Raw genomic sequence first — 115,343 nt, 5'->3', positions numbered from 1 at the left:
CTTCTGCTACATCTTTTAAACGAATTTGGATTCCGTTTTTTTCTTTGATAATTAAATTCTGAAGTTCCGTAACATCTTTGTATTTTCCAGCCAGACGAATAAGTGTTGTGTTTTCTCTTGTCTTAACATTTCCGGTAGGGAAGTCAAGATTTGAAGCCATCACGACCTGTCTGATTTCAGGTATAGAAAGTCCGAAACCTTCTAATTTTTCCTGATTGATGTTTACCTGAATTTCTCTTTCTTCTCCTCCGATAAGGTTCACCTGTGCCACTCCCGGAACACGAGAGAGTGCAGGCTGGATTTTCTTGTCGATTAAATCAAAAAAAGCAACTTCGTCCATATCTCCCGTAGCTGCAATTGTCATAATCGGTAAATCGTCCATTGAGAATTTAACGAGTGAAGGCGGATCAGCATCATCAGGTAAATCAGCCAAAATTGCATTTACTTTACGTTGAGCATCGTTCAAAGCATAATCGGTATTAGCTCCAGGATTGAGTTGAATCATTACAACCGAAATACTCTCAAATGATTTAGAATCAATTTTCTTGATGTTTTCTAACGAAGAAATCGCATCTTCAACTTTTTTGGTAACTGTATTTTCTATTTCAGAAGGAGATGCTCCCGGATAAACCGTAGAAATCGTAATCATATTGGTCTCGAATTTCGGGATAAGTTCGTAACCTAACTGATTGTAAGTAAAAAGTCCGCCCAATGTTAAAATCGTGAATAACACGACTATTATCGTGGGACGTTTTATTGATATTTCTGCTAATTTCATATATTTTTCTTTTTAGATGAAAGAAGAAAGAGTCAAGAAGAAAGACTTGTGTCTTTTCTCTTGTTTCTTATTTCTTTCCTCTTTGTTCTTATTTCACAATATTAATTTTTGCTCCGTCGGTAAGATTGATAATACCGCTTGTGATGACTATATCTCCTGCTTTTAGTCCATCAAAAACTTCAACCGTATCTCCGAAGTTTCTTCCTGAAACGATTTTAGTCAGATGGGCCACTCCTTCACGAGCTACAAAAACTTCGTTGTTTGCAATACTTCCAACAAAAGCAGTTCTTGGAACAACCGTAATTGGAGTTTGATTTTTTGATTTTTCTCCGAATATTGCAGAACCGTACATTCCTGCTCTCAAGTCGTTGTTTGGGTTGTTTAATACTTCTATCTCTACAGGAAAGTTTAGTGACTCATCAGCCATTGCAGCGATAAAAGTTACTTTCCCTTTAAACTCTTTATCAGGATAAACACTTGCTTTTATGCTAACTTCATCTCCAACTTTGATGTTGGCAACTTGGTTTTCGGTAGCATTAGCTTTTAGCTTTAGTTTTGAAACATTTACAACATCAAAAAGTGGAGCTCCTGGTGCTACAACTGTTCCAGGTTCAATATGTCTTTTATTTACAATCCCGTTGATTGTTGATTTTACATTACTGTCTCCCACATTGATCTTAGCTTGGTTCAGTCTTGCTTTAGCTGATTGTAATTGTAAATTCGTTTGATCGAGCTGCTGTTGGGTTACTCCACCGGTTTTATATGCACTTTCGAAACGTTGAGCATCTTTTTGGGCTGTCAGATAAGCGGCTTCAGCATTTTGTAATTCTACCGATTGCAGATCAGCTTTTATGACAGCAAGGGTTTGCCCTACTGATACTCTTGCCCCTTCTTGAACCAATACTCGAACTACTTGTCCGCCTCTTTCAGAAGATAATTTTAAATCCTGAAATGGTGCAAAATTTCCATTAGCTCTGTAGCTTGCATCAACAACTTCGGTTTTAATAGTGTCAACGCGGACAGCAACATAAGCACTTTGTTCTGCCACAATAGCTGTTTCTTCGGCTTGTTTTTGTTTGTTTCCGGCTAAAGTAAAGCCAGCCCAGACAATAAGGGCAATTACGATAAGGATATAGTTTATTTTTTTCATTTTTATATGATTGAGGTTTGATATTGATTTTTGTTATCTTAAGGAATTAAGTTCCCCTTTTGACTTTATGAGTTCGATTTCTGCTACTTTATATTCTAACAAAGCATTCGAAAGATTGTTTTTGGCATCTGCCAGAGCATTTTCGGCTTCAATTAAATCTGTTAAAGTAGCCAGCCCGTTTACGTAATTGTTATTTGTATTGTCAAGAACTTCCTGTGCTAATTTTACATTTTCTTTTTGATTCTCTATGGTTATAACACTATTATTAATTTGCGTTTTAGCATTTTCAAAAGCGAGATTAAGAGCTTGTTCGGTTTCTTGCATATCAACTTCAAGAACATCCAGTTGGTTTTGAGCCTGACGAACCTGAGAGCGTGTACGGAATCCGCTAAAAATAGGAATATTTAAATTTAATCCGATTGTTGCATAATCTGTCCAGAATAATCCGTCCGCAGGCTTGGCTCCTGATAGAGGAAATTTTTCTCCCAACCCCTGATAGCTATAATTTCCTGTTAAAGACAAAGTTGGATAATAACCTGCTTTAAATGATTCCTTATTATAAATTAAAAGCTGCTTTTGGACCTCTAACGCTTGATACTGAGAGAGCTGTTTTACATTTGGATTTTCGAGTAAAACAGGAGTTATTTCAATTCTTTCTTCAATGAGTGTTATTGGATTTTCAATTTGCATTCCGATGAGAAACTTTAAAGAGTTTTCCTGAAGTTTGACCGCATTCTCCAGTTGTTGCTTAGAAGATTTTAGATTAACAACTGTTACTTTAATTCTGTCTAAATCTACTTTTTTAGCTAATCCGTTATCAAATAACCCTTGAACAGTATTTTGAACCTTTGCAGTGTTTTCTAATGTTTCATCTACGGTTTCCAGTTTTTGCCTGGTAATGAAAATCTGGTAATAACTTTTAGAAACAGCTTCGATCACTTGTTCTTGAGTAAGTTGTTCGTTTACTTTATAAAACTCGCGGGTAGTCTTGGCGGCTTTCAGCCCTGTAAAAACTGAATAGTCAAACAAATTTTGTGAAAGATGGATCCCTCCGATAGCGGTCCATTTCTGCCCGAAAGCAACGAGAAGTGTCTGTCCCGGAAGCCCAACAATTTCCCCTGGCATTGCCATTTCCTGTAAAATAGCATTATACATTAAGTTTCCCTGAGCAGAAATTTGGGGCAAAGCTCTTGAACGGACTTCGCCAATTAAATGTTCACTGTTTTCTACGCTTAATTTGGCTTTTTTTGCATCTGCCTTATTTTCTAAAGCGTAATTTATGGCATCTTTAAGTGAAAGCGTTTTTGCTTCCTGTGCATTTACCGATAAAGTAAACGCTATTAACATTAAAATTACTTTTTTCATTGATTGATGATTATATATTGAGGTTAGATAGTTGATTTTCAAGCTCTTCAATGCCTTTTGGTGTCGATAATGCCCTTGTGTGGTATTCTAATGCTTTTAATTCCAATGCTGAGGTCTCTTTTTCAAGAACAGTAGATTCGTTGATCTGAAAAATAAGCAGATAATAAAATTTCGAATAGAGTTCAATATCTACCTCCGGTCGATATAAACCCTGCATAATTCCTTTTTCAATATTTGCTCTGAACCACACCTTGCATTCTTCAATCTGTCTGAAATATACCTTGTCGTAAATTTCAGGATAGTGCTTTTTTAACTGATATACCGGCGACGTTTCTGAGGATTTGAATAGCTCCTTAAACGTTTGTCTTATTTGAAAGTTCTCTTTAATGGCATTGTGTTTTTGCTGAAAAATTTCTGACATGGTATGGTTAATATCATTGTGAACCTTTTCAACGGTTTCTTCAATCAGGACTTCTTTGTTGCAAAAAAACTTGTAAATTGTTTTTTTTGAAATAGCCATTTCATTAGCAATGTCATCCATTGTAATACTTTTAAAACCTAATTTTAAGAATAGTTCAGCCGCTTTTTCAATAATTTTCGTTTTCATTTATTCATGATCAAATTTCGCCGGCAAATGTAAGAAGGGAACTTTTAACACCAAAATAGTTTCCAAAGTATTTGCATTTATTTAACATTTGTTTTTCGGTGTAATTATTGGTCTGGTTTCTGCATTCGGTTTTTTTTGGTTTTCTTTGTATTCCATTAAACTAAAAATTTTTTTTCCAATGCATTCTATTGCGGTTTATCAAGATCATTTTCTTGCTCATTTAGAAAATCAGAAAATTTTAAAAGAACCTAAAAATCTGTATGAACCAATAGATTATATTTTGCGTTTAGGCGGAAAAAGAATGCGTCCGGTTTTAACCTTACTATCGACCGAGGTTTTTGATGTTGATTTTAAAAAAGCACTTTCTGCGGCAACAGCTGTAGAAGTTTTTCATAATTTTTCATTAGTTCACGACGATATTATGGACGATGCTCCTTTGCGTAGAGGAAAAGAAACCGTTCATGAAAAATGGAACTTGAACACCGGCATTTTATCTGGAGATGCTATGTTGATTTTGGCTTATCAATACTTTGAAAGTTATGAACCAACAATCTTTAGAGCATTAGCAAAATTATTCAGCAAAACCGCTTTAGAAGTTTGCGAAGGTCAGCAATACGATGTTGATTTTGAAACACGTGATGATGTAACAATTCCCGAATATTTAAAAATGATTGAATTTAAAACCGCTGTTTTGGTTGGAGCTGCGATGAAAATGGGAGCAATTATCGCTGAAACTTCGGAAGAAAATGGTAATTTAATTTATGATTTTGGATTGAATTTGGGCATCGCCTTTCAATTACAAGACGATTATTTAGATTGTTTCGGAAGTCCAGAGACCTTTGGAAAACAAGCAGGTGGCGATATTATCGAAAACAAAAAAACGTATCTTTACTTAAAAGCAATGGAATTTTCAAAAGCCGAAGAACGAGAGCAATTGTTGCATTTATATTCCATTCAACCGAGTGATAATTCCGAAAAAATTGAATCAGTAAAAGAATTTTTCAATCTTACCGGAGCTTCAAAAGCTACTCAAAAAGCCATAGAAGATTACACGATGAAAGCTTTCCAAACTTTATCCAAAATGCAAATTGGCGAAGATAAAAAAATGGTTTTGAGAGCTTTTGGTGAGAAGTTGATGAAGAGGGAGGTTTAAGTTGCGAGTTTGAAAGTTTCGGGTTCTTTGTCATTCCGAAAGATGACGAAGTCGAAATAGGACACGAGCGATAGCGAACTGGCGTAGCAATCTCCTGCTAAGCACGTAATATTTTAGAATCCATTTTCTACTGTAAATCAAAAAAATCAGCGTAAATCATTCAATCCGTGTTATATTAAGCATTAAGTCTAGAGCTAGCCGAGATTTGGAAAAAATCATAAATAAGACAAAATGAAGATAAAATCAATTTTTTTATTTCTAATTTTACTTCTGTTTTCTTGTAAAAATGAAACAGAAAAGAAGATTAATTCTTCGAATAAACAAATTGAAAAACATAAAAGCGAAAGTGTAATTATAGTTGATACTTTGTATAAGCTTTTAGAAAAAGCAAAGACAAAAGACACTTTAGAATTTTCTAATCAAGAACCTTTTTTATTTATAAAAAGTGGAAACTTATTTTCAAAGAATCAAAAAAGTGCAATAATTGTAAATTGTCCAAGTGACACGGTTTATAAAATTGAACTTTATAATTTAGTGAATAAAGAATGGAAAAAAACCGATGAATTAAATGATTTAGAAGTTCCCTATCAACAATATGAAATCGAATTTAAAGATTATAATTTTGACAACTTCAAAGACATTTATTTAAACTCAACTTCATCAAACGGAATTTCAATGTCTAAAGGGTATTTACTAATCGTAAATTCTTTAACTAAAAAGTTTGAAAATCATTTAGAAACTAAAAATTTGAATAATATGTTTCCTGATAAAAAAACAAAAAGCGTTCTAGTTGATAGCGTTGATCATAGTGCGAATGGAAAAATAGTTTGGAATCTAATCTATAAATGGAAAAACGGAAAATTAATAAATACAAATAAAAAATTAAAACAGAACAAATTTACTAAACAAAAACATCTGCTAACAGCCGTTTTCTAAAGCGGTGGTTTCTTATTTCTAAAAAAGTGAAGTGCTAAAAATCCCTGCCTTCGTGTAGATGCATTATAAGGTTAAATCCATTTTCGCTTGCGAACAAAAAAAATCAGCGTAAATCCATTTAATCCATCCAATCCGTGTTCCATTAAAAATCATCAATCGTTAATCAAATGTATCCCATCCCAACATCAACTGACCATCTTTTAACCGAAGCAGAAAAAGAAAATCTTTACCTCAAACTCATTGAACAACTCAATAAAGATTTCAATTTTGCTAACGAACCGGTTGATTTTCCGTTAAGTACTTCGCCCAACGAATTAAAAATTCAATTGCACGAAAAAGTATATCGACTCATTCAATACAAATTTGCCGAATATTTGAATTTGCTTTATATCATCGATGTTTCCGAAGAAGAAGTCAAAAAACTAAATGGTGATGACATTGCCGAACTGGCTGAAAAAGTAGCTTTCCTAATTTTAAAAAGAGAATGGCAGAAAGTTTGGTTTAGAAATAAACTCTAACAAACGGCATCCAAGCTTCCGAATACACATTTCGATTGTCATTGTGTAACACATTATAACGCAGACCAATTGTAACATTATTCGTTTGGTAGCCTGCTCCCAAAAACAAACCGGTATTCCAAAAATTATCTTTCAAAGAACCAAAATTGTCTTTATAAGTCGTGTTCACTCGAAGTTGTTCCAATTCAGCAGATAACTGTATTTCAGGAATGGGATTTCCCAAAACAATCATGCTCGCACCATAAATATACGATTCAAAAAAGTTCTTTTGTTTTACATAACTTCCTTGAATTCCAAAACCTAAGCTAATGTATTGATTGAAATCATAAATTGCTCCGGGAGCAAGAGTAATATCGGTGTAATTGTTTCCAATGGCAAGACCAATATTTCCTCCAAAACGTACTTTAGACCAAAACTCGCTTCTTCCTTGGTTGGAAATCGATTGCTCTGATTGAGCAAAAGTATTTTCTACACAAAAAACAACTAGTAGAATAGCAATAATTACAGGAAGTTTTACGGCATTTTTCATATCTATATCTTTTTAGCAATTAAAAACATAAAAGTATGCAAAAATAAATGAAAGATTATGGCAATTATTGTACTTTTGCAAAACTATTTTTAACAAATAAGGTTTATTACTACTAATTATGGATAGGTTTTCCTTTTTAAACGCAGCACATACACAATTTTTTGCCGATTTATATGATCAATATACCCAAAATCCCGATTCGGTTGAGCCGAGTTGGAGAGCCTTTTTTCAAGGTTTTGATTTTGGATTAGAGTCGGCTTCTGATGTTGACCCCGAATCCCAACTAGCCGATTTTTCCTCTGGAGATCAAAACAATAGTTTGATTTCAGAAAAATTACAAAAAGAATTCAATGTTCTTAAATTAATTGACGGATATAGAACGCGTGGTCATTTATTTACTAAAACCAATCCGGTTAGAGAAAGAAGAACGTATGCTCCGGATTTGTCAATTGAAAATTTCGGATTATCATCAGCTGATTTGGATATTGTTTTTGATGCCGCTAAAGTAATAGGCAAGCAACCTTCGACATTGCGTCAAATTTTGAATCATCTTCAAAGTATGTATTGTCAGCACATCGGTATTGAGTACATGCACATGGAAAATCCAATTTTTGTAAATTGGGTACAAGAGCGTATAAATGCTAATGACAATCAACCTAATTTTTCGGCAGATCAAAAAAAACATATACTAGGTAAATTGAATGAAGCAGTTTCTTTTGAAAACTTTCTTCATACAAAATATGTAGGTCAAAAACGATTCTCATTAGAAGGTGGAGAAAGTTTGATTCCTGCTTTAGATGCTGTAATTGAATCCGCTGCTGAAAAGGGAGTAGAGCATTTCGTCATGGGAATGGCACACCGAGGACGTTTGAATACGCTAGCCAATATTTTTGGGAAACCTACACAAGATATTTTCTCAGAATTTGATGGGAAAGACTACGATAAAGAATATTTTGACGGTGACGTAAAATACCATTTAGGTTTAACTTCAGAAAGAAAAACAAGTTCAGGTAAAAAAATCAATATCAATTTAGCTCCCAATCCTTCGCATCTTGAAACGGTTGGTGCTGTAATTGAAGGAATTACCAGAGCCAAACAAGATAAATATTTTCCGGAAGATTTTTCTAAAGTGCTTCCAATTGCAGTGCATGGTGATGCGGCTGTGGCCGGACAAGGAATTGTGTATGAAATCATACAAATGTCGCAACTAGACGGTTATAAAACCGGTGGAACTATTCACATCGTCATCAATAATCAAGTTGGATTTACAACGAATTATTTAGATGCACGTTCGTCTACCTATTGTACCGATATTGCCAAAGTAACATTGTCACCAGTACTTCATGTTAACGCGGATAACAGTGAAGCGGTTGTTCATGCTATGTTATTTGCGTTAGATTTCAGAATGGCTTTTGGTCGCGATGTATTCATCGATTTGTTAGGATATAGAAAATATGGTCACAACGAAGGAGATGAGCCTCGTTTTACACAACCTGTTTTATACAAAATCATTGCAAAACATAGAAATCCAAGAGATATTTATGCTGAAAAATTGATTTCAGATGGAATTGTTGATGCGGCTTATATTACCAAAATAGAGAATGAGTACAAAGCCAAGTTAGATGAAAATCTTCAAGCTTCCCGCAAAAAAGATTTAACTATCATCAAGCCTTTTATGCAAGAGGAATGGAAAGGTTTTGTTCAAGTTTCAGATGATGAAATGTTGAAAAAAGTAGATACTAAATACGACCAAAAGAAATTGGATGCTATTTTGGAAACCATTTCTACTTTACCATCGGATAAAAAATTCATCAATAAAATTACCAAGATTGTTTCTGATCGTAAAACGATGTATGATAACGATACTATCGATTGGGGTACAGCAGAAACGCTGGCTTATGGAACGTTATTAACCGAAGGTTATGATGTGCGTTTATCCGGTCAGGATGTGGAAAGAGGTACATTTTCTCACCGTCATGCCGTTGTTAAAGTGGAAGACAGTGAAGAAGAAGTAGTATTATTGAACACACTTAAAGGTAAAAAAGGAAAATTCAATGTATTTAATTCGTTCCTTTCCGAATATGGTGTATTAGGATTTGATTATGGATATGCTTTGGCCAATCCGAATGCGTTAACCATTTGGGAAGCACAATTTGGTGATTTCTCTAATGGTGCACAAATCATGATTGACCAATACATTTCGTGTGGAGAAGACAAATGGAATAACCAAAACGGAATTGTCATGTTGTTACCTCACGGTTATGAAGGTCAAGGAGCGGAACATTCTTCCGCCAGAATGGAGCGTTATTTGCAACTTTGTGCTCGTCATAATATGTATGTGGCTGATTGTACAACGCCTGCCAACTTCTTCCATTTGTTAAGAAGACAAATGAAAACGAAGTTTAGAAAACCTTTGGTTGTCTTTTCACCTAAAAGTTTGTTGCGTCATCCGCTTTGTGTTTCAACGAGAGAAGAATTGTACAACGGTCAATTTCAGGAAACCATTGACGATTTTTCAGTAGATAAGAAAAAAGTAAAAACGCTAGTTTTCTGTACCGGAAAATTCTACTATGATATTTTAGCTGAAAGAGAAAACTTAGGCAGAAATGATGTAGCTTTGGTTCGAATTGAGCAATTGTTCCCTTTGCCGATTGAGCAATTAAAAGCAATTATTGCATCCTATCCGAATGCAGATGATTATGTTTGGGCACAAGAAGAACCAAAAAATATGGGAGCTTATAGCTTTATGTTGATGAATTTTGACTTAGTGCCATGGCGATTAGCTTCATTAAAAGCTTATGCTGCTCCGGCTGCCGGAAGTCATACTCGCGACAGAAGACGTCACGCTGATGCAATACGAATGGTATTTGATAAAAATTTATTTAGATAAAAAATATGTTTCAAGTTTCAGGTTTCAAGTTGGAAAAACCTGAAACTTGAAACCTGAAACTTTTAAACCAATATTAGACATGATTTTAGAAATGAAAGTTCCCTCGCCGGGAGAATCAATAAAAGAAGTTGAAATTGCAACTTGGTTAGTAAAAAACGGTGATTATGTAGAAAAAGACCAAGCTATTGCTGAGGTTGATTCTGACAAAGCTACCCTAGAACTACCCGCAGAAGCCAGTGGAATCATTACACTTAAAGCGGAAGAAGGCGATGCTGTTGCCGTTGGAGCCGTAGTTTGTCTAATCGATACATCTGCAGCAAAACCAAGCGGTGATGCACCTAAAGTAGAAGTCAAAGAAGAAACACCAAAAGTAGAAGAAAAGAAAGTAGAAGTAAAAGCAGCTCCGGCTCCTGAAAAAACGTATGCTACACAAGCTCCTTCTCCTGCGGCTCGTAAAATTTTAGACGAAAAAAACATACAACCTTCCGATATCGTTGGAACCGGAAAAGGCGGAAGAATTACCAAAGATGATGCTGTTAACGCAGTTCCATCAATGGGGACACCAACCGGAGGAAACCGTGGTTCAGAAAGAACTAAATTATCCATGTTGCGTCGTAAAGTAGCAGAACGATTGGTTTCGGCCAAAAATGAAACGGCGATGTTAACCACGTTTAATGAGGTAGATATGACTGCGATTTATGATTTAAGAGCAGAATATAAAGATGCTTTCAAAGAAAAACATGGATTAGGTTTAGGCTTTATGTCTTTCTTTACCAAAGCTGTAACGAGAGCATTACAATTATATCCAGACGTAAATTCAATGATTGATGGTCAAGAGAAAATTTCATATGATTTCTGTGATATTTCAGTAGCGGTATCCGGTCCAAAAGGATTAATGGTTCCGGTAATGCGAAATGCAGAAACACTTTCTTTCCGAGGCGTTGAAGCCGAAATCAAACGTTTGGCAATTCGTGCACGTGATGGTCAAATCACTGTTGACGAAATGACGGGTGGAACATTCACCATTTCAAACGGAGGAGTTTTTGGAAGTATGTTATCAACACCAATCATCAACCCGCCACAATCAGGAATTTTAGGAATGCATAATGTAGTAGAAAGACCTATTGTGAGAAATGGTCAAATTGTGATTGCACCGGTAATGTATGTAGCGTTATCCTATGACCACAGAATCATCGATGGAAGAGAATCAGTTGGTTTCTTAGTGGCCGTAAAAGAAGCGTTAGAAAACCCAGTAGAACATTTGATGGGCGGAAATGCAAAAAAAGCTTTAGAATTGTAAATAATTATTAATTTTCAAGTATGAAAAAATCCCGATTAGGAAAGCCTAATCGGGATTTTTTGTTATTTTGCTTTGAGAAAATTAATATTGTATATCAAAAGAACCGTTTGTAAATTCTAAATTTATACCTTCAGGTCCAGAAAAATTAGACATAGTTCCTGAAAAATTCCCTTTTAATTTTTTACTATTATTGTTTGTTGTTATGGTTGATGTCATTCCATTATAACTATAAATTACACCGTTTTTTTCGTAGAAAAAATAGATAGAATTTGAGCTAGTATCTCCTTTTTCTAATTCAAAAGTAATAGTTTCATTAGTGCTATTACCAATACTACCATCAACTAAAAGATCTGTGTATTCATCAGCTGTGCCAGCGTTATAAACTTCTTCATAGACAACTACATTGTTAAAAGTTTTTGTTTGTCCATCAATAGTAACAGTAATTGTTCCTCCAATTTTTTTTCCATCATCATCTTTTGAACAAGAGGTTAAAACCAAAGAACTCACAGCCAAGAATAAAAATAATTTTTTCATTTATATTGTATTTTTTAAAATTTTGAGCAATGATATGACATTTATATTTGGATTACAAATTAAGACTTAAAAACCTACAAATAGAGGTGTTGAAGTTTTGTCGTTCTCACAAAAAAATCCCGATTAGACTTTTCTAATCGGGATTTTTGTTTTATCCCTATTTGAAATTATCTTCTAGAAATATAATCATTTAATTCATCTGCACTTGATGAAAATGAAAACACATCATTCACTTTAAAATAGTTTCTTGGTTCAACACACGCATCAAAAGCAAATTTAGCAAAGGTTAATTTGGTTTCTTCAAACCCAAAGATTTTACAAATTTCAATGATTTGATTGGTGTTTAAACAGTTGTTTTGTGCCACTTGTTGTGCTGTTTTTAATCTTGACTCATCAAAACCTTGATTTCTGATAGTTTGTATAGCAGCATTAAAATCATTTGGATTCATTGGGCGTTTATTCACACAAGTAGGATTGTTATCTACTACAACCACTTCTCTTGGTTGTCTTGGTTGAACAACAGTTCCTCCGGTAGTTACGGTTGTTGTTTCTGTTACTGTTGTGCTGGCACCAAAAACCGGGTCGTTAATAGAAATATTAACGCCAACACCGCCAACATTTACACCTGCATTCACACCTGTACTTACTCCAGTTGTAGTAGTAGTTGTGGTTTGTTGAACAACACCAACTGGAGCTGTTTGCTGAACAATAACTTGTTGTGCAGGAGCAGGTTGTCCCCATCTTTGCACAACCACATTTGATGGTGGTACAAAATCAGGTACTACTGGAATCATTGAAAAGAAATTCAATTTCATCTTTGTTGGCTTGTTTTTGTCACGACGAATTTTATAAGTCACATCCATAAAAATTCCGTCTGCATCAGCAATTTGAAGAAAGTTTTTAGAAATTTCTTGTCTTTCTTTGTCTTCAAAAATGATTTTAGCGTTGTAATACGGCTGAACTAATTCTTCCACACGAAGATTGGTTTGTGGAACATCATTTATGCGTTCGCCATTCAATACCAAATAAAATTTGTCTCCATCTTCAGAAAAAATGGTTAAATGACCAAAAGGTTGAATTTGTCCAAAAGACAATACAGATAAAAATAACGTAAAAATGGTTAACGTAGTTTTTAGTTTCATATACATTTGTTTTTAAGGTTTTAAAAATACTATTTAAAATTCGTTTTCCAAAAATAATGCCAAAAAACTAAAAACAATTTAAAACTAGTTTTTTAGCATTTTAATTGTTTTCGATTCATTAATCCCTTTTAATTTCAATAAATAGAAACCTTTTTGAAGTGCGTTTAAATTGATTGTACCAGAATGAAAGTTTGTCTTAATTGTCATTATTTTTTTACCTTGAATTGAAAACACTTCTATTTCCGTAATTAATTTATTGTTTGAAATAAATAAATCATCAATCACAGGATTAGGAGAAATTTGCAGATTTTGAAACTCATTTTGATTCAAATTCATGGTACATTGAGTAGAGAAAATCACACTTTCTACTGACCATAAACTAACTTCAACTGGAGAACATCTATACCGAACATAATATTTATAATTTGTACATGGTATTAAGTCAGATATTTCTGCCGGATTACTGTTTACTGTTATAAACGGATCTGAAAGATTAGCTGTAAGTGCTAAGTTAGTAGTGAGAAAAATATCATATTGAGGAGGATTGTACGTTGTTGCCCAACTCAATTGAGCTGTTGTCTCATTACTTGAAATAAAATTTAAATTTGTTGGATAAAAGAAACAACAATCAGTTGTACAATTAGCAGTTGCCGAAAATAATGTGGAATTTTGTTCCCCATCACCATAATTTTTGATAAAAATAGTTTGATTAAACGGACTAATCATTTTTATCTTAACATTTTCAGGTTGGCTACCGCCTTCATTCCAAACCAAATTAAAAGATGTGGCGTCACAAAGAAATACGTTATCCGTTAAAGAAGATCCATTCGTAAAATTTAATCCAATAGTTTTTATGGCTACATTATTTTGAAAGATGGTCATCGAATTTCCATTCCAACCAGAACCATTTGAACTTTCCAAAGTTAAGGTATATATACATTGTTCAACAACATCACAAGTACTGTTTTGAGCAGTTGAATTCAAAACGGTAAAGAGTAAAATATAGACAAATTTTTTCATATTACTTAAGGTATAAACAATGGTTATAATAATCAATAATTGCTTTTCCTTGCAACAAAACATCAGCTCCAATTATTCCATGAACCGGTTTTGCTTTGTATTGTGTTAGAGCTAAATTTACATGTGTCAAATCAAATATAACTAAAGCTAAATTTTTGGTTTTCCATCGCCCAATTTGCAATAAATTTTGATTGCTGATTTGGGTTTCCATGCCAACTGCACCAGCACCAGCGGCTTTGTTTTTTGAGGCTTTTGCTTCAATTTCAAAATGTTCTACAACATCAAAACCAATACAACTGTTGGAGGCTCCGGTGTCTAAAATAAAACTTCCTTTTATTCCATTAATTTTTGCTTTTATTAATAAATGTTGCGTTTTGGAAAGTTTAAAATTGATTTTTTTATATCCTGAATCTTTTAAAAGGCTTTGTAAGTTCTTCATTTTATCGATTAAAATTCAAATGTAGTTCAATTTAAAATGAAAACAAAGCTGTTCATTCTAACTTTAAAAAGATGTATTTTTGCCGAATGATTTTTACCGACACACATACTCATTTATATTCTGAAGAGTTCGATTCAGATCGAGCAGAAATGATGCAAAATGCTCTATCAAATGGTGTAACTCGTTTTTTTGTTCCGGCGATTGATTCCACATGCACGCAGTTAATGTATGAATTGGAAGCCAACTATCCTGAAAATGTGTTTTTGATGATGGGATTACATCCGTGCTATGTGAAAGAAAATTATGAAGAGGAGTTAAAGCATATTGAAACAGAATTAGCCAAGCGAAAATTTGTTGCCATTGGCGAAATTGGCATTGATCTTTATTGGGATAAATCTACGCTTGATATACAAAAAATAGCCTTCAAGCATCAAATTCAATTGGCAAAAAAATATAAACTTCCCATCGTTATTCATTGTCGAGAGTCATTTGATGAAATTTTCGAAGTATTAGAATCAGAAAGAAGCGATGATTTATTTGGTATTTTTCATTGTTTTACCGGAACGATTGAACAGGCTCATCAAGCGATTTCACTCAATATGAAATTAGGAATTGGCGGTGTAATAACCTTTAAAAACGGTAAAATTGATCAATTTATCCATCAAATTGACTTGAAACATATTGTGTTAGAAACCGATTCGCCTTATTTGGCTCCCGTTCCTTTTCGTGGCAAACGAAATGAAAGCAGTTATGTAACAATAGTGGCCGAAAAAATGGCCAATTTATACGGAATTTCAGTGGAAGAAGTGGCTAAAATTACAACTGAAAATTCTAAAGCTGTTTTCGGGATTTAGCCTAAAAGGACTCAAAAGTCACATTTTTTTTGTTCATTTGTGGCATAAAAAGTTGATTCATGTCAAAATTTGATACCATTCGGCCCTATTCTGATACTGAGGTAAATGAAGGAATTCGTTCAGTAGTGCATCATCCGATGATGAAGGCGTTAATGAATTTTACTTTTCCGGAACAAGAAGATTCAGTTTGGAAAGAACAATTGGTAAGAACGCATTCCATTCGTGATTTTCAAATCAATTTTGTGTATCATTCCATTCAAAAAGTGCTTCAACGAAGTTCAGAAGGGTTAACCACTTCCGGTTTTGAAAAATTAGAGAAAAACACTTCATATTTATTTATTTCCAATCATAGAGATATTATTTTGGACACATCGTTGTTGAATGTTTCCTTGTTTGACCATGGTTTAGTAATGACCGCTTCTGCCATTGGAGACAATTTAGTGAAGAAAGATTTTTTGCTCAAATTGTCAAAATTGAATCGTAATTTTTTAGTTCAACGTGGTTTACCACCAAGAGAATTATTGCAAAGTTCAAAATTGATGTCAGAATACATTGGTCAGCTTTTGTTTAGAGAAAATCGTTCTGTTTGGATAGCTCAACGCGAAGGTCGAACAAAAGACGGAAATGACGCAACGCATCAAGGTGTATTAAAAATGTTGGCCATGGGTTCAAATGAAGAACAAGTAATGGATTATTTCAAAAAAATGAAAATTGTTCCGGTTTCCATTTCGTATGAATATGATCCAACCGATGCTTTAAAAATGCCGCAATTGATGGCTGAAGCCAATAATGAAGTCTATATTAAAGAAAAAAATGAAGACTTTATCACGTTGTTAAGTGGAATAATGGGGCAGAAAAAGCGAATTCACATTCATGTTGGTGATGTGTTGAAAGATGAATTGGAAATAATAAAGAAAAATGAAGACAATTCTAATCGTCAAATTCAAGCCTTGGCTCAAGTAATTGATGATTCTATTTTAAGCACCTATAAACTTTGGCCAACCAATTTTATAGCCTATGATTTACTTCACCAATCAGAAAAATATCAGCATTTATACACCGAAGAAGAAAAGTCACTTTTTGAGAGAAGATTGGAAATGAAAATTGATAGTCAAAATCCAAAAATGGTGGAGAGTTTCTTGTCTATGTATGCAAATCCTGTAACCAACAAGATGAAATATCAAAATGCATTCTAAAGCAAACATACTTTTAATTTATACCGGAGGAACAATTGGTATGATGAAAGATTTTGAAACAGGAGCTTTAAAAGCATTTAATTTCAAAAAATTACTACAACGCATTCCGGAATTAAAGCAATTGGATTGTGAGATTGAAACCATTTCTTTTCAAAAACCGATTGATTCTTCTAATATGAACCCGCAAAAATGGATTGAAATGGCAGAAATTATAGAAGATAATTATGCCAAATTTGATGGTTTTGTGGTGTTGCATGGTTCTGACACGATGTCGTATTCGGCATCAGCATTGAGTTTTATGTTTGAAAATTTGTCAAAACCCATCGTTTTTACCGGTTCTCAATTGCCAATAGGTGATTTGCGAACGGATGCCAAGGAAAATCTGATTACAGCTATACAAATTGCCTCATTAAAACAAAAAGGGAAACCGGTTTTCAAAGAAGTTTGTCTTTATTTTGAGTATAAATTATACCGAGGAAATCGAACAAGCAAAATTAATGCTGAACATTTTATGGCATTTGCCTCTCCAAATTGTCCGGCTTTGGCAGAATCTGGTGTACACATTAAAATTAATCAAGAATACCTTTTGTCTTCAACTACAGTTAAAAAATTAGCTGTTCACAAAGAGTTGGATTCAAATGTTGCCATTATAAAAATGTTTCCTGGACTAAATGAAGGAGTTCTTTCATCCATGTTTGATATTCCAAATTTAAGAGGCATTGTGTTAGAAACCTATGGTGCTGGCAATGCTCCAACAGAAGAATGGTTCATCACTATTTTGAAAAAGGCAATAAAAAAAGGAATTTACGTTATAAATGTAACACAATGTTCAGGCGGAAGTGTGAACATGGGACAATATGAAACGAGTACGTATTTAAAAAAAATAGGCGTAATTTCAGGAAAAGACATCACAACAGAGGCAGCAATCACAAAATTAATGTATTTGTTAGGACAAAATGTTTCTGCTAAAGTGTTCAAAACCATTTTCGAAACCTCTTTGAGAGGAGAATTGTCATAAAAATAACAAAATTAATTTTTTCAAGTGAGTTTTTTTTTGTTATTTGGCACTCTTAAAATGCATTCGAAAGTATTGGAGAGGTGTCCGAGTGGTCGAAGGAGCACGCCTGGAAAGTGTGTATACTCCAAAAGGGTATCAAGGGTTCGAATCCCTTTCTCTCCGCATATTTTTTAAATTTGTATTTTTTTAAAAATTAATTTATACCTTTAACCTGATTAACTAATTAAAATTAAGAACGAAAGCAATGAAAAGATTATTTTCTATTTTAGCAATTACAAGTCTAATGATGTTTGGATCAGTTCAAGCTCAGGACTCTACACAAACAACTGAACCAGCTGCTGTTGAAGCTGCCGCTCCTGCTGCAACGGAAGAAGTTGCAACTACTGAAGCTACAGATGAAGAAGCTGTTGCGGAAGAAAAATCATTTACACAAGAATTAAAAGAAAGATTTATCCAAGGGGGTCCTGGTTTCATGGGAATCGTATTATTGTGTTTAATTCTTGGTTTAGCCATTGCAATTGAAAGAATTATTTACTTAAATCTTTCTACAACAAATTCTAAAAAATTAATCAAAGATGTAGAAGATGCATTGAACTCAGGTGGTGTTAACGCTGCTAAAGAAGTTTGTAGAAACACTTCTGGTCCTGTTGCTTCTATTTTCTATCAAGGTTTAGATCGTATTGACCACGGAATTGAATCAGCTGAAAAAGCAGTTGTTTCTTATGGTGGAGTTCAAATGGGACAATTAGAGAAAAACGTATCTTGGATTTCATTGTTTATTGCATTAGCACCGATGTTAGGTTTCATGGGAACAGTAATCGGGATGATTCAAGCATTTGATAAAATTGAAGCAGCTGGAAACATGGACGCCTCTTTGGTTGCCGGTGGTATTAAAGTAGCTTTATTAACAACTGTATTCGGTCTTATCGTAGCAATGATTTTGCAAATATTTTATAATTATATTATTGCAAAAATTGACTCTATTGTTAATGATATGGAAGATGCATCTATTAGCTTAGTAGATATTTTAGTAGATTACAAAAACAAAAAATAATTTTAAAAAGACAATAACATGAACTTACAAAAGTTAACAAGATTACTCGTTATTGTATTAAGTGTACTTTCAATAGTTTTCTTGGCAACCATTATGATGGCTGATGCTCAAGATGGTGGAATGATTTCCCCAATTATTTATGTGTCATATTTGATGCTATTGATTGCTATTGTGTTTGTATTATATTATACTTTTAAAAATTTAGCTTCTAAAAAAGGTGAATTAAAAAAGACTTTTATGAGCATAGGTGCATTTTTAGGGGTGTTTTTAGTGGCATTCATTTTTGCTGATGGAACAGCAGTGCCATTAAAAGACGGAGGAGAAGTATCTTCTTTTGCCTCAAAAATGGTTAGTACCGGACTTAATGCATTTTACATATTAGCACTAGTTGCTATTGGATTGATGGTTTTCACAGGATATAACAGAATTAAAAAGTAAACAATGGCTAGAAAACACAGAGATGCACCGCCAGAAGTAAATGCCGGTTCGATGGCAGATATTGCTTTCCTGCTGTTGATTTTCTTTCTGGTAACTACCACTATCCAAACGGATCAGGGTATCAATAGAAAGTTACCTCCAATTCAACCTGACCAAATTGATCCACCACCGGTAAAAGAGAAAAATATTTTTACTGTTTTGGTAAATAAAAACGATCAATTATTGGTAGAAGACAAGTTGATGGATTTAAAAGACCTAAGACAAGCAGCTATTGATTTTCTAGATAATGGAGGAGATGGTTCTTGTGCTTATTGCAAAGGAGAAAGAAATCCTGCCTCGTCTGATAATCCGGATAAAGCGATTATATCATTGCAAAATGACTCCGAAACTTCTTATAAAGCGTATATTTCCGTTCAAAATGAATTGGTAGCGGCGTATTACTTTTTAAGAGATAGAGAGTGTCAAGCACGATATGGTAAATCGTTTAGAGATTTAGAAGCGATGTTTGAAGATCCAAAAACAAAAGAAGCTCAACGCAATAAAATTGAGCCATTTATTAAAGAAATTCAAACGTTGTTTCCGCAGAAGTTATCTGAAGCAGAGCCTAAACGTAATTAATTTGTAAATTTTAGAACTATGTCTAAATTTAAAAAGAAAAAAGGAGGAGACGTTCCAGCGATTTCAACAGCTTCTTTGCCTGATATTGTATTCATGTTGTTATTCTTTTTCATGGTAGCTACTGTGTTAAAAGATAATGATTTGTTGATTCAGAATAGTTTGCCCAAAGCTGATCAGGTAACTAAACTTGAAAAAAAGGATCGTGTAATGTTTATTTTCGCAGGTAAACCTCACGAGAAATACAGAAAAAAATACGGAGAAGGAGCAAAAATTCAATTGAATGATCGCCTTTCTGAAGTATCAGATATCAAAACATTTATTTTAGCTGAAAGGGCTTCAAGAAATCCTGAATTAGAAAAAGTTTTAACTACTTCATTAAAAGTAGATAAAGAAGTAAAAATGGGATTGGTTGGAGAAATCAAACAAGAGTTAAGAAAAATGGATGCACTTAAAATCAATTATACTACAACTAAAGGTAGTGTAGTTGATTAAGAAATAAGAAACTTTTTTAAAGAATAGCCACGTATATGCGTGGCTATTTTTGTATTTTTATATTTCAAAAATCGATGTTATGATTAGGATTTTATTTTTCTGGTTACTCTCACTTTCAGTATGGGCTCAAGATACAATTCCGTATGCAAAAAAATTAGATTTAAACTATCGTGAAGATCAATTTTATGTTGGAATAGCCTATAATATATTGCAAAATAAACCAAATGGTTTAACCCAAAATAAATTCTCAACAGGATTGCAATTTGGTTTTCTTCGCGATATGCCAATAAACAAACAAAGAACGTATGCTATTGCTGCTGGTGCAGGATTTACCTACCAATCATTTAATCAAGATTTGTTGATTTCAAAAGGAGATAATGGAATTTTATATTCTATTATTGAGGATGGATTTGACTATAATAAAAATAAATTTTACTTTTTGAATGTAGATCTTCCAATTGAATTCAGGTATAGGACATCAACTCCGCAAAGCCACAAATTTTTTAGACTTTATGCAGGTTTTAAGTTGAGTTATATGTTATTGAATCAATCTAACTTTTTATCAAATACAATAGATTATAAAATTGCTAATAGCAATCATTTTACAAAATTTCAGTATGGTGTTTATCTTGCTACCGGTTACAACACTTGGAATTTTTATGCCTATTATGGACTGAATCCAATTTTTAATAACAAGGCAAAGTTAAATGATTCTTCTATTGATTTAAGAACTCTTAATCTAGGGTTGCAATTTTATATTTTATAACCAAAAATACCACAATAGAATTTGTGGTAAAACACCCGCAATACTACCTAGAATAATTTCCGAAGTGGTGTGAGCTTTCATATATAAACGTGATGAAGCCACAAAGCCATTGCAAATAAGGAGTAATGCTATTGTATTAATCAAGGCTATTTCATAGTGAATACTGATGCCCATCACAAAAACAGTTAGCGATGAAATTCCAATCATATGAATACTGATTTTGTGCTTAGAATACAACGAAATAAAGGCAATGATTGTACTGAAAATAGCTCCATTAAAAAAGAAATATAGTTCCGGAAGATTTTCAATACTTATACTTTTTTGCGTCAATACATAAAGTAAAATGAGATGAACCAAAAAAGGAATTTTCCGTTCTTCTTTCCGTTTTGCCATTAAGTTGTCTATTTTGCCAAGTGTGACCAATAAATAAAAAATGGAGAGCGGTATTAATACCGTTAACAGTGTAATTTGTATAAGATACAGTAATACTTCTTTATACGAAAAATATTCATTGAGAAATAAAAAGTAGGCCAAACCTCCATAAACCGAAATGAATATCGGATGGAATACATAAGAAAACAAAGGCAAAATCCTTTTCAAATTGTTACATTTTTTTTCTCATCCTAGCAACAGGAATATCAAGTTGTTCACGGTATTTGGCAATTGTTCTTCTGGCAATAGGATATCCTTTATCTTTTAAAATATCGGCCAATTGGTCGTCAGGTAAAGGTTTTTTCTTGTCTTCTTCTTCAATAACTTGTTGCAGAATTTTTTTAATTTCAATGGTAGAAACATCTTCGCCTTGATCGTTTTTCATCGCTTCTGAGAAAAAGTCTTTGATAAGCTTTGTGCCATAAGGTGTTTCAACATATTTGCTGTTTGCAACTCTTGAAACAGTTGAAATATCAAGCCCAATCATGTCTGCAATATCTTTCAAAATCATCGGACGAAGCTTTGTTTCATCTCCTTCTAAAAAATATTCTTGTTGATAATGCATAATGGCATTCATCGTAACAAATAAAGTTTCTTGGCGTTGACGAATGGCATCAATAAACCATTTAGCCGAATCCAATTTTTGTTTGATAAATTGAACCGCATCTTTTTGAGCATTCGATTTGTCTCTCGAATCTTTATAAGTGCGTAGCATGTCTTGATAATCTTTTGAAACATGCAGCTCGGGTGCATTTCTTCCGTTTAAGTTCAAGTCTAATTCGCCATCAATAATTCGAATGATAAAATCAGGCACCACATGTTCAACTATCTTATTGTTTCCACTAAAAGCACCACCGGGTTTAGGATTTAATTTTTCAATTTCCTCAATGGCTTTCTTTAGTTGCTCTTGTGAAACACCATATTTTTGCAATAATTTTTCGTAGTGTTTCTTGGTAAATTGTTCAAATTGATTGGCCACAATATCAATTGCTAAATCAACTGATTCGGTAGGTGTTTTATGCTTAAGTTGCAAAAGTAAACATTCTTGCAAGTCTCTAGCTCCAACTCCTGACGGTTCTAACTCATGCACGATGTGCAATATTTTTTCAACGCTGGGTTCATCCGTATAAATTCCTTGAGTAAACGCCAAATCATCAACAATATCAGCAATAGAACGTCTAATATAGCCCATGTCATCAATACTTCCGACCAAAAATTCTGCTATATCTCTTTCCTCGTCAGAAAGAATAAAGGTATTGAGTTGATTAATTAAATCTTGATGAAACGTAACCGGAGCGGCAAATGGCACTTCTCTATCGTCATCATCGTCACTATAATTGTTGGCTTGTAATTTATAATCAGGCGTTTCGTCGTCACTCAAATATTCATCAATGTTTATATCTTCTGCATCAATTCGATCGTATTCATCTTCTTCATAATCATCGTATTCTTCTTTTTCAAATTCATCTGCATATTCATCTTCTTCTTTTCCACCTTCCAAAGCAGGGTTTTCATTCATTTCCTCTTTTAATCGTTGTTCAAATGCCTGTGTTGGTAATTGAATCAACTTCATCAACTGAATTTGTTGAGGAGATAATTTTTGAGATAATTTGAATTGTAGATTTTGTTTTAACATTTTAAAAATTTTGTTTAAAAGTTTAAGGTTTCAAGTTTCAAGTTGCTGACATCAAAACAACTTGAAACTTTAAACTTGAAACAAATTTAGAATTCTGCATTCTGCGGTGTTCTCGGAAAAGGAATAACATCACGAATATTGGTCATTCCCGTTACAAAAAGCACCAAACGTTCAAATCCTAAACCAAAACCGGAATGAACAGCGGTTCCAAATCTTCGGGTGTCTAAATACCACCAAAGTTCTTTTTCGTCAATTCCTAGAGCTTTCATTTTTTCAATCAATACATCATATCGCTCTTCTCTTTGAGAACCACCTACAATTTCTCCAATTCCCGGGAATAAAATATCCATAGCACGAACCGTTTTTCCATCTTCATTTAAACGCATATAAAACGCTTTAATTTTTGCAGGATAGTCAAACAAAATTACCGGACATTTAAAATGTTTTTCAACCAAAAAGCGTTCGTGCTCACTTTGCAAATCAGCACCCCACTCTTCAATTAAATATTGAAATTTTTTCTTTTTGTTTGGTGTAGAATCCCTTAAAATATCAATCGCTTCAGTATAAGAAACACGTTTAAAATTGTTTTCTAAAACAAAATTTAATTTCTCCAACAAACTCATTTCACTGCGTTCTGCTTGAGGTTTGTTTTTTTCTTCGTCTATTAAACGTTGCTCCAAAAACTTTAAATCATCTTGGTGTTTGTTTACCGTATAGTTGATTACATATTTGATGAAATCTTCCGCCAAATCCATATTGGCGGCCAAATCATTAAATGCTACTTCAGGTTCAATCATCCAAAATTCTGCCAAATGACGAGAGGTATTTGAATTTTCAGCTCTAAAAGTTGGTCCAAATGTATACACCTGACCTAATGCCATTGCATACGTTTCGGCTTCCAATTGTCCGGAAACGGTAAGATTGGTTTCTTTGCCAAAAAAGTCTTCTTTATAATTCACTTTTCCTTCTTCGGTTCTTGGTGTATTATCAAAAGGTAACGCTGTTACTTTAAACATCTCACCCGCACCTTCTGCATCAGAACCGGTTACAATTGGTGTATTCACATAGAAAAAACCTTTTTCTTGAAAATATTGATGTACGGCAAATGCTAGAGTTGAACGAACTCTCATAATCGCACCAAAAGCATTTGTTCTGATACGTAAATGAGCATTTTCTCTTAAAAATTCAAGCGAATGTTTCTTTGGTTGCATTGGGTATTTTTCTGCATCTGAATCGCCAAGAATTTCTATCGTTGCCACCTGAACTTCAACTTTTTGTCCTGCTCCCTTACTTTCTGCTAAAGTACCGGTAAGTGAAACGGCCGCACCGGTTGTGATTCTTTTTAATATTTCTTCTGAAGTATTTTCAAAATCTACAACACATTGGATATTATTAATGGTAGAGCCATCATTCAAGGCTATAAACTGATTGTTTCTAAAAGTTCTTACCCATCCGTTTACTTTTACTTCTGATAATAGTGGGGTGCTTGTTAGTAATTCAACTACTTTAAACTGCTTTTTCATGGTGCTTAAAATTTACAATACAAATATACTAGATATAATTTTTTTTATGGTTTAGGTTGAGAATCAATTTCGTCTTCTTCTACTAAAATATCAATAGATGGAGGTAAAAATTCTTCCTCATTGGCAATTGTTTTTTCTAACGATAACAAAAGTGCCGGTAATAATAATAAGTTGGAAAGCATTGCAAATAAAAGTGTTGCAGATACTAGTCCGCCCAAGGCAACTGTTCCTCCAAAACTGGAAATCATAAATACAGAGAATCCGAAAAACAATACGATTGAAGTGTAAAACATGCTCACCCCAGTTTCTCTCAATGCATTAAAGACAGATTTTCTGATTTTCCAATTGTTGGCCTGTAATTCTTGACGGTATTTTGCTAAAAAGTGAATCGTATCATCTACCGAAATTCCAAAAGCAATACTAAAAACCAAAATAGTTGATGGCTTGATGGGAACACCTAAATATCCCATTAAACCCGCTGTAACGATTAGCGGAAGTAAATTTGGAATAAGTGAAATGACAATCATTTTAAACGAACGGAACAAGTAAGCCATAAATAAAGAAATCAAAAAGATGGCAAACAGCAGTGATAATACAAGATTGTTTACCAAGTAGGAAGTTCCTTTTTGAAAAACCAAAGCCTTTCCCGTTAAGGTAACCGTAAATTGTTCAGGAGGAAAAACTTTGTTGATTTTATCCCACAATTTTTCTTCGATTTTTTCCATTTTATCGGTACCAATGTCTTTCATAAATGTGGTAATTCGAGCATATTGCCCTGTTGAATCCACATAGCTTTTCATGAAATTCTCTTTATTGTTTTTGGTCGAATTTTTGGCATACGACAAAATGAAACTTTGCTCTTGAGCTGTTGGTAATTCGTAATAATCAGGATTACCGTTATAGTAAGCTTGTTTAGAGTATTTTACAACATTTACAATGGATACCGGTTTTGAGAGTTCAGGAATTTCATTAATGATTTCTTGTACTTCCTCCATTTTTTTTAAGGTTGAAAGCTTCATCACTCCTTTTTTTCTTTTGGTATCAATCATGATTTCCAATGGCATAACACCATCAAATTCTTTTTCAAAAAACACGATATCTTTAAAGAACCCCGCTTTTTTGGGCATATCTTCAATTAAACTTCCTGAAATTCGAATGAGATAAATACCAATAATACTAACTACTAATAAAACAATGGAAGTAGCATAAATGGTTATACTTTTATTCTTTACTGTTTTTTCAATCCAATTGACAAAAGTGGTTGTATACGTTTTATTAAGGTGCTCCAAATGTTTGTCTTTTGGCAACGGCATAAAACTATAAATGATTGGAATAATCAACAAACACAAAATGAAAAGTAGTATGATGTTGATTGAAGCTATTATTCCAAATTCAGTCAGTAATTCGCTGTCCGTAACAATAAAAGTGGCAAAACCTGCTGCAGTTGTTAAATTGGTCATTAACGTAGCGTTTCCTATTTTAGAAACCACTCGTTGTAAAGATTTTGCCTGATTGCCGTGTTTTTTGACTTCTTGTTGGTATTTGTTTATCAAAAAAATACAATTCGGAATACCAATCACAATGATTAACGGAGGAATAATTGCGGTTAAAACGGTGATCTCAAACCCTAATAATCCTAATGTTCCAAAAGCCCACATTACGCCAATAATTACCACACACATCGAAATGAAAGTAGCTCTGAAACTTCTGAAAAAGAAAAAGAAAATCAAAGAGGTAATCAATAACGCCGCTCCAATAAAAATTCCAATTTCGTCAACAATGTTTTGAGAATTTAAGGTTCTGATATAGGGCATTCCGGAAACTTTCAAATCAATTCCGGTTTGTTCTTCAAATGCTTCTACTTCTGGAATAAGCTCTTTTTCAATGAAAATTTTTCGAATACTCGTGTTGACAATTTTTTTATCCAAATATATTGCGGCACGAATAGATCCTGATTTTTTACTAAAAAGAAGTTGCTCATAAAAAGGTAAATCCTGAAGAAGTTCTTTGTGTTTTTTATCGAGATAGGATGAATCGGAAATTTTGCTTTTGTCAAAAAAGTCAACTAAATCAAATATTTCTTTGCTTTCGTTTTTTTGTAACGTTTTGAGTTTGTCAACCGATATAATCAGTTCAACTTCTTTGGATTGGTCTAGTTTATCAATCAACTTTTTCCAAGCGTCAAAATGGTTGGGATTGAAAAAAGTATTGTCGTTAACACCAATAACAATCAAATTTCCTTCCTCACCAAATTTATCTAAAAACGCTTTATATTGTTCGTTAACTTCATGATGATCCGGTAGTAGATTTGCTTCGGTGTAAGTAAATCGCATATTTTTCCATTGTAGTGCTAAAAACACTGTTAATAGAAAAATTAGGATTAGAATTGTAATTCTGTTTCTTAAAATAATTCGTGCAACTGATTCCCAAAAACCAACGCTAAACCATTTATTCATAGTCAAATTTTATCGCCTGCAAAGGTAATCATTTCAATATGAAGTAAGAATATAAAGAAAGATTTATATTCATTTTTTTGACAAAATAGCTTTGACTAATCGTATTACAATCCTAAATCTAAATTAAATGAAATTTTGATGGCGATATTGTCTTCAAATCGACTTAATTGGTTGGGTCCATATCGATAAAATCCGGCTAAACCCAGTCCCTTAAAAATTTGATTCAATTCAATTCCCGATTCAAAATAGCCTTCGTTGAGGGTTTTGTAAAATAAACCAACATGTTGTTCAGGTTTTTCCATTTCACCCCAAGCCATTCGGCTAACCAATACAAGTGTAGGTTTTATTTTATTGAATAATTCAACTCTTTTAAAACCGTGTTTGAAGTGAAACATGATGTATCTACTTGAAAAAAATTCATTAAAACGCATGGTTTCAAAACTGTTTTTACCGGCTACTGTGAGGCGTTGAAGAAGAGCTTCTTTGTCTAAATTATTTGGTGAGTTATTGTATAAATGTGTCAAAGGAACATCTCCAAAAGCCATTCCACCTTGAAACAAAAAAGAAGATTTTTGTCCGTTGACATATTTTTTTTCATATTCTATTCGACAATCTATTTTACCAAATTCAAAATCACTATTCAAAACTTCAGGAAGCGATTCTGTAAATTGAAACGTAAATTTTGGAAACCTTTTTTCGATTTCAATTTTTCCGTTTGGAGTGTGCATATAATCACTAAAAGGATTCCATTGAATGGAAACAGAAGCCGTTGTCATATAAAAGTTTGAAATCAACTTTTGACCATCAAAAAAGGCATAATCAAATAAAGGCTCAATTCGAGAGTGATTAACTTGCCAAATACTTTCTGTTTTGGGTAAAAAATTGGTTTCAATAGAGGCTTTCCACGTTTGATGATGGTAAAACGTACTCACGTTGATTGGGCGTGGGTCATAAATTTTAAATGGTCTTTTGTCTATATTAAACTTTGTACTACCAATCTCCTGAACATCATCAGTATATGAAAAACCTAACCATGTGTTAGAAAAATCACCTAATCGAGTGGCAGCACCAATATGATACTTTAGTTCTTCATCTTTTAGTCCATAAGCTAGGTAACCATCAAATTTGTATTTTTTTGAAAAACGTTCGTTGGTCACCCCGCCAATGCCAAATCGAAATCCTTCATAATTGTTGTAACTAATTAAATAACGCAAGTCAAAATCAAAAAATTTAACCGGTAAATAACCGTTTATAATTTTTCTTCCGAAGAAAAGTTTGGCATTAATTCCTTTAAAAAAGGCTAAACTGTCTTTTACAGCAAACGTATTTCGGTCTCTTTTTGTAAAATATTCTTTTCTGTTTTGTATCCAAAATGCAGTATCTTTTTTTGCAGCCTCTTCACTAATTTCAATGGCTACAGAATTTCTATCAATAGAAATAGATTGGTTAATTTTTTGATCATAAAAGAATGTTTTGGAATGAAGATAGGTAAAATCGGAGGCTTTTTTTTCTCGTTTGGTGCCCAATTCATCGTATTCTCCTTCAAATTCAATGGTTCCGCCTAGTATTTTTATTGGGTCATCATTTTTCCCTTTCACAATTTTTAATTCGTAACTGGATGGAAACCATAAATTTTCGTCTGATAGATACTCAAATTCATGGACTGCAGTTAAATCGATTATACCTCTAACCCGCATTATGGCTTTTGCAATAGCATAATTTCCGATGTCAATATAAAGTAAGCCTTCTAACCCTTTTTTATTGATTTCTTTTTTATTTTTAAAATGAACCAAAGCCGTTTTTCGATTATAAAAAGTTATTGTATCTAACAATTCAAAATCATAATCGCGTAATCCAGATGTAGAAATCGGATTTACATATTTAGTTTCTAACAGTTCATAACGAGGTTCATAAACAGAATAGGATTGAAGGTTAAAACCAATAATTTCATAAATCGGACTTTTAAAACCCGACATTTGAGAGCCTAAGACCGTTTCTTTAAATTTTAAGTTGCTAAACTGAAACAAAGAAACTTTTTCAGTAACAAAAAAATGTTGTTTGCTTATTAATCTTTTTAATTTTAAATCGGTTGAATCAATTTTTGTTTTTTGGTGTTTGATAATCGTATCAATTTTTCCTTTAATAGAGTCTGCATGTGCGGTAACAACAATTTTGTTGTAGCCTTTAAATTGAAAGTCTGAAAGCTTTTTTTTGGGATTATTTTGATTACTTAATGAAAAAACCTTTTGCGTAAAAGCTTTTGATTCTTCTTCTTGTTTCTTTAATTCAATTGGATTTAAATTTGGGGTTTTCGATAAAAATATTGATAAATGAATTGTTTTATCAATAATAAATTCTTTGCTTTTTCGGTTCAAATAAGAAACAACCATTTTCTCACCCGGTGTTGATGTAATCAGTTCAAATTTTCCGGTTACATCTGCAATAGTTGTTCTTCCGGATGAAGATTGAATCGTGGCAAATGGCAATGGTTTTTTGGTTACATCATCTTTTATAATTCCGTTAACTCTAAATTGTGCTTGTGCAACAATTGAGTAAAAAAGGAAGAATAAAACGAAGTGTTTCATGTTTTTAAATAATGCGGATAACAAAGGTACTTTATAAAAGCAAAAAATCCACTTTTAAAGTGGATTTCGATTTATACTTTCATGATTTCTGCTTCTTTGACAGCTAAAATATCATCTATTTTTTTGATGAATGTATCAGTTAGTTTTTGAATGGTTTCTTCGGCAGATTTACAAATGTCTTCCGAAGTACCGTTTTTTTCTTCTTTTTTAATATCGGTATTGGCATCTTTTCTAGCATTTCTGATCCCGATTTTAGCATCCTCTGCTTCAGATTTGGCTTGTTTTACCAAATCTCTGCGGCGTTCTTCCGTTAATGGCGGTACTGAAATGATGATGTTATCACCATTATTCATAGGGTTAAAGCCTAAATTGGCAATCATAATAGCTTTTTCAATAGGATGCAACATGCTTTTTTCCCAAGGTGTAACCGTGATGGTTCTAGCATCCGGCACATTGATATTGGCTACTTGCGAAAGTGGTGTTTGCGAACCATAATAATCAACAAAAACTCCACCCAACATTTGTGGGGTAGCTTTTCCGGCACGTATATTTAAAAATTCTTTTTCTAAATGAGCAATCGAACCATTCATGTGTTCTTTTGCAGTATCAATGATAAAATCTATTTCTTCTGTCATGATAGTATTTTTTAAAACGTAATCAATTATTCAAAAATAAAGTCAAATTAAATCGTAACGGTAGTACCAATGGTTTCTCCGTTGCAAACTTTAAGCAAGTTACCTTCTTTATTCATATCAAACACAATAATAGGTAATTTATTTTCTTGACTTAATGTAAATGCGGTGGTATCCATTACATTTAAACCTTTGCTCAACACTTCTTCAAACGAAATATAATCGAATTTAACAGCATCTTTGTTTTTTTCCGGATCAGCATTGTACACACCGTCAACTCGGGTTCCTTTTAAAATGACATCAGCACCCACTTCAACTCCTCTTAAAACCGCTGCAGTATCAGTTGTAAAGTATGGATTCCCTGTTCCCGCACCAAAAATAACAATTCTACCTTTTTCTAAATGGCGAACCGCTCTTCTCTTGATATAAGGTTCTGCAATCGCTTCAATTTTTAAAGCAGTTTGCAAACGAGTCAACATTCCAGCTTCTTCCAAGGCTCCTTGTAACGCCATTCCGTTGATTACGGTAGCTAACATTCCCATATAATCACCTTGCACTCTGTCCATTCCGTTACTTGCTCCGGCTACACCTCTAAATATATTTCCACCACCAATAACGATGGCAATTTCCACTCCTAAATCGTGAATTTGTTTGATTTCTTGAGCATATTCTGCCAGTCTTTTCGGGTCAATTCCATACTGTCTTTCACCCATCAACGCTTCACCACTTAATTTTAGAAGTATTCTTTTATATTTCATCGAATTGTTTTTTTGTGGTGCAAATATAAAGAAATATTGATTTTGACCACATAAAAATCAGAGTTGTTTACCGATTTTCGATGACCGATTGAAATTCGGGAAATGTTTTTTTGGCCGCTTCATATCCATGGTTAAAAATGATTTCCATTTTAGCTTTATTGGTTTCAAAAGTGCCAAAATTTGATAATTCTTCAGGTTCTATCACCCAATCACATAAGGTAAATTTTTGCATAGTAGTATTCGCGGTCAATAAATCAAAAGCTCTTGAAGTAACCGCTTTAATCGAATTCAAATCTTTGGCTTCAATTTTTTGAATCGGACTTACATAAACGCCAATGATACGGTCACATCTTCCTTGTAAAATGTCAATGGGAAAATGATTCAAAATTCCACCATCACTATATAAATTACCCTCAATTTGATAGGGTGAAATAATTCCCGGAAAAGCACTCGAAGCCAAAATCGCATCAACTATTTTGGTGTTCAAATCAAATATTTTTAATTTGCCTTTTACCAAATCAGTAGCTGTGATATGAATAGGAATTTTTAAATCACCAATTAATCTATCACCAAAAATATCGTAAAAATATTTTTTAAATGATTCACTGTCAATAATTCCGGCTTTTGAAAAAGTGAAATGCTTCCAATGAAAAAAATAAATCGATTGGAAAAAATTCAATATTTCATCCGGTTTCATACCAAAACTATACAAAGCAGCCACAATAGAACCGGCACTTGTACCGGCAATTTGATTAGGCTTTATGTTTTGTTCTTCCAAAAATTGCAATACACCGGCGTGGGCTAATCCTTTTGAACCACCGCCGGATAAAACTAAACCGATGTTTTTTGTATTAATCTCCATATTGATTCTTTCAAAAGTACGCTATTTCATTCAAATGTGATGAATGTTACGAACGGAAAGCAAAATAAATTTTACTTTTGTACCGTAAATTAAAAATCATGCAAGAGATTATTAAAAATAGTTTAGCAAATAGTTTTACTTATGCTGATTATCGTAAGCAAGTTACCGATTTATTGAAAGAAGGCAAATCAACAGGAAATGAGCAATCGGAAGCCTTAACTAAATATAGCGAACTGAATGAAGTTCGAATGAATCGTTTGGAGAAAACCATTCAAATAACAAATGAAGTTACACAATCATTACAAAATTTACAATCTCATTACATTTGGTTGGTGATTTCTGAAGGATGGTGTGGCGATGCTGCTCAATTGGTGCCCATTATCCACAAAATGGCAGAACTTTCAGAAAAAATTGATTTTAGAATTGTATTGCGTGATGAAAACGAAGCATTGATGAATCAGTTTTTAACCAATGGCGGGAAAGCCATCCCGAAATTATTGATTTTGGATGCCGAAACCTTAACGGTTCTGAGCGATTGGGGACCTCGACCGGAAGGAGCTAAAAATTTAATTTTAGACTACAAAGCTCAATATGGTGTTGTAGATGAAACGGCTAAAACCGAATTGCAAAAGTGGTATTTGCATGATAAAGGCGTAAGTACGCAAAATGAAATTATGGCTTTGGTTGAAAAAGTTGAAAAGCAATTAGTTTAACTTACCAATTATTTTAATTTTGTCAGAAGTAGAAATTCCCCCAGGGTTGCAACCTAGTTCACCCTCCGGAATTTCTATTTTTTGGTTTTGATAATATTCTACCCAAGCCGGAAAAAATTCTTTCGATTCAGGTTGTTTGAAAGTCATCGGTTGTAATTCAAAAAAAGGTTCGCCGTAAGCATTTAAAAAAGCATCATAAATCAACTCGGAACAATAATATTTTCCGTTATCGTATAGATAATCATCGTCATACGGAATTCCGATTTGCTGTTTGGAAAACGAAATCACTTTTGGAATAAGTTTTTTGTATTTCGATTTTACTCTTCCAATAAACATCGTGGTTTGTGTGTTTTTTGAGAATTGTTCCAGCGTTACTTTTCGAACGGCATTTCCGGCTGCTTCGATGATGAAAATAGAATCATTTTCGATAACAACTAAGCCTAAATGACTAAAATCATTGCCATCAAAACCTTTGGTTACGGCATGAATAGCATCACACAATTCGCCACAATTCATTTTTTGAAATAATAAATCGCCGGTTTTTAATTTAGTTGATTGTCCAAAAACAAAAAAAGTAACTAGAAGAAAAACAGAGGAAAGTAAATTGCGAATCATGGTTTTATTTTTCTAACTTGTTTGATGATTTTTGGCGAACGACTTCCGTGAAAAGCTCGTAACACTTCAATTTTGTTTGCTCGAATGCGATAGATTATCAAATAAGAACCTAAAATGATATTTCGGTAAATTTTGGTATTGGTTTCCAAATGACGACATTCGGGATGAAGTAGGTATTGGGTTTCGAGGTTGTCAAGTAATCGATAAATTTCATCAATAAAACTTTCAGCTAATTTTTGACCAAAAGTAGCTTCTCCATATTCGTAAATATCAAGTAAATCTATAGTGTCAAACGGAGTGGAAGTAATTACTTTTTTCTTTGTAATCTCCATTCGTTAAATTTTCGTTTAGATTCTTCTAAAGTCATAAATTCACCCTCTTCCGCTTCTTTAATAAGCGAAACAAATTCTTCCTGCGACATTGGTTTGCCTGGAGTTGCTAAGTTTTTAGATTTATCTTTTGATGTTTTCATGGCTATTAATTGAATAGTAAAGATACGAAAAAAATAATGGTTTTTATTTTTTCAATAAATTGGATTCAAAATTCTCCGGTGAAACAGCATTTTCAACCGAATAATCACCAATTTTTGTACGTCGTAAAACTGTTAAATGAGCACCGGAATTTAGAGCTTTTCCAAAATCATGAGCCAACGAACGAATGTAAGTTCCTTTGCTGCAAACTACTCTAAAATCAACTTCGGGCAAGGCTATTCTTGTAATTTCAAATTCGTGAATGGTTGTTTTTCGGCTTTGCATTTCTACTTCAGCACCGGCACGAGCGTGTTCATACATGCGAATACCGTCTTTTTTGATGGCTGAAAAAACTGGTGGTTTTTGGTCAATTTCGCCAATAAATTGTGGCAAAATTTGATAGATTAAAGATTCGTTAATATGATCAATTGAAAAATTTTCATCAATTTCAGTTTCTAAATCATAAGATGGAGTAGTGGCACCAAGTTTAAAAGTTCCGGTATATTCTTTGGCTTGACCTTGAATTTCGGTGATGCGTTTGGTGAATTTTCCGGTACAAACAATTAATAAACCCGTAGCCAAAGGATCGAGTGTTCCCGCATGACCAATTTTAAATTTTTTAGAAAGACCTAAATTTCGAATCAAAGCATACTTGAGTTTATTCACTGCTTGAAAAGACGACCATTTTAAGGGTTTGTCAATCAAAAGCACTTGTCCTTCTAAAATTTCTTCGGGTGTTTTGGTCATTAGTTTACAGAAAAATAAATCAATAAAAGCACACCTACTATAATACGATAATAGCCCCACGGTTTAAAACCGTATTTTTTGATGACTTCAATAAACAATTTGATAGCCAAAACAGCTACCACAAACGCAATGGCATTTCCAATTAAAAAGAATTTGAAATTATTCCCTTCTAAAAGGAGTTCGTATCCTTTAAGTTGACTTACTTCGTACGTTTTTAAGAATAAGGAATAAACGGTTACGGCCAACATGGTTGGAACGGCTAAGAAAAAGGAAAACTCAGCTGCCACAGCACGCGTTAAACCTTGTTGCATGCCACCAATAATTGAAGCGGCACTTCTACTGGTGCCTGGCATCATGGCTAAACATTGCCAAAAACCAATAGTTACCGCTTTCTTGAGGGTAATTTCTTCTTCGGTTACAACTGTAGGATTTTGGAATTTTTTATCGATAAAAAGTAAAACGATACCTCCTAAAATTAAAACTATCGCAATCGGAATTGGATTTCCTAAAACCGCATCTATTTTGTCATCAAATAATTTTCCTAAAACCAATGCCGGAACCACTGCTGCGGCCAACTTGATATAAAAATTAAATTTAGAGAAGTTAAAAAACTTTCGCCAATACAAAAAGACAACAGCTAAAATGGCTCCAAATTGAATGGAAACTTGAAATAATTTGACAAAATCATCTTCTTGAATCCCAAAAAAGGAACTCGTAAAAATCATGTGAGCCGTTGAAGAAACCGGAAGATATTCGGTTAAACCTTCAATTATGGCGATAAGTATTGCGTGTAATAAATCCATTGGAAGTAGATTGTTAGATTGTAAGATTGTTGGATTATCAGATTATCTAAAATCTAATAATCTAAAAATCTGTTAATCCTTTTTAGGGTTTTTCAAAATAGCATAAATCACTACGCCAAATCCGGCCAAAACTACTGTTGGTGCTACTTTTATTCTTCTAGCATCAAAAATCGCTTCACTAAAAACTTTTGGGTCATCACTACCGCCACCACTCATCAAAATAAAACCTAAGGTAATAATGGCAATACCAATTAATAGAATTTTATAATTTACTTTTTCAAACAGAAATTCCTGTTTTTGTTCGTTCTTATTGCTCATATTTTTAGTATAAATCGTCTGTTCTAAGGTTCAAGAATTTTTGAGTAGCAAAGAAAGTACTGAACCAGGAAATTAAGATTCCCAATACCAATACACCTAATAAAACAGCACCAATCATTATTTGGTTTTCTAAAATTCCCAATTTAGGGAAATTACTATCGATGTAAAATAATACACCCACAATACCCATTATAGCCAATAAAGCACCTACAATTCCTAATTTGATGCTTCGCATGATAAAAGGTTTGCGAATAAACGATTTAGTCGCCCCCACCATTTGCATGGTTTTGATGATAAATCGGTTAGAATAAATGGATAATCGCATGGAACTATTGATTAAAAGCACTGCAATTAATGCCAAAAATCCGGCAATTATTAACATCCAAAACGTAATTTTTTTGACATTATCGTTAACTAAATCTACTAAATGTTTATCATAAACGATGTCAGAAATCATTTTATTTTGTTTGAAATCTTGTTCAATTTTTTTGATGCTATCCGCTTGAACAAAATCGGCTTTGAGATGAATATCATATGAATTTTGCAACGGATTAAATCCTAAAAACTGCATGAAATCCTCGCCAATAATATCTTTATGTTTAGAAGCGGCCGTTTCTTTGGATACAAAAGTATCGGTTTTTACAAAGGATGAAGCTTTTAGTTTTTCACCAAAAGCTTTCAAAATACTATCGCTGGCAGCATCTTTAAAATAAACCGACATTGGAATTTCTTCCTTGAAATCATCGGATAATTTTTTGGAATTAATCACAAATAAACTCAATAAACCCAACAAAAAAAGTACTAAAAAAACACTTAATACTACTGAAAAATAGGAGGAAATGAGTCGTCTTCTTTGATACTTTTCGTATGATGATGCCATAAAAAATAGTTTAAGCCGTAAAATTAAAAAAGAAATTGGTTAAACCACAGTTTATAACGATGAAAGTTTTGAGTTTAGTACAATAAACGTAAATTTGCCCTTTAAAAAACCTTAGCAACTCAGAAACTCAGTTCCTCAGCACCTCAAAATATGAAATACTTCCACGAACAAATCGAAGCCAAATGGCAAGAAAATTGGGCTAAAAACCTAACCTTTGCCGCAAAAAACAATTCAGATAAACCAAAATATTATGTATTGGATATGTTTCCTTATCCATCCGGAGCAGGCTTGCATGTAGGACATCCGCTGGGATACATTGCTTCTGATATTGTGGCTCGTTACAAAAGACACAAAGGTTTTAATGTGCTACATCCGCAAGGTTATGACTCATTCGGACTTCCGGCAGAGCAATATGCCATTCAAACCGGACAACATCCGGAAAAAACAACCAAAGAGAATATCGCTCGTTACCGGGAACAATTAGATAAAATCGGTTTTTCATTTGATTGGAGTAGAGAAGTACGTACCTCTAATCCGGAATATTACAAATGGACACAATGGATTTTCATTCAATTGTTTGAATCGTATTATTGCAAACAAGCCAATAAAGCATTTCCAATTTCTGAATTGGTAAAAGTTTTTGAAGCCGAAGGAAATGCCAATGTAGATTTGGTTTGTGATGATGGAGTCGAACTGTTTACAGCTGCTGAATGGAATTCCTTCTCAACCGAAAAACAACAAGAAATTCTTCTACAATATCGCTTAACCTATTTAGCCGAAACGGAAGTAAACTGGTGTCCTGCTTTAGGAACTGTTTTAGCCAATGACGAAATTGTAAACGGTGTTTCAGAACGTGGTGGCCATCCCGTAATTCGTAAAAAAATGACCCAATGGAGTATGCGAATTTCTGCCTATGCTGAGCGTTTATTGCAAGGTTTGGATACGATTGATTGGAGCGAATCTATCAAAGAATCACAACGAAATTGGATTGGGAAGAGTGTGGGAGCTTCTGTAAAGTTTCAGGTTTCAAGTTCCAAGTTTCAGGTTGAGGTGTTTACCACCCGACCCGACACCATCTTCGGAGTCACTTTCATGACCCTCGCACCTGAGCACGAATTGGTTTCGCAAATCACTACTCCCGAACAAAAAGCAGCCGTCGAAGCGTATGTGGAAGCTACTGCCAAACGTTCCGAAAGAGAGCGAATGGCTGATGTAAAAACCATTTCCGGTGTTTTTACGGGAGCGTATGCTGAACATCCGTTTACGAAAGAACCCATTCCGATTTGGATTGGCGATTATGTGTTAGCTGGATACGGAACCGGAGCCGTAATGGCCGTTCCTTGTGGGGATGAACGCGATTATGCCTTCGCTAATTTCTTCAAAGGAAAAGAAGGAATGCCTGAAATTAAAAACATTTTTAATCAAGATATATCCGAAGCGGCTTATGCCGAAAAAGGCGGATTTGAATTGGTCAACTCCGATTTCTTAAACGGATTGGATTATAAAGAAGGAACTAAAAAAGCCATCGAAGCTTTAGAACAAATTGGTCAAGGAAAAGGAAAAACCAATTACCGTTTGCGTGATGCGGTTTTCTCTCGCCAACGCTATTGGGGCGAACCGTTTCCGGTGTATTATGTCAATGGTTTACCCCAAATGATTGAGGTGAAACATTTACCGATTATTTTACCGGAAGTAGAGAAATATTTACCTACCGAAGACGGACAACCACCCTTAGGAAATGCTACGCATTGGGCGTGGGATGTTGAAAAGTTGTCGGTTGTCAGTTGTCAGTTGATAGATAATGTAAAAGTTTTTCCGTTGGAATTGAACACCATGCCGGGTTGGGCAGGTTCATCCTGGTATTGGATGCGGTATATGGATGCTCACAACGAAAACGAATTTGCCGGCCAAGATGCCTTAAACTATTGGGAAAATGTAGATTTATATATTGGTGGTAGCGAACACGCCACCGGACATTTATTGTACTCCCGTTTTTGGAATAAATTCCTAAAAGACCGCGGTTTCATCACACCTGAGGAACCTTTTAAAAAGTTAATAAATCAAGGGATGATTTTGGGGATGAGTGCTTACATTTATGGAGTTTGGGTTAGTTTCTCCTATAAGAATAATACAAATTCTTTTGATTTGAATAGAATGGCGGAACCTGTTGAAAGACCATTTTTCTATCTTTTATCGAAAGAAAAATATGAGTTACTTATAAAAGAAAATGATTTTTCAGAAATTGAAAATTGGTTAGAAAAAAAATATTCAAAATATAAAGAGGCGTCTCAAATAACTAGTGGATTTGCCTTTTCTACAACTTTAGCACATATAAGAGTTCCTGTTAGTTTAGTTAATCTTTCTGATGAAATTTCTATCAATGAATTAAAAAATTATCAAGAACAATTTGATTCAATTGTAAACCTTAATGGAGATATTTATAAAACTGGGAGAGAAGTTGAAAAAATGTCAAAATCTTTTCTTAACGTAGTCAACCCAGATGACATTTGCAACCAATACGGAGCCGACACTTTACGTTTATACGAAATGTTCCTCGGTCCGTTAGAGCAAGCCAAACCTTGGAATACCGCCGGAATTACCGGTGTTTCCGGTTTCCTAAAAAAATTATGGCGTTTGTATTTTGATGATAATGGTTTAATCGTAACTAATGATGAGCCAACCGCAGAAATGTACAAATCACTGCACAAAACCATCAAAAAAGTAACGGAAGACATCGAGAATTTCTCATTCAACACTTCGGTTTCGCAATTTATGATTTGTGTGAACGAATTGGCTCAGTTGAAATGCAACCACCGAAAAATTTTAGAACCGTTGGCTATTTTGGTTTCGCCGTATGCTCCGCATATTGCCGAAGAATTATGGAATCAATTGGGTCACGAAGGTTCAATTTCTACCGTTGCTTTCCCCATTTTTGAAGAAAAATATTTAGTAGAATCAGAAAAAGAATATCCGGTTTCGTTCAACGGAAAAATGCGATTTACCATCAAATTACCATTGGATTTAACCGCTGCACAAATTGAAGAAATTGTCATGGCAGATGAACGAACCCATGCTCAATTGCAAGGAAGAACGCCAAATAAGGTGATTATAGTGCCGGGGAAAATTATTAACTTGGTAGGGTAGTCTAGCCATTAAAATGAATGCCACAAATGGAATTTAGGTTCGGTTTGTGGCATTTTTTTGATAACAATTTCTAATAAAATCTTAAAGTAAAGCTTACCAAAATTATTATTTCATACTTTTATATTTTAAACACTTAAAACATTAATTTACATGAAAAAGACTGTTTTTGCACTTTTGTTTTTCTCTTTTGGAACACTTTTGGCTCAAGAAGAATCTAAACCAAAAGATTCAACTTGCACAGATAAAGTCAAGATTAATATGAGTTTCGGTTTTAATGTTCTGGCAAATGATGCGTTTAATCTCAATAAAAAACTTCGAAGTCAAAATATTACAGAACTAAACGAAACCATTCCTTCTTTAGTCTTAGGATTAGATTTTTTTGGTGAAAAAATGTCCGGCGATATTGAATTTGGTTTTTTATATTCCAATCCTGACCAAAATAGTGTAGAAATTTTGCAGGTAGGCTTTGACATTAGAAGTAAAGTACACTATAATGTGGTAAATAAAGAAAAATTTGCTTTTACAACAGGTTTGTCATTGGCGTTTACTACGAATGAAATTGATATCTTTTCTAAATCAAACACTATTGATTTAAATGATTTGAATCCTAATAACAATAGCGGTCACATCAGTTTAACGAATCAAATGTTTTATGCCGGTCCATCATTTTCGCTTTATTTGTTTAAAAAATCTTTTCCAATAAAAGTGAATGCAGGTTATGAGTTTGGTTTAACAAGGGGAAGATATAAATCAGATTTTGGTTCTGTAATCAATAATATAAAAGAAAACGGAAACAATCGTTTTGTGTTTGGATTTGTAATTTTATAACTATGTCATTCTGGCACATTATAATTTTGGCTCAGGATTTGATGATGAAAATGTATAAATAATAAAAAAAATGATAGGATATTATATTTTAATTGGTGCAATTGCTTTAGTGAGTTGGTTAGTGAGTAATCAATTGAAGAAAAAATTTGATTTTTACTCTAAAGTACAATTGCGTAATGGTATGAGCGGTGCAGAAATTGCTCAACGGATGTTAGAAGATCATGGGATTTATGATGTAAAAGTTATTTCAACACCGGGAAGATTGACGGATCACTATAATCCGGCAGATAAAACAGTAAATCTGAGTGAAGCAGTTTATAATCAACGAAACGCTGCTGCTGCTGCAGTAGCGGCACACGAAGTTGGGCACGCGGTTCAACATGCAACAGCTTATGAATGGTTAACCATGCGTTCAAAATTAGTACCTGTTGTAAGTGTTTCATCCGGTATGTCGCAATGGTTGGTAATTGGAGGATTGATTTTAGGAGCAGCTTCCGGCAGTGCGTTCGGATTTTATATTGCTGTAGCCGGTTTAATTTTAATGGCTTTGGCCACTACATTTAGTTTTATAACACTTCCTGTTGAGTATGACGCGAGTAATAGAGCATTAGCATGGTTGAAAAAAGCGAATATGGTAGGTCAACAAGAATATGAAGGAGCTCAAGATGCCTTAAAATGGGCGGCTAGAACCTACTTAGTAGCGGCAATTGGTGCGTTAGCATCCTTGTTATACTGGGCTCTTCAAGTATTTGGCTCGAGAGATTAAATAATAAATTACTGATGAAAATCCGTTACGAAAGTGACGGATTTTTTTTGAATAATTGAGACCTATTTGAAGTAAAAAAATTAGGCTAAACGTGAAACCTGACTCAAGGCGAAGCCGAACAGAGCGAAGCTAAACCCGAAACCAAAAAATTACAACTGAATCTGCCTTTCAATCTGTTGTTCTAACGAAATAAACGTTTCGGTTCTTGAAACGCCATCAATAGGTTGAATTTTTTTGTTTAGTAACTGCATTAAGTGTTCATTGTCTTTGCAAATTACTTTGATAAGAATACTCCAATTTCCGGTGGTGTAATGACATTCTAAGACTTCCGGAATTTTTTTTAATTCTCTTACTGCATCAGCATTGTTGGATGCCTTGTCAAGATAAACGCCTATAAATGACATAGTTTTATAACCCAAAACTTTATGATTAATCACAAATTTTGAACCTGAAATTACACCTGCATCTTCCAATTTTCGTAAGCGTTGATGAATAGCTGCCCCGGAAATACCAATTCGATTCGCAATTTGTAAAATCGGTTTCCGAGCATCTTCCATTAAATCACGAAGGATTTCTTTGTCTAATCCATCTATTTCAATTTCAAGTGAGTTAACTTTCATGATTTATAAAATTAAGTAAAATTAAAATTTTAATTCAAGTTTTTGCTAATTTATTAATTTTTAATTAAAAAAATAAACTTTTAAAACAATCTCGAATTTATTTAAATAGGATGCTAACGAAAAATCCACTAAATTTGTTCATCTACTATCTTTAAAAATAATCGTCATGAGCAGAATTTTCTCCATCTTCTTCATTCTAGTTTTTGTATTAGGAAATGCTCAAACGGCTTCAAAAGATAGTCTTCCTGCTTCTATCAATGGAAATTTGAATCAACAATTTGACTATGTTTTTCAAAAATCAAATAGTTTTCAAGAGTATAAAGTCATCAAAAAAGAATATTTTACTTTGTTGAAAAGGAATAGCACTGATTCTGTAAATCGATTTAAAAAAGAATTGGAGCAATTAAAAGGAAATTTTTTAGCTTACGATAAAAATTTGCAATCGTTAAAAGATACTTTGGCTACCACAAAATCTACATTAAAAGAAGTGAAAAACGCTCAAAACAGTATGAATTTTTTGGGTATTTCTGTCGCCAAATCCAGTTATAGTATGATTATGTGGGCAATTGTTTTGGTATTATTATTTCTAGTCCTATTTATTTTGTTCCGTTATAAAAGTGCAAAAACGATAACCAATGAATCGCTACGCAATTTTGAAAAATTGGAAGAAGATTTTGAAGACTTCAAACGAAAATCCCTAGAAAAAGAACAAAAGTTAGGTCGTCAATTACAAGACGAAATCAATAAACATAAAAAGTAAAACGGTTTAACTTCCTACGTTATTTGGGTTATATCCCATGTAAGGAACTTCTTTGTCATTGAAAATAACGCCAAACGTTTCTAATTCTTTTAAAATAGGAGCATACACTTCTTTTTTGATAGGTAATTGCACTCCGGGTGTTTTAATATTTCCATTTAGAATTTGTAGCGTAGCCATCGCAACCGGCAATCCAACTGTTTTTGCCATAGCAGTATAGGTTTGGTCATCACCAATGCACACCATTGTACTGTCAATTTGATGCTGTTTACCGTTTAGTTCATATCCAAATTTATGATACATCACAATCATGTCTTTGTCTTCCGGTTGAAGAGCCCATTTTTCAGCTAAAATATATTCTAAATATTGTGCCGGTGTAGCATTTTTAATACCGGCTTTTTTGGATGAATTAAACAAATCGAGTTCAACAAATTTATCCCAAATCACATCGTCTTGATCGATTTTTAAATAATGACGTAATTTTAATTCAACTGAATCAGTTGGGTGGTAAGGCAAAAAGGAGTTCGTAAATTCACGGTAGCTCATGTTTTCAGCATTTTCTAAACTATAGGTATCATCTGTCATGCCAAGTTGAACCAACATATCCCAAGCTTTTGAATATCCCACTCTTCGTAAAGTACCGCGATACATTGTCAAAATATCGTCTAAACCATATATACTTCTGTATTTTAAAGAATCACGGTTAGCATATCCTTCAAACCGTCCGTAACCCTCTACTTCCATAAACTCTGTTCTTCTGAACAATTTGTTGTATGGAATATATTTGTATTTTCCTTCTTGAATAAATTTTGAAACGCCACCTTGTCCGGCTAAAACCACATTTCTAGGATTCCAAGAAAATTTATAATTCCATAAATTCGTATCGCTTTCCGGAGCTACTAATCCACCACAAAACGATTCAAATTGAATCATTTTTCCGCCTTTTTCTTTGATTTCATCAATGATTTTCATGGCACTCATGTGATCAATGCCTGGATCCAAACCAATTTCATTCATAAATATCAAGCCCTTTTCTTTGGCTAAACCATCCAATTCTTGCATTTTCGGACTAATATAGGAAGCCGTAACCATGTGTTTGTTGAAGGCTAAACAATCTTCAGCAATGTCAATGTGCATGTGTGCCGGAAGCATCGAAATAACGATATCCGCTTTTTGAATTTCTTTTTGACGCTGTTCGATGTTGGCAATGTCCAATTGAATCGGAATAGCATTCGGATGATTATTGGTTTTTTTCTTGGCCAATTCTAAAGACAAATCAGCAATAGTGAGCTGTAACTGCTCTGACTCAGATTTGTTTACTAAATATTTTATTAAGGAAGAAGCAGAACGACCTGCACCAATAATCAATATATTTCTCATCTTGTTTTTATAAAAATCACACAAATGTAGTTAGATGTTATATTCCTAACAAATTTTAGATTGTTAATTCCGTTTGAGCATTCCGTTTTATTCCTTAATTTTGAGCATTATTTTATGAAAATGGAAAGAAAAATTCTATTGACAGCGACTTTTTTTGGATGTACAGCGATTATTTTGGGAGCATTTGGTGCACATGCATTAAAGGCAGTTTTGAATGAAAATCAATTGATTTCTTTTGAAACAGGAGTGCGGTATCAATTTTATCACGCCTTGTTTTTACTGTTTTTAGGAACTACAAATTGGGTTGCAGATAAAACCAAAAAAATTATTTTTTATCTGATTTTATTTGGGGTGTTGTTTTTTTCCGGCTCCATATATTTATTAGCTACAAATGACCTGTTTTCAATTGATGTAAAATTTTTAGGTCCAATTACGCCAATTGGAGGATTGTCATTAATCATGGCTTGGGGAGTACTTTTCTTGAGTATTTTTAAACAAAAAAGATAAAATAAGCACAAATATACAATTGTAAAGATTTAATTTTTACTTTTGCCAAATATTTAAACACAACTAAACGACAAATTTATGGATACATACGCTCAATTTACGAAATCGATTTCGTTGGAAAAATACGGAATTAAAAATACTACAGAAATTGTCTATAATCCGTCTTATGAATTACTTTATAACGAAGAGTTAAGTTCAAACCTTGAAGGATATGAAAAAGGACAGCTTTCTGAATTAGGAGCTGTGAATGTAATGACCGGTGAATTCACTGGTCGTTCCCCAAAAGACAAATACATTGTTGAAGATGAAGTTACCAAAGATACTATTTGGTGGAATTCACCAAAAGCACCAAATGATAACAAACCTATTTCTCAAACCACTTGGAATGCTTTAAAAGACACAACTGTTAATCAACTTTCAGGAAAAAGATTGTTTGTAGTTGACGCTTTTTGTGGTGCAAATGAAAATACAAGATTAAAAGTTCGCTTTATCATGGAAGTGGCTTGGCAAGCACATTTCGTAAAAAACATGTTCATCCGTCCAACTGAGCAAGAATTGGAAAATTTTGGTGAGCCGGATTTTATCGTAATGAATGGTTCTAAATCATCTTTCAAAGATTTTGCGGCACATGGGTTAAATTCAGAAGTATATATTGCTTTCAATTTAACTGAAAAAGTTCAAATTATTGGAGGTACTTGGTACGGAGGAGAAATGAAAAAAGGGCTTTTCTCAATGATGAATTATTATTTGCCCTTACAAGGAATTGCTTCTATGCATTGTTCTGCTAACAAAGGCAAAGATGGTGATGTTGCCGTTTTCTTTGGTTTATCCGGAACAGGAAAAACTACCTTGTCAACTGACCCAAAGCGTGAATTAATTGGTGATGATGAGCATGGTTGGGATGATGAAGGTGTTTTCAATTTCGAAGGCGGTTGTTATGCTAAGACGATTGATTTAAGTAAAGAAAACGAACCGGATATTTATGGTGCTATCAAACGTGATGCTTTATTAGAAAATGTGACGGTTGATGAGAATGGTAAAATCGACTTTAAAGACGGTTCTGTAACGCAAAATACACGAGTTTCTTATCCAATTTATCATATTGATAATATTGTTAGACCGATTTCAAAAGCGGGTCACGCTACAAAAGTTATTTTCTTAACGGCTGATGCTTTTGGTGTAATGCCACCGGTTTCTAAATTGACTCCAGAACAAACTAAATATTATTTTCTTTCCGGGTTTACGGCAAAATTAGCCGGAACTGAAAGAGGTGTAACGGAACCACAACCTACTTTTTCAGCTTGTTTTGGTAAAGCATTTTTGTCTTTACATCCAACCAAATACGGTGAAGAATTGGTAAAGAAAATGGAGCAACACAATGCAACTGCTTATATGGTTAACACAGGTTGGAATGGAACCGGAAAACGTATTTCAATTAAAGATACAAGAGCAATCATTGATGCTATTTTAGATGGCTCAATTGAAAAAGCAGAAACAAAAGTAATCCCGGTATTTAATTTTGTAGTGCCAACGGCGTTACATGACGTAGATTCAAACATTTTAGATCCACGAAATACGTATGCCAATGCAGAAGATTGGAAGGCAAAAGCTACTAATCTAGCCGGATTGTTCATTAAAAACTTTGTACAATATACAGACAATGAAGAAGGACAAAACTTAGTGAAGTCCGGACCTCAATTATAATTTTACACTAACTAACCAAACGAAAAGAGTCCCGCAATTTTGTGGGACTCTTTTTTATGAAGTAGAATAAATACTATTTGTCTTTGTTAACCTTGGCGATATATTTTTCCAATGCCATTGTCATTGATGGAGCTTCCGGTGAAGGAGCCATAATGTCAACACGTAAACCATGATCTATCGCTTCTTTTTGAGTTGTACTGCCAAAAACTGCAATTCTCGTTTCGTTTTGTTTAAAATCCGGGAAGTTTTTAAATAGTGATTTGATTCCGGTTGGGCTAAAAAATGCCAAAACATCATAGTAAACATCCGCTAAATCAGACAAATCACTCATGACAGTGCGATAAAAAATACCTTGTGTCCAATTTACTTTTAATCCGTTAAGTGTTTGTGGAACATCAAAATTTAACTGATCAGAAGCCGGTAATAAAAATTTTTCTTCTTTGTATTTTTTAATTAACGGAGATAAATCAATGAAATCCTTTTGACCAACATATATTTTTCTTTTACGATATACCACATATTTCTGCAAATAAAAAGCTACTGCTTCTGATTGACAAAAATATTTTAAGTCTTCCGGAACTTTATATCTCATTTCTTCGGCCACTCTAAAAAAATGGTCTACAGCATTTTTACTGGTTAAGATAATGGCAGTGAAGTTATTCAAATCAATTTTCTGACTTCTAACTTCTTTTACAGGAACACCTTCGACATGAATAAAGGGTCTGAAATCGATTTTTACTTTATGCTTTTGTATCAGCTCAAAGTAAGGAGAATTATCTACTTTTGGTTCTGGTTGCGACACCAAAATTGTTTTCACTTTCATATCGAACTTGTTCTAAAAACTAACGTCTTGTAAACCAATAATACATGAAATAATAGGGTGCTATTTCAAGGGCACAAAGATACAAAATAAAATAAAACATCTTACTAAATAGTAAGTTTTGATATTTTTTCAACGACAAAATATAGGTAAAAGCATTGATAATCAACAATGTAAATAACGAAAAATAGATGATAAATCCGGGTAATATATCGTTGTAATACAGTAAAATGTTGATCGGTAATAAAATTAATCCAAGAAATGTGCGATAACTTACCTTTTGAAGGTTAAATTGTTCGGTGAATTCTTCAATTTTAAATGAAGTGGCAATGATTTTTTCAATCAAATATTTAGATAAGACAAAAACACCAATCAAAGTGATGATTTGTATAAATTTGATACTATCATTTTTATCAGCTAAACCAAAATGGTCCAATAAAATTAAAGCAAAAAACGAAAAGGAAATCAGTTGAACAAAAAACAAACTTATCGTAAACCAACTCATCATGTGAGAAGGATCTTTGTAAATTTTTACATATTTATCAGTAACTAATAGTTTTAAGAATTCATTAAAACGGGCTTCAAAAAAGGTTTTAGTAATCGCAATCAAAATAAAACACAGGACAAACAAAACAGTTGCCCAGTCTTTCGTTGCTAAAATTCTTTCTTGAAATAAAATTTCCATAATTCAGTTTGTAAAATTACTATTTTTTTGTTTCTCACGGTTTATTATCATTTTATTATGAATCATGAGGGATAAAAAGTTTACTTTTGTTCTGAAAATTGGTATTTATGAAACTTGGATTGGTGGTCATTCCAACCTTTAATGAAATCGAAAATATTGAAGCAATCATTCGGGCTGTTTTTCAACTTGAAAAGCCTTTTCATGTTTTGATTGTGGATGATAATTCCCCGGATAAAACATTTGAAAAAGTTCAGGAATTGCAAAAAGAGTTTCCAAACCAACTTTTTTTAGAAGTTCGGAAAAAAAAATCAGGTCTTGGAACGGCTTATGTGCATGGTTTTAAATGGGCTTTGCTTCGCAATTATGCCTATATTTTTGAAATGGATGCCGATTTTTCACACAATCCAAACGATCTTTTGAAATTACATGATGCATGTGAAAATGATGGAGCAGATATGGCCATTGGTTCTCGATATGTAAAAGGGGTTAATGTTGTAAACTGGCCCTTGAGCAGAGTCTTGTTATCCTATTTCGCTTCGATTTATGTAAAAATGATTACCGGAATGAAAATTCATGATGCTACTGCCGGTTTCATTTGCTATCGAAAAGAAGTCTTAGAACAAATTAATTTAGATAAAATAAAATTTGTGGGCTATGCATTTCAAATTGAAATGAAATATCGAACGTTTTGTAAAGGATTCAAGATCAAAGAAGTTCCGATTATTTTTACGGATAGAACGAAAGGTCAATCAAAAATGAGTAATTCTATCATTAAAGAAGCTGTGTTTGGAGTAATTTCGTTGCGAATAAAAAAACTATTTAATCGATTATAATAGATTTGAAGATGAAAAGGATTTTGATCAAGAATGCCAAAATTGTTAATGAAGGCAAAATTACAGAAGGCGATGTTTTAATAGAAGGACAATTTATTATTGAAATAGCCGACAGAATCACTGCCAAATCAGAATATAAAATCATTGATGCCGAAGGAAATTATTTAATTCCGGGTGCTATTGATGACCAAGTGCATTTTCGTGAACCCGGATTAACGCATAAAGGAACAATTGCAACTGAATCAAAAGCAGCTGTTGCGGGTGGAATTACCTCCTTCATTGAACAGCCGAATACTGTTCCTAATGCTGTTACACAAGAATTGTTAGAACAAAAATACCAAATTGCAGCTGAAACATCGTATGCCAATTATTCGTTTATGATGGGTGGAACAAACGATAATTTGGAAGAAATTATCAAAACCAATCCACATAATGTGGCCGGAATAAAATTGTTTTTAGGCTCTTCTACAGGAAATATGTTGGTGGATAATGAAGAAGTGTTGGAAAAAATATTTTCTTCAACAAAAATGCTTATTGCGGTTCATTGCGAAGATGAAACAACAATAAAAAATAATCTTGCCGCGTATAAAGAAAAATACGGCGATGATATTCCGGTACAATTTCACCATTTAATAAGAAGTGAAGAAGCCTGTTATTTGTCGTCTTCAAAAGCTATTGCGTTAGCCAAAAAAACCGGTGCACGATTACATATTTTTCATCTTTCAACTGCCAAAGAAATGGAATTGTTTACCAATAAGATTCCTTTGGAAGAAAAACAGATTACAGCAGAAGTTTGTATCCATCATTTGTGGTTTTCCGATGCAGATTATGAAACAAAAGGAAATTTCATCAAATGGAATCCGGCTGTAAAAACAGCTTCAGACCGCGAAGCTTTATGGAAAGCATTGTTAGATGACCGAATTGATGTGATTGCAACAGACCATGCTCCGCATACTTTAGAAGAGAAAAAGCAAGTTTATACAAAAGCACCTTCTGGCGGTCCATTAGTGCAACATGCCGTTGTTGCGATGTTTGAAGCACATCATCAAGGAAAAATTTCCATTGAAAAAGTAGTTGAAAAAATGGCTCATAATCCAGCGAAAATTTTCAAAATCGAAAAAAGAGGATTCATTAAAGAAGGGTATTATGCCGATTTAGTCATTGTGAATCCTGCTTTGCCTTGGACAGTAAAAAAAGATAATGTTTTATATAAATGTGGTTGGTCACCATTTGAAGGTACTACTTTTAAATCAAAAGTTACCCATACTTTTGTGAACGGTTCGTTGGTGTATCATCAATCAAAAGTGAGTGAAGATAAAGTTGGAATGCGTTTGTTATTTAATCGATAAAGAATGAAAAAAATAATTTTCTTTTGCCTATTTCTTTATGTTTTTTCCGCCTGTAAAGAGGATTTGGTAGAAAAACCAAAAAAGTTGATCGACAAAAAAACGATGACAAATATTTTATATGATTTAGCTATTTTAGATGCTTTAAAATCTAATCAAGCTCCATTATTAGAACAGAAAAATATCAATCCTGCTACTTATATCTATCAAAAATATGCTATCGATAGTTTGCAATTAGTGGAAAATAATAAATATTATGCAGCCGACATCAAAGCTTATAAAAAGATGTATGAAGCAGTTGAAAATAGGTTAGAAGAAGCATCAGTCATGAATGATAGTTTGATGAAAAAAAACACTAAAACCATTGACCTTCCAAAAACTCAAAAGGATACAAGTAAACTAAAAAGAAAAAAAAGGAATTTGGACGTCAATCGTTTTTTGAATAAAACGAACTAATGGTCATGCAATATTCTTTGATGGGCAAAAAAGAATAGTTTAGTTTGTCTTTGATTTTTTGATTGGAATAAATATCCTTTGAGTGCAACGATTTTGCAGTAGCTCTTGAAAATCTCCTTGGTTGAAAAAAGAAATGAGCGAAAATCCAATCCAAACGCCAATATAGAGCTGTAAAAAATGGTTTAGCATAGAAAAAGGGTCGTTTCACTTTTAATCCATCAGCTATGGCGAATGATATAGTTTGAAAATCTATATTTTCACTAATAATCGTAAAACGTTCACTATTGTTTTTTTCTTTTTGTAAAGCGTACATTATTTTTACGACATCTTCAACGGCCACAAATCCTGTGGAACCTTTTGTATAAAAGGGTAAACCTTTAGCGATTTTAGTAAAAATTTCGCCACTTCCGTTTTCCCAAAAACCGCTTCCTAAAATGACACCCGGATTTACAATGACACAATTTAAACCTTCTTGTTGGGCTCGCCATATTTCCATTTCGGCTCCATATTTTGATAAAGCATAATCACTATGTGGTTTTTCAGGATTCCATTCTGTATCTTCTGTAATGATGGTTTCATGTTCGCCCAAATCACCTAATGCCGCAATAGAACTGACATAACAAAAGGAGTTTACACCAAAAGCAAGAGCCAAATTCACCATATTGGCTGTTCCTTCGATATTTACTTTTCTTAATCGAGCTTCGTCTTTTGAGTCAAAGGAAATAAGTGCTGCACAATGATAAACGGTATCAATGTTTTCAAACGCTATTTCTAAACTTGGAATATTGTTTACATCGCCTTCAACCCATTCAATTTGATGAAATAAATCGTTTTGATTAAACTGGTGAAAGAGTTTTTCGGTTTTTAAAATGCTGTTTTCAGTGCGAAACAAAGCTTTCACTTTTTCTCCGTTTTGAAGTAAATGAAGCAATAAATGAGCTCCAACCAATCCTGTTCCGCCTGTAACTAAATTCATAAAAACAAAGATAAATGTTTCTTGACCACATTTTCAAATTATCGAATTAAAACTATCTTTGCCAAAAATAACAGCATGAAAAATTTAGTTGAAGAATTACGTTGGAGAGGTTTGTTTCACGATATGATGCCCGGAACAGAAGAGCAATTGTTGAAAGAATCTACCACTGCTTATATTGGATTTGATCCAACAGCCGATTCATTGCATATTGGTAGTATGGTGCAAATCATCTTATTGGTACATTTGAAAAATTTTGGTCACCGTCCGATTGCATTAGTAGGTGGTGCTACCGGTATGATTGGTGACCCTTCCGGAAAATCGGATGAGCGAAACTTATTAGACGAAGCCACTTTAAACAGAAATGTAGAAGGAATTAAAGGCGTTTTATCACGCTTTTTAGATTTTAATTCTACAGAAGCAAATGCTCCAATTCTAGTAAACAATTACGATTGGATGAAAGACTTTTCATTTATCGATTTTGCTCGAGATGTGGGAAAAAGAATCACCGTTAATTATATGATGGCTAAAGATTCGGTAAAGAAACGTTTTTCCGGTGAAGGCGAAGGGATGTCGTTTACAGAGTTTACCTATCAATTGATTCAAGGCTACGATTTTTATCATTTGCACAAACATTACGGTTGTAAATTGCAAATGGGCGGTTCTGATCAATGGGGAAATATTACCACCGGAACTGAATTGGTTCGTCGTTTGAATGTAAATACGGATGATGAAGGTGCGAAAGCTTTTGCCTTAACCACACCACTAATTACCAAAGCCGATGGATCCAAATTTGGAAAATCGGAAGGGGGAAATGTTTGGTTAACCGCAGATAAAACGTCGCCTTATAAATTTTACCAATTTTGGTTTAATTCTTCTGACGAAGATGCGGAAAAATACATCAAAATCTTCACCTTTTTAGATAAAGCAACAATTGAAGAATTGATTGAAAAGCATAGACAAGAACCGCATTTGCGTTTGTTGCAAAAGAAATTAGCAGAAGAAATTACTGTTTTTGTACATTCGAGAGAAGAATATGAAAAAGCAGTAAAAGCATCTTCTATTTTGTTTGGAAATTCTACTTCAGGAGATTTAAAAGGTTTGGATTCTAAAACCTTTTTAGATGTTTTTGACGGAATTGCTCAAGCGGAAATTTCAAAAGAAGAACTAAAAAACGGAATTAACATTGTGGATGCTTTGGCCGGTAAATCCGGTTTCATGTCTTCCAATGGTGAAGCGAGAAGAGCTTTGAAAGAGAATTCAATTTCAGTAAACCGAGAAAAAGTAACTGAAGAATTTTCACTTTCTACCCATGATTTAATCAATGATGAATTTGTATTGTTGCAACGCGGAAAAAAAACCTATTTTATTTTACGAGCGGTTTAACTTGACTCGAGACGAAGCCGAACAGAGCAAAGCTAAACTTGACACGAGCCCAAAGGGCGACTGGCGAAGCAAACCTGAAACCTGAAACAACTTTAAATAACCATCAAATTACACCCTCGAATATCACTCGAATCAAAACGTCCCAACACTTCAAATGAATGGTTGGGATATTTTTTGCCCAAATCTTGTGTAGCAATAAAAGAGCAAGAATTGATATTGGATAAATCTATCACGTTGATACCGCCAGTTTTTCCATTATCCACATACGTCAACGCATCTTCGGTATCACGAATGAGAACGGACATCCAAGGCGGACATTCAAAAATACCGTTGCCAAGTGAATAAGCTTGCGATAATAACTCGGTCATACCATATTCGGAATGAATACTTGGCACTCCAAAACCATTGCATAAAAGGGTGTGCAATTCTTCGCGAATGATTTCTTTTCGTTTGCCTTTCATACCACCGGTTTCCATGACAATGGTGTTTTTCAATTGAAAAGATTGTTTTTCAATCATATCCAATAAAGCATATGTTACCCCAATTAAAAGTACATTTTGACCGGATGAGTCTAGTTTAATAAGTTTCTGAATTAACTCATCATAATTATTCAAATAAAAACCACTCTCCGGATGATTGGAACCTTCAATCAAATCGTTGACCATATAGATTAATGAAGAACTCTCTCGTTCTAAATAGGAGGGGAGCAAGGCCAGAATCACATAATCTTCTATGTTGCCATAGAATTGTGAAAAGGCATTTCGAAAGCTTTGTTTGTATAATGTAATATCGGTAACCAAATGTTTGCTTGTTATACTTCCGGTTGTTCCGCTACTGGTAAACGTTTCCTGAATCGGGTTTGTTGAACTTATAATTTCATGACTTTTAAAGAACTGAATCGGTAAAAACGGAATATCAGTGATGGTTTTTACATTCGATTTGTCTTTTTTCAATAACAAAGAAAAATTCTGATATACTTTATTGTTCTCAAACTGATGCCGAAAAACTTTGAGGGCGATTTTCTCAAATTCTTTCTGACTTCTTATAGAAAATATATCGGGATAGGGATTCATGAGTGCAAAAGTAACAATAAAAAAAGCACCAACTTTCGTTGATGCTTGATTTATGTTGAAAGTAACGGATTACTTAATAGCCAATTTCACAGTAGCTGATTTTCCACCTTCGGTGATTTTTACGATGTAAAGACCAGTGTTTAAAGAAGAAAGGTTAATTGCTTCTGTTGAAGAGGTGATGTTTAAAACTTGTTTTCCAAGTACATCATATACTTGAACGTTTTTCTCTTCATTCAAATCGGTAGAAATATATAAAATACCATCATTTACAGGATTTGGATACACTTTTAAACCGTTGATAGTATTGTTTCGAACCGATAATGTTAAATCGTTTAACGAACGAGCAGTAACTTGTGCAGTTCCGTTAAAATTACCAACTAAAGCAACGAATGAAGTTGCACCACTTGGTACAAGTGAACCAATGTAATTTGACTCTACAAAAGTTGTTCTGAAGGCAACTGTATCCACTCCATCAGTAAAGTTGTAGTTTGTGGCTGGAGGATTAACAAATGTAGTAGTACCATTTCCATCAGCAAATGTTACGTTGTTAAAACGCACTAATTTACTTTCAAAATTTTGAACATTTGCCAATACAATTGCTAAAGAAACTACTATCGGATCAACTGTATTTCCGGATGAAGCAACTGTAGCATTTGCAGTAGGTGTAAACTGTAATAAACCGCTAAATAAAGAAGTTCTTCCGGTTAAACCTGACATAGCATCACCTTCAACAAATGGAGTAGTAATGATTCCGGCAACGTCGTCAATTAATACCGCTCCGGTTGTATCTTGTACATATTTTTGATTACGTGTTGTTCTTGCATACGTTACAACTGGTGTCTCAATAATTTGGTAATATTTTCCTGCACCATTCGCAATAACATCTGCACGCATTTCACCCAAATTACCCACCACATTTAATGGAGCAATTTCAAAAACTACTGTAGCACCAACAGCAGGATTTAATGGAGTATGTGAATTGTCAACTAGTTCCATAGTTAAGGTATAGATACCTGCAGCTAAACCGGAAAACACAATTGGAGTAGTGTCATATTTCATCACCATAGAGCCTCCTGGAGATAAGGTATAATGGATATGTCCATCAATTCCGGCACCAGGCGTTCCTACAACAAAATTTGTTACAGTAAGATTTACAGTAACATCTGAACCCGGAGCAAAAATTGTACCGTTAGATGGTGAACCTATAGCCAAGCTTGGAGAGGCAACCGCACCAAAATCGGTCATCACAATATCATCAATATTTAAACGAGCATTTGCAGTTCCGGTTTCAGTAGCTCTTTTGATTCTGATGCGAACATCTGCATTTACATCCATTTGAGCAGAAAAAGTTTGAACTTCATCTGTAGCAGGAGCAGTAAAAGTACTTCCTACTTGAGTCCAGTCAGCTCCATCATTAATAGAATATTCCACTTTCCAATCTACTTGAGCATCAGTTCCATATCTTCTGTATAGGAAAGATAAATTACCAATACCTCCTGTTTTATTAGCCAACATCGTCATAGAAGAAGTACCATAACCTCTTAAACGTGCTGATTTAGTTCCGTTTTTCCAATCAGCTGTTGCATTTCCAATTAAAGATTCTGTCATGTCCCATTCTATACCTGAAAGAGAAACGGCTGCAGAAGTGTAAGCTGTTTTTGTTTCATTTTCAAAGTTAACAGTGTACTGAGCTTGAACAGTAAACAATGAAAATGCTAAAAATAATAAAGTGTAAAGTTTTTTCATTTTTTATAAAATTTATGGTACAAAGATAAATACAATAAATTAGTAATAAAAATAAAATAGATAAAATTGAATTGTGGAAAAGGGCTAATTATTTGATAATCAATTTTCGAGTGGCAGTTGCTTCTCCTTCTTTGATTTTAATGAAATAGACACCCGGTGTAAGGGATGAAACGTTTAACTCTTTAGATGTTAACGTAGATTGTAAAATCGTCTTTCCTAAAATATCAAAAATTACAACTTCTTTTTCTAAAGATGATTTAGAAGTAATATAAATTTTACCATTGCTCACAGGATTAGGGTAAATGTTAAGACCCTCAATAGAAGTTTCCTGAGTTTTGGTGGGTTGTTGTGGCTTATTGTCCTGAGCAGAAGCTGCTTGGAAAATAAGAAAAACCGCTAAAAGAATGGTATAAAAGTAATTTTTTGTCATCTTTCCGATTTGGTTTGGTAAAAGTATAAAAATTATTTCAAAATCTATACCAATTTTCAAAAAAATCAATTAAAAGGCGTTTCGGGTGCTCCATTTTCGTTTTTTAACATCATAATAAGTAGCATCATCCGGAAACTCAATGTAAAAATCATTACCAGAATGCTTAGTGTAGTAAGGCGTTAAATCTTCGTTTTTTACATATTTTTCAAACAGTAATTTTGTTTTTTCTTTCAGTTCAGGATCTTCCATTTTCCAGGTTCTAAAAGCTTCTTCGTAGTAGAGTAAATTTCCGCCATTATCCATTTTTAATCTACCAACTGTAGCTGTTTTTTTTAATTTTATGCTTGGTGCAATTTTTGTAATGGCAAAATACACCGTATCATTTTCAGTGTGATAAAAAATTAAATCGGCATTTTTAGCCATTTCTTTGTAGATAGAATCGTATTCGGTTTTAAATTTATTTTCTTCAGTTACTTTAGCCGGAAGACGATCTACATACCGAATAATTTTATATTTAAAATCATCTATTTCTTTGGTTGATAAATAATTACTCGGTTCAATGTTCAATTTTTCTTTTTGACAAGCCGTAAAAATCAATAAAATAAAAAGTATTTTTTTCATGTGAAGTAATGGTTATAAAAAAAGAGTTTAACCAACAAAGGTTAAACTCTTCAAAAGTAATTAAAAGGATTTTAGTATGCTTTTAAATTAGGTACAAATTCTGCCCATTGTGTTGTCCAATCTGTTGCTCCAAATGCTCCTCTATATGTAGTTGGAGAAAAATAAGCATTTTGTAATTTAGGATATGTAAAAGCAGCTCCTGATGTTAATGAACCACTAGTTACTTCAAATAGTGGATTAAACGGATAGAAATTTTGTGTGTTGTTACCATAGAATACAGCTGTATTGATTCCTAAACCGGCATAAATAACATCAAAATCAGTTCCGTTTAAGGTTTCATTACCGTTGGCATTCCAATAATTTTGAACATCAGCAGCATTGGCAGTCATTCCACTTCCTACACTAAAAATAGTTGTTGGCGTAGCCAAAACGTTATTTAACAATGCTCCTTCGTTAGCCAAATAATTATTATAAACAGTTTGTTGGTTCATACGAATTCCTCTTGGCATACCAACAAATACAGAATTAGCAATCGTTAAAGCGGTTCTTCTTCTCATGTCGATTGCATGTTGATAGTTACCACTGATAGCTGTAGCGTTTGCAATTTTAGGACCAATTCCGGTTAAGTTGGAAATTACACCATTAGTTAAAAATGGAACTGGGTTATCTGATGGTCCACTATCAGTTTCTATGATGTTAGAACCCGATTGATCAGCAAAAGTAGGGTATCTTACCGATAAAGCGAACTGAATGTTTCCACTCCAGCCAAAATCTATATCAAAACAGTCATCCCACATCCCTAAAGCAATTAGGTATTTACCATTAACTGTTCCGCCAAACCATTCAAATCCATCATCACCACCATAGGAAACTTGACAATATTCCATAGTTGTTCCTCTTCCAACACCTCCTAAAGTAATAGAGTTTGTTTCGTTGTTAGGTGTCAATTCAATTCCGGCATACTCTACTCGTACATATTTTAAAATTCCTGAATTGTCATCGTCATTATCTCCACCGTAAATAATAGAGGGTGAAATTCCTTCAATAACTGGTTCAGATTGATTAACTTTTGCGTTTCCAAGGATAACTAATCCACCCCAATCTCCTCTGTCTCTTGATTCTACTTTTTGCGAAGAAGTAAATACAATTGGTTCTGCAGCAGTTCCTTCAGCTATGATTTTTCCTCCTTTATCAATAATCAAAGTGCCTTTAGAAGCTTTATCCCCAAAAATAACTGCACCCGGTTCGATGGTTAAAGTTGCTCCACTTCTTACAAATACTTGCCCTTTTATTAAGTAGCGTTCTCCTTTTACTAACGTTTGTGATGGTAAGTCACCCACTAATTCAATAAAGTTTTCATTTAAATTTTGGTTAAAATCCAAATCGTCATCAATACACGAATTGAAAGTTACTAATACGGTTATGAATAAGACTAATTTTTTCATTTTGTTTTTATTAGAAATTATAAGTTAGATTTAAGTTAAATAAAATTCCTTCTCTGTAAGAAGATGTTTTGATGTCTTTTGATGAATCAATTTTGTAATTTTTATCGGTATCATCATATAAATTAAATGCAGCATTAAGTAAATTTTGTGCACTCCATTTTACGGTAATGGTTTTGAATTTCTTAGCAATTGCTAAATCCAATTGGTCTCTGGATTGCTCTAAAATGGTTGGAAAATTCAAGTCACCAACGGCATAAATACGTGTGCCGAATTTGTTGAAAATTGCATTAACTGAAAGTCCTTTTTCATCTTCATATCCTAAAGCAAAATTTAAAACATAAGGTGATTGTCCTTGTAATGCTCTTGTTTTATCTTGAGCAAAATCACCAGCACCTAAATCTACTTCAGATACTACATAAGCAAAGTTGATGTTGGTTGACAATCGGTCTAAATAAATGTTATTGAAAAAGTCTTTGAATGATTTTTTTATTTCTAATTCAACTCCGTAGTTAAACGCTTTATCGGCGTTAATCAATGAAAATGTACGTTGCTCGGCAGTAAAAATTTTGTTTTCTATTGGTTTGTCAAAATTTTTGTAAAATGCTCCTAAACTGATGGTTTCACCTTTGGTTGGATAAAATTCATAACGTAAATCAAAGTTGTCAATTGTAGCCGTTGTCAAAGATGGGTTACCTAAAATATTTGCGTTTAACTTAAAGTCATAGAATAAGTTTTCACTTAATTCTCTGAATTCCGGACGGTTAACGGTTCTGCTATACGCAACTCTTAATAAAGATTTCTCCGTAATATTATAGCCAACATTCAACGATGGTAAGAATGAAAATATAGAATTGTTGTTTTTGAAATAATCATATCGATTGTCAAAATAGCGTAAACGTTGTTGGTTATTTTCTACTCTTACACCGGCAGTGATGTCGAATTTATGAACAGGTAATTCAAACATGGCATATCCGGCTGTTAAGAAATTATCAGCTTTGTAAGAATCACTTGGTTTAGTTCCTTCTTCAATTACCCAACCGTTATTTTGACTAATGTTAAGCGGGTTAAATATTTCATCCAATGGAAGATTAATCAGTTCATCCTGACGATCCTGTGGAACATACCCTGGTAATAAATACGAAATATATCGCGATTTAAATAAGCGGTAACGGTAATCTACCAAATAACCTAATTTTAATTTTGCAGGAGCCAATTCTTCCTCTTCTGTATGTCTGTTAAAAATAATCGTGTAGTTTAAACCTTGATTGGCAGAGAATTCTTTTAAATTTCCATAAAATCTACTGGTGTCAAATAAGTTTGAAGATGGGGGTGCAATCATGCTAAAAGGAGCCGTAGTATCATCTGCTGGTTGAACTGTTCTGAATCGTCTTAAATCCGGTTCGTTTTCTTGAAGATAATTATAACCAACCACCCAATCTAAAAGGTTTGTATCATTCAATTTATGGTCACCATTTAATTGACCTATATAAATGGAGCGACTTTTGTAGCCAAACATATAATTCTTGAATTTATCTTCATTACGTTGTAAAAAATTAAAACCTTCTCTTAAGTTAGAATCGTTTTCGCCAATTTGGTTGAATAAATTTTTAAATTTGATTTTATGGTTTTCATTAAACGTGAAAATCCAATTGGAAAGCACACTGATTCTAACATCTTCTTGGTTTACAGCATCATTATAATCCGATTTTAAAGGTAATTTTTCTCCGTTTAGATTGTACCCTGTTACTTCACTAAATCCTCTATTATACGTTTTATAGCTTGTAGAATAATTGAAACCATTGGTAGTAAAAATTTTAATTTTACCGGCATTGATTTTTCTACCAAAACTAAAACCAACAGAAGAGTTTAAGAATACATCTTGAGAAGATGGACTAAAATTATTAGGTAAACTTTGAGCAGCATCTAAACGGATAGCTGATGTTCTTGGCGAATCCTGTAATACATAAGTACTTGGAAAACTAGATGGCAAGTTTCTATAGTTGTTGTCAAACCCTAAAAAGTCAGTATCTGATTTTTCAGAATGAAACTGTTTTTTAAAAGTAGTGTTTGTTCTGTAGCCAAAACCAACATCAACTCGTGTAAATTCTGTATTGTTTTCTGAGGTTGTTAAAGCAATGATACCTCCGGCAAAATCAGCAGGTTTGTCAGCTGAACCGGTTTTATAGATAACCATTTTGTCTAAGGCATTGGTTGGAACCAAGTCAAATGAAAAAGTACGTTTGTTAACCTCAGTACTTGGTGCGATAGATTGGTTAATTAAAACGTTGTTGTATCGCTCACTTAGACCGCGAACAATTACATATTTTCCGTCCACAACTGTAATTCCAGGTACTCGTTGAATGGCTTGAGCAGCATTTCCATCGGTTCCTTTGCTCATTTGCTCAGCGGAAATGGCACTAACTACTTGTTTGGCTTCTTTCATTTCCATAACCAGAGCAGCTTCTGTGTTTTTACGTCTGGTAGTGGCTACAACAACATCGGCTAACATTACACCTTCACCTGATGTCATTGATTTGTTGATGGTTACCGTTTGATTAGCTTTTATGGTTACTGGGTTTTCAATGGTTTGATAACCTAAAAAACTAAAAACAACCACATAATTTCCCGGTTCTACTTGTAAATTGTACTTACCGTTTTCATCGGTTGTGGTTCCGATTGAAGTTCCTTTGATTTGAACATTGGCAAATGGAAGTGGTTCATTATTCATGTCTTTGTCGGTCAATACTCCTGAAATCGTTCCTTTTTGAGCTTGAACAAAGCAACTAAATGAAAGAATAACTAAAAAGAAAAATTGTTTCATTGGTTTAGATTAAATTTTGGGGCAAAATAAAGGTTGCAATTTAAAGTGAGCGTTACAGACTTGTTACCATTGCGTTTGACTTAAGTTATGAAAACGTTAACAGATTAAATTACGGTTAACAACGTAAATCATTTTGTATTATCTTTACCTTTACATCGCAAAACGCATTTATTTTTTGATATGAAAAAAAAGGACATTAAAATCTTATTGGTTGATGATGAGCAAGATATATTGGAAATAGTTGGCTACAATCTTGCTCAGGAAGGCTACCAAATTGTAACTGCAGTAAATGGTAAAGAAGCAGTTCAAAAAGCCAAAAAGGAATTACCTCATTTAATTATTATGGATGTGATGATGCCCGAAATGGATGGGATGGAAGCCTGCGAACACATTCGTAAAATCCCGGAATTAAGCAATGTGATTGTCACTTTTTTAACTGCCAGAAGTGAAGATTATTCGCAAGTTGCCGGTTTTGAAGCCGGAGCCGATGATTATATTGCCAAACCAATTAAACCAAAAGTATTGGTAAGTAAAGTAAAGGCTCTGTTGCGAAGATTAAAAGAAGAAGATGCCAAAAGCGATGTCTTAACCGTTGGCAACATTGAAGTAAATCGCGAAGAATATAAAATTATTCAAGATGGTAAAGAAATTGTATTACCAAGAAAAGAATTTGAATTGTTTTATTTATTAGCATCAAAACCTGGGAAAGTATTCAAAAGAGAAGAAATTCTCGATAAAGTTTGGGGGAATGAAGTTGTAGTTGGCGGAAGAACAATTGATGTTCACATTAGAAAATTAAGAGAAAAAATTGGCGATGATCTATTCAAAACCATCAAAGGAGTTGGTTACAAAATAGAAATTTAGGCAAATACTTTGTTTGAAAATAGTGTATCTTTGACAGCAATATAAAGAGTAGAAAGCTGTTTTCAATGGCCATAAAATTTAAAAAAACATACAAATTTGCCCTTAAATCGGCACTTTATGTTTCCCTGTTTTCAATGGGGTTTTTGTTTATTATTACTTTTTTGTTTTACCAAATCAATGGGCTTTTTATTCTGCTGTTTGGCTTATCTGTATTTCTTTTCTGCTTTTTTGTCATTCAATATCGGGTGGAGCGATTTATTTATCGTCGAGTGAAAAAAATCTATGATGATGTTTCGCTTTTAGATTCAACTACGTTAAGAAATCAACCTATCACTACTGATATGGCTACGCTTACTAAAGAAGTAAAAAAATTCGCTACCGATAAAAAACTAGAAATTGAAACCCTAAAAGTACGTGAAGAATACCGAAGGGAATTTTTAGGAAATGTTTCCCATGAGCTTAAAACGCCTTTGTTTACTGTTCAAGGTTATATTTCAACACTTTTAGACGGAGCGATGAGTGATAAAACGCTTCGTAAAAAATATCTTGAACGAGCAGAAAAAGGAGTGGAGCGATTAATCTACATTGTGAAAGATTTAGATATGATTACCAAATTAGAAACCGGTGATTTGAATTTAGATTATGCTGATTTTGACATTGTTGAATTGGTAAAGAATGTGTTTGATTTGCTTGAAATGAGAGCCAACAAAAAAAATATTACATTAACTTTTGACACTAAATATCCCAATCCAATACTGGTTCATGCCGATCAAGAAAAAATTCAACAAGTGGTCACAAACCTCGTGATGAATTCTATTAAGTATGGAAAAGAAGGCGGAACTACAGAAGTAAGCATCGAAAATCTTGTCAAAAATAAAATCATTGTTCGCATTACTGATAACGGTGAAGGAATTCAAAAACAACACATTCCAAGGCTTTTTGAACGTTTTTACAGAGTTGACAAAAGCGGTGCTCGTTCCGAAGGCGGTTCCGGTTTAGGATTGGCTATTGTGAAACACATTATCGAAGGGCACAATGAAAAAATTTACGTAGAAAGCCAGTTTGGTGTTGGCTCAGAATTTTCATTTACGCTCGAAAAGCAGAAATAAATTATTTTTTTGTAGATTCTCTAACAATGATTTGCGTATCTAAAACCACATTTTCGATAACTTTTGGTTGTTCCTCTTTTACGGCCTTGATTTCTTTTAGTAACAAATTAAAAGCACTTACTCCCATTTCATAACTAGGTTGATCAACCGTACTTAATTTAGGTTGAATAACTTGTGACATAAACCAATTGCTAAAACCGATGACTGCAATTTGTTCCGGTACTTTAATATGATGTTCATTTAAATAGGCTAAAACTCCCACAGCTACTAAGTCTGTAATTACGAAAATGCCATCTACATCCGGATGATTTTCACATATTTCTTTTGCAAACGCATAGCCTTCTTCAAACGAAACACGAACACAGGTATAAACCAAATTTTTATCAAATGGAATTTGATTTTTTTCCAACGCTTTTTTGTATCCTAAAAAACGGTCAATGGCATTTTGAGGATTTACAGGACCTCTAATGTGTGCAATTTTTTTGCAACCTACTGAAATCAAATGTTCTACTGCGGCAGAAGCTGCTTTTTGGTCATCTATAATTACTTTAGAACATGGAATGATCTTCGAAATTTTATCAAACATCACAAACGGAATGTTGCGTTGAATAATTTCTCGTATGTGGTCATCATCATTTGATTCATTGGATAACGACATTATGATTCCATCTACTCTTTTATTAATGAGCAGTTGAACTTGTTTTTTTTCTAGTTCCAGCGATTCATTTGATTGAAGTATGATAACTAAATATTCATTTTTTTCAGCTTCTGCAATGATCCCATTAATGACGCTTGAAAAAAAATGATGAACAACTTCAGGTATAATTAATCCGATTGTTTTTGATTCTTTAGTTCGAAGGTTTACAGCAAAGGAATTGGGCGTGTAGTTCAATTCTCGTGCTAATTCCAATACACGTTCTCTGGTTTTTGGACTAACATCTGAGTAGTCTTTTAAAGCTTTTGAAACTGTGGTTATGGAAATATTTAATTTTTCAGCAATTACCTTTAATGTAGTCTCCTTTTCTTTCATGTTACAAATATGGAAAAAAATACAATACAAAAAATCGAAAACGTTTTCGGTAATTTCGAAAACGTTTTCGATTATAAATAGTTAATTATTTAGCATTAAAAAAAATAGATTCGTAAAAAATATCACTTAATTTTATTAACTAAACAAAACAAAATGAGAACAAAATTACTATTTCAAAAGGTTGCTTTTCTTTTCCTATGTTTTTGTTCATTACCCATTTTTGCTCAGACCGGTTCTATTGAAGGTGTTGTAAAAGACAATGCCGGAAATGTTTTACCGGGGGTGAATATTGTGGTAGAAGGAACATCAAAAGGAACTTCATCAGATATGGATGGTGTTTTCCAACTTTCAGGGTTAGAAAACGGAAATGTAACTTTAGTAGCATCTTATATTGGCTACAAAACAAAAAAACAAGTTGTTACGGTAAACGGTGCAACTAAAGCAGAAGTTATTTTAGTAGAAGATGCCACTCAATTAGACGATGTAGTGGTGACAGGGGTAATCAATCCAAGATCTAAATTACAATCGAGTGTGTCAATTAGTTCTGTATCAACCACTCAAATTGAACAAGCTGCTCCTAGAGCAACAGCGGAGATTTTCCGTTCAATCCCCGGTATTAAATCAGAATCAACAGGAGGTGAAGGTAATGCCAATATTACTATCAGAGGTATTCCTGTAGCATCAGGTGGAGCAAAGTTTCTTCAAATTCATGAGGATGGATTACCGGTAATGCAATTTGGTGATGTTGCCTTCGGAAATGCCGATATTTTTGTGCGTGCCGACCAAACGATTTCAAGAGTAGAAGCTATTCGTGGAGGTTCTGCTTCTACTTTAGCCAGTAATTCTCCAGCCGGTATCATCAACTTTATCAGTAAAAATGGTAAGACTGAAGGTGGTTCTTTGATGCAGTCTTTTGGTGTTGACTTTAATAATTATCGTACTGATTTTGAATATGGTTCTCCAATAGCAAATGGATTATTTTTTCACGTAGGAGGTTTTTATCGTCAAGGGGAAGGCCCAAGAAATGCAGGATATACTGCAAATGTGGGTGGACAAATTAAAGCAAATATTACAAAAGAATTTGAAAAAGGATATGTACGATTGTATTTCAAACACTTAAATGACAGAGCAATTGGTTATTTGCCAATGCCGGTAAAAGTGAGTGGAACCAATTCAAATCCGAATTGGAGTTCTCTTTCAAATTTTGATATTTTACATGATACGCAACACAGTGCTTTGTTTTTAGATAATTTAACTGTGGGTCAAGATGGACAAAGAAGAAGAAGCAACATGGCTGATGGTATGCGTCCAATGGCTACTTCGTTTGGTGGTGAACTTTCTTTTGATATTGGTAATGGTTGGAAAATTGAAGACCGTTTCAGACAAAATTTCCACAGAGGACGATTTGTTTCACCATTTCCCGCACAAGTGCAAACGGCAGCTGATTTTGCTACTGAATTTGGTGTGCCTAATTTAACGTATGCGAATGGTGCTCAAGCCGGTACTAACGTGAACGGAAATGACTTAGTTATGAGAATTCACACCTTTGATACTGAAATCAATAATTTTAATAATTTCACCAACGATATGAAATTATCCAAAAAGTTTGGTGATTTCGATTTAACATTAGGATATTATAAAGCCTATCAAACCCTTTCTATGTCGTGGTTATGGAATTCGTATTTAATGGAAGTAAAAGGCGACAATGCAGCTTTGTTAAATGCAGGGCCTAATTCAGTTAACGGATTATATGCTTACGGAGTTCCTTTTTGGGGAAATTGCTGTACCAGAAATTATGATACTAATTATGATATAACAGCTCCTTACATTGCCGGTCAATATAAATTTAGCGATAAATTTAATGTAGATGTTAGTTTACGTTTTGATAGCGGAAAAGTAAGAGGAACGTATGCTGGTGCCGTGCAATCAACAAATTTAGATGTTGATAATAATGGCACTATCGAAGGGCCTGAAGCTAGTGTTTCTGTAGTTGATAACGCTAATCGTTTACCGGTAAATTATGATTTTGATTATGTTTCATATTCTTTTGGTGGAAATTATATGTTAGCTGAAAATCAATCTCTTTTCGCACGATACAGCCGTGGTGGAAGAGCTAATGCTGACAGATTATTATTTGGAGCAAACATTCTTCCTTCTGGTGCTGCAGTTTCCGGTTTGAGTGCAGATATGGTAAATCAAGCTGAAGTTGGTTATAAAAGAAGAGGTACAAATCATACCTTTTATGCTACCGGTTTTTATGCTTTAACTTCTGAACAAAATTGGGATTTTGCTCCTGCCGGAATTCGTCAAATTCAAAGAGAATATACTGCTTATGGTTTGGAATTGGAAGGAAGTTATACTCTAAGTAAATTCAATTTTAACGGAAGTGTTACATGGACAAAAGCTGAAATCTCAAAAGACGTGATCAATCCTGCTGTTGAAGGGAATACACCAAGAAGACAAGCAGACTTTATATATAACGCAATAGCAGCATACAAATTTGGTGCTGATGGAAAACATAATGTTGGGGTTTCCTTTATTGGAACAACAAAATCTTTTGCACAAGATAATAATGAATTGGTTATGCCCGGATATGTGTACTTCAATCCGTTTGTAAATATTGAATTAACAAAAGGTTTAACAGCGTCATTAAATGTAAATAACGTTTTTGATACAATAGGTATTACAGAAGTTGAAGAAGGAAGTATTGTTGAAAACACCGATAATATTGTCAGAGCACGTTCAATAAATGGCAGAACTACTTCATTGACCTTATCATATAGATTCTAGGAGTTAAGTTAATTTTCATATTTGATTGTTTTAAAGAAAGTTCCTGCATCCTTTTGGGTTCAGGAACTTTTAAAATAATCACTATCTTTAGAAGTATTTTTTTTTAACATTGAAGAGATTTAGTATTATGATTCGCATTTTTTTATTATTTGTTATTTTATTTTCAACTCAAATTGGGTCTCCCCAAGATAAAGACGTTAAGAATAATCAATCAACGATTTTGATTTATGGAAGTGACACTTGTCATTATTGTATTGACACCAAAAAATTTGCAGAACAACATCAGTTGAAGTTTATTTATTTCGATATTGATAAAGATGAAAAGGCTTTAAAAGAAATGCTCATAAAACTTCGGCAAAATAATATTAGCACTTCAAACTTAAATTTACCTGTGGTAGATAAAAACGGATTGGTTTTTACGAACGAAATCGATTTTAGTTCTTTTTTAAAAAAATTAATAGAATAAAAATAAAAGCATGATACAAAAAGGTAAAATGAACTTTTGGCAAATCTGGAACATGAATTTCGGTTTTTTCGGCATTCAATTCAGTTTTGGGTTGCAACAAAGTAACATGAGTGCTATCTATAAATTTTTAGGTGCCGATGAAGCGAGTTTACCCATGCTTTGGTTGGCAGGACCCGTTACCGGACTTCTTGTTCAACCCATTATTGGTGCTATTAGTGATGGAACCTGGTCACCTAAATTCGGTAGAAGAAAACCTTTCTTTTTGATTGGGGCTTTAATTGCCAGTTTAGCACTTGTAGTAATGCCTTTTTCAACTTCCATTTTTATGGCCGCCAGTTTATTATGGATTTTAGATGCGGCCAATAATATTGCTATGGAACCCTATCGGGCTTTTGTAGCAGATAGATTACCCAAAGAACAACATTCTATAGGGTTTTTAATGCAGAGTTTCTTCACAGGTTTAGGAATTACTTTGGCTAATTTTACTCCGGCTATATTGGTTTCATTAGGAATTTTGGCCATTACCGATAAATTTGAAAATGGTATTCCAACCTATACCTACTGGGCCTTTTTTATTGGAGCTTTTGCTTCGGTAGTCACGATTTTAATATCCGTAATTACAACAAAAGAAATTCCGCCAACATCTGAAGAACTAAACGAGCTATTAGAAAAGAAAAAAACACCGGTGGTTCAACGAACATTTACTGAGATAAAAGAAGCGTTCATTAATATGCCGTTGACGATGAAACAGTTAATTCCGGTAAAATTTTTTACCTGGTATGCCATGTTTTGTTATTGGCAATATATCACTTCTACGTTATCGATATCCTTATACAATACAACAGACCAAGCTAGTGAAGGTTTTTCTAAAGCTCAATTGTTAACCGGAAGTTTAAACGGAACATATAACATCATTTGTTTTGTTGTAGCTTTTGCATTAGTGCCATTAGCCTTAAAAATCGGTGCAAAAGGCGTTCATTTTTTTGCTTTAATTTTAGGTGGCATAGGTGTTTTTTCAATTCCCTATTTGAATGATACTACTTTACTTTTTCATTTGTATAACCCGTTTGGAGAATCAATCGCAATCACCACATTATTTCTTTATCCTGTTGGTCTGGGTATTGCTTGGGCTTCTATGTTGGCTATGCCATATCAACTTTTAGCCGGCTCTATCCCAAAAGAGAAAACAGGTGTTTATATGGGAATTTTTAACATGTTTATTGTTATTCCAATGGCTTTTCAAGTTGTCTCCATGCAGTTTTTTGTTTATGATTGGTTGGGTCAAAATCCGGTGAATGTGATTCGTTTAGCAGGAATATTTTTGATTATTGGCGGCGTATTAACGCTTTTAATTAAAGTGAAAAATAAAAACGAATTGGTTTCATGAGTTCATCTGTATATCATAAAGCAATAGAATTATTATACAAAGTTTCCTCTCCTCAGGGTTTTGAAGCTTCTGCGAATGATGTGTCCAATTACAAACGCGTTTGGGCTCGCGACGGCGTCATTTGCGGATTAGCGGCTTTGGCTTCTAACGATGCAAAATTAATCGCTACATTTCAAAAAACGCTTCAAACATTAGCCACGTATCAACATGAAAACGGAACGATTCCATCCAATGTTTATTTTTCCGAAAAAGGAGCTGAGGTGAGTTATGGCGGACTAGCCGGGAGAGTAGATGCGGTTACGTGGTTTATTATTGGCGTTTGCCAATTGGCACATTACAAAAAAGAAAGTGAAATAATCAAATTATATTCCAAACAAATTGAAAAAGCCATTCATCTTTTAGAGTGTTGGGAATTCAATAACAATCATTTGATGTATGTTCCCATTTCAGGAAATTGGGCCGATGAATACATTACAGAAGGCTATGTTTTATACGATCAGTTATTGCGTATTTGGGCTTTGAAAAGCTACAATCACTTTGTTCAAAGTGAAGAAATAACACTCAAAATAAAGGCAATTACAGAAAAAATAGAACATAATTTTTTACCTAATTCAAAAAGTGAAAAAGTACATCCAAAAGCGTATCAAGAAGCACAAATAAAGGAGTTCATGCCTTGTTCTTTTTCACCTGCCGGATACAAAATGTATTTTGATGCTTTTGCACATGCATTGGCTGTTTTATTATCTATTGGTGATACCGATTTTAAAAGAACAGCGATGACTTATGGTGAAAAAATCAAAGAAAACTTACCCTTGCAATTGGTTCCTGCCTTTTGGCCACCCATACAACATACCGATTGGGAATGGAATATTTTAAAAAGTAACTGCAAATATGAATTTAGAAATCAACCGTATGAATTTCATAATGGCGGGAGCTGGCCTATGGTGAATGGTTTTTATGGGTTAGCCTTACACCATTTGGGACTAAAACAAGAATGTGAAAATATTTTGAATGCGTTAAACCAAGCAAATACAGTGTCAGATTTTGGGTTTTATGAAAATTTTAATTCCAAAACAGGAGAGCCCAATGGCGTTCGTTTTTGTGCTTGGAGTGCTGCCGCAACTATTTTGGTAGAAAAAACAATGGAAGAAAATTTCAAATTAATATTTTAAAGTGGAAAAAAAGATTGACATACTTTCAGTGGGAGAAGTTTTAATTGATTTTATTGGTCATGAAATAAATACTTCCATAAACCGAACCAAAGATTACCACCGTTTTTTGGGAGGCTCACCCACCAATGTGGCGGTAAATGCCTCGCGTTTAGGATTGAATGCGGTGCTTGTGGCTACTTGCGGTCAAGACGGTTTAGGCGATTATATCATCAGAAAATTGAAAGCAAACGGAGTTCAAACAGATTGTGTTTTCAAATCGGAAGAAAAACCAACTTCTGTCATTTTTGTTTCAAAATCTACTGAGACACCCGATTTTATTCCTTACAGAGAAGCAGATTGCGAAATTTATCCTTCCCAAATTACGGATGAGTTGCTTTTATCGGCTAAAATTTTTCATACCACATGCTTTGCTTTGAGCAGAAATCCGGCCAGGGAAACCATTTTAGAACGTGCTGAACGTGCAAAAGAATTAGGTTTAAAACTGAGCATTGATTTGAATTTTTCTGAACGAATTTGGCCCAACCGACCGGAAGCTATTGATATTATCAAACGTTATTTAGCCACAGATCCATTAGTGAAAATCAGTGAAGACGATTGTTACCGATTGTTTGCCGCAATGAAATCGGAAGACTATATTTTTGATTTTTTTCATGCTATGGGAGCTCAAACCATTTGTTTAACCAAAGGGAAAAAAGGAGTCGTTTTATCGGATAAGGATAAAGGACTTATTTTTCAAGATGCTTTGCCGGTCAAAGAAATTAAAGACGCCACCGGAGCCGGCGATGCCTTTTGGACGGGTTTTCTTTACGCTCAACTTCATCAAAGATCTTTAGTTGAAAGTATTACAATTGCTCAAAAATTAGCTGGGATTAAATTGCAAAATGTGGGAAGATTGCCAGATGGTATTAATATTAAACAATTGATTATTTAGTTTTTTTATCAAAAAGTAAAAATAATTGTTTCCAATTTAAAGCAGTTTTAAATTGATTTAATCCTTTGTATAAATCCACTTCATACAAATTTTCAATGACAAATTTTTCTTGTTTGGCATAAGGAATCAATCCGTCTTTTTTATATTTCTTAGCTAAATATTCTTGTTCAAATTGTCCCGGAGTGGGAATAAAAAATGCTTTTTTACCCAATTTTGCCAAATCCATAACCGTGGTATAACCTGAACGACAAAGCACTAATTCACTTTCGTTAAACGTTTGTTCTAATTCAACTGAAGTCATAAAATTATAAAACGTAACATGGTCAATTTGTTCCGATTTTTGTTCGGGTTCAATCACACCACGAACGAAAACAACATCACCAACATATTTTTTTATTTCTTCTTTCAAGTGTGTTTCCAACATCGATCGTTGTGGTTCTGGACCGGAAAGAATGACCATTAAATCATATTTTTTAGGCAATTCTTTTCTATTTAATCGGCTTAGCGGACCAATATAATTGATTTTGAAATGCGGATTTTTCAAATGACCTAATTTTCCGGTAAGATTTGGAATTTCGGCAACGTCCGGAACCCAACATTCGTCATATTTTTTTATGATATATTGATGCAGTTTGCTGGTAATCCAACTCGTGTTTCCGGTTAGCACATTCAATTGATGGGTGATAAAAACAGAAGGCACTTTTTTAGAATAAATGCCTAATCGATTATCAGAAATGATGCCGATTAAACCATATTCTTTGACCCATTTTTTTGTCAGTTTTCTTTCCAAATAAATGGCTTCCATCATTTTTGGACTGTTTTTTATCAATTTCCATTTAAAAAACGCACCATTTTTAGCATATTCAATTTGATAAGAAGGTAATTCTAAAAAAATTAATTCAGGAAATTCTTTCTGTAAAATGTGAAGGGCAATTCCGTCAGAAGCTATAACAGGTTCAAAGTTGTTTTCAATCAAAGCTTCGATAATAGGAATGCATCGCGTAGCATGACCTAAACCCCAATTGAGTGGAGCAACGAGAATTTTTGGTTTTACAGTTTCCAAGTCTTAATAACTCATTTAATAAATGTAAAAGTAGTATTATTTTTGATTGGGTATATTTCCCTAATTTTACCAAAAAATTAAATTAAGTGGGAAGTAAGAATAAATTAAAGCGTTTTAAAGAAAATGAAACCTTTCAAAATGTAATAGAACCAACCCGTGAAGAAGTAGTTTCAGGCGATTTTAAATGGAAAGGAAATTGGAATAAAGATTTTTTTAAAAACGATAATCCGATTGTTTTAGAATTAGGTTGCGGAAAAGGCGAATATTCTGTTGGATTAGCTGAACGTTATCCAAACAAAAATTTTATCGGAATCGACATCAAAGGAGCTCGATTTTGGCGTGGAGCAAAAACTGCTGTTGAAACCGGATTGAACAATGTAGGCTTCCTTCGCACACAAATTGAATTAATCGAATATTGTTTTGCCGAAAATGAAGTGGATGAAATTTGGATAACTTTCCCGGATCCGCAAATCAAATACAAACGAACAAAACATAGAATGACGAATACCGAGTTTTTGCAACGCTATAAAAAAGTGCTCAAAAAAGACGGAATCATTCACTTGAAAACAGATAGCGAATTTATGCACGGTTACACACTCGGATTGTTGCACGGAGAAGGTCACGAAGTGATTTATGCCAACCATAATGTGTATAGAAATGAAGGCTCACCGGAAGTTGTGACAGCTATTCAAACATTTTACGAAAAACAATATTTAGAAATTAAAAAAGCGATTACCTATATCCAATTTAAGATAAAATAAACAACCAATTACCCATTACCTTTTACCCATTACCATAAAAATGAACTTCACTCTTCCCATCCTTCTCGGCCTTTCAGCCGCAGCCATCGGAACAACTCCACCCGGATTGCTCAATATGACTGCCACCAAAGTGAGTATGCGTGACGGAAGAAACCGTGCCTTATGGTTTGCGTTTGGAGCTTCGATAATTGTTTTTTTTCAAACGTTATTAGCGGTTTTATTTGCTAGGTTTATTGACCGAAGAGCTGATGTAAGTATGGTTTTACAGGAAATAGGTTTAGTGATTTTCACAGTACTTACAATCTATTTCTTTTGGATAGCAAAAAAACCGAATGCTAAAAAGAAGAAAGAAGAAATTAAAATGCGGAGCAAGTCCAGTCGTTTCTTTTTAGGAATGTTGTTGTCTTCGCTCAATTTATTTCCGGTTCCGTATTATGTTTTTATCAGTATAACATTAGGCTCATATGGGTATTTTGAATTTGATACCTTTTTTATTTACACTTTTTCCATAGCCACAGCCATTGCCGCTTTTTTAGTTTTTTTTGGCTATATTTCTTTTTTTAAGTCGAAAGAAAAAAAAGATACTTTTCTATCCAGTAACATCAATTATATTATTGGTTCAATAACCGGAGTTGTGGCTCTGATTACTTTATTTAAAATTTTTTCACGATAATTTTTTTGAGATGGAAGAGAATTTCTTTGAAAGAGTGTATGCCATCGCCAAACAAATTCCCTACGGAAGAGTAACTTCTTACGGTGCCATTGCCAAAGCGTTAGGAACCGCTCGTTCTGCCCGAATGGTAGGTTGGGCGATGAATGCTTCGCATAACAGAGATGACGTTCCGGCACATCGAGTTGTGAACAGAAAAGGAATTCTTTCCGGAAAACATCACTTTCAAGGAACAAATTTAATGCAACAATTGTTAGAGAGCGAAGGAATTGAAGTGGTTGATAATCAGATTGTAAATTTTGAAAAGGTTTTTTGGGAGCCGGAGGTTAATTTGTAATTATTCACCAATTTTTTAAAAATTTATAAATTTAATAATAATCTTTTTTTACCATTCACCAATTACCTTTATCCAATTACCTTTCACCCATAACCATTCCCATATCCCTCCATAAACATTTTCAATTCTTTAACTACTGTTTCTCTGTTTTTCGTATTATCTTTGCAATCTAAATTCAGTTTAAATAAAAACGGAATTTTTATAAAATAAAATAGCTCACTTTTAGAGATAAAATAATTTATGAAACTCGATAGAAAAGAAATACTTAAAGCTTTAGAAACCATTTCTGTAGCTGGTGAAGGAAAAAATATGGTGGAAAGTGGAGCCGTACAAAACGTACTCACTTTTGGCGATGAAGTAGTGGTAGATTTACTTTTGTCAACACCTGCCTTACACATCAAAAAAAGAGCAGAGGTTGATATCATCAAAACCATTCACGATTTGGTGTATGAAAAAGCAAAAGTAAAAGTAAACATCAAAGTAGAAGCTCCAGAAAAACCGGAAAATCCTAACTTAATCAAAGGAAAACCCATTCCCGGAATCAGCAATATCGTTGCAGTGGCATCCGGAAAAGGAGGTGTTGGAAAATCTACTGTAACCGCCAATTTAGCCGTAACGTTAGCCAAAATGGGATTCAATGTTGGGGTGCTTGATGCAGATATTTACGGACCTTCTATGCCCATCATGTTTGATGTAGAACATGCAAAACCCATCTCGGTTGAGGTGGACGGAAAATCAAAAATGAAACCGGTAGAAAGTTACGAAGTAAAAATTCTTTCCATCGGATTTTTCACTAAACCCGACCAAGCCGTTATTTGGCGTGGTCCTATGGCTGCCAAAGCTTTAAACCAAATGATTTTTGATGCCGATTGGGGTCAACTCGACTTTTTATTAATCGATTTACCACCCGGAACTGGAGATATTCACCTTTCTATCATGCAATCGCTCCCTATTACCGGAGCTGTTGTCGTGAGCACGCCACAAGCTGTAGCGTTGGCCGATGCTAAAAAGGGAGTTTCCATGTTCAAGTCAGATGCCATTAGCGTACCCGTTTTAGGAATTATCGAAAATATGGCGTATTTCACTCCGGAAGAATTACCCAATAATAAATATTATATCTTTGGAAAAGAAGGTGCTAAAAACTTAGCTGAAGATTTACAAGTACCGGTTTTAGGTGAAATTCCGCTCGTGCAAAGCATTCGTGAAGCGGGAGATTACGGTCGTCCTGCGGCATTACAAACAGCTACTCCGTTAGAAACGGCTTTCGAAGAAATTGCCCGAAACGTTGTACAAGAAGTAGTCGAACGAAACGAAACTTTACCACCAACCGAAGCAATTAAAATAACCACCATGGCTGGGTGTTCAGCTGTAAAAGGGAAAAAATAATGACAAAAGAAGAAATCAAAATCGGAATAGAAAATGCGTTGAATGAAATTCGACCTTTTCTCGAATCAGACGGTGGAAACATTTCATTGGTTGATATCATTGAAGACAAACACGTAAAAGTACGTCTCGAGGGGGCTTGTGTAGCGTGTAGTGTGAACCAAATGACATTGAAAGCCGGTGTAGAAACGACCATCAAAAAATACGTTCCTCAAATTGAAACCGTTGAAAACGTAGCTTAAATTTTTTTTGGGCGTGACCACAAGGGTCGGGCTATCCGCTGCAAGTCCTCGCCACAATTCCGCAAGCTACATTGTGGCTGTGGGCTTTCCGCTACTATCCCTCACGCAAATCGTGCTAACTGATAAAAATCATATTCCAAAGAAAAAAGAACTACTATTTTCGCAAAGTAAAAATTAAAAACGCAGTTACTCAGTACCTCTGAGCCTTAGTACCTCAGAGCCTTAGTACCTCAGCACCTTAAAAAGAATGATACAAACCGATATACTCATCATTGGAGCCGGCCCAACCGGACTTTTCGCTGTTTTTGAAGCCGGATTATTGCAATTAAAATGCCACCTGATTGATGCACTTCCGCAACCTGGAGGTCAATTGGCTGAATTGTATCCGAAAAAACCAATTTTCGATATTCCGGGTTATCCTGAAGTATTAGCCGGAGATTTGGTTAATAATTTAATGGAGCAAATTAAACAATTTCAACCGGGATTCACATTGGCTGAAACAGCTGAAACGATTGAAAAATTAGAAGACGGTTCTTTTATTGTAACAACCAATAAAGGCACAAAACACCATGCAAAAGCAGTGGCCATTGCCGGTGGATTAGGAACGTTTGAACCAAGAAAACCTGCTATTGAAAATATTTCTTTTTATGAAGAAAAAGGATTGGAGTATTTTGTAAAAGACCCGGAATTGTTCCGAGATAAAAACATTGTCATTGCCGGCGGAGGAGATTCTGCATTGGATTGGAGTATTTTTCTATCGAATGTGGCTAAATCGGTTACTTTATTGCACCGCAGAAATGAATTTAGAGGAGCGTTAGATTCTGTTGAAAAAGTGCAAGAGCTAAAAAAATTAGGTAAAATTAATTTAATTACGCCGGCTGAAGTAGTAGCAATTAATGGAAAAGAACATGTTGAAAGTATTGTTTTAGAAAACGAAGGCATCCAACAAACGTTAGAAACCGATTATTTTATCCCGCTTTTTGGACTTACTCCAAAATTGGGAGCCATTGCTAACTGGGGATTGGAAATCGAGAAGAATGCCATCAAAGTAAATAACGCGTTAGATTATCAAACCAATATCGAAGGAATTTATGCCATTGGCGATGTAAATATTTATCCCGGAAAATTAAAACTCATTTTATGTGGATTCCACGAAGCGACGTTAATGTGTCAAAGTGTGTATAATCGATTGAATCCCGGTAAAAAATACGTTTTAAAATACACTACTGTTTCCGGTGTAGATGGTTTTGATGGCACCCGAAAAGAAGCCGAAAAAGCAGTTGTAAAATCGATAGAATAAATTTTTATCTTTGTATTATGAACGATGCTATAAAAATGGATAGAAGTGTTGCAACTAAATTTTCTTTTGAAGAAGCAGATGACCATGTTACATTTTTTAAAGATAAATCACCAATAGAAAGATTAAATTATGCATGTGATATAATTAATTCTATTTTTAATTCTGATCCACTACAAAAAGTTGACAGAACGATTATTTCCACTCGAAAACATGCCGACAAATCTATTTAATGTTGACTTTTTAGATTTTTTAGAACTTCTTGACAAGCATGATGTTGATTTTCTATTGGTTGGAGGTTATGCAGTTATTTTGCATGGCTATGTAAGAAGTACCGGGGACTTAGATTTATGGATCAATAAAACGTCAAAAAATTATAACAATTTAAAAAAAGCATACCTTGATTTTGGTGCCCCTATTTTTTCAAAAGAAGAATTTGAGAGCGATAAATTTGACGTTTGGAGTATGGGAAATGAGCCAAGAAAAATTGAAATTCTTACGCATGTTGATGGTTTGGTTTTTGAAGAAAGCAAGAAAAATTGTAATTGGTTAGTGTTAGAGAAAAGCAAGGTGCCTTATATAGATTTTGACGATTTAATTAAAAATAAAATAGCATCTGGGCGATACAAAGATTTAGCTGATATAGAAGCGTTAAAGAAGAAAAAAGAATAATGCAACAAGACATCACCATTAAAATCACCGACCGAAACGGAGTAAAACACGAAGTACAAGCTCCAACCGACATGAACATGAACATCATGGAACTCATTCGAGCATATGAGTTAGCCGAAGAAGGGACCATTGGTGTGTGTGGCGGTATGGCCATGTGTGCTTCTTGTCAATGTTATGTGTTGAATGACGTTATTTCGCTTGAACGAAATCCTGATGAAGAAGCCATGCTTTGGGAAGCGTATCACGTCAAAGAAAATTCCCGTCTAGGTTGTCAAATTCCAATAACCCCGGAAATAGATGGATTGGAAATTGAGATTGCTCCTGAGCAATAGTTAATCTACATTAAATTTTTCAAGTGCAATAGGCAACATTCTTTCAACAAATTTACGGTAAGCCAACTGAGATGGGTGTAAATTATCCGAAGCAACCAAGTTCGGATTATTTAGACCCTCTCTTGTTATATCGGTAATGTTAATAAAGGTAATTCCTAACGATTCAGCATGGCTTTTTGCAAATGCGTTATAGTTATCCAATTGATTTGAAATGTTTTGAGGATTTGAACTTGATTGTCCAAATGGTGTAAAAGCATAATCAGGAATGGAAACCACTATCACTCGTTTTTTATCACCTTTTGCCAAGGTTATTGCGGTTTGCAACAACTCAGGAAATTCACTTTCGTATAAGGAAAAAGGTCTGTTTTGATATTGATTGTTAACACCTATTAGCAACGTAACCAAATCATATTCAGAATCTAAATTTTCATACGCAATAGCGTTTTTTAAATTAGTAGTTGTCCAACCAGTTTGAGCCACCACTTTCACCAAAAGTTTATCTGAAGAAGGCAAATATTTTGTCAAGCTATCTTTTAATTGTACAGGGAAACGGCATGTTTGGCAAACATTTTGACCAATAGTATAACTGTCTCCTAAAGCTAAATACTTAAATTCTCTTGCTATAGGTTGAGTTTCATCCGTATTGGAACATCCTAATAAAGATAAAAATAGTAAAAACGCTAAATAGAACTGATTTTTCATATTTCCTTTTTTTGGTAAGCTGTTAGTTCAACCGAACCTTCCAAAACTTCTTTTACAATTTGTAATGTTCCGTCTGATTTGGTATCAATAAACCATTTAATCAATGCAATTGTTCCTTCCACAATTTCAATTCCTGTAATACTTCTGGGGTGTACGCAACTTCCGTCATTAAAATAATTAATCGAATTATCGTCAATATTAGGAAATCTTGGTCGATGTGTGTGTCCGGTTATTGTGATGAGATTGTTGTTATCAGCAATCCACTTTTTTATTCGGCGTTCAATTTTAATTAATTCAACATAATTTTTTGCCGGACTCGTCGGGTCTTTTATTCCCCAAACTTGAAGCGGTTTCCATAAAATTTGAACTAAAAATCGATTGATTTTCCAACCGATATAATTCATAAAATCGGCTTGATGACCGTGGGTTAAAAAGAGTCGCTGACTAGTTTCTGTATTTTCTAAAACAATAGCTTCATGGTATTCAATTCCGGTAAAAAGAGGTTCGTCTTTACCGGTTTTTGCATCAAAAAAAGTACTTAATTTTTTCTTTACCATATTTTTATCCCGATAAACCATATCGTGATTGCCATAAATCATGTGTAATCTACCCACATCATGAAATTTTTTCAAAAGTAAATACACATTTTTATGGGCTTCAAAAATTTCTTTAAAGAATAAATTCTCCCATAATTCATCACCATCGCCTAACTCACAATAACTGAACCCCTCTTCATAATAATGATTCATGGCATGGTAATAGATGTTTCTATTATTGGCAAAATCATCAGCAAAACTGGCATCACCACGATGACAATCACTAAAAAGAATAAACTTTGACTTGTTGTCAAACGGAATTCTTTTGGCATTTTCAAATGCTCTTGTAAGGCGGGTTTGTGATGACATTTTTTGAAATTATGTACTAAAGATAGTAGAAATCAATGAGGAACTAACTGCTTTACTTAAATTTTTTTCTACAATCGCATCTCAAAGGCCGATTTTTTTTTTGGAGTAAGAGAATGTTGAATGTAATGATAATTAGAATAAAATATTTCTAGAAGTCTATGGAAGTTTATTTTTATCTTAGTATTACTTTGTTTTAACAAAATTTACAACTATTTTTTTAAATACCTTTATTGAAAATTATCGATGCCTAAATTGTAATGTTATTTTTTACCTTTTTAATGCAAAATGGCCTTTTATTATTCTACCATCATCAAGGTTTATCACAAACCAATAGTCAGAAGTTGGCATTAATGAGCCGTTAAAAGTCCCATCCCAACCGTTTCCATGTGGACTAATTTGCTTTAGGAATTTACCAAAGCGATCATAAATAAAAATTGATGAATTGGCATATTTAGTTGCATCTACCCCTTTAAGGTTCCAAACATCGTTGAACCCATCACCGTTTGGAGTAAAGAATTTTGGAATGCCTAACACGCTTACTGTTTGATTAACTGTACCGCAACCGTTTAAATCTTTAACATAAACAGTATACAAACCCGGTTCAACTCCATGAAAAATATTTTCAGCTTGATAATATTCATTATCCAAACTATACATATAATCTCCTGCTCCAGAAACAAAAACACGAATTGTATTGTTGCTTGACAAGTCAACTACCTCAATTTCTTCAATAGTTGCAATATTGGAAGCGGTAACGGTGTACGTTCTTGTTCTACTACATCCATCAATTGAAGTTACCTCAACAGAATATATTCCTTCACTATTTACTACTAACTCATAGCCATTTGCTCCAATAATTTCAACATCTTCTTTAGACCATTGATATAAATAGTCTGAAATTAATTGTTCATCAACTAAACCTGCTGTTAATATTTTTGTAAATGATGTATTATTACTACAAATTAATTCATTTCCCAATAATTCAATTTGTGGTACTTCATGAACAATAAATGAAATTAAAGCTGTTGATTTACAACTGCTATTACTAGAATTGATTACTTCTACCTGAATATTTTGAGTGCCACTTATATATGGATTGGGTAAAGAACTTGGCAATTCATTCCCAGAATTATCAATATATTTAACAATCATTCCTGTTTGACCACCCAATAAAATATTTTGAAATTGTGAGGTATCAAAAGCAAATAATCCATCTTGTTCTATCGGGTTAATTTCATCATCACAAACAGTAGTTAAAGTACTAGGTATGGAATAAATTACGGGTAAAACATCAACTGTAAACGAAAGAGTTGATTCATAAAAACACGCATTAGTGGTTGTGTTTGTGGCCCTCACTTTAATAGTTTGTGTTGTTGTGTAAAAAGGATTAGGCAAAGGACTAGGAAGAGGCATATTGTTTGCATCCCAAAAACTCAAAGAAGCATTTGATATTCCGTTCAATATGGTTGACATTAAACCACTAGTATTGAAACCAAAAACACCATCTTGATTATCATCGCACTCTTTAAATGCCAACGATTGTATAATTGGAATTGGCTCTACCTGTAATGTAATATGGTGTCCTAACCCTAAACATGCATTATCTAGTAAACTATCAACCCGAATATAAATATTTTGTGATAATGGAGAATTTGTATTGATAAAATTAGATGTATTACTGATTGGATTTTGTTCAGCTAATGCATCATTTAGGTCTTTGTAATATCGTATAACTAACTGTTGTCCAACCGGAAATAAAGCTTGAACATCGGCAGTAACACTATTAAAATTAAATGAGGCAATTCCGTCTGTATTTGACCCGGAATTTTCATCATCACAAACGCTAAATACACGTTGAAAAGATGCAGGAATTAAAGTGGTCGAAACTACTAAATTCAATGTAGCAATACGATAACACCCATTTGCATTTTCAACCCTTACATAAACCACCGAAGTATTCACATTTGGGTTGACATAAGCCGTTTCACTGATAATTGGGTTAACATCATTTTGAGCATCAGCCAAATTAAGATGATAGGAAAATGACAAACCGGCTGTTGATGGCACAACTAATTCATTTACTTCAGTTAGATTAAAAGCACTAAAACCATCGTTGTTATCATCACATTGTTTCAGAGAAACAAAAGTACTAGTCATTTGAGGTCTGGGAAAAATGGTTATTTGACGTGAATTTGAACCTGAACCAAAAGGTGTTTGAATTGTAATACTAACATCATAAATACCTGGATTAGCGTAAATATGATTGGGTTGTAGTAAAGTTGATGTAGTGCCATCGCCAAAATTCCAAAGTACAGATACCACTGTTTGGTTTGAATTTATAGAAAAACTTGTAGTATCACCATAGCAATTATTGTTAAACTCAATAAAAGCGTTAAAAAAAGAGGAAACAAACGGAGGTAAACCCAATTGAACAGTTTTGCCAGGTGCTAATACTTGACCTTCTTGATCATAATTACAAGCTATGCCCAAGTTATCAGGATTTGAAATTACGCCTAATGAGTTTTGATAACCTGTTGCACAATAAATTTTATTGTTTGGAGCTAGTTGAAGAGCAAATAAATAATTTACACCGTCATAAATAATTTGTTTTGTATTTTCAGGATCAGATTGTGTTAAATCAAATTGAGCCAATTCCATTGTTGGCGAAGTACCTATTCTATAAGTTGCATAAAGTCTTTCAGAATTAGGAGAAAATTCGACGCCATAACCTTGAACATTGGGAAGAATGGGTAAAAAATTTGAAACCACACCAGTATTTACATTAAAATCAAACAATTCAATACTCCCTGAACCAAAAGAAGATTGACCAATTTGAATGCCGTTTTGTTGATGAGCAATAGCAATTTTTTGACCATTTGGAGAAACTTTTAAATAGCCAATTGCATTTCTTCTGTATCCGGTTAATTGTTGATTTGAACCAATAACTGAAGTTACAGGAACAGAAGCTACTCCATTTTGGGTTACTTTAAAAGCATAAAATGTATTTACAAAGTGTGTAATAACCCAATAAGAGTTATCGGTTTCATTTTTGACAGCAGTAATTTTTTCTGAACACTTATACTTAATTTGTTCACCATTTGAATTAGTATCATAAGTAATAAGATGAATATTTCTGTTTATAATATCACCAATGCTTCCGTTATTACCAAATACCGACATGTCAACCATTGAATAATTTAATCCATTATTTTTACCGTCATCAGAATTGGGTACATTTCCACTTCCGGGTTCAATGTAATTGCCTGAAAAAGAATTCGGATATACTTGAGCGTTTTCATGATGAGGTTCATCAACTGTAAATATATAATATTGATTACTGTGATTTGGTCTTGGAACTATAATGCCTGATTGCGTGCTGGAAGGGTCGCCAAATAATCCTGTCCCAGCAAAATAATCACCGTTTGGCATTATAGTATGGTTTCTATCCCATACGGTTCGACCATCTGTGTAAAATAATAAATTACCGTTTGCATCTGAAATGGCACTACATCCTTCTTCTGTATTTAATAATCCGTCTGATAATGGCAGAACACTACCATCAGATAAAAATTGCAAACCAGCATTTTGACCAAAATACCAATTATTGGCTTCTCCTTGTGCAGAAGAAACCAATGTAAAAAGAAAAAGAAGCAAACATAATTTACTTTTCACACGTCATTTGGAATCATTAATTTCTTGAAAAAATTAGTCCTTTTGCTGTTTCAAGATTGTTTTGGATATAACCAAAATATTCAACTTCATCATATTCTACCTTTAATTTGTTATTTGTTAAGCTATACGTACCATTAACAAAATCATCACAAATAGATATTTTATACCCTTGTATATTATAGTTTTGACAACTTATACGGATGTTGTAATCTAAACAATTATCGATATTATAATGATACAAATCCGTTATTCTAAATGACTGAAAATCAATATAATCTTTATTGTTTGGACAAAAATGAATATAATCAACTAAAGTACCATCGGCTTTAATTACTTTATCAAAATACCAAATTCCTTTGTATCGCTCATTTTGAAAATTAATGTAGGATAAATCATTTCTTGGGTCATATTCCTCTTTATCCTTACTGCAAGAGTAAGTTAAAAGTATAGTGGCTAAAATTAAAATTGTTTTTTTCATTTTTTTATAAATTATTCTATTGATTTTTAATAAAAAAGATATGAAAATATATTATTTTAAATTATATTTTTCTCTTAAGTCTACACCATCCTCAATATACTCTATATCTGGATTTTCTTTTATAAACTCTTTTTTTGCTATTTCTGAAATAGAATCTATAAAAAACTTACCAAATCTTCTTTCAATCTCTTTCTGCATCTCATTTTCATAGCAATAAGGTTCAAATCCACCCAACCTAACACTTCTTCTTAAAGTTTCTTTAGAAACAATCCCATATTTACGCAATATTTTCGATAATATTTTAAATTCATAATTATTAAATCCAAAGTATACTAATTTCCCTTTTTTAATGTCTTTGATAGCTCTTTCTTTTTGATTAATACAAAAAGTATCAATAACTGTTACTTTTAAATTTTTGTTCTTAACCCACATTTCTGCATAAACCTGCTCATTGTAAACTATAAGATTTCCATTTTTATCATACTTTTCCAGAGCTTTTTTATTATAGCAAGATGATAAAATAAAAAATAAAATAAGTGTTTTTATTACTTTCATACTACTTTTTTAAAAAATAAATGTTAATAATTAGTAGGGTAATTTAACATAACTAGTTAATTTTCTGTATAATTCATATCTTAAATTAGCTTCAAATGTATCTCCTGCTCCAATTTGGATTTGATACCAATATGCATCTCTTTCCATAATATCCCAAACAGCTTTATATCCATATTTACTACTCCATTTATCATATTTACCACTGAAATATTGCCAAGCATGTCTATACTCATGAAATAATGTAGAAGCATAAGTATAATTATTTTTAATTTTTGAAGGATCCAATGAAACTTTTCCTGGATTGGTATTTCCAACATCACCATTGTTTAATTCAAAATCAACTTTAGGTTTACCACTTAATTCATAATCTCTTTCTAATCCATCTACTGAAGAGTTTATTTCTTTAATTCCTCCTTCAGAAAAATCAGGTTTACCAAATGGATCTAGTAAATAATTACCATTTGTATCTTTTTTAAATCTCGACAAAAGAGTTCTTCTTAGTACTATTTTATGCATCGCATGATTCAACCCACTCACAATCAATCCTGTCACAGCCCCTTGCCAAAAATTACCTTTAGTAAGAGCGGCTCCTGCACCTCCAGCCAAAGTTCCAAAGGTTAGAATACCTGTTGTGGATTCACTAAATTTTCCGCCTAAACCATTCCACACTTTTCCACTTTCTAGCTTGCCACCAGTCCACAGCGAAGAAGCTAAACTACTCAAAGAACCACTAGCGAATCCTGTCACAAAATCACCTCCTTGAACACCTGACATAATACCTTGAAAAGTACCATGTGCTAGAGTTTGAAAAACAATTCTAGAACCTAATTGTTGAAAAGCAAGAGCAGCATCTCCGATTCCAAAAGTCATAACAGAACTAAAAGCTCCTATTGCTACAGACTTAATAAGACCTCCAACAGTAAAGGGAACATCAGCAGTTAATGCAGTAATTGTGTAAGTTAGTGCTGCAACTGCTGCTCCAATTAAAATAGCCCCTACTGTAATTCCCTCTTCACCACTTGGGTCTGTATATTTTAAAGGATTATTAAGAACGTAACCATATCGGTTAAAATTTTGTGTATTACTCGGGTCTTGAATGTAGTTATCTGGCGATAAAAATCGTCTTACTTTGGCATCATACAACCTACCATTCATGTGAATGAGACCTACGCCTTGCAAATGTTCATGGCCTGTATAACCCCTATCTAAAACGGCAAAAGTAGTAAGGTTATTGTTGTTTTGGTCTTTTAAGAAAACAATATTACCCCAGGCATCAAAATGTCTTTTTTCTACCACTTGACCGGCAGCATTACTTATTGCCATAATGCTACCTAAATAATCACGATGTAAATATAAATAATTTTGTGTAGTACCGTCACTTTTTAACATAATTGGGGCGGTGTAACCATCGCCACCAATATATATAACAATATCTACCGAATTGGTATAAATATTCCGTTTAATTTCCATACTTGAGTCTGCAGAATAAAGCTTACGCATTGGTCTCAGATTTTTATCCGCTTGCAAACCACCATAATACATGGTTGTTCTTGACAAAAATGGGTTGTAGTCAAAATCAATTCTTTCTTTTCCTTGTTCAAAAATGCTCACAGGGCTTTTAAATGCGTTATAGGTAATTTGTTGTAATGGTTTATCGGAGTAATAAGATACACCAGAAGTCGACAAACTTACTTTTGTAGCTTGATAAGGTTTGGCAGAAATTTCATAACTATAATTTCCGAGTGTATTTTGCGTAATTCTACCTTTATTATCATAATCTTGTTGTTCGATTTGTCCTTGAGCATTTGTAAAATGGGTTAATCGTTCCAAGCTATCATATTGAAAAGTTTCATTCCAGTTAAACATGCTATTACTTCTACTTAATAACAATCCTCTTTGTGCATTAAAGTTGGTTGTTATGGTTAAAAAAGGTGTAGCAGAAGAATTACTTCCATTAATTGTTCTATAACTTGTTGATTGTGGCATACCAAACGAATCAAAAGTTTTAGAAACCCTTCCTACCAAATTTCCGTAATGAGCCGTAACAATTTGGCCTCTCTCATTTACTGCATCAATTTGCCATAGCATGGCATTCGTTGCATCGTCTAAAATTTGCCAATGATATCCATTTAAATAGGTGTTCTTTATCCATTTTCCACTTGATTTTCCGGTAGCATTATCCGTGGCTAAATTGTACTCACGATTTACACGACCAAAATCGTCGTATTCGTATCTTTTTTCAAAATAGGATTGCGGATTGGATTCAATTTCTTTTTGAAGTCGATAATTTGAATCATAAAAGTACTCAGTTGTAAAAGGAAAACCTGAAGAATCAACTCCATCAACCATAATTAATTGTTTAAAAGCATTGTACCCGTAATAAATTTCATGATAGGTTAAATCACCTTGAACAAATTTAGAATCTAATCGTCCCGTAGGTGTATAAAAATATTCTGTATAACCCTTAGGTGTTGTTTCTTTAGTTGTTTCACCATATACATTATAGTTGTACATATAGGTTCCAGCAGAAGGATCAATTAATTTTTTCTTTCTACCCCAACCATCATATTCCATTGATAAAGTTATACCATCAAAAGTAGAAGTTTTCATATTCCCATTTGCAAAATAGGTATAATTGATAGTACCTCCTGAGTCTGTAGACTGAACGGTATGACCATTTGCATTTTTGGTGGAGCTTTTTGTGGCTACTCCATCATTTGTTGTAACAGTTAATCCGGAATAAGAAATGGTAGTTGTAAGTCCGGTAAATGCAATCTGTTGATTTAATCTACTATAATCATCATAAGAAAAACTAGACCATTGAGTTGGATTGTTACTACCACTGTATGGTTCACTTTCACCAATTTTTCTATTCATGAAATCATAAGTAGTTGAAGAGTAACTCCAATTTCCATTAATATTTAATTCTCCTTTTTTTACAACTCTTCCTATAATATCCATTTCTATTGAACTTGCACTTCCATCATCTCCAAGGGTAGAGGTTATAAATTTGTTACCATTTTTAGTGTAATTGTAATTAATATTTTTTCCTAAATGATCGGTGACTTTTGTTCTTTTACCCCAATTATCATAGATACTTGTAGTTGTTTGTCCAAATGGGTTTGTTTCACTTAAAACTACACCATACAAAGGATGATAAGTATTATAGGTGGTAGTTAAACCTTCGATATCTTTAACAGTTTTGATGTAGCGTGCAGAAGTATCATAAGTGTATTCGGTTGTTCTGGTTGCAACTGCAGGTATTGCACCCGGAGCACTTAATATTTTTTTCTTTAAATTCCCGTTTGTAAAATACTCATACGATTCGGTTAAATAAACATTATCAGTATTGTTAGCTTTACTTTCCTTTTTAGTTATTTTATTGCCGGTGTAGGTATATTTTTCTTCTGTAGAAAAGGTGTCATTATAAGCAGAAACGGTTGTGTTTACTTGTTTTAATCTACCTATATAATAATTACTTCCTGAACCAGCTGGGTTATTTTCAAAGATACTGTTTGTTGTGGTAGTTCCTTGGAGTGTGTTTTGATTCAAATAATTTTTGGTAATTACCGTTTCGGGCAGAAGATAAGGTATTGAATAAGTAAATGATTTTTCAATTTTAATATTAGTTAAGAAATCAATATTTATTTGTAAATCTAATGTAATATTAAATACGTTACTGGTAAAAAATTGACTGTAGTTATTAGTTGTACAATTTAATATTCCAGTAGGATTTCCTGAATTTACAAAGGCAAATGAATTTAAATTATTACATAATTGCGTATAGCTTTTTTGAAGTGCTCCTCTTAAATTTGGGTTATACTCTTCAACTGACCATATAGTTTTTGAACTTGGACTTATGTACCAAGCACTTCTGGCGACTTTTCTAAATCCAACCATACCAATGCCATTCATATTTACAACAAGACCATGGTATCTAAAATTTTGTAGTTTCGTAATACCCATAGCACTATTTTTAATTTCTTCAACTGAAAATGATGTCGGTATATGTTTAATTTCAACTAGAGGATAATTAACATTATCATTAGATGAATAAAATTCATTCAATAAACCTAAACCTGGTATATTTGGAGTTAAATTTTTGTATTTTATTTCATCAACAATATTTCCTCCAGATGATGAAATGCTTTTTAAAAGAATTTCTTTTGAAAAATTTTTATTAAAATTAACGTAAGTAACTTGATTAGTATGATTTCTTACCATTATAATTTCTCTATTCAAACCCTGATATTTATAAGTTGAAACAATTGGTACTGGTAAATCAGGAGAGTCATTATCATGATTTGATGGAGAATTATAATCTAATTGAAATTTATTTCCGCTAATTGTTGTGTTTCCAATGTTATTTATATATGTATTAATTTCCCATTGGGTATCATGATTGTTGATAGTCCAGTTTGGTTTATAATATTTTCTCCAAATTCTTACTAAATCTGATTTTCCGTCACCATTGGTGTCTAGTGTGTAAAAATTGTTATAATGAACTTGAGTGTCATAATAATTTCCAGAGTTAGGCCAATAGGTTACTATGTTATGTGATTCTTTAGTAAAAAATGAACCCCCGTTAGGTTTTGGATTACTATAATATATATGCCATAGTGCATCGTTTCTTTGAGCATTACTTCCATTTCCATTAGGAATCATTAAATCAACTTTTCCATCTCCATTGTAATCTCCAAAAAGTAATTGTTTTTCATTTAAATATTCGTTTAAGACTCCAGATCCAATAATAACAGGTGTTATCCAAGGAGAACCATCTGTTTGTTCAAAAGAATAAATTTTATAAACCTTATATAGAGACGATGTTTCTATATTGTAAATGGATAAAATATCTGATTTGCCATCTCCATTAAAATCAAAAACAAAATTATTTCCAGTATCTAAATCAAATAAGATATTATTTCTTATTTTAACAAATCCTTGGCCTCCTAAAGTTGTACTTGAATTCTGATTCAAATCTAAGATGTGAAAATTTGTATACAAACTTGCCAGTTCACAGGTTCCATAAAAATTACATGGATCCATTGGGTCAGGGGGAGGTTGTTGAGATGGAGGAGATATTATTAGTACTTCAGAGATACCATCCCCGTTAAAATCTCCTTCTATTAATTTTGAGAACGAATAGCCTGGATTAATATTGAGAGTTGGTTCTCCTAAATTAATTGTTTTCGAATAAGCTTCAGACAATAATGAACCATTTAAATTAAAAACTCTAAATTTTAAACCGTTACTAAGTGCTTCTGCCTTAACTATGGATTGAAATTGATTTAACTTATTGTTGGATAATGTAGTTGCTGTAAACCTAAATTTTTTATCACCAGAAGACAAAGTTGAAGGAAATGAGATTGGTGTTTGTCCTGAAACTCCTTCAAATAAATTTTTGTATAAACCATTATTTGTTGTAAAATCTAGTCTACCATCTCCATCAAAATCCCCTGATAACTCAATGTCATTAAAGTTTAAATTGTTAACATAACTCCTCATCTCTTCTGAATTTAAATTACTAGAAGTAATAGATTCGTATGTGAAGTTTATAGGATTTGTAGCTTGGTTATTCCCATTAAATTCTTGAATTTGAACAACCTTTTCATAACCTAATTGTGGGTCAGCTTGATGAGTTATCAAATATTTTCTAAACAAATTTGTAAAGGTGTAAACCTCAATTCGATTTAACAATTCAACCTTTTCATGTTTTACACCGTTAATAAATGTATTTTCAGTTCTTTTCGCTTGAACATAAAAGAATTTAATAGCATTTTGTGGAGCAGTCCCGTCTGTAGTATTGGCACTAAATTTTATTTCAGATACGCATAAATTTTTGTTAAATGGTTTTGTGTAATGATAAGTAATATAATTCCCATTTACATCTTCAAAGCGGATTATATAAAATGATGTTAAATCTGTTGCGTTCATTCCACCAAAATTTCCATACCATGCTCTCGACCCATCAGGAGAAGTGACTATAAAATAGATGGAACTTCCACTACCTATTAATTGAATTTTTGAATTAGATTTTGTTTCCGTTTCATAAGTAGAACCATCGGCCCAATAATTTCCACTGGTTAAAATTAACCTTTGTCCATCAAGGGCAAGTTTATCGTTTGTATCAAAATCTACACCATCAATAAAACCATCAATGTCTTTTCGGGTGGCTATTCTGCTTATTACAGAAATTGAATTAATTGACCATCCCATTCCAGCTATTCCACCCATCATACCGGATGAATAATTTAAATTTATGGTTGGCCCAACGTCTTGAATACTAGGAGGTAAAGCTATAGGCACAGTATAAATTGCTTGACCAGTATTTGATATATCTAATTTTCCTTGTGTATCATGATAACTTTGAGCATTGATGAGTTGAATAAAAATTATAGCAAAAAACAAATAATAACTTTTCATAGACTTAACTTTTAATTTTTAATGATTTTTAATGTTTTCTGCTTGCCATTTGAATATTCTAGCACTAGTGTGTAAAGTCCATGAGGTAAATTTTCAAATGGGATATTTAAAGTTACTGAACCTTTTAAATTGGTAAAACTTTTTAAAGATTGACCAGATAAAGAATTTAATTTTATAGAGGTTACATATTCAAAATCATTATTCTCCCATTTGATAAAAAGAGTTTCTTTAACAGGATTGGGATAATATGATATATCTTCATAAATATCAGACAAAATCATATCTTCCTTTGTGATATCTTCCGTGTTTTTTACAAAATCATTTGTTGATCTTCCTGTATTAAGATCAATTGTATATCTTTTTATCTGATTTCCAGCCGTATCATATTCAAACAAAATATGATCAATAGTTTGTGAATGCAAAAGATTACTTAGTAATAAAAAGAGAAAAATTAATTTTAAATTCATGATGTAGATTTAATTAAAATGATTTTAAATAGGTTAATATGACAATTTTATTTTGTATGAATTATTTTATTGTTGAAATTATTTTTACAGAAAAACTGTAAAATAGTTCAATATTTTTTTCTTATGAACCTTAAAAAATTAAACGGAGAATTACAACGTAAAGCTGCATATATCAGTTAAATAGAAAGGCAATTGATTATTAATAATTTGTTAATAATTCTTACGTTAAAAATTTGTTGTCAAGTTTAAGCAATAAAATTATTGCTGTCAATCCCTAATAATAGGGATTTTTTATCTCACTAAATTTGGTGATGTTTTGTTTACTTAATTGTAACTATTTATTAAACATTTTACAGTAATTAGCTTTAGAGAAATATCTTAAAACCGTGTACATTTTTAATTTTTTTTCATTTTGACACACTTTTTGTGTGAAAAAATTGTTGTATAAAAAAATGACACGGTTTTTGTGTATAATTTTTTGAAATAAAAATGTTGACACAACATAATTCTTAAACAAGATGAATGCATTTAAAGATATAACCGGACTAACACACGATGAAATAGCAACCATTTTAGGTGTACACCGTTCGCAATGGTCAATGTATGTGAGTGGAAAAAGAAGCCTGCCTTTAGAGGCAACAATAAAACTTAGGGAACTCTTACAATCTATTCAAAAAAACAAAGTCGACAAAGCCCATCGTGCGGTATTAGCAACTGAAAATAAAGCGGTTATTCAGGTATGGCAAAAAAAATTGACCGACTTAAACATAAATTTATTACTGGTGAATAAAAAGATAGAAGAGTTGCAAAAAACTAGAAATCATCTCTATGCCGGTCTAACAACCTTAGCATTTCTGAAAACACAAAAGGAACAAGATGTTGTACACCTTCAATCCATTGAAAACAGAATCAATAAATGTTTAGCAACACATTCATTAGAATGTTTAACTACCTTTGAAATGAAAAAACAACAAATTGAAAATGAGATTAGTTTACTTGATGAAAGATTGAGGAAATAATGCAATTTACAAATTGCAAACCTCGTATAACGTAAATAAAATACTACTTCGTATAGTTTTAAAATAAGATTAACGCTACACGTTAATATTTTAATAAACTTCTGATTTATAATATTTTAAGGAATAATACTTACGTTTATGTAATTGTAATTTTAAATGAATTAATTATGTATTCAGTAAGTAATTTAACAACAGTTGCCGATTGCGATGTGTTGTTGGGCATGGCCCAAAAGGAAAAAGCTGATTTAAACTTTAGAAAGTTATCAGAAGAACGACTTGTAACCAACTACAGCAATACAGCTGTTGAGATTAGTGCTATTCTGCAAGGCGTAAATGCAGAAATTGCTGCTGTTGACACGGTTATTGCCATTCTACCGGAAGGCCCCACCAAAGAGGCCGAAGAAAAACGAAAAGTTCGGTTAGAATACCGCAAATTCTTGTTGGAAAACCGCAAAGAAAGTTATGGTGCGGTGGCTTTACTTGACAAAGAATTAGACCTTGAACGTGTAAAAAAACAAATCGAAGAAATTGATGTGTTTATTGCCGAAGTTACCGCCCATCGGGATACGTTGTAAAAGTAGAGTAATTATTATGACCGCCTTTAGGGGCGGTTTTTTTTGGTACGTCCATCAAAATATATAAATTGTAATGTGCTGTTATATTATGGTTGAAAACGTAAGTTAACATTGCAACTTACCAGACTAATTATTTAGAGATGACATTTCATTAAATTAAGAACTAAAGATAACAGAAATCAATTAACAACAAACTTCCTTGCTCAATATTTTTTCATCAATCGCATCCCAAAGCCCGATTCTTTTTTCGAGTGCTTGAATAGAGATTTCTTCTACTTCTTGCCATTTTTGGGCAGAGTCACCACATAATTCTTCTATCATTTGCATTGCCATCGGGCCGTGTTCATCGCCATCTAATTCAATATGTCTTTCGAAATAATAGATTAATTTAGATAAATCGGTTTCCGGAAAATTGGCTTGAAAATTTTTCAAAATAGCCGTAAACATAACCGGAATTAAATCTTCTCTCCCAAAAGTGAATGCAGCTGCAATTTCATGTGGTTTTCCTTGCTCAATCACCTGAAAGGTAAAGGTGAGAAATTCTTTGACATTTGGATGTAAATCACTTTTTTTGATGGAAACAAAAATGTTTTGAGTAGCAATCACATTTTCTAAAAACGATTGAATCGGTTTTGTGTCAGCTCCGCAAGCTTCCATCGCCTCAATATACATTTCGTAGTGGCTTTGTCTTCTTCCGTCAAGAGTTAAATCGGTTTCTTCCGCCAAAACTATTTCATTGATTAAATATCGGGTTTCCGGATTTCCAACGGGTAACCATGGCGTTGAAGCACAGGTTAATTTGATTTGAAGAGCTTTTAACAACGACATAAAATCCCAAACCGCATATACATGGTGCTCTTGAAATTGTCTTAAATCTTCAATCGTTCGTATATTTTGGTATAAGGTATGTTGTAAAAGTTGTTCGCGTTGGAAATTAATTTTCTGATTTACATTTTCTATGTTCATGGCAATTTTATTTTAGATACGAAAAAAGAAAAGCAATTGGTTTTCAATTTCTTTAACAAAATTAAAAAAGCTTCCCCGAAAGAAGAAGCTTTTTGTATTGATTTTAATTATTGTTTAATTATTTAAATGCAGGTATTCCGGTAATATCAGCACCCGTAATCAACAAATGAATATCGTGAGTACCTTCATAGGTAATTACAGATTCTAAATTCATACTATGACGCATAATGGAATATTCTCCTGTAATTCCCATTCCGCCAAGCATTTGACGTGCTTCACGAGCAATATTGATAGCCATATCCACATTGTTTCTTTTTGCCATCGAAATTTGAGCGGTTGTGGCTTTTCCTTCATTTCTAAGTACACCCAATCTCCAAGTTAACAATTGAGCTTTGGTGATTTCGGTAATCATTTCGGCTAATTTTTTTTGTTGCAATTGGAAACCAGCAATCGGTTTGTCAAATTGAATTCTTTCTTTAGAATATCTCAAAGCCGTATCATAACAATCCATTGCAGCACCGATAGCCCCCCAAGCAATTCCGTAGCGTGCCGAATCCAAACACATCATCGGAGCACCCAATCCGGATTTACCCGGTAATAAGTTTTCTTTTGGCACTTTTACATTGTCAAAAATCAATTCACCGGTAGCAGAAGCTCTCAACGACCATTTATTATGTGTTTCGGGAGTAGAAAAGCCTTCCATACCGCGTTCTACAATTAATCCGTGAATTCTTCCTTCTTCATTTTTTGCCCAAACTACAGCAATATCAGCAAATGGTGCATTGGAAATCCACATTTTAGCTCCATTCAACAAATAATGGTCGCCCATGTCTTTGAAGTTGGTTACCATTCCACTTGGGTTTGAACCGTAATCCGGCTCGGTTAACCCGAAACAACCCATAAATTCACCGGTAGCCAATTTAGGCAAGTATTTCATGCGTTGCTCTTCATTTCCAAATTTCCAAATTGGATACATCACCAAAGAGGATTGAACAGATGAAGTAGAGCGAACACCAGAATCACCTCTTTCAATTTCCTGCATGATTAAACCATACGAAATTTGGTCTAAACCGGCACCGCCATATTCTTCTGGGATATATGGACCAAATCCACCAATTTCACCTAATCCTTTGATAATTTGATTGGGAAATTCTGCACGTTGAGCATACTCTTCAATAATAGGAGAAACTTCTCTTTTCACCCAGGCACGAGCGGCATCACGCACCAACTTATGTTCATCGGTTAACAAATCGTCAAGTAAATAATAATCAGGTGATTGAAATAAATCTGGTTTCATTTTTATATGATTAGTGATTAGTGAATAGCAGTTAATCCGTCAAACTACTATAACGTTTGCAAAAGTAAATAAAGAAATGTAACAAATCAATGAACGATTGTTATATTTTTAAGAAAACAAACTTACATCTTTAAATAAAAATCTTTTGTCAACTCGATGTAAGCATCAGTGTAGTCATGACGATTGATTTCGATTACCAATTCATCTGCTTCTAAAACAGGCAATTCATAGCGTTTAAAAGCCAATAAACTCCGTTTAATTTCGGTGTTGGGAGTCCCTTTAACGCGAGTTACTTTTACAGGAAAAAGTTCAACTTTGGCACATAAATCGATGAATTTTTCTTCTTCTTTGTAAGGAATGATAACGGCAAAGATTCCGTTTTCTGAAAGTAATAAATCAGCCGCTTCAACCAATTCTTCAAACGGCATTGCGTCTTGGAATCGAGCTAAATCACGTTGTGAATTTTCGGTTTTATAATCCTCACTATAAAAAGGAGGATTCGAAATAATCAAATCATATTCCTCTTCCGGTTCTTCCATAAACTCATCCAAACCGGCGTGAAAACAAAACAGTCTATCGCCCCAAGGTGAATTTTCAAAATTTTCAACACATTGTTCGTAGGCATCTTCATCTATTTCTAGAGCGTCAATTTGCTCGGCATGGCTCCGTTGGGCAATCATTAAAGATAAAATTCCGGTTCCGGCACCAATATCTAATACTGAAAACGGATTTTTTTCAATCGGACACCAAGCTCCTAATAACACGCTATCGGTGCCTACTTTCATGGCACATCGGTCTTGTAGAATGGAAAATTGTTTGAATTGAAACACGAGGATTAACGATTTTTGAATGAAGAATTTTGATTTCAGAACCTGAAACTTGAAACCTGAAACTTTCTAAAGATACATTTCCACCAATCCTTCCGGCAAATTCATAATTACCTTCTTATTTTCTCGGTCAATTTTAACCAAGAACTGATCAATCATCGGGATTAAAATTTCAACCGTTCCATTGATTACTTCAAAAAGCGGTTGAGCGGTTGAATCATTTACGGAAACGATTTTTCCCACTACTCCAAGTCGTTGATCTTCAATTTCAAATCCAATTACTTCGTGGTAATAAAATTGATTTCCTTCTAATTTTGGTAAAAAAGAAAGAGGAAGATAAAGCTCACAGCCTAAAACTTCATCTGCTTGTTCTTCGTTGTCAATATCTTCAAACTTTACACGTAGAAAGTCATTTTTGTGTAAAGTACTATTTTCAATAAAAAATGGAACCAGATTTTTGTTTATTTCAACAAAAACTGATTCCATGTTTTCATATAATTCGGGTTCGTCTGTATCTAAATAAATTAAGACTTCTCCCTTGTAACTAAATTTTTTAGCGATTTTGCCTAAATAGAAACATTCTTCCTTACGCATTATCGCAAAAAATTAAGCTTCTTTTTCTTCGCTTGATTCTTCAGTAGCTGGAGTTTCTTCAACAACCGGAGCCTCTTCTGTTGTTGCTTCAACAGCTTCAACAGCTTCTTCTGTTACCTCTTCAGCAACTTCTTCTGAAGCTTCGGCAGCTTTTAATGCTTCCGCAGCAGCATTTGCTCTTTTCTCATTAGCCGCTTTTTCAGCTTTTAATGCTTCTGCTTTTGCTTTTTCTTGAGCTTTTGATAAACCTTCTTTTTTAGAAGAAACTTTGTTTGCTTTTTCGTCTAACCAAGCTGCTAATTTAGCATCTGCTTGCTCTTGAGTTAAAGCACCTTTTCTTACGCCTCCGTCCAAGTGATGTTTCAACAAAGCACCTTTATAAGAAAGAATTGCTCTTGCAGTATCCGTTGGTTGAGCTCCATTGTGTAACCATTGAACAGCACTGTCCAAGTTTAAATCAATAGTTGCAGGGTTAGTGTTTGGATTGTAAGTTCCGATTTTGTCTAAGAATTTACCATCTCTTTTGGCTCTTGAATCAGCAGCCACAATCCAGAAAAAAGGTTTTCCTTTTTTACCGTGTCTTTGTAATCTAATTTTTACTGGCATAATCGTATGATTAAATTGTGAGGTACTCGACCTCTGTTAATTAAGGGTGCAAATGTAGTGATTTTTTTGAAACGGAAAATACTTTGCTTGTTTTTTATTAGAAAAATACGTTGTAAGTCTAACGATTTGGTTTTTAACAAAAAAAGTAGTTTGCATATTCGATTTAAAATCTATTTTTGTCTTTTATTAATTAGATACAAATGAAAAAGATATTTCTTATTCTGTTTACAGCTGTTTTGATGACTTCTTGTGAAGAAGATATTAAAACCAATAATCCATCCGTTCAAGGGCGATTAGAAAATGTGTTTTGGAGAGCTATTGATTCGAAAGCTGAATTATTTCCAAATGGGTCATTAGTAATTACGGCAAAAGCAAGATTGCAAACGATGACATTAAAAGTACCGTCAAAAAATAAAGGAGTTTATGTATTAGGTCAAAACATGAACAGAACCGCTTCTTTTTTGTTTGATTATGAAGATGATACATCTTTATTTTATCAAACGGGTGTTACTACTGAAGATGATTTTCAAGGAGATGGTCAAATTGAAATTACAGAATATGATGCTGTTAATGGAACTGTTTCAGGTAATTTTCGTTTCAATGCATATAATGTGCTGAATAATCCTATAGGTGGTGAAATTTTGAACTTTAATCAAGGAGTTTTTTATAAAGTACCGGTTAGAGTAGTTCCTGGAGATTAATTTTTTTTCAATACTATATAGTACGCCGTTTCATGATTTGGAACGGCTTTTTTATTTATTTTCAGTCTATTATGAAATTAATTTAAAAAAGTAAGTAGATTACCGTTTTAATAGATTACCTTTGTTTTAAATAATATATTTTTTTATGAACATTTTTGTAGGAAGCCTTCCTTGGAGTATAGAGGAAGCAGATTTAAGAGAGTCTTTCGAGGCTTATGGAACAGTTGACTCTGTTAAAGTTGTAACCGATAAATTTACAGGAAGAAGTAAAGGATTTGGTTTTGTTGAAATGCCAAACGATGACGAAGGTCAAAAGGCAATTGATGAGTTAAACGGAGCTACCGTACAAGGTCGTGCTATCGTTGTAAACAAATCTGAACCAAAACCGGAAGGTGAAAGAAGAAGTTTCAATAACAATCGCTCAGGTGGTGGTTACGGTGGTGGAAACAATCGTGGTGGCGGTGGCTACAACGGTGGTGGAAACAGCCGTGGAGGAGGAAGATACTAGTATTTTTTCTTTATAAAATTCAAAACCCATCTTGTGAAAATAAGATGGGTTTTTTTATTATATAACTGTAAATAAACCAATTGTAAAAAAGTTGACAATGATATGAAAGTACAATAAATTCAATGATTTTAACTTCTCTCGGTTGTAAATTAAGTAATAATTAAAAATAGTATACAATATAACTATAATACTGTCAATTGTATTGTTTGAAAATATATCTACTATTTTTAAGGAAGAATATGAACAAATTAAAGAAATAAAAAGATTGGAAATAATATTCTCTTTTCCTTTGTTGTATGAAGTTAAAAATTTATATGGTGTGAAGTAAATGGCTATACAATTTAAAACAACAAACAAAAATATATTCAAATTTAATTGGATAACTTGTTCAGTAATTAGAATACCTAAAAATAACAATGAAGGTATAAGATAGCTAAAAACTTTGACTTCAAATTCTTTCATTTAAATAGTATTTAAATAATTTCAGAATAGATTTTTAATAAGTTCTTTCACAAATTTATAAAAAATCATAATAAATCAATTAATATCCCTTTGAATTGATTAATCTTAACTTTTCAAATTATAATTACTTTATATTCCTTTGTTAATAACTTAAATTGAAAATCTATTCCGTAAAATGTATTTTTGAAAAGGTAATTATGGATAGGTTTTAACTCATCACTAAGTACTATTCACTAAGGACTCATCACTAATCACTCTCGTATGTTTTTAATCTTTGATACCGAAACTACCGGTTTGCCCAAAAGTTGGGCAGCACCCATTTCAGATACCGACAACTGGCCGCGATGTATTCAAATTGCCTGGCAGTTGCACGATGAAATGGGAAACCTTGTCGAACATCAAGATTATTTGATTCAACCGGATGGATTCAACATTCCGTATGATGCAGAAAGAATTCACGGGATTTCTACCGAATTGGCTCAACAAAATGGTATTCAGCTCAAAGAAATGTTGGAGAAATTCAATACAGCAATGTCAAAAGCAAAATTCATTGTTGGACAAAATGTTGGGTTTGATGTTAATATTCTAGGATGTGAGTTTTATCGATTGGGAATGGAAACCCAATTGAACAAAATGCCGATTTTGGATACGTGTACCGAAGTTACCGCATCCCTATTAAAACTTCCGGGTGGAAGAGGTGGAAAATTCAAATTACCAACGCTAACCGAATTACATCAATACCTTTTTAATGAACCATTTGCGGAAGCTCACAACGCCACTGCTGACGTGGAAGCCACCACAAGATGTTTTTTAGAATTGATTCGAACCGAAGTTTTTACCAAAGAAGAACTCGATGTTGAACCGGAATATTTTGAAGATTTTCAATTAAAAAACCCGAGAGCAATTCAATTAATTGGGTTAAAACACATCAATCTCAAAGAAGCGTCTGAGCAAATTAGAAAGAAACTTCAAAAAATTGAAAACGAAACGGTTCAAACAACCATTTCAGCCGAAGAGAAAAGAGATTTTAAACACGCTAAGTTTGCTCATCTTCATAACCATACTCAATTTTCTGTCTTGCAATCTACAATTGCGATTCCGTCATTAGTTTCGGCTACAGCCAAAAATAAAATGACAGCGGTTGCCATGACTGATTCAGGAAACATGATGGGTGCTTTTCATTTTGTGAGTGCCGTGATGAACCACAACAAAGCTGTTAAATCGAAAATTGAAGCGGCTGTTACCAATGGAGAAGAACCGGAAGATACTGAAATTAAACCGATTGTAGGTTGCGAATTTTACATCTGTGACAACCATAAAGACAAAACCAAAAAAGACAACGGTTATCAAGTGGTGTTTTTGGCTAAAAATAAAAAAGGCTATCATAATTTAGCCAAAATGGCTTCAATTGCTTACATCGATGGCTTTTATTATGTGCCAAGAATTGATAGGGCAATAGTTGAACAATACAAAGAAGATGTAATTGTACTTTCCGGAAATTTATATGGTGAAATCTCCAGTAAAATTTTAAATATCGGTGAAAACCAAGCCGAAGAAGCTTTGCTTTGGTGGAAAGAACAATTTGGCGATGATTTTTATCTTGAAATCATGCGACACAATCAAGAAGATGAAAATCGAGTGAACAAAACCTTGATTGAATTTTCACAAAAGCATCAGGTTAAATTAGTGGCTACAAACAATACCTATTACCTAAATAAAGAAGATGCGAATGCACATGACATTTTGTTGTGTGTAAAAGATGGTGAAAAACAAGCCACACCAATTGGTCGAGGTCGAGGCTATCGATATGGTTTACCCAATCAGGAATATTATTTCAAATCGGAAGACGAAATGAAAAAACTATTTGCTGATTTGCCCGAAGCCATTATTTCGATTCAGGAAATCGTTGATAAAGTAGAAACGTATTCGCTATACCGAGATGTTTTACTGCCAAAATTTGCCATTCCGGACGAGTTTTTAAACCCTGAGGATGCCGATGGCGGTGTTCGTGGTGAAAATGCCTATTTACGATATTTAACCATTGAAGGAGCGAAGAAGCGATATGGTGAAATTACACCCGAAATTCAAGAGCGATTGGATTTCGAATTGTTAACTATTTCCAATTCAGGTTATCCGGGCTATTTTTTGATTGTACAAGATTTTATTGCTGAAGCGAGAAAAATGGGCGTTTCGGTTGGTCCGGGTCGTGGTTCGGCAGCGGGTTCAGCGGTAGCGTATTGTTTGGGAATTACCAATATTGACCCGATAAAATACGATTTACTTTTTGAGCGATTCTTGAATCCGGATCGGGTTTCTATGCCGGATATTGATATTGACTTTGATGATGAAGGACGCGGAAAAGTAATGCAATATGTAATCGACAAATACGGAAAAGACCAAGTAGCTCAAATTATTACCTATGGTAAAATGGCGACAAAATCTGCCATTCGAGATACGGCTCGCGTATTGGATTTGCCTCTTTTTGAAGCGGACAGAATTGCCAAGTTAATTCCGGGCATGATGCCTTCAAAATGGAATTTAGCCCGATTTATTTCCGAAAAAGAAGAAGAAGTTAAAAAAGCTTTGCGTTCGGATGAGTTTGATAGAGTAAAAGAATTAATTGCCATTGCTCATGAAGGTGATTTGGCGGGAGAAACTATTCAACAAGCCAAAGTTTTAGAAGGTTCGCTGCGAAATACCGGAATTCATGCGTGTGGAGTAATCATCACACCGGATGACATCACCAATTTCGTTCCGGTGACAACTGCTAAAGATTCTGAATTGTATGTAACGCAATTTGATAACTCAGTTGCAGAAAGTGCCGGTTTGTTAAAAATGGACTTCTTGGGATTAAAAACCCTTACGTTAATAAAAGACACGGTGAAATTGGTAAAATACCGCACCGGAATCGAACTCAATCCCGATGAATTTCCGATTGATGATGAGAAAACGTATGAATTATTTCAAAGAGGGGAAACGGTTGGAATATTTCAATATGAGTCGCTCGGAATGCAAAAATACCTTCGTGATTTAAAACCGACAGTTTTTGGTGATTTGATTGCAATGAATGCTCTCTATCGTCCCGGGCCATTGGAATATATTCCGTCTTTCGTTCGAAGAAAAAACGGAGAAGAACCCATTGTTTACGATTTAGATGCTTGTGCGGAATATTTGAGTGAAACGTACGGAATTACTGTTTATCAAGAGCAGGTAATGCTTTTGTCGCAATCGTTGGCCGGATTTACCAAAGGTGAAGCAGACGTTTTGCGTAAAGCGATGGGTAAAAAACAAAAAGATGTACTCGACAAAATGAAGCCGAAATTTGTAGAACAAGCTTCTGCAAAAGGGCATGATGCTACCGTTTTGGAGAAAATTTGGAAAGACTGGGAAGCTTTTGCGAGTTATGCCTTTAACAAATCACATTCTACTTGTTATGCTTGGATTGCCTATCAAACAGCGTATTTAAAAGCTCATTATCCGGCAGAATATATGGCGGCGGTACTTTCCAATAACATGAATGACATCAAGCAGGTTTCATTTTTTATGGAAGAATGCAAACGAATGGGCTTGAAAGTACTCGGACCAGATGTGAATGAATCCTATTATAAATTTACGGTAAACAACGATTATGCGATTCGTTTTGGAATGGGAGCTGTAAAGGGTGTTGGAGCAAATGCCGTTGATACGATTGTTGAAAACCGAAAAGATGCTCCTTATAGATCGATTTTTGATTTAGCCAAAAAAATAGATTTAAGAGCTGCCAATAAAAAAGCTTTTGAAAGCTTAGCATTAGCCGGAGGATTTGATTGTTTTTCGAATACGCATCGAGCACAATATTTTCACATTGAAGGAGAAGGAATTACGTTTTTGGAAAAAGCCATTCGATATGGGGCAAAATTTCAGGAAAACGAAAATTCATCGCAAGTGAGTTTGTTTGGAGAAGCTAGTGATGTGCAAATTGCCGAGCCGGTTTTGCCGCCATGTGAGGAATGGAATACAATGGAAAAATTGGCAAAAGAAAAAGAAGTGGTAGGAATTTATATTTCAGGGCATCCGTTGGATGATTTCCGTTTTGAGATGAAATATTTTTGCAATACCAAGCTAGAAGCCTTAAAGCAGTTGGAACTTTATGTGAGTAAAACACTTTCTTTTGCCGGAATTGTGACCAATATTCAACATCGAACAGCTAAAAATGGAAAGGGTTGGGCAACCTTTGTATTAGAAGGATATGAAGAAAGTTTTGAGTTCCGAATTTTTGATGAAGAATATTTGAAATTCCGTCATTTTTTGATTCAAAATCAGTTTGTATATTTCAAAGTTTTGGTCAAGGAAGGTTGGGTAAATCGTGAAACCGGAAAAAAATCTGATCCGAGAATTCAGTTTACAGAAGCTAAATTATTGGCCGACGTTTTGCCTCAATTTGCCAAAAAGTTAACGATTTTAATTGATATAAAAGAGTTGCACCAGCATTTTATTACCGGATTGAGTGAAGTGTTTAAAACCTATCAAGGAGAGAATACCGTTACGTTTGAAGTGCTGGAAATAGAAAGAGTCAAAAAAGTGGCTACCATCAAACCGGTTGAATTAGTTCCTGTTGATACCGAGGAAACAGACGAAGAACCAATGGAAGAGATGGAGTTAGAAGTGGATGAACCAAGTGAAGAAGTTAGGGTTTTGAATAGATTAGCCATGCCCAGCAGAAAACTGAAAGTAAAAATCTCGAATGAATTGTTGAGTGAGTTAGAGAATTTGAAGGTGGATTTTAGGTTGAATTAAGTATCAATTCCACCAATACATTCATAATCAAAACTAATTTTCAATTAACACGACTTTAAGTTTTAAATTTTTAAATTTGCATCATAAAACTTGAAACAAAGTTAAACCTTAAACAAAAAATATATGGCATTAGCAATAACAGATGCTACTTTTGAAGAAGTAGTATTACAATCAGACAAACCGGTAGTAGTAGATTTTTGGGCAGCATGGTGCGGACCCTGTAGAATGGTTGGACCGGTTATCGACGAAATCGCAACAGAATATGAAGGAAAAGCAGTAGTTGGAAAAGTGGACGTAGATGCCAACCAAGAATTTGCTGCAAAATACGGCGTGAGAAATATTCCAACCGTATTAGTTTTCCAAAATGGAGAAGTAGTAGGAAGACAAGTAGGTGTGGCTCCAAAGAAAAATTACACTGATGCAATTGACGCGTTGTTGTAATTTTCAATAAAAATAAATTGAAGGTCTGATGAAAATCAGGCCTTTTTTTATGCTGAACTTGTTTCAAAATTCTATAATTTTAAGGTAAAAGTCGTCCCTTTCCCAATTTTAGAATCTACCGTAATCTCACAATCAATCGCTTTAGCTAAGTCCCGAATCAAGTGTAGTCCTAAGCCAGATTTTATCCCAACTACTTCTTTGTCGTCATAAAGGGCTTTGAATTGGTCTTTAGAAGCACCGGGTCCGTTGTCAGTAATGGAGAGTTGTGGTTTGCCATTAACCGTTTTTGCTTCCCAAATGATGGTTGGGTTTTCGGTTGAGGTAAAAACATTGATAGCATTACTGGTAAGATTTCTAATGATGGTTTTTACATAATTTTCATCTGTAAAAAGTGATAAATTTTCCGGATTTAGATACTGAAACTGAATTTGACCATAGCCAGAAAATACTTTTTGGGTATCCTCAAATAATTGATTTACCAAAATGGATTTAAGTTGAGGTTTAAAATTTTCCATTTGGCCTTTGCTCCATAAAAGTAAATCTTCCATAGAGTTCAATAAGTTTTCTGCATTGTCGATGGTTTTTTCCTGCAAGCGTTTTTGTGTAGCTTCATCCATAACGTCCGGATTTTCTTTTTGCAGATGTAAAAATTGAATGATATTGGCTACCGGTCCACGTAAATCATGATTTAAAATGCTAAAAAACCGGGTTTTTATTTTATTGGCTTGGTCGAGTTCGGTGTTGAGTTGTTGGAGTTTTATGTTCGTTTTTTTTCGTTGTTGGTTTTGATAAAAAAGGATCGCTCCAATGCAAGTCAATAAAAATAATCCAGTAAACAAATACCACTTTTGCTTGTTAGCGGTACTTATTTTTAAATTTTTAATATCGTTTTCAACGGTTAGGTTTTTTATTTTTTGCTCTTTCAGTTCATTTTGATAGGTTCGCAAAAGTTCTTCTGTTTTATCCGCCACTTCCATATTAAAAACAGAATCTTTAGCCATATAAGCTTCTTTTAAATAAGGAAAAGCTTTATTGAAATCGTTCTTTTTTTGATAGTAATCGGCTAGATTTTCAGCAGCAATGACGATGTATTTATAGTTTTCATTTTCTTTTGCCAATTCATAAGCTTCAGAATAATAAGCAAATGATTTTTCAAGTTGGTTTTTTTCAAGATAATAATTCCCTAAATCAGAGCATGCAATTAATAAGGTTTGAGGTGCGTTAACTTCTCTACAAAGTTTTTCGCCCAATAGTAAATATTTTTCTGCATTTGTAAACTCTTTTTTGGTTAAATACAGTCTTCCTAAATTCACTGATAATTCAGCTTCTAATAATACATATTCGTCTTTTTGAGCAAAGGAGATTCCTTTTTTAAAACATTCAATAGATTTGTCAAAATCACCTAAATCTTCATAAATATTACCTAGTCTGTTGTAGTTAATTCCAAGACTGGAATTGTTGTTTTCTTTCGTATTAATTTCAATTGCTTTTTCAAGATATTCAATTGCTTCTTTGTGTTTGTTGTGCAACTTTAGATTTTGAGCAATTGTGGTATAAGGACTGGTAATAGGTTTTAATTCATATTTATCTTGCAATCGAATGATTTCAAAAGCAGTATTAGTAGCACCTTCACGATCACCCAATTGTGATTGAGTGGACATAATATTTTCCATCAAAAACTGTAGCATTTTTTTTGGCATGTTCTTTTTTTCGAGAAATCGTTTCGCTTCCAAAAAGTATTTCAGAGCTTCTTCTGGTTTTTGATTGGACCAAGCAATTACTCCTTTCATATTGATGACAAGATACTCTCCTTTTGGAAATTTTAATTTAGTAGCGTGCATTTTCATTTGACCTAAAAGCGAATCTACTTCGTTAAATTTTCCTTGTTTTACTTTCAGAAAGGTGAAACTATTGAGGGCTTTCACATAATTTGTATCAATTGGTTTTGTTTTTAAAAATACTTCAAGCGAATCATACGATTTTGGAACTTGTCCAAAACTGAATGTGAAAGAAAATAGAAAAAAAAGAAAGATAATTTTTTTCATAATTGATTCTGCAAATCGTTTTTATAACTTCTCCCAATAGGTAAGTTTGTTCCGTTAACTAATTCAATTTCACTAGTATTTACTTTGTTTATTTTTGCTGACATGACCGCAAAACTTCTATGTATTCGAACAAATTGACGAAAAAAATCTTCCGTTAAAAATTCGGTTAATCCTTTTAAAACATAATGCCGTTTTGATTCTGTCACAATTACGGTATAATTCTTCAACGCTTCTAAATATAAAATTTCATGCAGTCGGATTTTTACTTTTTCAGTTCCGGATTTCACATAAATAGCATCACCACCAATCGTTTGCTCATACAAATCAGCTTTGATTTTGATGTTCATAAACTCCTCAATCCGATGCATTGTTTGCTCAAAACGAGGAAACTTGAATGGTTTTACAATAAAATCTAAAGTCTGAATTTCAAACGTCTCTGCGGCACTTTCAAAATGGGAGGAAATAAAAACACAAACCGGAATGGTTAACGCTTTTTTTCGTAATTCAATTCCGGACGCACCGGGCATTTCGATATCTAAAAAAGCTATATCAATATCATTATTTTCTAAAAATGATAAAGCTGTTGAGGCATTTTCAAAAACTCCTGAAATAGTAATCCACGGAAATTTTTTTGCATATGAAACCACCGTCAAGCGGTCAATTTCATCATCGTCAACAATTATGCAGCTATAAAGTTTCATTTAGTAGTAAAAGAATCATTCAAATATATCAATAAATGTTAAATTTTTGGTTGTCTGTCCTCAAAAAATGTTGTTTGTCCATTCCCTATTTTATGACAATCTGTTTTACATGAATTTTGGTCTCAATTCCAACTTAATTCAGCAAAATCATGAAAAAACGTGTACTTTTGATCGTTTTTCAATTGTTTTATTTACCTATAGTGGCTCAAGTAGGTATTAATACAACTACTCCACAGGCACAATTGGAAATTCGTTCCTCCAATCAAGCCACACCAACTAATACGGATGGTTTGATTATTCCTAAAGTTGATACATTTCCGGCTACTAATCCAACGGCTTCTCAGCAAAGTATGTTGGTTTATTTAACCACCACTTCTGGCAGTAACGAACCAGGGTTTTACCATTGGGATAATGCGACAACTTCATGGTTGCCTATCGGAAATGGGAGTAAAGACGGTTGGAAGTTGATGGGAAATGCTGGAACTAATCCTGCTGTGAATTTTATGGGTACAACCGACGATAATGACTTAGTGTTTAGAAGAAATAATCAAATCTCTGGTCGAATTTCAACTAACAATTTGGCTATGGGAACCTTTTCGTTTTTAAACAATTCAACAGGTCAATTTAATACAGCAATAGGACACAACTCATTAAATGCAAATACCACTGGAAGTGTAAATGTAGCTATTGGAGCCTATGCTTTATTTTTAAATACAACCGGCTACAGAAATACAGCAGTAGGGAATGATGCTATAGCTGCTAATACTACAGGATTTTTAAATTCTGCTTTTGGAAATAATTCTCTACGATTTAATACCACTGGAAATGAAAATTGTTCATTTGGTTCAAATGCCATGATTTCAAACACAACCGGAAGTTTTAATACTGCTATGGGAAGACAAGCATTAGCTTCAAACACAACCGGAGGTAATAATACTGCCGTAGGTTATTATTCATTATTTCTAAATACCACGGGAGAATTTAACACAGCATTAGGTGCAACTTCTTTGAGAAATAATACTTTAGGATTGGCAAACACAGCTGTTGGGGTAAATGCATTGTTTAATAATACAATAGGTAATTACAACGTAAGCATTGGTGCAGGAAGTATGGAGGCAAATACAAATGGAGTTAACAATACCGTTGTAGGAACAGACGCCTATAGATCAAATACTAATGGGAATTTTAATGTAGCGATTGGGAATAGTGCCTTGCGTTTTGGAATTTCAGGTTCAAACAATACTGCAATTGGTCAAAATGCATTAACAAATAATACTGCCGACTATAATACTGCTACAGGTTTTCAGTCGTTACAAAGTAACACAACTGGAATTTATAATGTAGCCAACGGTGTAGATGCTTTGTTTTCTAATACAACAGGAAGTAATAATTCTGCTTTTGGCGTTGCAGCATTATTTACAAACACAACAGGTCAGGATAATACAGCAGTAGGTAATACCGCTTTGAGATTAAACACAACCGGAAGTTGGAATACGGCGGTGGGTAGAGAGGCATTAAACAATAATGCAACGGGAATAAACAATACAAGCGTTGGAACTGCCTCTTTAAGAAATAATACAATAGGAAATTACAACACTTCCATTGGAAGAAATTCTTTGTTCTCAAATACAACAGGAGATTATAATACTGCAAATGGTTATCAATCGCTTTTCTCAAATACAACTGGGATTTACAATGTTGCCAACGGGGTTGAAGCTTTATATTCTAATACTACCGGTAGTAATATTGTAGCCTTAGGTGTTGGAACTTTATATACAAATTCCACCGGACAAGATAATACGGCAGTAGGTTTTCATGCAATGCGTTTTAATTTTCAAGGGAGAGATAATACCGCCATGGGATTTGAAGCAATGTTTAGGAACAACAACGGGAATCGAAATGTAGCTATTGGTTATAGGGCTCTCTACAATGGGACAACCGGCTCAGGAAATGTAGCCATTGGAGACAACTCAATGTTTGGAGCACCGGGTATGGCAGGATCTAACAATGTTGCAATAGGTACTTCAAATATGATTAATCATAACTCTGCAGCAAACACCATTGCTATTGGAAATCAAAACTTACAAAATGTCAATATGGCCGGAGGCAACATAGCGATAGGCAACTTAAATCTTGTCAATACAGTTATGGGTTATAATAATATTGCTTTCGGAAGTGAGGTGCTTGAGACTAATATTAATGGTTTTCATAATATAGGATTGGGGTTTCAAGCTTTAACTAATAATGATTATGGAAACAGAAATATAGCTATAGGGGATAGAGCTCTAGCAAGTAATACATCCAATTTAAATTTAGCAATCGGTAGCAATACACTTCAATCAAATACAACAGGAACACCAAATATAGCAATTGGTGTTGAATCTCAATATACAAACACAACAGGAAACAACAACAATAGTCTTGGGTATCGCTCATTATATTTGAATCAAACTGGAAATCAAAATACTGCCTTTGGTTCAGAAGCTTTATATAGTTCAACTACTTCAAGCAACACCGGTATAGGTTACAGAGCTATGAATTCAGCGACATCCGGTTTCAGAAACACAGCATTAGGCAGTAATAGTGGACTAAACATTACAACAGGAAATTATAATACAGCTGTAGGTACGAATGCATTCAGTACAGTTAATTTTACTAATTCAACCGCTATTGGAGATGCATCAGCTGTAACAGCATCCAATCAAGTTCGCATTGGCGATGCCGGGGTAACTTCCATCGGTGGGTTTGCCAATTGGACCAATGTTTCTGACGGACGTTTTAAAACCAATGTACAACAAAATGTGCCTGGACTTTCCTTTATTACAAAATTAAAACCGGTTACCTATCAATTGGATTTAGATGTTATTCATACTTATTTAAAAACACCTTCAGAAGTTAGAAAACCGGAAACAGAAAACGATAAAAAACAAGAAATTCAAACCGGATTTATCGCTCAAGAAGTGGAACAAGCAGCTCAAGAAACCGGATTTACTTTTTCAGGTGTGGATAAACCTAAAAATAATGAAGATTTTTATGGACTTCGCTATGCGGAATTTGTGGTGCCATTAGTAAAAGCAGTACAAGAACAACAAGAGATGATTGAAAAACTACAACTAAAAATTCAACAATTAGAAGAAAGAATAAACAATCAAGACAAAAAATAATACCTTTATTATCAAAACAATAACGACATGAAACGAATACATTTTTTTACTGCAATATCTTTTTTGTTTAGTTCAGTAGGTTTTTCTCAATCCTATCCTCCAACTAAAACAGGAAATGAGGTTGATGTTTTTCACGGGGTTTCTTATCCCGATCCTTTACGTTGGATAGAAGACATGAAAAATCCTGAAGTAGAAATATGGTTTAAAAATCAGGCAGAATATACCAACCAAGTTTTTAGTAAAGTGAATGGTATTGAGGCTTTGGCCAAAGAATGGGGTGATTTAAGTTTAATTCAACAAGAAAAGTATAAAGATATTTATTTCAGAGGTGGTATTTATTTCTATAAAAAAACACTACCCAATGAATCTGTTGGAAAAATTTACATGCGAAAAGGTAAAGACGGTAACGAAGAATTGTTATTTGATCCCGCTACATTCATCACAGGAAAAATGCTCTCTGTAACCGCAATCAAACCCAGTTTCGACGGAAAGTATTTAGGCATAGGTTATGCTGAAATGGGTGCAGAAATTGGAAGTTTGATTATAGTTGATGTTGAAAAGATAAAGGTTTTGCCACAAAAATTTGAACCCAATTATAACGGAATTAGTGAATGGATGCCGGATAATTCAGGGTTTTTGTGGCCTAAATTAGCTACATCTGATATGACTAGTCCCGAACTTTTTATGAACCTCAAAACGATGTTTCAATCAATAGATTTGACTAAACCAAGTGAAGATTTTTTCTCTAAAGCAAAAAATCCGGAATTACCTATTGACGCTTCTGATTTTCCGGTAGCTTTTGCAACTGATGATATGCCAAATTATGTATTTGGAGGATTATTCTCCGTGCAAAATGAGTTAAGAACATTTTACGCATTAAACGATAGCAAAACAAAAAAATCATTAACTTGGAAAGTGCTATCTGAGGTGAAAGATGGTCTTGTCGGAACCATTGAATTTCATCAAGGGAAAGTATTTGCGATATCTACTAAAGGATCTCCAAACTTAAAATTGATTTCTACTTCATTAGAAAACCTTGATTGGGATAATGCGGAAATAATCATGCCTGAAAGAAAAGAAACTTTGCAAGAATTTGTAAAATGCAATGATTACCTGGTTGTGGTTTACAGTGATGGAATCAATTGTTCACTCCATAAATATAGTTTGATAACTAAAAAAGTGGAGAAAATTGAAACACCATTATCGGGTACTTATACTTTAAGTGTAGTAGATAGAAAAAAGAATGAAATAATGGTCAAAATTACAAGCTGGAATAAAGCACCAACAGCCTATGATTTGGATTTGGATAAAAACACATTTAAGCAAAGTATGTTCAGTAAACCATCTAATTATCCTAAAGCTTTTGATGAATTAGTAGTGGAAGAAGTAGAAGTAAAAGGACATGATGGTGTAATGATACCTTTATCGCTTATTTACAAAAAAGACATCAAAAAAGATGGTCAAAATGTGTGTGTGATGGAAGCTTACGGGGCTTATGGAATGAGTTCAAAACCTTCGTTTGATTTTATGTATAACACTTTGGCAACTAAAGGGGTAATTATTGCTATTCCACATGTGAGAGGTGGTGGTGAAAAAGGGTATGAATGGTACATGGGTGGTTATAAATCAACCAAACCCAATACGTGGAAAGATTTTATTAGTTGTGGTGAATGGCTTATACAAAATGGTTATACTTCTCCTGCTAAATTGGGTGGTATGGGTACTTCTGCCGGTGGAATATTGATAACAAGAGCCATCACTGAACGACCGGATTTATTTGCAGCAGCAGTGTGTAATGTAGGGATTTCTAACGCTTTGCGAATGGAATTTTCACCTAATGGAGCAAATAACACCAAAGAATTTGGTACAACTAACGATCCAACTGAATGTAAAGCACTATATGAAATGGATGGTGTGGCTCATATTATAAAAGGAGAAAAATATCCTGCTGTTTTGTGTGTTGCCGGATGGAATGACCCAAGAGTGATTCCGTGGCAACCTGCAAAATTTGCTGCCATGATGCAATTGAATACTGCTACTACAAAGCCAGCTTTGCTAAAAGTAAATTATGATAACGGTCATTTTACAGAAGATAAAAATGTTACCTATCTTGATTTTGCTCATCAATTCGGATTTGTTCTATGGCAATGTGGCCATCCCGATTTTCAAGTTAAATAGCTAAATAAGTTGGAATGTATTTAGTTAAGGGTTCAGTCGTAAGATTGAGCCTTTTTTGTTAAAATTATCATGTAATTCAATCGCTTTTAAAATTTTCAAATTATCTTTGGAAGATGATGATTGAACAACAAAAAGAAATAATTTCCGGTTTTAAGCATTTAGAATTATTAGCCAATCAAGTGGTGGAAGGCTTTATTTCCGGAATGCACAAGTCGCCATTTCACGGATTTTCAGCAGAATTTGCTGAACATAAAGTATATAACAAAGGTGAAAGCACCAAACACATCGATTGGAAATTATTTGCTAAAACCGATCGTTTATATACCAAACGATATGAAGAAGAAACCAATTTACGTTGTCATTTGATTATCGATAATTCTTCTTCCATGCATTTTCCTCAATTGGAATCGGGACAGCCGTTTTATGAAAGTAAAATTGGTTTTTCGGTTTTAGCTTCAGCCGTTTTGATGAATTTGCTCAAAAAACAACGCGATGCTGTGGGCTTAAGTGTTTTTTCGGACACTTATGAATATTATGCTCCTGAAAAAGGTAGTGATCGCCACCATCGTATGATTTTAAACAAATTAGAAGACCTTTTGGAAAATCCAAAATTGGCTAAACCAACCGAATCGGTTACTTTTTTACATCTAATTGCCGAAAAAATGCACCGTCGTTCAATGATTGTTTTATTTACTGATATGTTTCAAAACGGGGAAGAAGAAAAATTATTCAACGCTTTACAGCATTTAAAACACAACAAACATAAAGTGGTTTTGTTTCATGTAGTAGATGAAAAAAGAGAATTAAATTTCGATTTTGATAATGCTCCACGCAAATTTATTGACGTAGAATCAGGTGAAACGGTCAATTTATTTGCTGAGAATATTAAAGAAGTATATGAAAAAAATGTGGAGGCTTATTTTAAAAAAGTAGCCATGACATGTGCTCAAAACAAAATAAAATATGTTCCGGTTAATGTTGGAGCCAATTTTGAAAAAATACTCACCACATATTTAGTTGAAAAACAAATGTTTGGGTAACTACTTTATGTGATATTCAAAAAAAGTAACAAAAACACTTGCAGATATAGAAATACGTTGTATATTTGCAACCGCAATTAAGCGAAGGTTTGGTAGTTCAGTTGGTTAGAATACATGCCTGTCACGCATGGGGTCGCGGGTTCGAGTCCCGTCCAGACCGCTAAAATTGGGAAAATTTTTAAAAGCACTTTGGTAACAAAGTGCTTTTTTGCCCAAAAAAGCATTGAAAATAGTTGTGTTGTTTTGGACGACCGAAAGGAAGTCCTGGTTTAGTAGTTAGACCAATGAAAAGCTTTCCACTTTGTGGATAGCTTTTTTGATTTATAGCAGTTACCATCTAGTTTGTCATTCCGACGGTAGGAGGAATCTCATGTAATATTTGTTCATAAAATTGAAAAACCACCGCCACTTTTTACTCCACAAACCCTACGGCTACCTTAGTCAGTTTGTTTATGAACTGAAACGAACCAAAAAGTTGTTGGGAGAATTATACGATTTTCCACCCGGAACCATGGCAATTGGTCGTTTGGATGAAGATTCTGAAGGCTTAATTATTCTTACTACTAACGGAATGATGAGTGAAGTAGTGCGAAGCAAAAAAGTGGAAAAAGAATATTATGCTCAAGTGGACGGAATCATCACTCAAGAAGCTATTGAGCAATTACAAAACGGTGTTTTAATTGGTTTTAAAGGGACTAAATACAAAACCAAAAAATGCCAAGCCAAATGGATTGATGACCCAAATTTCCTTGCACGTTCTCAAAAAATACGCGATGAGCGTCACGGACCCACTTCTTGGGTTTCGATAACTTTAACCGAAGGTAAATTTCGGCAAGTTAGAAAGATGACATCTGCCGTTGGATTTCCCACGCTACGATTAGTTCGCGTTCGAATTGGAAATTTTAACTTAGGCGATTTACAATCCGGAGAAGTGAAAGAAATTGATAGTGTTTTGGGGGTTTAAAAATATTCTTGTCTTAAAATCAGCGAATCAGTGGCTAAAATCAAATATGATTAGTGGAAAACAATTAATTTATTAACTATTCAACCACCAAATACTACCATTTAAGAGCGTTGCAAAACTTACCCAAAGTAAATACGGGATCAATAATTTACTAGCCAAAGGGTCAATCGGTTTGAAAAGCTTAATGGTTTCAAAGATTAGTAACCAAAGCAACAAAATTTCAATGAAAGCCAAAAAAGGATTGCACATGCCAAAAAACAAAAAACTCCACAAGGCATTTAAAATCAATTGAATGGCAAAAACCCACAATGCTTTTTTAACCAAAAGAGGAATAACTTCCATTTTGCTCCAAACTAATCCGGCACTCACACCCATCATCACATATAAAAGTGTCCAAACCGGAGCAAATAACCAATTGGGTGGATTAAACACAGGTTTAATTAACGTAGGATACCACGTTTCAATGGAGGATTGTGTAGCCATTCCGGCACCATAACCTACCGCTAAACAAATTAGAACAGCTACCGAAATTTTAAGAGATTTTGACATGGTGAATTTTTATTCAAAAGTATAACAAAACCGCGTTCAAAAAAAGCCTGCATGACACAAAATCTGTATCTTTGCTCAAAAATAAATTGCATGCAAACGCCTTCAGATTTTATTCCGAAAGAGTATTCACAAACAGTTGAAAAAGGTAGTTTTCAATGGTCGGCTCCTAGTAATATTGCTTTGGTGAAATATTGGGGAAAAAAGGAAAATCAAATTCCGGCCAATCCTTCCATTAGTTTTACGTTGAAAAATTGCAAAACAATTACAAGTTTATCTTTTTCCAAAATTGAAAAAGCAGATCATTTTTCTTTCGATTTGTTATTTGAAGGAAATCCAAAAGAATCGTTCCGACCGAAAATTCAAAAATTTTTGGAACGAGTGGAAGTGTATTTACCTTTTTTAAAAGACTATCATTTTACGATTGATACACAAAATACTTTTCCACACAGTTCAGGAATCGCTTCTTCAGCTTCAGGAATGGCAGCGTTGGCAGTGAATTTTATGAGTTTAGAAAAAAAATTAAATCCTGAAATGACGGACGAATATTTTAATCAAAAGGCTTCATTTTTAGCTCGTCTAGGTTCCGGTAGTGCCTGCAGAAGTGTAAAAGGCGAAGTAGTCATTTGGGGAAATCATTTGGGAACTCAAAACAGTTCAGATTTATTTGGGGTTGAATTTTCAACACTTCATGCTAATTTCAAAAATTATCAAGACACAATTTTATTAGTTGACAAAGGCGAAAAGCAAGTTTCCAGCACGTTAGGTCACGATTTGATGAATGGTCATCCTTTTGCCGAAAAAAGATTTGAACAAGCTCATCAGAATTTGTCTAAAATGAAAGCTATTTTATCCAATGGCGATGTTCATGAATTTGTCAAATTCGTTGAAAGTGAAGCCTTAACCCTTCATGCCATGATGATGACATCGATGCCGTATTTTATTTTGATGAAACCCAATACGTTGGAAATCATCAATAAAATTTGGAAATTTAGAAAGGAAACTTCCATTCCGGTTTGTTTTACATTGGATGCCGGTGCAAATGTGCATGTGTTGTATCCCGAAAACGTTAGAGAAGAAGTTTTGCAATTTATTAAGAATGAATTAGTTGTGCATTGTCAAAACGAACATTATATTTGTGACGAAATTGGAAATGGTGCAGTTCAAATTAATAATATTTAATTATCTTTACACTATAACAAAAGAGCTACTATGAAAGGACCACTTTTTTACTCAAAAATTCTTCTTTTTGGAGAATACGGAATCATTAAAGATTCAAAAGGGCTTTCGATTCCGTATAATTTTTACAACGGAGCATTGAAAGTGAGTGAAAATCCGTCACCGGAAGCAATAAAATCCAACGAAAGTTTAAAACGATTTGCAGTTTATCTAGCTCAATTGCAAACCGAACAACCGGATTTGGTAACGTTTAATTTAGATGTATTAAATCAAGATATCGAAAGAGGAATGTATTTTGATTCCTCCATCCCACAAGGATATGGCGTGGGTAGTAGCGGAGCTTTAGTAGCTGCTATTTATGATAAATATGCCAATAATACCATCACGGTTTTAGAGAATTTAACCCGAGAGAAATTATTGCAACTAAAAAATATCTTTTCTCAAATGGAATCTTTTTTCCATGGAAAAAGTTCCGGTT

General features: G+C 33.7%; 104 protein-coding genes and 2 tRNA genes (2 of these 106 running past the window's edge). 54 read left to right on the top strand and 52 right to left on the bottom strand.

The genetic code is table 11. The features are described 5' to 3' along the window. The 4 genes from H601_RS0114610 to H601_RS0114595 all read right to left on the bottom strand — a co-directional run. Positions 1–778, bottom strand: partial view of an efflux RND transporter permease subunit gene (locus tag H601_RS0114610; protein ID WP_026712184.1) — the start only. The gene continues 2,399 nt to the left of window position 1, outside the view; the window shows 778 of its 3,177 coding nt (coding positions 1–778); it begins with the start codon at positions 776–778; its stop codon lies off the left edge, out of view. 88 nt (positions 779–866) lie between these two features. Then, positions 867–1,928 carry an efflux RND transporter periplasmic adaptor subunit gene (locus H601_RS0114605; RefSeq protein WP_026712183.1) on the bottom strand — a complete coding sequence of 354 codons (1,062 nt, stop codon included), beginning with the start codon at positions 1,926–1,928 and terminating at the stop codon, positions 867–869. A gap of 33 nt (positions 1,929–1,961) precedes the next feature. Next, positions 1,962–3,293, bottom strand: coding sequence for a TolC family protein (locus H601_RS0114600; protein WP_026712182.1), 1,332 nt, complete (start codon positions 3,291–3,293; stop codon positions 1,962–1,964). Between the two features lie 10 nt (positions 3,294–3,303). Further along, positions 3,304–3,900, bottom strand: a complete 597-nt coding sequence (locus H601_RS0114595) for a TetR/AcrR family transcriptional regulator (RefSeq protein WP_026712181.1) — start codon at positions 3,898–3,900, stop codon at positions 3,304–3,306. A gap of 178 nt (positions 3,901–4,078) precedes the next feature. Here H601_RS0114595 and H601_RS0114590 point away from each other — a divergent pair, with 178 nt between their 5' ends. The 3 genes from H601_RS0114590 to H601_RS0114580 all read left to right on the top strand — a co-directional run bounded on the left by H601_RS0114590 (position 4,079) and on the right by H601_RS0114580 (position 6,507). Continuing rightward, on the top strand, positions 4,079–5,053 hold the full coding sequence (locus H601_RS0114590) for a polyprenyl synthetase family protein (RefSeq protein WP_026712180.1): 975 nt from the start codon (positions 4,079–4,081) through the stop codon (positions 5,051–5,053). Positions 5,054–5,284: 231 nt separating this feature from the next. Continuing rightward, positions 5,285–5,989: an XAC2610-related protein gene (locus H601_RS0114585; protein WP_026712179.1), complete on the top strand. Its 705-nt coding sequence runs from the start codon at positions 5,285–5,287 to the stop codon at positions 5,987–5,989. Between the two features lie 167 nt (positions 5,990–6,156). Beyond that, positions 6,157–6,507 carry a hypothetical protein gene (locus tag H601_RS0114580; RefSeq protein WP_026712178.1) on the top strand — a complete coding sequence of 117 codons (351 nt, stop codon included), beginning with the start codon at positions 6,157–6,159 and terminating at the stop codon, positions 6,505–6,507. Here H601_RS0114580 and H601_RS0114575 read toward each other — a convergent pair. After that, on the bottom strand, positions 6,491–7,036 hold the full coding sequence (locus H601_RS0114575) for a hypothetical protein (RefSeq protein ID WP_035656094.1): 546 nt from the start codon (positions 7,034–7,036) through the stop codon (positions 6,491–6,493). The two genes, H601_RS0114580 and H601_RS0114575, sit on opposite strands and share 17 nt — an antisense overlap. Positions 7,037–7,154: 118 nt before the next feature. Here H601_RS0114575 and H601_RS0114570 point away from each other — a divergent pair, with 118 nt between their 5' ends. Further along, on the top strand, positions 7,155–9,926 hold the full coding sequence (locus tag H601_RS0114570; RefSeq protein WP_026712176.1) for a 2-oxoglutarate dehydrogenase E1 component: 2,772 nt from the start codon (positions 7,155–7,157) through the stop codon (positions 9,924–9,926). A gap of 79 nt (positions 9,927–10,005) precedes the next feature. After that, positions 10,006–11,226: a 2-oxoglutarate dehydrogenase complex dihydrolipoyllysine-residue succinyltransferase gene (odhB, locus tag H601_RS0114565; RefSeq protein WP_026712175.1), complete on the top strand. Its 1,221-nt coding sequence runs from the start codon at positions 10,006–10,008 to the stop codon at positions 11,224–11,226. A gap of 81 nt (positions 11,227–11,307) precedes the next feature. On the opposite strand, the gene H601_RS0114560 is transcribed toward odhB, so the two are convergent. The 4 genes from H601_RS0114560 to H601_RS0114545 form a co-directional block, all read right to left on the bottom strand. After that, on the bottom strand, positions 11,308–11,760 hold the full coding sequence (locus tag H601_RS0114560) for a hypothetical protein (protein WP_026712174.1): 453 nt from the start codon (positions 11,758–11,760) through the stop codon (positions 11,308–11,310). Positions 11,761–11,927: 167 nt separating this feature from the next. Beyond that, positions 11,928–12,902, bottom strand: coding sequence for a proline and serine-rich protein 1 family protein (locus tag H601_RS0114555; protein WP_026712173.1), 975 nt, complete (start codon positions 12,900–12,902; stop codon positions 11,928–11,930). Between the two features lie 84 nt (positions 12,903–12,986). After that, on the bottom strand, positions 12,987–13,922 hold the full coding sequence (locus H601_RS0114550) for a T9SS type A sorting domain-containing protein (protein WP_169628276.1): 936 nt from the start codon (positions 13,920–13,922) through the stop codon (positions 12,987–12,989). A gap of 1 nt (position 13,923) precedes the next feature. Beyond that, positions 13,924–14,361 (bottom strand): retropepsin-like aspartic protease, encoded by a 438-nt coding sequence (locus H601_RS0114545; RefSeq protein WP_026712171.1) that lies wholly within the window; start codon positions 14,359–14,361, stop codon positions 13,924–13,926. Positions 14,362–14,447: 86 nt separating this feature from the next. Between H601_RS0114545 and H601_RS0114540 the strand changes: the two genes are divergently transcribed. From H601_RS0114540 to H601_RS0114500, 9 genes are all read left to right on the top strand, one after another. Beyond that, positions 14,448–15,215 carry a TatD family hydrolase gene (locus H601_RS0114540; protein WP_026712170.1) on the top strand — a complete coding sequence of 256 codons (768 nt, stop codon included), beginning with the start codon at positions 14,448–14,450 and terminating at the stop codon, positions 15,213–15,215. A 59-nt stretch (positions 15,216–15,274) separates the two neighbouring features. Then, positions 15,275–16,411 carry a 1-acyl-sn-glycerol-3-phosphate acyltransferase gene (locus H601_RS0114535; RefSeq protein WP_026712169.1) on the top strand — a complete coding sequence of 379 codons (1,137 nt, stop codon included), beginning with the start codon at positions 15,275–15,277 and terminating at the stop codon, positions 16,409–16,411. Beyond that, complete coding sequence (locus H601_RS0114530) at positions 16,401–17,429, top strand: asparaginase (RefSeq protein WP_026712168.1); 1,029 nt, start codon at positions 16,401–16,403, stop codon at positions 17,427–17,429. The genes H601_RS0114535 and H601_RS0114530 overlap by 11 nt, the downstream gene beginning before the upstream one ends. 74 nt (positions 17,430–17,503) lie before the next feature. Beyond that, positions 17,504–17,591, top strand: a tRNA-Ser gene (locus tag H601_RS0114525). An 82-nt stretch (positions 17,592–17,673) separates the two neighbouring features. Beyond that, on the top strand, positions 17,674–18,483 hold the full coding sequence (locus H601_RS0114520; protein WP_026712167.1) for a MotA/TolQ/ExbB proton channel family protein: 810 nt from the start codon (positions 17,674–17,676) through the stop codon (positions 18,481–18,483). Positions 18,484–18,501: 18 nt separating this feature from the next. Further along, the gene (locus H601_RS0114515; protein ID WP_026712166.1) at positions 18,502–18,921 is read left to right on the top strand and encodes a hypothetical protein; all 420 of its coding nucleotides are present in this window, start codon (positions 18,502–18,504) and stop codon (positions 18,919–18,921) included. A gap of 3 nt (positions 18,922–18,924) precedes the next feature. Next, positions 18,925–19,539, top strand: coding sequence for an ExbD/TolR family protein (locus H601_RS0114510; protein ID WP_026712165.1), 615 nt, complete (start codon positions 18,925–18,927; stop codon positions 19,537–19,539). Positions 19,540–19,557: 18 nt separating this feature from the next. Next, the gene (locus H601_RS0114505; RefSeq protein WP_026712164.1) at positions 19,558–20,031 is read left to right on the top strand and encodes an ExbD/TolR family protein; all 474 of its coding nucleotides are present in this window, start codon (positions 19,558–19,560) and stop codon (positions 20,029–20,031) included. Positions 20,032–20,110: 79 nt separating this feature from the next. After that, positions 20,111–20,797: a porin family protein gene (locus tag H601_RS0114500; RefSeq protein WP_035656091.1), complete on the top strand. Its 687-nt coding sequence runs from the start codon at positions 20,111–20,113 to the stop codon at positions 20,795–20,797. Here the strand turns inward: H601_RS0114500 and H601_RS0114495 are convergent. From H601_RS0114495 to H601_RS0114460, 8 genes are all read right to left on the bottom strand, one after another. Beyond that, positions 20,792–21,397: a hypothetical protein gene (locus H601_RS0114495; protein WP_026712162.1), complete on the bottom strand. Its 606-nt coding sequence runs from the start codon at positions 21,395–21,397 to the stop codon at positions 20,792–20,794. The two genes, H601_RS0114500 and H601_RS0114495, sit on opposite strands and share 6 nt — an antisense overlap. 4 nt (positions 21,398–21,401) lie before the next feature. Continuing rightward, on the bottom strand, positions 21,402–22,865 hold the full coding sequence (gene rpoN / locus H601_RS0114490; RefSeq protein ID WP_026712161.1) for an RNA polymerase factor sigma-54: 1,464 nt from the start codon (positions 22,863–22,865) through the stop codon (positions 21,402–21,404). A gap of 86 nt (positions 22,866–22,951) precedes the next feature. After that, on the bottom strand, positions 22,952–24,388 hold the full coding sequence (gene asnS, locus H601_RS0114485; protein WP_035656088.1) for an asparagine--tRNA ligase: 1,437 nt from the start codon (positions 24,386–24,388) through the stop codon (positions 22,952–22,954). A 44-nt stretch (positions 24,389–24,432) separates the two neighbouring features. Beyond that, positions 24,433–26,844, bottom strand: a complete 2,412-nt coding sequence (locus H601_RS0114480; RefSeq protein ID WP_026712159.1) for an efflux RND transporter permease subunit — start codon at positions 26,842–26,844, stop codon at positions 24,433–24,435. Positions 26,845–26,948: 104 nt separating this feature from the next. Next, the gene (locus H601_RS0114475) at positions 26,949–29,429 is read right to left on the bottom strand and encodes a DUF5686 family protein (RefSeq protein ID WP_026712158.1); all 2,481 of its coding nucleotides are present in this window, start codon (positions 29,427–29,429) and stop codon (positions 26,949–26,951) included. A 71-nt stretch (positions 29,430–29,500) separates the two neighbouring features. Beyond that, complete coding sequence (frr, locus tag H601_RS0114470; protein ID WP_026712157.1) at positions 29,501–30,064, bottom strand: ribosome recycling factor; 564 nt, start codon at positions 30,062–30,064, stop codon at positions 29,501–29,503. Positions 30,065–30,111: 47 nt separating this feature from the next. After that, positions 30,112–30,819 carry a UMP kinase gene (gene pyrH, locus H601_RS0114465; protein ID WP_026712156.1) on the bottom strand — a complete coding sequence of 236 codons (708 nt, stop codon included), beginning with the start codon at positions 30,817–30,819 and terminating at the stop codon, positions 30,112–30,114. A 67-nt stretch (positions 30,820–30,886) separates the two neighbouring features. Next, positions 30,887–31,681 carry a patatin-like phospholipase family protein gene (locus H601_RS0114460; protein WP_026712155.1) on the bottom strand — a complete coding sequence of 265 codons (795 nt, stop codon included), beginning with the start codon at positions 31,679–31,681 and terminating at the stop codon, positions 30,887–30,889. 98 nt (positions 31,682–31,779) lie between these two features. Here H601_RS0114460 and H601_RS0114455 point away from each other — a divergent pair, with 98 nt between their 5' ends. Further along, the gene (locus tag H601_RS0114455) at positions 31,780–32,394 is read left to right on the top strand and encodes a thioredoxin family protein (protein WP_026712154.1); all 615 of its coding nucleotides are present in this window, start codon (positions 31,780–31,782) and stop codon (positions 32,392–32,394) included. On the opposite strand, the gene H601_RS0114450 is transcribed toward H601_RS0114455, so the two are convergent. The 7 genes from H601_RS0114450 to H601_RS0114420 all read right to left on the bottom strand — a co-directional run bounded on the left by H601_RS0114450 (position 32,386) and on the right by H601_RS0114420 (position 36,227). Beyond that, positions 32,386–33,009: a YiiX/YebB-like N1pC/P60 family cysteine hydrolase gene (locus tag H601_RS0114450; protein WP_051220774.1), complete on the bottom strand. Its 624-nt coding sequence runs from the start codon at positions 33,007–33,009 to the stop codon at positions 32,386–32,388. The two genes, H601_RS0114455 and H601_RS0114450, sit on opposite strands and share 9 nt — an antisense overlap. Beyond that, positions 33,006–33,341 carry a type II toxin-antitoxin system RelE/ParE family toxin gene (locus tag H601_RS0114445; RefSeq protein ID WP_026712152.1) on the bottom strand — a complete coding sequence of 112 codons (336 nt, stop codon included), beginning with the start codon at positions 33,339–33,341 and terminating at the stop codon, positions 33,006–33,008. The genes H601_RS0114450 and H601_RS0114445 overlap by 4 nt, the downstream gene beginning before the upstream one ends. Further along, positions 33,317–33,481 carry a hypothetical protein gene (locus H601_RS16570; protein ID WP_156900423.1) on the bottom strand — a complete coding sequence of 55 codons (165 nt, stop codon included), beginning with the start codon at positions 33,479–33,481 and terminating at the stop codon, positions 33,317–33,319. The genes H601_RS0114445 and H601_RS16570 overlap by 25 nt, the downstream gene beginning before the upstream one ends. Before the next feature lie 43 nt (positions 33,482–33,524). Then, positions 33,525–34,226, bottom strand: coding sequence for a tRNA pseudouridine(55) synthase TruB (truB, locus tag H601_RS0114435; RefSeq protein WP_026712151.1), 702 nt, complete (start codon positions 34,224–34,226; stop codon positions 33,525–33,527). After that, on the bottom strand, positions 34,226–35,029 hold the full coding sequence (locus tag H601_RS0114430; protein ID WP_026712150.1) for an undecaprenyl-diphosphate phosphatase: 804 nt from the start codon (positions 35,027–35,029) through the stop codon (positions 34,226–34,228). The genes truB and H601_RS0114430 overlap by 1 nt, the downstream gene beginning before the upstream one ends. Before the next feature lie 72 nt (positions 35,030–35,101). Next, positions 35,102–35,347 carry a DUF3098 domain-containing protein gene (locus H601_RS0114425; RefSeq protein ID WP_026712149.1) on the bottom strand — a complete coding sequence of 82 codons (246 nt, stop codon included), beginning with the start codon at positions 35,345–35,347 and terminating at the stop codon, positions 35,102–35,104. A gap of 4 nt (positions 35,348–35,351) precedes the next feature. Beyond that, positions 35,352–36,227 carry a cell division protein FtsX gene (locus H601_RS0114420; RefSeq protein ID WP_026712148.1) on the bottom strand — a complete coding sequence of 292 codons (876 nt, stop codon included), beginning with the start codon at positions 36,225–36,227 and terminating at the stop codon, positions 35,352–35,354. A 150-nt stretch (positions 36,228–36,377) separates the two neighbouring features. Here H601_RS0114420 and H601_RS0114415 point away from each other — a divergent pair, with 150 nt between their 5' ends. From H601_RS0114415 to H601_RS0114405, 3 genes are all read left to right on the top strand, one after another. Further along, positions 36,378–39,371 (top strand): leucine--tRNA ligase, encoded by a 2,994-nt coding sequence (locus H601_RS0114415; RefSeq protein WP_026712147.1) that lies wholly within the window; start codon positions 36,378–36,380, stop codon positions 39,369–39,371. A 150-nt stretch (positions 39,372–39,521) separates the two neighbouring features. Continuing rightward, the gene (locus H601_RS0114410) at positions 39,522–40,199 is read left to right on the top strand and encodes a hypothetical protein (RefSeq protein WP_026712146.1); all 678 of its coding nucleotides are present in this window, start codon (positions 39,522–39,524) and stop codon (positions 40,197–40,199) included. Between the two features lie 70 nt (positions 40,200–40,269). Further along, positions 40,270–40,965: a zinc metallopeptidase gene (locus tag H601_RS0114405; RefSeq protein ID WP_026712145.1), complete on the top strand. Its 696-nt coding sequence runs from the start codon at positions 40,270–40,272 to the stop codon at positions 40,963–40,965. Between the two features lie 149 nt (positions 40,966–41,114). Here H601_RS0114405 and H601_RS0114400 read toward each other — a convergent pair whose 3' ends face one another. Then, the gene (locus H601_RS0114400; RefSeq protein ID WP_026712144.1) at positions 41,115–41,585 is read right to left on the bottom strand and encodes an Lrp/AsnC family transcriptional regulator; all 471 of its coding nucleotides are present in this window, start codon (positions 41,583–41,585) and stop codon (positions 41,115–41,117) included. Between the two features lie 166 nt (positions 41,586–41,751). Here H601_RS0114400 and H601_RS0114395 point away from each other — a divergent pair, with 166 nt between their 5' ends. After that, on the top strand, positions 41,752–42,345 hold the full coding sequence (locus H601_RS0114395) for a hypothetical protein (protein WP_026712143.1): 594 nt from the start codon (positions 41,752–41,754) through the stop codon (positions 42,343–42,345). A gap of 6 nt (positions 42,346–42,351) precedes the next feature. On the opposite strand, the gene H601_RS0114390 is transcribed toward H601_RS0114395, so the two are convergent. Further along, entirely contained in the window at positions 42,352–43,722 is a 1,371-nt protein-coding gene (locus H601_RS0114390; RefSeq protein WP_026712142.1) for a saccharopine dehydrogenase family protein, read from the bottom strand. 120 nt (positions 43,723–43,842) lie between these two features. Here H601_RS0114390 and H601_RS0114385 point away from each other — a divergent pair, with 120 nt between their 5' ends. After that, positions 43,843–44,229 carry a DUF423 domain-containing protein gene (locus tag H601_RS0114385; protein WP_026712141.1) on the top strand — a complete coding sequence of 129 codons (387 nt, stop codon included), beginning with the start codon at positions 43,843–43,845 and terminating at the stop codon, positions 44,227–44,229. A 78-nt stretch (positions 44,230–44,307) separates the two neighbouring features. Further along, positions 44,308–45,933 carry a phosphoenolpyruvate carboxykinase (ATP) gene (gene pckA, locus H601_RS0114380; RefSeq protein ID WP_026712140.1) on the top strand — a complete coding sequence of 542 codons (1,626 nt, stop codon included), beginning with the start codon at positions 44,308–44,310 and terminating at the stop codon, positions 45,931–45,933. Between the two features lie 73 nt (positions 45,934–46,006). Here pckA and H601_RS0114375 read toward each other — a convergent pair whose 3' ends face one another. Together H601_RS0114375 and H601_RS0114370 are read right to left on the bottom strand one after the other, a co-directional pair. Next, positions 46,007–46,756: a uroporphyrinogen-III synthase gene (locus H601_RS0114375; protein WP_026712139.1), complete on the bottom strand. Its 750-nt coding sequence runs from the start codon at positions 46,754–46,756 to the stop codon at positions 46,007–46,009. Between the two features lie 19 nt (positions 46,757–46,775). Continuing rightward, on the bottom strand, positions 46,776–47,438 hold the full coding sequence (locus H601_RS0114370; RefSeq protein ID WP_156900422.1) for a DUF4271 domain-containing protein: 663 nt from the start codon (positions 47,436–47,438) through the stop codon (positions 46,776–46,778). A 107-nt stretch (positions 47,439–47,545) separates the two neighbouring features. Here H601_RS0114370 and H601_RS0114365 point away from each other — a divergent pair, with 107 nt between their 5' ends. The 3 genes from H601_RS0114365 to H601_RS15900 are packed head-to-tail and all read left to right on the top strand — an operon-like array spanning position 47,546 to position 50,073. Continuing rightward, a complete protein-coding gene (locus tag H601_RS0114365) occupies positions 47,546–48,271 on the top strand; it encodes a polyprenol monophosphomannose synthase (RefSeq protein ID WP_026712137.1) in 726 nt (241 codons plus the stop codon). A gap of 11 nt (positions 48,272–48,282) precedes the next feature. After that, positions 48,283–49,620, top strand: coding sequence for a dihydroorotase (locus H601_RS0114360; protein WP_026712136.1), 1,338 nt, complete (start codon positions 48,283–48,285; stop codon positions 49,618–49,620). Positions 49,621–49,623: 3 nt separating this feature from the next. After that, on the top strand, positions 49,624–50,073 hold the full coding sequence (locus tag H601_RS15900) for a DUF4296 domain-containing protein (RefSeq protein WP_051220773.1): 450 nt from the start codon (positions 49,624–49,626) through the stop codon (positions 50,071–50,073). Here H601_RS15900 and H601_RS0114350 read toward each other — a convergent pair. After that, the gene (locus H601_RS0114350; protein ID WP_026712135.1) at positions 50,045–51,049 is read right to left on the bottom strand and encodes an NAD-dependent epimerase/dehydratase family protein; all 1,005 of its coding nucleotides are present in this window, start codon (positions 51,047–51,049) and stop codon (positions 50,045–50,047) included. The two genes, H601_RS15900 and H601_RS0114350, sit on opposite strands and share 29 nt — an antisense overlap. Before the next feature lie 75 nt (positions 51,050–51,124). On the opposite strand from H601_RS0114350, the gene tyrS reads away from it, so the two are divergent. Next, the gene (gene tyrS / locus H601_RS0114345; RefSeq protein WP_026712134.1) at positions 51,125–52,432 is read left to right on the top strand and encodes a tyrosine--tRNA ligase; all 1,308 of its coding nucleotides are present in this window, start codon (positions 51,125–51,127) and stop codon (positions 52,430–52,432) included. 92 nt (positions 52,433–52,524) lie between these two features. Here the strand turns inward: tyrS and H601_RS0114340 are convergent, their stop codons facing one another. From H601_RS0114340 to H601_RS0114315, 6 genes are all read right to left on the bottom strand, one after another. After that, the gene (locus H601_RS0114340) at positions 52,525–53,505 is read right to left on the bottom strand and encodes a LuxE/PaaK family acyltransferase (RefSeq protein WP_026712133.1); all 981 of its coding nucleotides are present in this window, start codon (positions 53,503–53,505) and stop codon (positions 52,525–52,527) included. A gap of 69 nt (positions 53,506–53,574) precedes the next feature. Further along, a complete protein-coding gene (locus H601_RS16250) occupies positions 53,575–55,251 on the bottom strand; it encodes a T9SS type A sorting domain-containing protein (protein WP_026712132.1) in 1,677 nt (558 codons plus the stop codon). Positions 55,252–55,339: 88 nt separating this feature from the next. Next, on the bottom strand, positions 55,340–55,681 hold the full coding sequence (locus H601_RS0114330; protein ID WP_026712131.1) for a T9SS type A sorting domain-containing protein: 342 nt from the start codon (positions 55,679–55,681) through the stop codon (positions 55,340–55,342). Between the two features lie 69 nt (positions 55,682–55,750). Further along, positions 55,751–56,302 carry a hypothetical protein gene (locus tag H601_RS15890; RefSeq protein ID WP_051220772.1) on the bottom strand — a complete coding sequence of 184 codons (552 nt, stop codon included), beginning with the start codon at positions 56,300–56,302 and terminating at the stop codon, positions 55,751–55,753. Positions 56,303–56,373: 71 nt separating this feature from the next. Further along, positions 56,374–57,747 (bottom strand): hypothetical protein, encoded by a 1,374-nt coding sequence (locus H601_RS0114320; RefSeq protein WP_026712130.1) that lies wholly within the window; start codon positions 57,745–57,747, stop codon positions 56,374–56,376. Positions 57,748–57,757: 10 nt separating this feature from the next. Continuing rightward, positions 57,758–60,568, bottom strand: a complete 2,811-nt coding sequence (locus tag H601_RS0114315; RefSeq protein ID WP_026712129.1) for a TonB-dependent receptor — start codon at positions 60,566–60,568, stop codon at positions 57,758–57,760. Between the two features lie 180 nt (positions 60,569–60,748). On the opposite strand from H601_RS0114315, the gene H601_RS0114310 reads away from it, so the two are divergent. Further along, positions 60,749–61,432, top strand: a complete 684-nt coding sequence (locus tag H601_RS0114310; RefSeq protein WP_026712128.1) for a response regulator transcription factor — start codon at positions 60,749–60,751, stop codon at positions 61,430–61,432. A gap of 65 nt (positions 61,433–61,497) precedes the next feature. Beyond that, positions 61,498–62,541 carry a sensor histidine kinase gene (locus H601_RS0114305; RefSeq protein ID WP_026712127.1) on the top strand — a complete coding sequence of 348 codons (1,044 nt, stop codon included), beginning with the start codon at positions 61,498–61,500 and terminating at the stop codon, positions 62,539–62,541. Between the two features lies 1 nt (position 62,542). On the opposite strand, the gene H601_RS0114300 is transcribed toward H601_RS0114305, so the two are convergent. Further along, a complete protein-coding gene (locus H601_RS0114300) occupies positions 62,543–63,571 on the bottom strand; it encodes a LacI family DNA-binding transcriptional regulator (protein ID WP_035656086.1) in 1,029 nt (342 codons plus the stop codon). A 153-nt stretch (positions 63,572–63,724) separates the two neighbouring features. On the opposite strand from H601_RS0114300, the gene H601_RS0114295 reads away from it, so the two are divergent. The 5 genes from H601_RS0114295 to H601_RS0114275 all read left to right on the top strand — a co-directional run bounded on the left by H601_RS0114295 (position 63,725) and on the right by H601_RS0114275 (position 70,317). Continuing rightward, the gene (locus H601_RS0114295) at positions 63,725–66,361 is read left to right on the top strand and encodes a TonB-dependent receptor (RefSeq protein WP_026712125.1); all 2,637 of its coding nucleotides are present in this window, start codon (positions 63,725–63,727) and stop codon (positions 66,359–66,361) included. 127 nt (positions 66,362–66,488) lie between these two features. Next, on the top strand, positions 66,489–66,827 hold the full coding sequence (locus H601_RS15885; protein ID WP_035656085.1) for a glutaredoxin family protein: 339 nt from the start codon (positions 66,489–66,491) through the stop codon (positions 66,825–66,827). A gap of 10 nt (positions 66,828–66,837) precedes the next feature. After that, positions 66,838–68,214: an MFS transporter gene (locus H601_RS0114285; protein ID WP_035656084.1), complete on the top strand. Its 1,377-nt coding sequence runs from the start codon at positions 66,838–66,840 to the stop codon at positions 68,212–68,214. Next, positions 68,211–69,386, top strand: coding sequence for a glycoside hydrolase 100 family protein (locus H601_RS0114280; RefSeq protein WP_026712123.1), 1,176 nt, complete (start codon positions 68,211–68,213; stop codon positions 69,384–69,386). The genes H601_RS0114285 and H601_RS0114280 overlap by 4 nt, the downstream gene beginning before the upstream one ends. A gap of 1 nt (position 69,387) precedes the next feature. Beyond that, positions 69,388–70,317: a carbohydrate kinase family protein gene (locus tag H601_RS0114275; protein WP_026712122.1), complete on the top strand. Its 930-nt coding sequence runs from the start codon at positions 69,388–69,390 to the stop codon at positions 70,315–70,317. Here H601_RS0114275 and H601_RS0114270 read toward each other — a convergent pair. Further along, positions 70,310–71,380: a glycosyltransferase gene (locus tag H601_RS0114270; protein ID WP_026712121.1), complete on the bottom strand. Its 1,071-nt coding sequence runs from the start codon at positions 71,378–71,380 to the stop codon at positions 70,310–70,312. The two genes, H601_RS0114275 and H601_RS0114270, sit on opposite strands and share 8 nt — an antisense overlap. An 86-nt stretch (positions 71,381–71,466) precedes the next feature. Here H601_RS0114270 and trmB point away from each other — a divergent pair, with 86 nt between their 5' ends. From trmB to H601_RS0114220, 9 genes are all read left to right on the top strand, one after another. Continuing rightward, a complete protein-coding gene (trmB, locus tag H601_RS0114265) occupies positions 71,467–72,141 on the top strand; it encodes a tRNA (guanosine(46)-N7)-methyltransferase TrmB (RefSeq protein WP_026712120.1) in 675 nt (224 codons plus the stop codon). 40 nt (positions 72,142–72,181) lie between these two features. Next, positions 72,182–72,814, top strand: coding sequence for a LysE family transporter (locus H601_RS0114260; protein WP_026712119.1), 633 nt, complete (start codon positions 72,182–72,184; stop codon positions 72,812–72,814). Positions 72,815–72,824: 10 nt separating this feature from the next. Next, positions 72,825–73,148, top strand: coding sequence for an MGMT family protein (locus H601_RS0114255; protein WP_026712118.1), 324 nt, complete (start codon positions 72,825–72,827; stop codon positions 73,146–73,148). Positions 73,149–73,388: 240 nt separating this feature from the next. Then, positions 73,389–74,534 carry an Mrp/NBP35 family ATP-binding protein gene (locus tag H601_RS0114245; RefSeq protein WP_026712116.1) on the top strand — a complete coding sequence of 382 codons (1,146 nt, stop codon included), beginning with the start codon at positions 73,389–73,391 and terminating at the stop codon, positions 74,532–74,534. Then, positions 74,534–74,773, top strand: coding sequence for a NifU family protein (locus H601_RS0114240; RefSeq protein ID WP_026712115.1), 240 nt, complete (start codon positions 74,534–74,536; stop codon positions 74,771–74,773). The genes H601_RS0114245 and H601_RS0114240 overlap by 1 nt, the downstream gene beginning before the upstream one ends. Before the next feature lie 247 nt (positions 74,774–75,020). Further along, positions 75,021–76,073, top strand: a complete 1,053-nt coding sequence (locus H601_RS0114235; RefSeq protein ID WP_026712114.1) for an NAD(P)/FAD-dependent oxidoreductase — start codon at positions 75,021–75,023, stop codon at positions 76,071–76,073. 35 nt (positions 76,074–76,108) lie between these two features. Then, positions 76,109–76,303: a hypothetical protein gene (locus tag H601_RS0114230; protein WP_156900421.1), complete on the top strand. Its 195-nt coding sequence runs from the start codon at positions 76,109–76,111 to the stop codon at positions 76,301–76,303. After that, positions 76,284–76,742, top strand: a complete 459-nt coding sequence (locus H601_RS0114225) for a DUF6036 family nucleotidyltransferase (RefSeq protein ID WP_026712112.1) — start codon at positions 76,284–76,286, stop codon at positions 76,740–76,742. Before H601_RS0114230 ends, H601_RS0114225 begins: the two co-directional genes overlap by 20 nt. After that, positions 76,742–77,074: a 2Fe-2S iron-sulfur cluster-binding family protein gene (locus H601_RS0114220; RefSeq protein ID WP_026712111.1), complete on the top strand. Its 333-nt coding sequence runs from the start codon at positions 76,742–76,744 to the stop codon at positions 77,072–77,074. Before H601_RS0114225 ends, H601_RS0114220 begins: the two co-directional genes overlap by 1 nt. On the opposite strand, the gene H601_RS0114215 is transcribed toward H601_RS0114220, so the two are convergent. From H601_RS0114215 to H601_RS0114185, 7 genes are all read right to left on the bottom strand, one after another. Next, a complete protein-coding gene (locus tag H601_RS0114215) occupies positions 77,075–77,776 on the bottom strand; it encodes an SGNH/GDSL hydrolase family protein (RefSeq protein WP_026712110.1) in 702 nt (233 codons plus the stop codon). It abuts the gene before it with no gap. After that, entirely contained in the window at positions 77,773–78,681 is a 909-nt protein-coding gene (locus tag H601_RS0114210; RefSeq protein WP_026712109.1) for a metallophosphoesterase, read from the bottom strand. Before H601_RS0114210 ends, H601_RS0114215 begins: the two co-directional genes overlap by 4 nt. Before the next feature lie 267 nt (positions 78,682–78,948). After that, entirely contained in the window at positions 78,949–82,335 is a 3,387-nt protein-coding gene (locus H601_RS16245) for a T9SS type B sorting domain-containing protein (protein ID WP_211223565.1), read from the bottom strand. Between the two features lie 34 nt (positions 82,336–82,369). Further along, a complete protein-coding gene (locus H601_RS0114200; protein WP_026712108.1) occupies positions 82,370–82,831 on the bottom strand; it encodes a hypothetical protein in 462 nt (153 codons plus the stop codon). 51 nt (positions 82,832–82,882) lie between these two features. Next, positions 82,883–83,386: a hypothetical protein gene (locus H601_RS0114195; protein ID WP_026712107.1), complete on the bottom strand. Its 504-nt coding sequence runs from the start codon at positions 83,384–83,386 to the stop codon at positions 82,883–82,885. Between the two features lie 30 nt (positions 83,387–83,416). Beyond that, positions 83,417–89,809 (bottom strand): RHS repeat-associated core domain-containing protein, encoded by a 6,393-nt coding sequence (locus tag H601_RS0114190; protein ID WP_026712106.1) that lies wholly within the window; start codon positions 89,807–89,809, stop codon positions 83,417–83,419. A gap of 11 nt (positions 89,810–89,820) precedes the next feature. After that, on the bottom strand, positions 89,821–90,276 hold the full coding sequence (locus H601_RS0114185; RefSeq protein ID WP_026712105.1) for a T9SS type A sorting domain-containing protein: 456 nt from the start codon (positions 90,274–90,276) through the stop codon (positions 89,821–89,823). A gap of 518 nt (positions 90,277–90,794) precedes the next feature. Here H601_RS0114185 and H601_RS0114180 point away from each other — a divergent pair. Both H601_RS0114180 and H601_RS0114175 read left to right on the top strand, forming a co-directional pair. After that, a complete protein-coding gene (locus H601_RS0114180) occupies positions 90,795–91,295 on the top strand; it encodes a helix-turn-helix domain-containing protein (RefSeq protein WP_026712104.1) in 501 nt (166 codons plus the stop codon). 167 nt (positions 91,296–91,462) lie between these two features. Next, positions 91,463–91,870 (top strand): hypothetical protein, encoded by a 408-nt coding sequence (locus H601_RS0114175; protein WP_026712103.1) that lies wholly within the window; start codon positions 91,463–91,465, stop codon positions 91,868–91,870. Positions 91,871–92,053: 183 nt separating this feature from the next. Here the strand turns inward: H601_RS0114175 and H601_RS0114170 are convergent, their stop codons facing one another. The 5 genes from H601_RS0114170 to H601_RS0114145 form a co-directional block, all read right to left on the bottom strand. Beyond that, positions 92,054–92,836: a DUF3050 domain-containing protein gene (locus tag H601_RS0114170; protein ID WP_026712102.1), complete on the bottom strand. Its 783-nt coding sequence runs from the start codon at positions 92,834–92,836 to the stop codon at positions 92,054–92,056. Between the two features lie 118 nt (positions 92,837–92,954). After that, positions 92,955–94,133 carry an acyl-CoA dehydrogenase family protein gene (locus H601_RS0114160; RefSeq protein WP_026712101.1) on the bottom strand — a complete coding sequence of 393 codons (1,179 nt, stop codon included), beginning with the start codon at positions 94,131–94,133 and terminating at the stop codon, positions 92,955–92,957. Positions 94,134–94,255: 122 nt separating this feature from the next. Next, entirely contained in the window at positions 94,256–94,918 is a 663-nt protein-coding gene (locus H601_RS0114155) for a tRNA1(Val) (adenine(37)-N6)-methyltransferase (protein WP_084139991.1), read from the bottom strand. A gap of 111 nt (positions 94,919–95,029) precedes the next feature. After that, entirely contained in the window at positions 95,030–95,554 is a 525-nt protein-coding gene (rimM, locus tag H601_RS0114150; protein WP_026712099.1) for a ribosome maturation factor RimM, read from the bottom strand. A 12-nt stretch (positions 95,555–95,566) separates the two neighbouring features. After that, positions 95,567–96,160, bottom strand: a complete 594-nt coding sequence (locus tag H601_RS0114145; RefSeq protein WP_026712098.1) for a 30S ribosomal protein S16 — start codon at positions 96,158–96,160, stop codon at positions 95,567–95,569. Positions 96,161–96,360: 200 nt separating this feature from the next. Between H601_RS0114145 and H601_RS0114140 the strand changes: the two genes are divergently transcribed. The 4 genes from H601_RS0114140 (at position 96,361) to trxA (ending at position 103,048) form a co-directional block, all read left to right on the top strand. Further along, positions 96,361–96,861: a DUF6252 domain-containing protein gene (locus H601_RS0114140; RefSeq protein ID WP_026712097.1), complete on the top strand. Its 501-nt coding sequence runs from the start codon at positions 96,361–96,363 to the stop codon at positions 96,859–96,861. A gap of 145 nt (positions 96,862–97,006) precedes the next feature. Continuing rightward, positions 97,007–97,369 carry an RNA recognition motif domain-containing protein gene (locus tag H601_RS0114135; RefSeq protein WP_026712096.1) on the top strand — a complete coding sequence of 121 codons (363 nt, stop codon included), beginning with the start codon at positions 97,007–97,009 and terminating at the stop codon, positions 97,367–97,369. Between the two features lie 723 nt (positions 97,370–98,092). Further along, on the top strand, positions 98,093–102,607 hold the full coding sequence (gene dnaE, locus H601_RS0114125) for a DNA polymerase III subunit alpha (RefSeq protein WP_026712094.1): 4,515 nt from the start codon (positions 98,093–98,095) through the stop codon (positions 102,605–102,607). A 123-nt stretch (positions 102,608–102,730) separates the two neighbouring features. After that, positions 102,731–103,048, top strand: coding sequence for a thioredoxin (gene trxA, locus H601_RS0114120; protein WP_026712093.1), 318 nt, complete (start codon positions 102,731–102,733; stop codon positions 103,046–103,048). 71 nt (positions 103,049–103,119) lie between these two features. Here the strand turns inward: trxA and H601_RS16240 are convergent, their stop codons facing one another. Both H601_RS16240 and H601_RS0114110 read right to left on the bottom strand, forming a co-directional pair. Then, positions 103,120–105,093 carry a tetratricopeptide repeat-containing sensor histidine kinase gene (locus H601_RS16240; RefSeq protein ID WP_051220770.1) on the bottom strand — a complete coding sequence of 658 codons (1,974 nt, stop codon included), beginning with the start codon at positions 105,091–105,093 and terminating at the stop codon, positions 103,120–103,122. Continuing rightward, positions 105,090–105,794 (bottom strand): LytR/AlgR family response regulator transcription factor, encoded by a 705-nt coding sequence (locus tag H601_RS0114110; protein ID WP_026712092.1) that lies wholly within the window; start codon positions 105,792–105,794, stop codon positions 105,090–105,092. The genes H601_RS16240 and H601_RS0114110 overlap by 4 nt, the downstream gene beginning before the upstream one ends. 149 nt (positions 105,795–105,943) lie before the next feature. On the opposite strand from H601_RS0114110, the gene H601_RS16235 reads away from it, so the two are divergent. From H601_RS16235 to H601_RS0114085, 5 genes are all read left to right on the top strand, one after another. Continuing rightward, entirely contained in the window at positions 105,944–108,958 is a 3,015-nt protein-coding gene (locus tag H601_RS16235) for a tail fiber domain-containing protein (RefSeq protein WP_051220769.1), read from the top strand. A gap of 27 nt (positions 108,959–108,985) precedes the next feature. Next, positions 108,986–111,136 (top strand): prolyl oligopeptidase family serine peptidase, encoded by a 2,151-nt coding sequence (locus H601_RS0114100; protein WP_026712091.1) that lies wholly within the window; start codon positions 108,986–108,988, stop codon positions 111,134–111,136. 113 nt (positions 111,137–111,249) lie between these two features. Beyond that, the gene (locus tag H601_RS0114095) at positions 111,250–112,176 is read left to right on the top strand and encodes a DUF58 domain-containing protein (protein WP_026712090.1); all 927 of its coding nucleotides are present in this window, start codon (positions 111,250–111,252) and stop codon (positions 112,174–112,176) included. 86 nt (positions 112,177–112,262) lie between these two features. Further along, a tRNA-Asp gene (locus H601_RS0114090) sits at positions 112,263–112,336 on the top strand. Between the two features lie 231 nt (positions 112,337–112,567). Next, complete coding sequence (locus H601_RS0114085; RefSeq protein ID WP_026712089.1) at positions 112,568–113,140, top strand: pseudouridine synthase; 573 nt, start codon at positions 112,568–112,570, stop codon at positions 113,138–113,140. 72 nt (positions 113,141–113,212) lie between these two features. Here the strand turns inward: H601_RS0114085 and H601_RS0114080 are convergent, their stop codons facing one another. Further along, positions 113,213–113,689 carry a TspO/MBR family protein gene (locus tag H601_RS0114080; protein ID WP_026712088.1) on the bottom strand — a complete coding sequence of 159 codons (477 nt, stop codon included), beginning with the start codon at positions 113,687–113,689 and terminating at the stop codon, positions 113,213–113,215. A 90-nt stretch (positions 113,690–113,779) separates the two neighbouring features. On the opposite strand from H601_RS0114080, the gene H601_RS0114075 reads away from it, so the two are divergent. After that, complete coding sequence (locus H601_RS0114075) at positions 113,780–114,868, top strand: diphosphomevalonate decarboxylase (RefSeq protein ID WP_026712087.1); 1,089 nt, start codon at positions 113,780–113,782, stop codon at positions 114,866–114,868. 30 nt (positions 114,869–114,898) lie between these two features. Further along, positions 114,899–115,343 carry the beginning of a mevalonate kinase family protein gene (locus H601_RS0114070; RefSeq protein ID WP_026712086.1) on the top strand. It continues 494 nt past the right edge of the window, so only the first 445 of its 939 coding nucleotides appear in the window; it begins with the start codon at positions 114,899–114,901; its stop codon lies beyond the right edge, outside the window.

It is taken from the genome of Flavobacterium filum DSM 17961 (assembly GCF_000425465.1).
GTDB classification, from domain to species: Bacteria; Bacteroidota; Bacteroidia; order Flavobacteriales; family Flavobacteriaceae; genus Flavobacterium; species Flavobacterium filum.
Note: the sequence above shows the minus strand (reverse complement) of the source record. Positions and strands in the feature narration are given on the sequence as shown.

What these genes read in the sequence shown, in the direction of transcription:
- H601_RS0114530 (WP_026712168.1), top strand. Translation starts at nt 16,401, where the DNA reads ATGCATTCTAAAGCAAACATACTTTTAATTTATACCGGAGGAACAATT.
- H601_RS0114385 (WP_026712141.1), top strand. Translation starts at nt 43,843, where the DNA reads ATGGAAAGAAAAATTCTATTGACAGCGACTTTTTTTGGATGTACAGCG.
- H601_RS0114155 (WP_084139991.1), bottom strand. Translation starts at nt 94,918, where the DNA reads ATGAAAGTAGGCACCGATAGCGTGTTATTAGGAGCTTGGTGTCCGATT.
- H601_RS0114500 (WP_035656091.1), top strand. Translation starts at nt 20,111, where the DNA reads ATGATTAGGATTTTATTTTTCTGGTTACTCTCACTTTCAGTATGGGCT.
- H601_RS0114545 (WP_026712171.1), bottom strand. Translation starts at nt 14,361, where the DNA reads ATGAAGAACTTACAAAGCCTTTTAAAAGATTCAGGATATAAAAAAATC.
- rimM (WP_026712099.1), bottom strand. Translation starts at nt 95,554, where the DNA reads ATGCGTAAGGAAGAATGTTTCTATTTAGGCAAAATCGCTAAAAAATTT.
- H601_RS0114285 (WP_035656084.1), top strand. Translation starts at nt 66,838, where the DNA reads ATGATACAAAAAGGTAAAATGAACTTTTGGCAAATCTGGAACATGAAT.
- H601_RS0114540 (WP_026712170.1), top strand. Translation starts at nt 14,448, where the DNA reads ATGATTTTTACCGACACACATACTCATTTATATTCTGAAGAGTTCGAT.
- H601_RS0114240 (WP_026712115.1), top strand. Translation starts at nt 74,534, where the DNA reads ATGACAAAAGAAGAAATCAAAATCGGAATAGAAAATGCGTTGAATGAA.
- odhB (WP_026712175.1), top strand. Translation starts at nt 10,006, where the DNA reads ATGATTTTAGAAATGAAAGTTCCCTCGCCGGGAGAATCAATAAAAGAA.
- frr (WP_026712157.1), bottom strand. Translation starts at nt 30,064, where the DNA reads ATGACAGAAGAAATAGATTTTATCATTGATACTGCAAAAGAACACATG.
- H601_RS0114605 (WP_026712183.1), bottom strand. Translation starts at nt 1,928, where the DNA reads ATGAAAAAAATAAACTATATCCTTATCGTAATTGCCCTTATTGTCTGG.
- H601_RS0114350 (WP_026712135.1), bottom strand. Translation starts at nt 51,049, where the DNA reads ATGAATTTAGTTACAGGCGGAACAGGATTGGTTGGAGCTCATTTATTG.
- H601_RS0114080 (WP_026712088.1), bottom strand. Translation starts at nt 113,689, where the DNA reads ATGTCAAAATCTCTTAAAATTTCGGTAGCTGTTCTAATTTGTTTAGCG.
- H601_RS0114140 (WP_026712097.1), top strand. Translation starts at nt 96,361, where the DNA reads ATGAAAAAGATATTTCTTATTCTGTTTACAGCTGTTTTGATGACTTCT.
- H601_RS16235 (WP_051220769.1), top strand. Translation starts at nt 105,944, where the DNA reads ATGAAAAAACGTGTACTTTTGATCGTTTTTCAATTGTTTTATTTACCT.
- H601_RS0114585 (WP_026712179.1), top strand. Translation starts at nt 5,285, where the DNA reads ATGAAGATAAAATCAATTTTTTTATTTCTAATTTTACTTCTGTTTTCT.
- H601_RS0114455 (WP_026712154.1), top strand. Translation starts at nt 31,780, where the DNA reads ATGCAAGAGATTATTAAAAATAGTTTAGCAAATAGTTTTACTTATGCT.
- H601_RS16250 (WP_026712132.1), bottom strand. Translation starts at nt 55,251, where the DNA reads ATGAAAAAACTTTACACTTTATTATTTTTAGCATTTTCATTGTTTACT.
- H601_RS0114510 (WP_026712165.1), top strand. Translation starts at nt 18,925, where the DNA reads ATGGCTAGAAAACACAGAGATGCACCGCCAGAAGTAAATGCCGGTTCG.
- H601_RS0114305 (WP_026712127.1), top strand. Translation starts at nt 61,498, where the DNA reads ATGGCCATAAAATTTAAAAAAACATACAAATTTGCCCTTAAATCGGCA.
- H601_RS0114255 (WP_026712118.1), top strand. Translation starts at nt 72,825, where the DNA reads ATGGAAGAGAATTTCTTTGAAAGAGTGTATGCCATCGCCAAACAAATT.
- H601_RS0114555 (WP_026712173.1), bottom strand. Translation starts at nt 12,902, where the DNA reads ATGAAACTAAAAACTACGTTAACCATTTTTACGTTATTTTTATCTGTA.
- H601_RS0114210 (WP_026712109.1), bottom strand. Translation starts at nt 78,681, where the DNA reads ATGTCATCACAAACCCGCCTTACAAGAGCATTTGAAAATGCCAAAAGA.
- H601_RS0114320 (WP_026712130.1), bottom strand. Translation starts at nt 57,747, where the DNA reads ATGAAAAAATTAGTCTTATTCATAACCGTATTAGTAACTTTCAATTCG.
- H601_RS0114340 (WP_026712133.1), bottom strand. Translation starts at nt 53,505, where the DNA reads ATGAATCCCTATCCCGATATATTTTCTATAAGAAGTCAGAAAGAATTT.
- H601_RS0114215 (WP_026712110.1), bottom strand. Translation starts at nt 77,776, where the DNA reads ATGAAAAATCAGTTCTATTTAGCGTTTTTACTATTTTTATCTTTATTA.
- H601_RS0114410 (WP_026712146.1), top strand. Translation starts at nt 39,522, where the DNA reads ATGAAAAAGACTGTTTTTGCACTTTTGTTTTTCTCTTTTGGAACACTT.
- H601_RS0114315 (WP_026712129.1), bottom strand. Translation starts at nt 60,568, where the DNA reads ATGAAACAATTTTTCTTTTTAGTTATTCTTTCATTTAGTTGCTTTGTT.
- H601_RS0114245 (WP_026712116.1), top strand. Translation starts at nt 73,389, where the DNA reads ATGAAACTCGATAGAAAAGAAATACTTAAAGCTTTAGAAACCATTTCT.
- H601_RS0114425 (WP_026712149.1), bottom strand. Translation starts at nt 35,347, where the DNA reads ATGAGCAATAAGAACGAACAAAAACAGGAATTTCTGTTTGAAAAAGTA.
- H601_RS0114190 (WP_026712106.1), bottom strand. Translation starts at nt 89,809, where the DNA reads ATGAAAAGTTATTATTTGTTTTTTGCTATAATTTTTATTCAACTCATC.
- H601_RS15890 (WP_051220772.1), bottom strand. Translation starts at nt 56,302, where the DNA reads ATGAAAAAAATACTTTTTATTTTATTGATTTTTACGGCTTGTCAAAAA.
- H601_RS0114135 (WP_026712096.1), top strand. Translation starts at nt 97,007, where the DNA reads ATGAACATTTTTGTAGGAAGCCTTCCTTGGAGTATAGAGGAAGCAGAT.
- H601_RS0114550 (WP_169628276.1), bottom strand. Translation starts at nt 13,922, where the DNA reads ATGAAAAAATTTGTCTATATTTTACTCTTTACCGTTTTGAATTCAACT.
- H601_RS0114480 (WP_026712159.1), bottom strand. Translation starts at nt 26,844, where the DNA reads ATGAATAAATGGTTTAGCGTTGGTTTTTGGGAATCAGTTGCACGAATT.
- H601_RS0114535 (WP_026712169.1), top strand. Translation starts at nt 15,275, where the DNA reads ATGTCAAAATTTGATACCATTCGGCCCTATTCTGATACTGAGGTAAAT.
- H601_RS0114445 (WP_026712152.1), bottom strand. Translation starts at nt 33,341, where the DNA reads ATGGAGATTACAAAGAAAAAAGTAATTACTTCCACTCCGTTTGACACT.
- H601_RS15900 (WP_051220773.1), top strand. Translation starts at nt 49,624, where the DNA reads ATGAAAAAAATAATTTTCTTTTGCCTATTTCTTTATGTTTTTTCCGCC.
- H601_RS0114450 (WP_051220774.1), bottom strand. Translation starts at nt 33,009, where the DNA reads ATGATTCGCAATTTACTTTCCTCTGTTTTTCTTCTAGTTACTTTTTTT.
- H601_RS0114375 (WP_026712139.1), bottom strand. Translation starts at nt 46,756, where the DNA reads ATGAAAGTGAAAACAATTTTGGTGTCGCAACCAGAACCAAAAGTAGAT.
- H601_RS16240 (WP_051220770.1), bottom strand. Translation starts at nt 105,093, where the DNA reads ATGAAAAAAATTATCTTTCTTTTTTTTCTATTTTCTTTCACATTCAGT.
- H601_RS0114145 (WP_026712098.1), bottom strand. Translation starts at nt 96,160, where the DNA reads ATGCCAGTAAAAATTAGATTACAAAGACACGGTAAAAAAGGAAAACCT.
- H601_RS0114370 (WP_156900422.1), bottom strand. Translation starts at nt 47,438, where the DNA reads ATGGAAATTTTATTTCAAGAAAGAATTTTAGCAACGAAAGACTGGGCA.
- trxA (WP_026712093.1), top strand. Translation starts at nt 102,731, where the DNA reads ATGGCATTAGCAATAACAGATGCTACTTTTGAAGAAGTAGTATTACAA.
- H601_RS0114575 (WP_035656094.1), bottom strand. Translation starts at nt 7,036, where the DNA reads ATGAAAAATGCCGTAAAACTTCCTGTAATTATTGCTATTCTACTAGTT.
- H601_RS0114430 (WP_026712150.1), bottom strand. Translation starts at nt 35,029, where the DNA reads ATGGATTTATTACACGCAATACTTATCGCCATAATTGAAGGTTTAACC.
- H601_RS0114360 (WP_026712136.1), top strand. Translation starts at nt 48,283, where the DNA reads ATGAAAAGGATTTTGATCAAGAATGCCAAAATTGTTAATGAAGGCAAA.
- pyrH (WP_026712156.1), bottom strand. Translation starts at nt 30,819, where the DNA reads ATGAAATATAAAAGAATACTTCTAAAATTAAGTGGTGAAGCGTTGATG.
- H601_RS0114295 (WP_026712125.1), top strand. Translation starts at nt 63,725, where the DNA reads ATGAGAACAAAATTACTATTTCAAAAGGTTGCTTTTCTTTTCCTATGT.
- H601_RS0114420 (WP_026712148.1), bottom strand. Translation starts at nt 36,227, where the DNA reads ATGGCATCATCATACGAAAAGTATCAAAGAAGACGACTCATTTCCTCC.
- H601_RS0114405 (WP_026712145.1), top strand. Translation starts at nt 40,270, where the DNA reads ATGATAGGATATTATATTTTAATTGGTGCAATTGCTTTAGTGAGTTGG.
- H601_RS0114400 (WP_026712144.1), bottom strand. Translation starts at nt 41,585, where the DNA reads ATGAAAGTTAACTCACTTGAAATTGAAATAGATGGATTAGACAAAGAA.
- rpoN (WP_026712161.1), bottom strand. Translation starts at nt 22,865, where the DNA reads ATGTTAAAACAAAATCTACAATTCAAATTATCTCAAAAATTATCTCCT.
- H601_RS0114200 (WP_026712108.1), bottom strand. Translation starts at nt 82,831, where the DNA reads ATGAAAAAAACAATTTTAATTTTAGCCACTATACTTTTAACTTACTCT.
- H601_RS0114595 (WP_026712181.1), bottom strand. Translation starts at nt 3,900, where the DNA reads ATGAAAACGAAAATTATTGAAAAAGCGGCTGAACTATTCTTAAAATTA.
- H601_RS0114220 (WP_026712111.1), top strand. Translation starts at nt 76,742, where the DNA reads ATGCAACAAGACATCACCATTAAAATCACCGACCGAAACGGAGTAAAA.
- H601_RS0114310 (WP_026712128.1), top strand. Translation starts at nt 60,749, where the DNA reads ATGAAAAAAAAGGACATTAAAATCTTATTGGTTGATGATGAGCAAGAT.
- H601_RS0114175 (WP_026712103.1), top strand. Translation starts at nt 91,463, where the DNA reads ATGTATTCAGTAAGTAATTTAACAACAGTTGCCGATTGCGATGTGTTG.
- H601_RS0114415 (WP_026712147.1), top strand. Translation starts at nt 36,378, where the DNA reads ATGAAATACTTCCACGAACAAATCGAAGCCAAATGGCAAGAAAATTGG.
- H601_RS0114600 (WP_026712182.1), bottom strand. Translation starts at nt 3,293, where the DNA reads ATGAAAAAAGTAATTTTAATGTTAATAGCGTTTACTTTATCGGTAAAT.
- H601_RS0114185 (WP_026712105.1), bottom strand. Translation starts at nt 90,276, where the DNA reads ATGAATTTAAAATTAATTTTTCTCTTTTTATTACTAAGTAATCTTTTG.
- H601_RS0114570 (WP_026712176.1), top strand. Translation starts at nt 7,155, where the DNA reads ATGGATAGGTTTTCCTTTTTAAACGCAGCACATACACAATTTTTTGCC.
- H601_RS0114365 (WP_026712137.1), top strand. Translation starts at nt 47,546, where the DNA reads ATGAAACTTGGATTGGTGGTCATTCCAACCTTTAATGAAATCGAAAAT.
- H601_RS0114180 (WP_026712104.1), top strand. Translation starts at nt 90,795, where the DNA reads ATGAATGCATTTAAAGATATAACCGGACTAACACACGATGAAATAGCA.
- H601_RS0114590 (WP_026712180.1), top strand. Translation starts at nt 4,079, where the DNA reads ATGCATTCTATTGCGGTTTATCAAGATCATTTTCTTGCTCATTTAGAA.
- H601_RS0114330 (WP_026712131.1), bottom strand. Translation starts at nt 55,681, where the DNA reads ATGACAAAAAATTACTTTTATACCATTCTTTTAGCGGTTTTTCTTATT.
- H601_RS0114460 (WP_026712155.1), bottom strand. Translation starts at nt 31,681, where the DNA reads ATGGAGATTAATACAAAAAACATCGGTTTAGTTTTATCCGGCGGTGGT.
- H601_RS0114260 (WP_026712119.1), top strand. Translation starts at nt 72,182, where the DNA reads ATGAACTTCACTCTTCCCATCCTTCTCGGCCTTTCAGCCGCAGCCATC.
- H601_RS0114580 (WP_026712178.1), top strand. Translation starts at nt 6,157, where the DNA reads ATGTATCCCATCCCAACATCAACTGACCATCTTTTAACCGAAGCAGAA.
- H601_RS0114110 (WP_026712092.1), bottom strand. Translation starts at nt 105,794, where the DNA reads ATGAAACTTTATAGCTGCATAATTGTTGACGATGATGAAATTGACCGC.
- H601_RS0114100 (WP_026712091.1), top strand. Translation starts at nt 108,986, where the DNA reads ATGAAACGAATACATTTTTTTACTGCAATATCTTTTTTGTTTAGTTCA.
- H601_RS0114280 (WP_026712123.1), top strand. Translation starts at nt 68,211, where the DNA reads ATGAGTTCATCTGTATATCATAAAGCAATAGAATTATTATACAAAGTT.
- pckA (WP_026712140.1), top strand. Translation starts at nt 44,308, where the DNA reads ATGGATACATACGCTCAATTTACGAAATCGATTTCGTTGGAAAAATAC.
- H601_RS0114235 (WP_026712114.1), top strand. Translation starts at nt 75,021, where the DNA reads ATGATACAAACCGATATACTCATCATTGGAGCCGGCCCAACCGGACTT.
- H601_RS16570 (WP_156900423.1), bottom strand. Translation starts at nt 33,481, where the DNA reads ATGAAAACATCAAAAGATAAATCTAAAAACTTAGCAACTCCAGGCAAA.
- asnS (WP_035656088.1), bottom strand. Translation starts at nt 24,388, where the DNA reads ATGAAAAAGCAGTTTAAAGTAGTTGAATTACTAACAAGCACCCCACTA.
- H601_RS0114515 (WP_026712166.1), top strand. Translation starts at nt 18,502, where the DNA reads ATGAACTTACAAAAGTTAACAAGATTACTCGTTATTGTATTAAGTGTA.
- truB (WP_026712151.1), bottom strand. Translation starts at nt 34,226, where the DNA reads ATGACCAAAACACCCGAAGAAATTTTAGAAGGACAAGTGCTTTTGATT.
- H601_RS0114505 (WP_026712164.1), top strand. Translation starts at nt 19,558, where the DNA reads ATGTCTAAATTTAAAAAGAAAAAAGGAGGAGACGTTCCAGCGATTTCA.
- H601_RS0114195 (WP_026712107.1), bottom strand. Translation starts at nt 83,386, where the DNA reads ATGAAAGTAATAAAAACACTTATTTTATTTTTTATTTTATCATCTTGC.
- H601_RS0114095 (WP_026712090.1), top strand. Translation starts at nt 111,250, where the DNA reads ATGATGATTGAACAACAAAAAGAAATAATTTCCGGTTTTAAGCATTTA.
- H601_RS0114475 (WP_026712158.1), bottom strand. Translation starts at nt 29,429, where the DNA reads ATGAAACACTTCGTTTTATTCTTCCTTTTTTACTCAATTGTTGCACAA.
- H601_RS0114560 (WP_026712174.1), bottom strand. Translation starts at nt 11,760, where the DNA reads ATGAAAAAATTATTTTTATTCTTGGCTGTGAGTTCTTTGGTTTTAACC.
- H601_RS0114395 (WP_026712143.1), top strand. Translation starts at nt 41,752, where the DNA reads ATGAGCAGAATTTTCTCCATCTTCTTCATTCTAGTTTTTGTATTAGGA.
- dnaE (WP_026712094.1), top strand. Translation starts at nt 98,093, where the DNA reads ATGTTTTTAATCTTTGATACCGAAACTACCGGTTTGCCCAAAAGTTGG.
- H601_RS0114225 (WP_026712112.1), top strand. Translation starts at nt 76,284, where the DNA reads ATGCCGACAAATCTATTTAATGTTGACTTTTTAGATTTTTTAGAACTT.
- H601_RS0114160 (WP_026712101.1), bottom strand. Translation starts at nt 94,133, where the DNA reads ATGAAACCAGATTTATTTCAATCACCTGATTATTATTTACTTGACGAT.
- H601_RS0114520 (WP_026712167.1), top strand. Translation starts at nt 17,674, where the DNA reads ATGAAAAGATTATTTTCTATTTTAGCAATTACAAGTCTAATGATGTTT.
- H601_RS15885 (WP_035656085.1), top strand. Translation starts at nt 66,489, where the DNA reads ATGATTCGCATTTTTTTATTATTTGTTATTTTATTTTCAACTCAAATT.
- H601_RS0114170 (WP_026712102.1), bottom strand. Translation starts at nt 92,836, where the DNA reads ATGAACATAGAAAATGTAAATCAGAAAATTAATTTCCAACGCGAACAA.
- H601_RS0114300 (WP_035656086.1), bottom strand. Translation starts at nt 63,571, where the DNA reads ATGAAAGAAAAGGAGACTACATTAAAGGTAATTGCTGAAAAATTAAAT.
- H601_RS0114075 (WP_026712087.1), top strand. Translation starts at nt 113,780, where the DNA reads ATGCAAACGCCTTCAGATTTTATTCCGAAAGAGTATTCACAAACAGTT.
- H601_RS0114230 (WP_156900421.1), top strand. Translation starts at nt 76,109, where the DNA reads ATGGATAGAAGTGTTGCAACTAAATTTTCTTTTGAAGAAGCAGATGAC.
- tyrS (WP_026712134.1), top strand. Translation starts at nt 51,125, where the DNA reads ATGAAAAATTTAGTTGAAGAATTACGTTGGAGAGGTTTGTTTCACGAT.
- H601_RS0114390 (WP_026712142.1), bottom strand. Translation starts at nt 43,722, where the DNA reads ATGAGAAATATATTGATTATTGGTGCAGGTCGTTCTGCTTCTTCCTTA.